The following is a 115,343-nucleotide window of genomic DNA, read 5'->3' on the forward strand; positions in this document are numbered from 1 at the left end:
CTTTAAAGTCTTAGCTCACGCAAAGGCGCAAAGTTTATTCTTTAATACTTATATATAGCATACCTCCTTTGAAAACTACTGCCATAGCCCCGATGGAAGTGGAAATCCTTTTGTCCGCCGCGGCGGACAAAAGATTGGAACGGACAGCGGGATTAAGCTCCTTGTTAAGAACCAATTTTTTAAATACCAAATTCCAAAAGCTTCGACTGCGCTCAGCTGGAAAGAATAATTCCTATATACCTAATATGTATAAAAAACAAACCCGACAGGTTTTGAAAACCTGTCGGGGTGTAGAACCGAAATCTTACCTTATATATAAGAGTCTATTTATCCTGCACGGTTTTAAAATTGAGAATTTCAAAAACTAAAACAAATTAAAAAACTAAAACTATTACGAAGATTGCCTCCATGTCAAAATCAAGAATTCGATTCAGGAACCATATAATCATCAAGAAAACAACTGACAAATAACAACTTTTATCAAACTGCCTCAAATGACATGAAAAATTAATTAATCCAATTCAGAATGATTCAACAAGACATTAATAAAAATGAATAATCATAAAGAAATATTGAATTGTTTTTAGAAACAGAATCGCAAATACCTTGGCAAAATCTTTTAATTTAAAAACATTTATATCTCAATTCATAAGATATAAAGAATACAGTTTCTTTATCATCGTGACTAAGTTTCGCACCTCAATTTTAAATTTCGTATTGATTTAATCTTGCAACTCCACTGACTTTAAGATTAGCCCGGAACAATTTATTTTAAACAAAAAAAGCCCTCTAAAAGAGGGATTTTTCTTGTATTTAGGAAATTGTAATTAACTACAATTTAGCAACATGTTTCGTTAATTTCGACTTCAAGTTAGAAGCTTTATTATCATGAATGATATTCTTTTTAGCTAATTTATCAATCATAGAAATTACAGTTGATAATTTTGAAGAAGCATCAGATTTTTCAGTAGCTAATCTTAATGCTTTGATAGCATTACGAGTAGTCTTATGTTGATATCTGTTAAGAACTCTTCTTTTTTCGTTACTTCTAATTCTTTTTAAAGCTGACTTATGATTTGCCATTTTATTATTTTTTTACCTTTTTATAATTCTTTTTCGTAGTCCGTAAGAGAACTGAACCCCTAAACAAACGGACCAATCACCCTTCTTTTTTCAATTTTTATCATTGAAATTTGTAGCCCGTAGCGGAATCGAACCGCTCTTACATGGATGAAAACCATGCGTCCTAACCGATAGACGAACGGGCCATTATGACATCAAGTTTAATAACTTAATTCGCAGTAAAAGTAGTAGCCCGTAGCGGAATCGAACCGCTCTTACATGGATGAAAACCATGCGTCCTAACCGATAGACGAACGGGCCTGCTTCTCTAATGCGGATGCAAAGATACATCTATTTTTAAGATGCACAATAGCTGAAGCAAAAAAAAATTATTTTTTTTAATATGCCTTCGCAAAAAGCACTCTTTTAGACGAGGCATTCCCAGTAAATACACAGGTTCCCGGCTCTTCCAATGCATCCAAAGGAATACAACGAATCGTTGCTTTTGTCAGGTCTTTTATTTTCTCTTCAGTAGCTGCTGTTCCGTCCCAATGAGCCGATACAAAACCACCTTTCCCATCTAAAATTTCTTTAAACTCCTCAAAACTATTTACTTCCGTAATATGAGTATTACGATAGTCCAATGCTTTATTAAATAAATCGCTTTGAATCTGCTCTAACAGCTCATTTATATAATTTACGATTCCATCACCGGAAACGGTCTCTTTTGTCAAAGTATCGCGTCTTGCAACCTCAAAAGTTCCATTCTCCAGATCTTTTGGTCCTACAGCAATTCTAACCGGAACTCCTTTCAATTCCCATTCAGCAAACTTGAATCCAGGCTTTTGAGTCGTTCTGTCATCATATTTAACCGAAATCTTTAGTTTTTTAAGCTTCGCCACTAATTCATTAACTGCAGTAGTAATTTGCTCTAATTGCTCATCCGTTTTATGAATAGGAACAATAACAACTTGTATTGGTGCCAAATTTGGAGGTAAAACCAACCCCTGATCATCAGAGTGCGTCATCACCAGGGCTCCCATCAAACGAGTAGAAACTCCCCATGAAGTACCCCATACATGTTCCTGTTTACCTTCTGCATTAGCAAACTTTACATCAAAAGCTTTTGCAAAATTCTGCCCAAGAAAGTGTGATGTACCAGCCTGCAATGCTTTTCCATCCTGCATCAATGCTTCAATACAATACGTTTCATCAGCACCGGCAAAACGTTCTGTTTCCGTTTTTATACCCTTTACCACAGGAATTGCCATAAAGTTCTCAGCAAAATCAGCATAAACATTCATCATTTTTTCAGATTCTTCAATAGCTTCCGCTTTTGTAGCGTGGGCAGTATGACCTTCCTGCCATAAAAACTCAGCCGTTCTCAAAAACAAACGTGTACGCATTTCCCAACGAACAACGTTTGCCCACTGATTAATTAATAAAGGTAAATCTCTGTAAGATTGCACCCATCCTTTATAAGTAGACCAGATTATTGCCTCACTCGTTGGACGAACAATAAGTTCTTCCTCTAACTTCGCATTCGGATCAACCATTAGTTTTCCAGGTTTATCCGGATCATTCTTTAATCTGTAATGTGTCACAATAGCACATTCTTTTGCAAATCCCTCTGCATTTTTTTCTTCCGCCTCAAACATACTTTTGGGCACGAATAAAGGGAAATATGCATTTTGATGTCCTGTTTCTTTAAACATCCTGTCTAACTCAGCCTGCATTTTTTCCCAAATAGCATATCCGTAGGGTTTAATAACCATACATCCTCTGACTCCTGAATTTTCGGCTAGATCTGCTTTAACAACCAGCTCGTTATACCACTTTGAATAATCTTCTGATCTTGTAGTGAGGTTCTTACTCATATTGAATAGTTTGGCACAAATTTTGTTTTAATAATTTTAACTAAATAGTTTGACAAAACTAACTATTTTTGTAATGTGCAACAATAAAAAACACCACAGATATGAAAACTTCTATTTCTCTTCGCCAAAACTCAAGTCATTTTTACTTAATTGGATTATTGAGTTTTCTACTTGCATCGTGTGGTTCTTACCAAAATACATCTTATTATGACAATGACGGTGTTTATGGTAACACACGAAACACTTACGCACAAACAACCACCTCCAACACTAACAATCAATATAAGGATTACTTCAAATCGTTACAGGACGATAATCAGCCTACTGAAATCTTTACAGATGTAGACAGTTATGGTAATTATGCTGCTAACGACAGTACTGAAACTGTAGCTACTACCGCTTACCCTGCATGGGGAAGCAGTAATACCGAAGTAGCCATTAATTATTATCCTGATACTTCCTGGTCATGGGGAATCTCTATGGGATGGGGCGGTTATTATGGATTTGGTTACCCTGGTTACGGATACGGATGGGGAGGATATCCTTATTACGGATGGGGCTACCCTGGTTACGGATGGGGAGGTTACCCAGGATATGCATGGGGCGGTTATCCCGGATACTGGGGAAGACCTGCATACGGATATCACAATTATGCGTATAACTATGGCCGAAGAGGTTCTGCTTCTTATTACGGCGGAAGAAATTATAGTTCAGACAGAAATTATACCAACAGAAGCTACAGCAACAGAAATTACACCAATAGAAACTTTACCAACAGAAGTTATACCACTAACAGAAATAGCTATACGACAAACAGACGCGAGTATACAGATTTCAGAAGAAGTTCTGCTGTGAATGACAGAACAACGACAAATCCTACCTATACAAACAGAAGAAGTTATTCCCAGGGTCAAAATAACAGCTATGATTACTCTAACAGAGGATCAAACAGTACAACCCGAAACTATAACAACACAACAAACAGCAGTCCATCAAGAAGCTATTCTCCTAGTCCATCACGCTCTATGAACAGTGGCGGAGGAAGCATGAGATCATCTGGCGGTGGCGGTGGCGGCGGTGGAAGATCGTACGGTGGCGGTGGTGGTGGAAGAAGATAAACACTCACCCGTTTCATTACACCTAATACAATCATCTAAAATTCAATCAAATGAAAAAAATACTATTCCTATTTGTAACAGGACTATGTTTTAGCGTCTCCTATTCACAGGAAGTTTCAGATGCTGTTCGTTATGCACAAGACAATCTTACCGGAACTGCCCGATTCAGAGCCATGGGAGGAGCTTTCGGAGCGGTAGGCGGAGACCTTTCTTCCTTAAGTGTAAACCCTGCAGGATCGGCCATATTTGCCAACAATCAGACCGGAGTAACTTTAAGTAATCAAAGTATTAAAAACAACTCTAACTATTTTGGCACACATACCAGTGATAACAAAAATTCTTTTCTCCTAAATCAGGCTGGCGGTGTTTTTGTTTTTCACGACAGAAACCCAAACAGCAATTGGAAAAAAATCGCTATTGGAGCTTCTTATGAAAATACTAACAATTTTGACAATAATACTGTTTCGGTAGGAACCAATCCAACAAATTCGATTGATAAGTATTTCTTAGCTTATGCCAATGGAGACCCTCTAAAAAACAATGGAGTTAGATTGGGGGATATAAAAAACATGCCTTATACAGATCAAACATACAAACAGCAACAAGCATATTTTGGTGGTGAAGGCTATGTAATAAATCCCGTTACAAACGATGATAATAACACGCAATACACAACTAATGTTCCAGCCGGAGGTAATTACTACCAAGAAAACGAAGTTTACGAAACAGGCTACAATAGCAAAGTAAGTTTCAATATCGCAACATCCTACAAAGACCGTTTGTATTTAGGAGCCAATTTAAATGTACATGTTACAGACTACAGAAGAACCAGCAGTTTTTATGAAAGAAATGGAAATCCCTTAGTTGCAGGTGAGACCATATCCAATTTACGTTTCAACAATGACCAATATACGTATGGTAACGGCTTCTCTTTTCAACTAGGGGCTATTGCTAAGGTTACCGAATCCTTTCGCCTTGGGTTAGCTTATGAATCTAACACCTGGTACGAACTGTATGATGAAATTTCCCAAAGTTTAAACACAACAACGGAAACCAGCGGAGGACAATCTTTTAACAACACTGTTAATCCAAAAATTGTAAATGTTTATGAACCTTACACTTTACAAACTCCGGGAAAAACAACTTTTAGCGCCGCTTATGTATTTGGAAAATCCGGTTTGATCAGTGTGGATTATGCTATCAAAGATTATGGAAATACAAAATACAAACCAACAAGTGACGCAGGCTTCAGAGGCCTAAACAACCAGATAAGCGACGATTTAACTTCAACAGGAGAACTGCGGGTTGGTGCAGAATATAAAATTAAACAATTAAGCTTACGTGGTGGATACCGTTTTGAGGGGAGCCCTTATAAAGACGGAACAACAATTGGCGATTTAACCAGTTATTCAGGCGGTTTAGGCTATAACTTTGGCACTACCAAAGTAGATTTAGCTTATTCTTACTTAGAAAGAAAATCAAATCAGGGTTTCTTTGCACAAGGATTTACTGATGGTGTCAACATCTCATCGAAACTGAACAATGTTTCGTTGACTTTATTATTTGAGTTGTAATTAAAGTAAATAGAATGAATGAAAATCCGTTAAGCATTTTGCTTAACGGATTTTTTTTAAGTATTAGCTTATAATTTAGTCGAAAATCGGTTTTTATTTGTAGGTTTTATTTTATAAATTAGTTTATTCAATAATTTATAAATCAAAAACTATGAAACTAAAAAACTATCTTATCGCTTTTCTTTTACTCAATTTCAGTTTATATGCAAGAAATGAGCACTCAAACACTACCGCCGATCCTAAAGTAAATATTGAAATAGTAAACATTGTAACTAATGGTTTACTTCTTCCCAACAATACTCTTAGCTTCGCAAGTGCTGAAGATTTAGACATCGAATTTGATGTTAAAATCTCCTACACTGGAAATAATACCAAGATTACTGAAAAAGGTGTTTTAAACTGTTATTATTACGAACCGAATTCATTCGACAATGAAATAGCCCAGTACTATAACAATGGAGTTTATCCGCGATATCTTTTTCAAAATGAAGATATTACATTAGAACCTACTAAATCAGGGTACAGCTATACTTTCCGACAAAAATTACGTTTTAAAAAAAACATCATATTTACTAACGGTTGTTCGTTCGTTTTCAGATATCGAACTGCAACTTTACCTACTGATATATCAAATAAATTAACCTATAAAATTATTGGCGGTACTAGAACGGGAAAAGAACCTTACAAACCGTAAACTGCAAATATAAACCTGACCAAAATTTGTTACAGTGACGGATCCCCATTAATTAATAATAAAATAATTATTCCAGACTATGAGGGCAATGAAATCGGATCAAGAAGCATTAACTTGTCTTTTAATTATGAATGTATTTATGGATCAGAACTTCCTAAAGGCTATTATGCAGGTTGCATAATTCAAATAGCCCGTGATAAATTAGGCTCAACAAGCCTAACTAAATGGATCACACCAATTATTAGTAATGGCACATTGACGTTTAATAATCTAAAAATAAAATCTTCTGATATATCATCAAATACAAAACTAAGGATTTGGTTTAACTTTCAAGAAGTATCAATAGATTTAAATTGCGCCATTGTCAAAACCAGCAGACCTATTTTATACAATACAATATCTGATAATCAATCTATACCCATAGGTGGCACATCAAAACCTATAATAGGAGCTGTTGCAAAAATGAGTCTAGACCCAACAGGCACTTGGAATACAGTAGAAATTACAAAATACCAATGGCAACAGAAAACCACAAACAACAATTGGGCAAACATCATTGGAGCAACATTTCAAAATTATACTCCAACAAATACATTCAATGAAACTACATCATTCCGAAGAATAGCAATAAGCAATGAAGGGCTTCTAGATTACAGTGAATATATTACTATCTCAACTACTGCCTCACCAGAAAATAATATCTGTTGTAATCAGAATCTACCTTATAGTACTAGTCAACCTTCGACATTTACAGGAAACATTATAGATAATTCTAATTCATACCAATGGCAAATTTCTCAAAAACCATGGGGATGGATTAATATACCGTATGCTAATAGCCAAAACTTTAATTACATTTTTACATACGAAGCAGGAAGAGGAAACGAAAGTGCGTCATTCAGAAGACTAATAATTCAAAATGAAGCCATAATAAGTGCCAGCAATAGTATAACTGTAATACGATCAACCTCGCCAGAAAAGATAATATCTTCTGGAAATCCAATCAGAGTACCCAATAAAGGCAGACGTACCAGCATTTTTTCTAAACCATCTATAACGAAATCAGATCAGAATAATATTGACGACATAATTATTTACCCAAATCCCTTCACAAACAATTTTTCCATTGAAGGTTCAGTAAACATAAACTCCATCAAACTTTATGATTCTTTTGGACAAACAGTAAACATTGAGAAATATCAAAAATCCAATAACCTGATAGAAGTAAACACTTCAAAGTTGCAATCTGGAATATTTCTTTTAAAAGTAGATAACACTACTTTTTCGAAGACTCTCATGAAAAACTAAATTAAATTGATTACAAGAGAATCTGTCAGGAATTTTCACCTGACGGATTCTTTTAAGTCCTGCAGAAGTGACAACCCTTTTCTAACTTATTTTCCGTCAGAAAAAAATAGGTAGTAAAACAGCTCTGAAAGCTAGAATAAGCTTCATAAAAAACAGCTAAAAGAAAGGGAAACAAGCGGTGTTTGAATAAAAAAGTGTAATTTTGCACTCCAATTTATAAAAGTATGAGAACCAAGTCTTTAAAAAAGAACAAAATTAACGTAATCACTCTTGGGTGTTCGAAGAATGTATATGACAGTGAAGTCCTGATGGGGCAGCTTCGTGCAAGCGGAAAAGATGTTGAACATGAAGCGCCTGCAGAACGAGAAGGAAACATCATTGTAATCAACACCTGTGGTTTTATTGATAATGCCAAAGCAGAATCGGTAAACATGATTTTGGAATATGCTGATAAAAAAGACAAAGGACTTGTTGATAAAGTATTTGTAACCGGATGTTTATCGGAGCGTTACAGACCAGATTTAGAAAAAGAAATTCCGAATGTTGATCAATATTTCGGTACCACCGAACTACCTCAGTTATTGAAAGCATTAGGAGCCGATTATAAACATGAATTATTAGGAGAGCGTCTAACTACGACTCCTAAGAACTACGCTTACTTAAAAATTGCCGAAGGCTGCGACAGACCCTGCAGTTTCTGTGCAATTCCTCTTATGCGTGGTAAACACGTTTCGCAAACTATTGAAAAATTAGTTAAAGAAGCAGAAGGCCTGGCTAAAAACGGGGTTAAAGAACTTATTCTGATTGCTCAGGATTTAACTTATTATGGTCTTGACCTTTATAAAAAGAGAAATCTTGGCGAACTTCTGGAAGCTTTAGTAAAAGTTGAAGGTATTGAGTGGATCCGTCTGCATTACGCTTTCCCTACCGGTTTCCCAATGGACGTTTTAGAAATCATGAAACGCGAACCTAAAATTTGTAATTATATTGATATTCCATTGCAGCACATTTCGGATTCTATCTTAAAATCGATGCGTCGTGGAACTACGCAAGCTAAAACAACTCAATTATTAAAAGATTTCCGTGCTGCTGTTCCGGGAATGGCCATCAGAACGACTTTAATTGTTGGATATCCGGGCGAAACTCAGGAAGATTTTGAAATTCTAAAGGATTTTGTTCAGGAAATGAAATTTGACCGAATGGGATGTTTTGCTTATTCACACGAAGAAAACACACATGCTTACTTACTGGAAGATGATGTTCCGGACGATGTAAAACAAGCCAGAGCTAATGAAATCATGGAGTTACAATCTCAAATTTCATGGGATTTAAACCAGGAAAAAGTTGGAAAGGTCTTTAAATGTATCATTGACCGAAAAGAAGGAGCGCATTTTGTAGGCCGAACGGAGTTTGATAGTCCTGATGTGGATAACGAAGTCTTGATTGACGCTGCCAAACATTACGTAAAAACAGGAGATTTTGTTAATATCAAGATAATTGAAGCAACAGAATTTGATTTATACGGAGAACCTGCTTAAATTTACAATAGATATTTGCTAACTTTTGATAAAACAATTATATGAAACCTATTCAATCTTTATTTCTTTTAGTTTTCACGTTATTGTGCATTACTTCTGTTTCTGCTCAATACGGAAACGGATATAATAACGGCTACGGTGGCGGCGGTTATGGCGGAGGTGGTTACGGAAGAGGCGGTGGAATGGGAATGGACAGAAGTATGATGCAGGCTGGACCGCAAGGCCAGAGCAAACCTAAAGAAATTCCTGCTGAAGAAACTGCAGCTAAATTTGTAGAGCAAATGAAACCAGTTGTAAATCTTGATGAACTTCAGGCTATAGCAATCACAAATGTTTTTGCTGACAGTATGAGAGAACAAGGTATTCTATTAAAAAATGAAAGCAGCAGCCAGGATGTGAAAATGGAGCAATTGAAAGCTTTACAGGAAAGTACTACAAAGAAAATAACTGCTTTTCTTAATCCTGATCAGATCGAAAAATACACCAGTTTTATGGCTAATTTCAAAGAAATCAAAAAGTCCAAGTCAAAAAAGAAAAAAGACTCTAAAGATAATAAGGAAAATAAAGAAATAAAAGAAGACACAGAAACAGGAAAAGTTCAAGAATAATTATCTTAACTTAATTCCAAAATGTAATTAATTATGATAAGAAAACATTTATGCTATCTGCTTTTAGCAATTATTATTACTTCGTGCTCGACAAATCCTTACAAAAACACTGAAAAAGTTTACGATAAGCAACTTAAGACTTTAGAAAATCAAATTACAAGTAAAGAAACTCAAAACATACCTGCGGTTAGCCCGGTAGTTATTGATACTACATATGCTCAACAATTAGGGATTGTTAAAGATACCTTATCAAAAACAGGATCCACTATTTTATTGAATGGTATTAATACCGAGTGGATCGGTACTGTAAATTTCAATTTAAGAAAACCAAGCTTTATTATTATTCACCATACAGCACAGGATTCTGTTCAGCAAACCATAAATACTTTTACAAAAACAAAAACACAAGTGAGTGCTCATTATGTGATTTCTGAAAATGGAAAAGTAGTTCAGATGCTGAATGATTATCTAAGAGCATGGCATGCCGGAGCCTCTACGTGGGGAAAAAACACGGATATTAACTCCAGTTCTATAGGTATTGAATTAGACAATAATGGTTTTAAGCCTTTTACAGAAGCACAGATTAGCAGCTTAGTGGCTCTTTTAACTAAGTTGAAAAAAGATTACAACATTCCGACTCAAAATATATTGGGTCATGCAGATATCGCTCCGGGAAGAAAACAAGATCCAAGTGCTTTGTTTCCCTGGAAGACATTGGCAGAAAAAGGATTCGGAATCTGGCCGGATGAAGTTTTGGAAGAAGCTCCTTTTGATTTTAAAATAGAGCAGGCTTTGCGTATTATTGGTTACAATACTAAAAATTTATCAGCTGCAATAATGGCTTTTAAGTTACATTATATTCAAACTGATACTACCTCAACTTTAGACCGAAAAACAATAGATACGATCTACTCTATTTACAAAAAACAACTACAGTAGTATTTTTTTACTTATATAAGACACCGCATTTCTATATTTAGGGATGCGGTTTTTTTTTGCTTTTGGCTGGATATCGGATTTTAGATACAAGATGCAAGATTTTAGATGCAAGATTTTAGACGCAAGATGTTAGATGTTAGATATTAGATGTTAGATATTAGATGTTAGATATTAGATGTTGGATGTTAGATGTTGGATGCAAGATGTTAGATGTAAGATGTTAATGTTGGTGTGGGCTGTTATATTAGATTTTGGGGGTTGTTAATGATTGTTGATTAGGTAGTAGCTTTTTGACAAATCTTAAGGGAGCTTTATTCGCTTAAAGTAATAAGCCAATACGTAACAGAATTATCACTAAAAATAATTTAAAATTAAAAAAGCTGCCAAAACATTAGTATGTTTCGACAGCTCCAAAAAAAAAAAAAAATATCAATCTTTACCTCTTAGAAAGAGTATGTTGTTGCAATTAGTCCAAAAAACGATCCGCCTGTTGGTAATGCATCTTTGTCTAAAAATATATCTTCGGATGCTGCATCGTATCTTAGCTCAGGAATTATGGTCAATTTTCCAACTTTATAGTTTAGTGAAAGTGTGTTCGCAAATACACTAGAACCATTAAGCGCTCCCAAATTCAAAGCATCTTTAGCATCAAAATATTCTACTCTGTACGCCAGGCTTAAAGACTCTTTAAAGGCGTAATTCGCGTATCCTACCAATGAGAACCATTCTCCATCCAGGTCACTATTAAAATCATTTGTTACTTTCGCATAAGTAGCATTAAAGCCAAGTCCGAAACTATCACTAATTGTTTTTGAGGCTACAAAATCAATCTGTGTTTTATTTTCGTCCGTCGGTGGAATTATAGTACCCGGAGTCGGATTTGTACTTCCTGATGTAAAATTCAAATAGGCACTCCCTGTTTCGGCAACGTATCCTAACTGGCCCACATAGGTTTTCTGAGTAGATCCCGCATCCATCGCCGATTTAAAATCAGTAGGGTTCGTAATCCCGAACATGGCCGTAAACTTTCCAGCCGTATATTGTGCTTTCACCCCTGTATTAAAAAAGGGTCCATATGAAAACGCATACGACATACTGTAGTTTTTATTGCTTACAGCATCCAGCAATTCATATCCGATATGAGTTCCAAAACTACCTGCTACTACTTTAAATTTATCTGTAACATCATAAGTGAAAAATAATTGTTTTATGATGAACTTAGTATTTTCTTCATTATATGAAAACTCTTCTGCTCTGGTTCCGAAACCTAAATCTACAAAAACAGAAGCTTTTCCGAATTTATGGCCTGCCTGAATCGAAGCCATTCCAAGCTCGAATGAATCCTGTGAGTTGGTAAAGCTCGTTAATCCATTCATTTGTTTAGAAAAATCATATTTATAGTAAGCGTCTGCTGATCCTCCCCAAGTGGTTGCCGGTGAAACTGAAGCTTCAGTATCATCTTGTGCAAAAGCAAAAGAACTGGTTAACATCGCGGCTAAAATGTGAAATACTTTTTTCATGTTTTAATTGGTTTTTAGTTATTAATTGATTCTGGTTAGTTAATCTTTTATATATCTATTAATAGTATAAGTCATTTCTAAAACCTCAAACTCACCCCCTCAAACCTCTTCATTTACATTAGCGAATTTATTAACTTTTGTGAGAGTAGAAGAACTGCCAACTCTTTTTTTGATGTTTTCGGGAAAGAATTACGGATTACAAAAATTAGCTCAACAATAATCGTGATATGACATTAATACTGAATTAATTTTGAAAATTTAATAACCGTTTTCAGCCTATTTAAACTAAAAATATAGGGTTTAACTAAAAATAACGAACTAAAAATAACCTAAAACAGACAAAAAAGAACTAAAAATAAAATTTACCCCTAAAAAAATGGGGGTAAGATCAAAAATAGAAATAAAAAAATATTGAATAAAACATTTATATAACAAATACACCTCCTAAAGTTATATAATCCAAATTCCTACAAAAACCAGCTTACAAAAACTCTTTTACAATGCTGGATTGACCGACTCCTTACCAAATAATAATTTGTCAAAATTATATTAAGGACCAAAAAAAAGACGCACTATTGTGCGTCTCTATGAATAAGCATTAAGCTCAATTTACATTAAAAACAGGATTTACTTCGGATTGTATTTTCTTAGGTATTCACGTGCCTTGATTCCGGATTCTTTTAAATCTTCTGTTTTCCACTTTCCTTCTGATTTTGCGGATTTTTTCAAAACGGAACAGGTTTCGTCTTTATCTGATACTGACCATGTAACCCAACTTAACTTTTTTGCTTCCATCCAATCTATATATTCCTGCCAGGCTTTTAAATTTAAAGGACCATCACCGGTAGCCTCCATACCTGCTGATTCTGATATAAAAACAGGCAAACCTTTACTGATTGCTGCATCTGTTTTATCTCTTAAATCCTTACCGTGTGTTGCTGCATAAAAATGCATGGTATACATTATATTATTAAATCCTACAATAGGATCAGCAGCTGCAAGATCAACATCCTGATCCCAATGTGGCGAACCGACCAGAATAATATTGTTCGGATCATTTTCTCTTATCACCTTAATTACTTCTTCAGAATATGCTTTAACCTCAGCCCAGCTTTCATAATCCGGTTCATTAAAGATCTCATATATAATATTGGGATATTTCGAATACTTTTTAGATATCTCCGCAAAAAAGGCTTTAGCTTCTTCTAAGTTGATATTGTGGCTGTGCCAGTCCACAATTACATATATATCCGCTTTTATGGCTCCTTTAATAACAGCTTCAATTTTATCTTTTGAGAACTGAGGCTCCTTCATATACGACATCTCCCCCAATTCAATCCCCATAGCCGCGCGGACAACATTACAATTAAAGTCTTTTTGCAGCCATTTAACCGCCTTTTCATTATAAAATCTGGGCCACATACTATGCCAGCCAAAACTCATTCCTCTTAAAACAACAGGCTGATTAGATTTGTCTACTAATTGAGTTCCCGCAACGCTAAGCTGCCCATGAGTTTTAACCTGAGCATTTGAAAAAGAAAACAGTAATAATAAAGCAATGCTGAATAATTTATTCTTGACATTCATAACTATTGGAGTTTACGGGATTAATCTTAATGTAACTGAATCATGAGGAGCAAGATCTGCAACAAAATTCTTTTTTGTGGAACCAATTTCTTTGTTCTTCCACAAGTCTTTCAGTTTAAAAACAGTTTTGCTGAAATCGGCTTCATAACCAAAATCAGTGTCTTTAATGGTGTGTTTTTTCCAATCGAAATTGACTTTTTTAGCGACATCACTTCTGTTTAAAAACGTAACAGCCCAATTTCCATCTGATAAAGGTTTTACCCAGACTTCTAATCCGTCTTCTGCTGCATATTTAAAACCCTGGATTCCTAATTTATCCTGATTGACTGTGATTAGTTCCTTATTGGTAAGGATTGCCAATGTTTCTTTAGACATTTTTCTAAAATCATTTCCTGCAACAAGCGGTGAGGCCATCATGCACCACATCGCAAAATGAGATTTATCTTCTGTATCATTCATTTCATTTCCCACTTCCATCATATCAAAATCGTTCCAATGATCAGGACCGGAATATTTACGAATGTCTTTACGCATTTCAACAATTTTCATGAATCCCCAAGAGGACCAATTTTCCGGATGTTTGAACTCACAATCAAAACAAGGGTAAATGTCTCCGGAAATTCTCCAAAGATTACCAACTGGTTTCCCCCACTCCCACGGCTTATTATCACCCCATTCACAAAGGCTGAAAACCATTGGTCTTCCGGCGGTTTTTATGGCATTACTCATTGTGGTATAGGCTTCTTTGGCAGTAATTCCCTGCGTATTACACCAATCGTACTTTAGGAAATCAATTCCTAATTTAGCATAAAATCGGGCATCCTGGTATTCATAACCGCGAGTCCCGGGATAACCGGCACAAGTTTGTGTTCCGGCGCAATTGTACAGTCCAAATTTTAACCCTTTGCTGTGCACATAATCAATTACTGCTTTCATTCCGCCTGGGAATTTAGCCGGATCAGGAATTAAATCCCCATTAGCATCCCGTTCTCTGGTCATCCAGCCATCGTCGAGTACAATATAATTGTATCCTGCCGCTGCCATTCCTGATGAAACCATAATATCTGCCGTTTCTTTCACCAGTTTTTCATCGATACTGGTTCCGAAAGTATTCCAGGAATTCCAGCCCATTGGAGGCGTCATAGCCAAACCTTCAAATTTACCACCAGCTTGTGTATGCGTATTTCCCTGGCTAAAACCTAAACAGGAAAAACTAAAGGCCAGAATTAAAACTATCTTTTTCATCCTTAAAAAATTCAATTAATTAGTATAAAAAAGTATTCCCTAACGAGTGATTAGGGAATACTTCAAACAAACTCAAAATAAAACAAATGCCTTCTTACAAATATCCAATATCATCAAGATATATGATTCCAGGTAATCCTGAATATTCTTTGACGAACAACGAATTAACATTAGTTCCTAGTTTTTCAGGGTGAAGATCTGATATTGGTATAGATATATTATTCCATTCTCCCGCTTTAATATCAATTGCTTTTCCGTCATCGTCACTTGTTCCTCCGATTGAGAATAAGATTCTGGTACTTACTGTTGCGTATATCGATAACTTTAAATATCCATAGTCTGCAATTTTCACAGGATTATGCTGTATGTACATTGCACTCCACTTATCGGTAGTACGCTTAATGGAATAGGTTCCTCTGTTTACGTTTTCGGTATTTTGAAAATCCTGAGTTCCTCCCCAGCCTCCAACGGATAAAGGAGCCGGCGCACCGGAAAAATTATCCCCATACACTAAAAATTTAACCCCAATTGTTGCGATATTAGAAATCCCATATTCTGTTTGCACTTTTACAAGGGCATACGAACCAAAATCTGCCGGAACTGTTACTTCTATTGCTGTTTTTGATATCGATTTGAATACTGCCTCTGTCTCGCCAAATTTGACACTTTTTACTTTTACAAAATGCGACCCTGTAATAGTAACCACATCTCCAGGTGATGCAAAAGACTGAGAAAGTACAGATATAACAGGTGTTGGAGGAGACAACGATATAACATTATCTAAAATATTAACAAAACCGTTTGTTGCATAATAATCCAAACCCGTTGCAGGTTTATCAGAACCATTCACTTTCAAAATTCCATCCGTGACATTTACACCTAACAAATACAAATCCGGATTGGCGGTATTGGCCAATGTTGTCAATTCGCCTGTTTCGAGATAATCAGCAGTCACGCCGGCCAGTTTACCGACTCTTTTTTTAGCTCCTTTTACCACATGGCTCAATACGATTTGTTTTAAATCAGCAACCGGTACTAAAGTGATATCCGGATAACCCAGTGCATTTACATATCCGTTTTTTACAAGGTAAACCTCCAGAATAGCATCAGCCGGAACAAAATAAGTAAAATCTTCATTTGTATTTAAAGTAGCTTCCAAACCTGCTAGTTGTATTGCTTTATTAAAAAGCAACAAATTAGTATTCGCTTTTATCAGGCCATAAGCTGTATTGTAATTTTGCTCTGCACCTCCTACGCCCGGAAGATCATTATCACAAGAAGCAGCCAGGGCAACTAAAAATGCACATACTGCTATCTGTTTTAGTTTATATATTATTTTCATAAGTTTTCTTTTTTATGTTTTTTTCAATGGAAAGAATTAAAAGAATCCATTAATCCTTTTAAAGGACTCTTTTAAAAATTCTTACTATTTTAATATCAGACCTAAATCATCAATATAAATTGTATTCCCTCCTTCTTTACCTCCAAATTCCTGAAATGTGATTTGTGTTAATTCAGTTGGGCTGTCCAACGCATTGAAAAGGATTTCAATATTTGCCCACTCAGATGTAAAATTAATAACCGGTTTTATTTTATCATTTCCGTTAATAAATACACCTACTGAACCTGGATTCTGTCCTTTAAGACTTATTCTGATTCCTTTATATTTAGAGATATCAAATTTTGAGTTATCAATTCCGATATACAATCCGTTCCATTGACCGGCTTTCCATGAAATACTTTTAGAACCTTGCCTTGGATCTTTATCATAGGCAACATTATAAGGATTTGTTGCATCCCATAAACCATCATAAGCTTTTAATGAAGTATAAGCATCATCATAAATAGCGCTTCCAAAAGTTTGTGCTGCCACTGTAGTTCCGGAAACATTGGTAACAGATAATTTTTTATATAATATATCTTCGGGTACTTTTACTGTGATTTCAGTTAAGGTCGATGAAATTGGTTCAACTGCTGTGGTTCCAAAATTAACTATTGGTCGCAGGAAATACTCTCCTTTGATCGTAATAATATCTCCCGGCTTTGGGTTAATAGGAAAACCTGAAATATTTGGAGAAGGAGGTCTTACTTTTACCGTATATTTCAATGTTCCAACTTTAGTAACAATCTTCAATTCATCCATTTCATTGAAGTACGGAGTGTCCTGATCTACAGAAATCACAATAACATTATCGGTTACCAATGTCGGATTAAAAGAAGATTCTAAACCATTAAAGGATATGGATTGTAAAGTTGAAAACCCTGAACCTCTGATAATATAGGTGTTTCCTGCATTAATCACATCTGTAGGAACATCTACTTGTCTGTCTCCCTCTACTAAAGGATCATCGATAACTGATTTCGTAATTCCTGTTACGGCTAATTTCCCTGATGAAGAACTTCCTTCATCGTTTGAACACGAACTAAGCAATAAGATTGAAGCTAAAAAACAAAACTTCAATACCATTATTTTTTTTATATTTTTCATAATTGTTTCTCTTTAAAGTTTATTTAAAAACATAAGGAACCGGAGCTTCTTTTAACTTTGGATTTTTTCTAACATCATTTGCCGGTTTAGGGAAAATAAAATCCGTTTCTACCGGTGTATAGTGTTTTACTCCTTCATAATCGGAACCTCTGTCCTGTTTCGAAATGAGATCAATAGCTTCTGCTCTCGGCAATCTTCCTAAGTCATACCAGAATTCTCCCTCAAAAGCAAATTCAACTCGTCTTTCCTGAAACAAGGCTTTTTTGGTTAATGGCGTATTCGTATTTAATTCACTTAAACCCGCTCTTCTTCTGATTTTATTGAATGACTCTTTTGCATTCGGATCACTTGTTTCATTGGCGCCTGCCAAAATTGCTTCAGCATGAATTAACAGCACATCGGCATAACGCATGATGTAATTACAGTTACTCATAGAGCCCCATTTGTCTGCGGGACCTGTTTCTCCTGTTGCCTGGCCCACTACGTATTTTTTAACGGCAGCACCAGTCGCATCTAAAATATTAGGGAATTTCTTTTTGCTTACCACAAAACCTAATGAGTCTGCAGCTTTAATATTTGGTAGCGTGTCACCATAAATAATGTAAGACTCTTTTCGTCTAACATCACCAACTTCAAAAGCCTGCTGAATATCATTAGTAGGCGTATATACCGCTCCATAAGATGCATTATCATTTAAAATATCCAGACCATATTGAACATTCGAAGGATTTCCTGCCTGATATTCATTTACAGCCCCCGACCATTGCCAGGAATAAATAGATTCTTCATTATTATTTTTACTGGTCAGAAACAAATCTCCATAGTTAGGCAAAAGTCCAAATTCTCCTGAATTAATTACTTTTTCTGCCATAGCTCTGGCATTTGTATAATCTTTTTTATACAGGTATATTTTTGCCAAAAATGCTTCTGCAGTACCTTGTGACACAAATACATTTACAGTACTTGAACCTCTTAACCTCACTTTTGATTTCAGATTTGCAGCTGCATATTTCAAATCATTTTCGATAAACTTATATACATCTTCGATTCTATTGTTGTTTACCATTGGATTTTTTGCCAATGCTAAGTTATCTTCGATAATAGGCACAGGACCAAATAAACGTACCAGATAGAAATAAGAAACTGCTCTGAAAAAGTGCGCCTCAGCAATTGTATTTTTAATCACATCCGGACTCACTCCTGCTTTTGCATTGGTATTCAGATTATTGATCAAATCATTTGATTGTGCTACGATACCAAAACAAGATCTCCAAGGATCAGATAAAATGAAACTATCCGAAGTTAATTTGAACTGGATTACCTCATTTCCATCCACATTTGACCAGCAGTTCCCAGAAGACATTTCTGAAAGTGCGAAAAAACATTTTGTAAAAAATGGCGCCCACATTCTTCCATACATTCCATAAGTAGTACGTTGTACCTGCTCATCTGATGTATAAAAATTATCACTTACATATCCGTCCTGAGTCGGTCGGTCTAAATAATCCTCACTACATGAAGCAGATAAAGCCAGCAAAGCAATTAGTGCTAAGCTTTTAAAATTTATTTTATATATTTTCATAATAGTTTTTATTAAAATTCAACATTCATTCCAAACGTAATGGTACGATTGGTAGGATAACGCCCTGAGTCAATTCCGCTTAATAAAGCATTCTGATTATAGTCTCCAATTTCAGGATCATAACCGGTGTATTTGGTGAAAGTGTACAAATTCTGAACACTTGCATAAAATCTTAGTTTGCTTAATTTCGTTTTAGAAAGAATATCAGATGGCAGGTTATAAGCAAAAGTCAGTTGTGAAATTCTTAAAAAAGAACCATCTTCTACATAACGATCTGATATGGCAATATTAGGATGTCCGTCTCCGCCGTCAGGTCTTGGATATTTAGCATTCGGATTGTCGGGTGTCCAGAAATCAGCTGCTTCTGCCAGCTGATTTTCGTAAAGGCGTTGATTTTTTGTCGCCGCTCTTCTGGTTAAGTTCATCACTTTACCTCCCTGAGAACCCTGAAGAAAAATAGTAAGGTCCAGATTTTTATATTTGAATGTATTGTTCAGACCGTACGTAAAGTCAGGCATTGGGTTTCCGATGTAAGTCAAATCTTTTTCATCAATTAAACCATCTTTATTCTGATCTACATATTCAACATCTCCTAAAACACTTTTTGTGGCTTTGTTACCTGTAAATGGTATTGGAGCATTTGCCAGTTGTTCGTTTGTACGGATGATTCCAACAGTCTGATATCCGTAGAACTGACCTATTGGCTGACCCACTTCACTTTTGGTAACTGTTTTGGTAGTATACCCGTTCACCTGAACTTCTTTTATTAAATCAAAATTTTCAGCTAAACTTAATAGTTTGTTGTTATTTTTAGAGAAAATAGCCGTTACATCCCAGGAAAAATTAGAACTGAATTTATTAGAATATTTTAATGTAGCTTCTATACCCTGATTTCTCATACTACCTAAGTTTACCGTAGGAGCGGCTAAACCACCCTGATATTGTTCTAAACCTGTAACATAAGTTGGCAACGGCAATACAAATAAAAATCCTGAAGATTGTTTTCTGTAAACGTCTACACTGGCATTCAGTTTTGATTTAAACAAACTAAAATCAAGTCCTAAGTTGGTATCTTCTGCAGTTTGCCAGGTCAGACCCGGATTTGCAATATTACCAGCGGTAAAGAAATTACCCAAAGCCGATTTTATCGTTTGTATATTAGAAAGGTACAATCCTCCGCCAACAACCTGATTTCCTGTTTCTCCGTAACCTACTCTGAATTTAATATTGTCTATATAATCTTTTGTGCTTTCCATGAATTTCTCATTAGAAAGATTCCATGCTCCGGAGATTGCAGGAAAGTAACCCCATCTTTTATCTTTGGCAAAATTAGAACTGCCATCAGCTCTTATCGTACCCTGAATACTATATCTGTTATCAAAACTATAATTAAAAGTCCCGAAAAAAGAATACAGCGCATTACTTCCTTTATATTCGCTTGCTACTAATGTATCCGGATCTCCCAGATTGATCGAATGAACGTCATTACTCAATAATCCGCCTACAGACTGGCTATTTCCAAACCAGGTTGCATCTGTAGCTTCCTGAGCACCAATGAAATTAAAACTGTGTTTCCCTAAAGAAAATCGGTACGTCAGCATATTTTTCATATTCAACTGATACCAGGTATTTGCTCTTTCCTGAAGCTGATTTACTTTATTTACAGCAGCTCCCCAAACGTAAGTGGGCTGAAATGCTTCAAAATTCTGAATAGAAGTATTGGCTCCCACTTCGAAACGATATTCTAATCCTTTAGCCAATTTAAAAGTGGAATAAAAATTCCCCTGAAAATTCTTTTGAACTAAATAATTGGTATTCATCAAAGTACTTGCAACCGGATTAATCCACGCACCCTGTGAACCATCCTGAGGAGGTCCGGCATAACTGCCATCTAAATTTCTCACGGCAACATCCGGAGTCGATAATATGGTTGTACCTATAATACCATCACTATACCCCTCAATGGTAATGTTCTGATTCGTGATCCCCGCTGTTAAATTAACTCCCATTGTTAACCAGTCTTTTACTTTTGACTCAAAATTGGTTTTGAAAGTATATCTTTTAAAATCAGATCCGATAACCACACCATCCTGATTCAGATAGGATCCGGAAACATAATAATTTGTATTATCGTTAGCTCCTGAAAAAGATAACTGATGGCTTGTCATTAAGGCTGTTCTGTATATTTCATCCTGCCAATTAGTTCCCTTACCCAAAACAGAAGGCACAGCAAATTCGTCTCTTGGTGCCACTCCATAATATTCTGCTAATGCATTTTGCTGAGTAGCGTACTGACTTAAATTCATTGTTTTAAGCAATCTGGTCACATCCTGTACCGAAAATGCAGTATCATATGTTATTCTTCCTGCACCTTTTTTACCTCTTTTAGTCGTAATAATAACCACTCCATTAGAAGCTCTTGAACCATAAATAGCAGTAGAAGCAGCATCTTTTAAGATATCCATCGTTTCAATATCATTCGGATTCAAAAATGCGAGGGGGCTATTGGTCACACTCCCTGTATTTGTTCCGATATAACCACTCACGATCGTTCCTCCGGTGGCCTGACTGGTAGCATCACCCGATATCGGAATACCATCGATTATATATAAAGGTTCGTTACTGCCTCCTAAAGAAGCATTTCCACGAATTTTTACCGAAACACTTCCTCCGGGTTTCCCTGAATTATTGGTCACGACAACCCCCGCAGCTCTACCTTGCAGCATTTGCTCTACAGTAACTTGTTGGGAATCCTTAAAATCTTTTGATGACACAGAAGAAACTGCACCTGTAATATCTTTTCTCTTCTGACTTCTATATCCAACATTTACAAGTACTTCACGTAAATCTTCAGCGTTAAGTCTCAGCACAACATTAATCGGCCCACCGTTTTTTACATTGATGGTTTGAGTAATGTATCCAATAAATGAAACTGAAATGCTCGAATTAGCAGGAGCATCAATTACGTACTTCCCGTCAAAATCTGTTGAAGTCGTTTTTTTAGTACTAACTACTGTAATGTTTGCCCCGGGTATAGAAAGTCCCTTATCATCGGCAACCACTCCTGTTACTTTTACCTGGGCTGTAATTATATTACTCGTCAGTAACAAAAATAAAATCAAAGGAACCGCTATGTGGTTAGCATTCCAATGAATGAAATTAGTCATTAGTTTTTTCATAATAATGTTTGGTTAGTTTAAATTAGTATTGTTATAAGTAAGCAATAAGAGTAGGTTATTGTATTCTTAAATTATTTAACAAATCTATAACAGAAGGAAACATTAAATCGATAGTATTATATCATTTGATGATAATATTTTTACTACATCGGTTTAAAAAAACACATATAAAAATAAATGTCATTAAAAATTGCATTATTCGCAATCACCATTAGGTATTTGATTACAAATTATAAATTAAAATTAATGAATCGCTTAAAATGCAAACGATTTCGTTAAAAATAATATTTGTTTGTGCAAAAAAAGTATCACTATAAAATACGCTTCAATCCAGAAAAATCTTCCCTATACTGACTTGGCGTACAATTTTTAGTAGCTTTAAAACTACGATTGAAGTTCGCAATATTATTAAAGCCCGATTTAAAAGCTACTTCAGAAACGCTCATATCCTTTTCTACCAGCCAACGGGCCGCATATCCGATACGGATATCATTTATATAATTGACAAAAGTTTTACCTGTGCGTTTTTTTATAAACCGATTAAATGAAATTATAGACATACTGGCAACATTAGCTACATCTTCCAGTGTAATCTTTTCTGCAAAATGTTTCTGCACATATTCATAAACCAGCTTCATTTTATCATAGTCATCAAACGTATCATAATCTACGGTATAGGTAGAAAGCAAACGCTGATTTCTGGAGTTCGCCAGATCATACAATAAAGAGGTGATTTCCAAAAAATAATCCATACCGTCTAATTTAGAGAGCCTTACCAATCTTGGTGTCAATTCTTCGGCCACTTTTTTAGAAAACAAAATACCATGAATAGAACGATTAAACATATCACGAATCGGATTCATAATACGTCTTGAAAGAAAAGATTCATGAAAAAGATCATTATGAAACTGAATTGTAATTTCATGAATTTTTTTACTTGTACATTTATTCAACTCCCAACCGTGATATAAATTAGGACCAATTAAAACTAATTCGACATTGTCAATTTCTTCTATGTTATCTCCTACAACACGCTTTACTCCTTTTCCGTTTAAGATAAAATTAATCTCAAATTCCGGATGATAATGCACCGGAAAATCAAAACTATCTTTTACTCTGTCGAAAACTAAAAAACTGTCTCCGGCCGAAAGCGGCGCAATTTCTCTGTAAAAATTCTTAGAACTACTCATCTTAAATCGGTTTTTAGAAGTGATATTTAATTTTTCTATTTGCAATAATATGATATATAATTGATAAAATAATATTAATTATGCGATAAACATCCGTTTATCTTTGAAAAATAGAATTATCAATTTTATAAAAAGAACATTGATAATAAACATTAATCATTTTTAATATAATATCTTTTTAAAGTTTTAATAATTTTAAACGACAAACGATACTGAATTATCGATTGAAAAAACAAACAGTTCAGGACTGGGTATTAATTTAATGATTGGTACGTATTACACTGAAAACAAACTTATTCGTAATGAAAAAAAATATTTTAATCTTTATAACCTCAGTATTCATGGGGACTTCTTGTTCTTCACAGCCTATTAGCAGTAATACTAATTTGTCACTTTCAGATAAAAAAGCAACACCTGAGACTGTTTCACTATATAAAAAACTGAATCAGTTAACGCAAAAAGGCTTTCTGTTTGGACATCAGGATGATCTGGCATACGGTGTGAATTGGAAATATGAAGACGGACGAAGCGATGTAAAAGAGGTTACGGGGGATTATCCTGCGGTATACGGATGGGACATTGCCGGTTTAGAAAAAGACGATACCAATAATATAGACGGAGTTCCTTTTGCCAAAATGAAACAATACATTCAGGAAGCCAATCAAAGAGGCGGAATCTCGACCATAAGCTGGCATTTTGACAATCCTGCCACGGGAAAAAATGCCTGGGACAACACTCCAAATTCATTAAAGACCGTTTTACCCGGCGCAGAAAATCATCAAAAATTTACTTCATGGCTGGATAAAGCGGCCACTTTTTTCTTGTCTTTAAAAGATAAAAATGGGAAAGCCATTCCGATTCTTTTCAGACCGTATCATGAACTTACCGGCGGATGGTTTTGGTGGGGAAAAGGCAATTGCACTCCCGAAGAATTTAAAGCTGCCTGGAAATTTACTTTCGAATACCTGCAAAAAAAAGGCGTTCATAATTTAATTTACAGCTACAATACCGGCAGTTTTGGTTCTAAAGAAGACTTTTTAATGAATTATCCGGGCGATAATTATGTCGATCTGCTGAGTTTTGATGCCTACCAGAACAATGATGACAAAGAGGGCAAAAAATTTATAGAAGGAGTTCAGGCACAATTTAAAATCTTAAATGAAATCGGCTTAGAGAAACACAAACCTATTGCGCTGGCAGAGGCCGGATATGAAGCCGTTCCCGATGCCAACTGGTGGACAGGAACTTTATTAAAAGCCATTGGAGATTATAAAATTTCTTATGTTTTATTATGGAGAAACCATGGCTGGCAGGAAAAAGAACAAAAAATGCATTATTATGTTCCTTATTCCGGGCAGCTAAGTGAAAAAGATTTTGTCAATTTTTACAAGCTGGACAAAACTTTATTCGAAAAAGATCTTCCGAAAAAATTAAAATAATTCCTCCAAATTAAATCACAACCTTTAAAAAAAACCTAATGCACGACAAAATTAGTTTAAAAGAAAAAGTAGGTTACGGTCTTGGAGATGCTGCATCTTCCATGTTCTGGAAAATTTTCAGCATGTACCTTTTATTTTTCTACACCGATGTTTTCGGATTGGCACCGGCTGTGGTCGGAACCATGTTTCTGATTACCCGCATCTGGGATTCCTGTTTCGATCCGATTGTTGGAATCATCGCCGACCGTACCAAAAGCAAATGGGGAAAATTCAGACCTTATTTATTATGGGTCGCTGTGCCTTTTGCCATCATCGGAGTACTGACTTTTTACACCCCTGATTTTGACGAAAAAGGAAAAATCATCTATGCCTATGTAACCTACTCGGCAATGATGATGATTTATTCTTTAATCAATGTTCCGTATGCATCCCTTTTGGGTGTCATGTCGTCCGACCGAAAAGAAAGAACAACACTTTCCTCTTACCGAATGGTTTTTGCCTTTGGCGGGAGTCTTTTGGCGCTTTGGCTAATTGAACCTTTGGTAAATTACTTCGGTGGAAGCCTGAACTCTAAATCGGGATGGCTGGCTACAATTTCGATATTTGGTGTGATCACAACAGCTTTCTTCTGGGGTTGCTTTTTCTTCACAAAAGAAAGGGTAAAACCAATTACCGACGAAAAAAACGATTTAAAAGAAGACTTAAGAGATTTACTTAAAAATAAGCCCTGGTGGATTTTATTGGGAGCCGGAATTGGTGCCTTGGTATTCAATTCAATCCGTGACGGAGCCGCAGTCTATTACTTTAAATATTATGTAAGCGGCAGTGTAAACTTTGACTTTTCATTGTTTGGAACTGATTTTCACATGACGCCAACCTCCATTTATTTAGTGCTGGGGCAGGCTGCCAATATCATCGGAGTAATCATTGCAACTCCTATTGCCAACAAAATAGGCAAAAAGAAAACTTTTTTTGGCGCCATGGCTTTAGCAGCACTTCTGAGTTTAATTTTCTATTTCTTCGGAAAAGAAGATGTACTCCTGATTATGAGTTTTCAGGTTCTGATCAGTATTTGTGCAGGCTGTATTTTCCCGCTAATCTGGTCTATGTACGCTGACAGTGCCGATTATTCGGAATGGAAACAAGGACGCAGGGCAACCGGATTGGTATTCTCCGCTTCCTCGATGTCACAAAAATTCGGCTGGACCATTGGCGGTGCGGGAACCGGATGGCTTTTGGGCTATTATGGCTTTCAGGCTAATGTAGAGCAAACCGCCGTTACCCAAAACGGAATACAATTAATGTTAAGCATACTCCCTGCAATCGCAGCCATTATATCAGTAGCTTTTATTTTGTTTTATCCTTTATCGGAAGAAAAATTACAAACGATAGAACAGGATTTAAACGAAAAAAGAGACCAGACCCATTAAAACCAATACAGATACAGAAATTGATTATTATGACAGCAATAGCCACTTCAACTACATTTCAGGATAGAAAAGTAGCATTAGAAAAAGAACATACAACACTGATTGAGCAAAAAAATGCTCCTCAGGACATTATCGGAAACGGTATATACCAACGCTACAAAAATCCTGTGGTTACAGCAGCCCACGTCCCTTTAAACTGGCGTTTTGACCTTAACGAAGAAACCAATCCTTTCTTGCAGGAAAGAATCGGAATTAACGCCGCCTTTAATGCAGGTGCCCTAAAATGGAATGGAAAATACCTGCTTGCCGTTCGTGTAGAAGGAATTGACAGAAAATCATTCTTCGCAATAGCGGAAAGCCCAAATGGAGTGGATCATTTTAAGTTTTGGGAAAAACCATGTGTGATTCCACAAACCGAAGAACCGGACACCAACGTTTACGATATGCGTTTGATTCACCATGAAGACGGTTGGGTCTACGGCATTTTTTGTACCGAAAGAAAAGATCCGAAAGCACCAAAAGGGGATACCAGTTCGGCTATAGCCAATGCAGGAATCGTTCGTTCCAAAGATTTAGTGAATTGGGAAAGATTACCGGATTTAATTTCAAATACAGGCCAGCAGCGCAATGTCGTTTTACATCCTGAATTTGTAAACGGAAAATATGCCTTGTACACCCGTCCGCAAGATGGTTTTATTGATGTTGGAAATGGCGGCGGAATTGGTTTAGGTTATATCGAAGATATGACCAATCCGGTTGTAAAAGACGAGAAAATCATCTTCGGAAAAAAATACCATACGATCTATGAATTAAAAAACGGGGCCGGCCCTGCTCCCATCAAAACAGAAAAAGGATGGCTGCATTTAGCACACGGCGTTCGAAATACCGCCGCAGGCTTACGCTACACCTTATATATGTTCATGACAGATTTGCATGACATTACCAAAGTCACCCACGTTCCTGCCGGACATTTTATGGGCCCGGAAGGAATTGAAAGAGTCGGCGATGTATCCAATGTCTTATTTACAAATGGCTGGATTGAAGACACTGACGGAACGGTATTTATCTATTACGCTTCATCAGACACGAGAATGCATGTGGCCGTTTCATCTGTAGAAAAATTAATTGATTATGTAATGAATACGCCTGAAGATACCTTTATTTCTGCAGGTTCTGTAAGCACAATCATTAGTCAAATTGATAAAAATAACGCAATATAATTGATAGTGTCAGTACAACTAAAGCAACTCAAAACCGAATTATCAGCAGAGCTTGAAAACATTTTAGACTATTGGTCCAAAAACTCGATTGACATCCAAGATGATGGATTCGTCGGACAAATCGACCATAACGAAAACGTAATTGGAAATGCTGAAAAAGGTGCTGTATTGAATGCCAGAATCCTCTGGTCGTTTTCTTCAGGCTATCAGGTTACTAAAAAGGAAGAACATAAAAAAATAGCACAAAGGGCTTTTGAATACTTGTCGAATCATTTTTACGATACCGAATTTGGTGGTCTATTCTGGAGTATCAATGCTGATAAAACGCCAAAGGATACTAAAAACCAAATTTATGCTTTAGCTTTTGCTATTTACGGATTATCAGAATATTATGTTATTTCTAAAGAAGAAAAAGCGTTAGAAATAGCCATCAATTTATATTTAGAAATTCAGAAGCACAGTTACGATCCGGAAAAAAAAGGATATTTTGAGGCTTTTACAAGAGATTGGCAGCCCATAGAAGATTTGCGTCTGAGCGACAAAGATGCCAACGAAAAGAAAACGATGAACACGCATTTACACATTGTAGAAGCCTATGCCAATTTGTTCAAAGTATGGAAAGACAAAACGCTTCAAAACGATATTATTGAACTTTTACAAACCATAGAAAAACATTTCATCAATACCGAAACCGGGCATTTACGTTTGTTTTTTGATGAAAACTGGATCGAAAAACCAGACGTTATCTCCTACGGTCACGATATCGAAGCAGCCTGGCTTTTATTGCAGTGTGCAGAGATTTCAGAAGATCAGTCGTTGATTGCCGCTTATAAAAAACATGCCGTTCAGATGGCAGAAGTGACCAAAGAAGGGCTGGATTCCGATGGCGGTTTATGGTACGAATTTGATGCTGAAAAGAACCAATTAGTTGCCGAAAAACACTGGTGGGTTCAGGCCGAAGCCTTAATTGGATTTTATAACGCGTATCATCTTACCGGTGATGAAAATTATGCAGACATTGTTTTCAAAAACTGGGATTTTATTAAAAACCACATTCTGGATGCTAAAAACGGAGAATGGTTTTGGGGCATTTACCGGGATTATTCTTTAATAGAAAAGGATAAGGCTGGTTTCTGGAAATGTCCCTATCACAATAGCCGAGCCTGTTTAGAACTTATTCACAGAATAAAAACCTAACCTAACCAAACTAAACCATGAAAACCACTTTTCTTAAAACCGCATTTATAAGTTTATCGATGCTGACAGTCATAAGCTGCTCTTCTGACAACGAAAACACCGGCGACGAAGTCATCATAGATCCGCCAACGCAAAGCGATCCCTTAACGACCACAAACGTCAGCACTTATATGGTGGATGCAACTGCTACCAAAGAAACTGTGGCTTTATTTTATAATTTAAAAAAACTCGCAAAAACGAAAACAGCTATTGGTCAGCAAGATGCCTTTAACAGTTTTTACGGAGATGCAGGCGGGGATTCTGATATTAAAAAAAATACCGGTTTTGATCCTGCCGTTTTAGGTTCCGATTTTATGTTTATTACGGACAAAAACAACAACAATCAGCCGGATAACTGGTTTTTCCAACAGGAACAAAAAATCGTAAATGATACAAAAGCGGCTTATGCAAAAGGCATGATCAATACTTTTTGCTGGCACCTGAGAGAACCTAACAAAGAAGATTCTTTTTATGTTTCCGACATGACAACGGAACAAAAAACGACCGCCTTCAAAAGCATTTTGCCCGGCGGAGCAAATCACGAATGGTACAAGAAAAAACTCGATAAAATAGCCAGCGTGGTTTCAAACCTGAAAGCGGCGAACGGCGAATTAATCCCGATAATCTTCAGGCCTTTTCATGAATTTGACGGAAGCTGGTTCTGGTGGGGGGCGAACTTCTGCACTCCGGAAGAATACAAAACTGCCTATAAGTTTACGGTGGATTATTTAAAAAACACAAAAGGGGTTCACAATATTCTCTACGCTTTTTCTCCGGACAACTCCTATACCACTGAAAGCAATTATCTAAGCCGCTATCCGGGCGATAAATATGTAGATATTTTAGGAATGGATAATTATGGCGACTTCGACAATAAAGGACAAAGCGGAGCGAACACAGCCAATTCTAAACTAAAAATGATATCTGATTTAGCTAAAAATAAAGTCAAAATTGCTGCTTTGACCGAGACCGGTTATCGCGTTACGGAATCAATTGTTCCGGTTAAAGATTGGTTTTCTACTTACTTGTACAGCGCACTGACATCCAATAGTGTTGAAGTGAGTTATGTGCTTTTTTGGAATAACAACAAAGACGGCTATTACGTTCCGAATGGTTCCGTTTCGAATGCGGGTGATTTCAATACTTTCACCAAAAAAACAAGAGCTGCATTGGTCAATTCTTTGCCTAAAATGTACGAGTTACCGAAATAAATAACTTTTACAGAAATGACAAAAACGAGTAGAAAAGCTCCTTAAAAAAATAAATTATGAAAAATAATTTCCTCAAAATACTGAGTTTCGTTTTAATTCTTTCGACACTAGCCTGCCAGGCGCAGGAAAGAATTACCTTTAAAGGAACTCAATTTTACATAGGCAATAAACCCTATTCCTACATTGGAACCAATTATTGGTACGGCAGTCTTTTGGCTTCTAAAAAAAACGGAGACCGAAAAAGACTGTTACGTGAACTTGATTTACTGAAGAAAGAAGGGATTGACAATCTGCGAATTTTAGTGGGTGCAGACGGCGGAAAATACGATTTCACCGTTCGTCCCGCTTTACAATACGAGCAGGGAAAGTATGATGAAGATCTGCTTGATGGTCTGGATTTTCTGATTCATGAAATGAGCAAACGCAAGATGTATGCGGTTTTGTATTTGACTAATAACTGGGAATGGTCGGGCGGAATGTCGCAGTATTTAGAATGGAATGGAAAAGGCCCGATTCCCGTTCCCAATATCGCTCCGAATACATGGCCACAATTTATGTCGTACACGGAACAATTTCACAGTTGTGCGCCTTGCATGGAAAGCCTGAACAATCATGTAAAGTTTATCATTGGAAGAACAAATACATATTCTAAAAAGAAATATACCGAAGACAGCACGATTATGGCGTGGCAGGTTGGAAACGAACCGCGTACTTTTACACCCGAAAACGAAGCCAAATTTACAGTCTGGCTCAATAATATTGTTGATTTAATTGATAGTTTAGATCAAAACCATTTGATTTCTACCGGTTCTGAGGGCTTAAACAGTTCGAATGACAGTATGGAAACTTTTGAAAGAACCCATCAAAATCCGCATATTGACTATCTGACCATGCACATCTGGCCAAAGAACTGGGGCTGGTTTAAAGCGGATAATGCCGAAAAAACGTTGCCAACAACGCTTGAAAATGCCGGAATTTATATCGATAAACATGTAAAAGTGGCCAACGACCTGAAACGTCCCATTATTATTGAGGAATTTGGCCTGCCGAGGGAAAACGAAAATCTGTTAAGCAGTTCTTCTGTTGCCAACAGAGATGTTTTTTACAATTATATCTTTAGCCGTGTGGCCGAAAGTGTGGCAAATAACGGTCCGTTGCAGGCAGCCAACTTCTGGGGATTCGGCGGCGAAGGAAAAGCCGTTACCGCAGATGGAAAATGGAATCCCGGAAATCCTCTGACTACAGATCCTCCACAGGAACCACAAGGACTGAATTCCGTTTTTTCGACCGATCAATCAACTTTGGAGATTGTGAAAAAATATAATTTAGATTTTAAAAAAATCAAACCCCGTAAGTAAGATAAGACATTATAGATGAAACTTTTTAAATGAACTTATAGCACTTATATGGTAAAAAAATCCAGCATGAAAAAATTATCTATTATACTTCTTGTCCTGATTGTAAATCTTTCTTTTTCACAGAAAAAGCAGGAATTTACATTGAAATCTCCCAACGGAAAAATTGAAGTCAGAATTCTGGTGAACGACAAAATTACCTGGACGATTTTACATGAAAAAGATATTATCCTGTCTCCTTCGGCAATGTCAATGACTTTGGGTGAAAATCAGGTTTTAGGAAAAGAGGCGGTAGTTTTAAATTCAAAGACAGCAACGGTTAATACTTCATTTGAATCTCAGTTTTACAAAAAGAAATCGGTAAAAAACAATTACAATCAACTGATTTTAAACTTCAAAAATGATTTCAGTATTGAATATCGCGCTTTTGATGATGGCGTTGCCTATCGTTTTAATACAAAAAAGAAAAAAGATATCACTGTAAAATCGGAAGAAGTGGTTTTGAATTTCGATCAGGATTACAATACCTTAATGCCGTATGTCCGCGATTTAAGAAACCCAAAAGATCCTTATATTTCCTCTTTTGAAGCCCATTACGAAAACAAAAAAATCAGCGGATTTGCAAAAGATACGCTGGCATTTTTACCCTTTTTAGTCGACTATAAAAATCATAAAAAAGCAGTATTTCTGGAAGCCAATCTGGAAGATTATCCAGGGTTGTTTGTAACCAATAACCCGTCGAAATCCGGCTTTGAAAGTCGTTTTTCCAACTATCCTTTACAGGAAAAAAATGGCGGATTCAACAACATTAACCGATTGATTACCGAAAGAGCCGATTATTTGGTTCAGACAAAAGGAACCCGGAATTTCCCTTGGAGAATTGTTGTGATTTCAGAAAATGACAGCGCTTTAGCCAATAATGATATGGTTCAGAAATTATCGGAACCGACCCAAATAAAAGACCTCAGCTGGATAAAACCCGGAAAAGTAGCCTGGGATTGGTGGAACGACTGGAACATTTATAATATTGATTTTAAAGCCGGAATTAATACGGAAACGTATAAATACTATATTGACTTTGCCTCCAAAAACAAAGTGGAATATGTGGTTCTGGATGAAGGCTGGAGCCTCGAAGAAAACATTATGCAACACAACCCAAATGTTGATCTGGAAGCCTTAATCGCTTACGGGAAAGAACGAAATGTGGGAATTATTTTGTGGAGTTCGTGGATGGCTTTAACCAAAAACACAGACGGAATCCTTAAGAATTATGCCGATTTAGGAATTAAAGGATTTAAGGTTGATTTCCTGGATCGTGACGATGCCAAAATGGTGCATTCTGTTTACGATATTGCTCAGAAAGCAGCCGATCATCAATTGCTTTTGGATTTTCACGGGATGTATAAACCAACCGGAATTCAGCGTACTTTTCCCAATATCCTCAATTTTGAAGGTGTGAAAGGTTTAGAAAACAACAAATGGACACCCAATGATGATGTGCCAACTTATGATTGTACGATTCCGTTTATCCGAATGATGGCCGGCCCGATGGATTATACGCCCGGTGCCATGCGAAATGCTACCAAAAGCGAATTCAAATCCAGTCATTCCAACCCAATGAGTCAGGGAACCAGATGTCATCAATTGGCGTTGTACACTATTTTTGAAGCGCCTTTGCAAATGATGGCCGATAGCCCCACGGCCTACATGAAGGAACAGGAAAGCACCAATTTCATAGCCAAAACACCCACCACTTTTGACGAAACCGCAGCTTTAGACGGAGAAGTTGGAAAGTTTGTAGCCATAACGAGAAGAAAAAATACAACCTGGTATTTAGGTGCCATTACCAACTGGGATTCCAGAGACATTACCATTGACTTTTCTTTCCTTGAAAAAGGCAAAAAATTCGAAGCTGAAATTTTCTCCGATGGCTTAAATGCTGATAAAGCAGCAACAGATTACAAAAGAGAAATCATAACGGTAGATGCTGACACAAAACTAAAATTTCATTTAGCAAACGGTGGCGGACTGGCTGCTGTTATTCAGTTAAAAAATTAAAAAACAAACGTACCGCGCAGAAATACATTGTTCTAGGCGGTACATTTGTACCTATTTACATTAAAAACTACACTTTTAAATTGTAATTACCAGTCTTTTCCCGTCAGGAACAGTCATATCCCAGGCTTTTTCTATGTCTTCTATGGCAATAGAAACCGTTTCAATAACTAACTTTTCAGATAGTACTAATTCGAACATTTCAGGTAAGATCTCTGTTATTAACTGCATCATTTCCTTTTTTGTCCAGCTTCCAAAACCCGAACCCGACAATTGAAGATCGACACTTCTTAAAATTTCCGACGATAACTGAATTGTATCTCCGGACAGAGAACCGACTGAAACAAATCTGGTTTTAGGAGTAAATGAACCATCCCCTTTTAAAGATTTCAGAATCAATTCCGCTGAAGGTCCCCATAAATAATCGATTATGATATCGATTGGTGTATTACTGTGAATCTTTTTTATCTGCGCGATAAATTCTTCTTCCGGCTGCGTCAGTACAACATATTCATCTGCACCTAAATTTAACAATGTTTTTAATGTTTCTTCCTTTCTTCCGGTTACAATTATTTTTTCTGCACCGTAATGTCTGGCCAGCTGAATGGCTATTTTTCCTGTCACTCCTGTGGCTCCGTTGATTAAAACCGTTTCTCCTTTTTGAATATCTGCTCTGAATCGCAACGCCATGGCAGAACCTGCAACTGCATTCGGTAATGCCGCTGCTGTGCAATCGTCAAGACCTTCCGGAACTTTTACCATTTTATTTTTATCTATAATGGCTTTTTCAGCAATCATTCCGGTCACACCTAAGGCATAAACTCTGGTCCCGTCTTCAAGCAGACCGACACCATCTCCTCCTGCCACTTTTGCTGTCTCTTTTTCGTCTGCTGAGTAATGTTTCCCGCTTGCTATATTTTTGTCTAAATTTTTAACTGCGGCGGCTTTAACAGCGATTAAAACCTGGTTTTCATTTTCGACAATTGGATCCGGAAAATCAGTGTATTGTGGCAATTCTCCTTTTTTATAAACTACTGCTGCTTTCATGTTTTTAAACTTTTAAGTGTTATTTAAATTTTATGAAGCAAAATTAGCCCGCAGTAAAAGGTTCGACGATAACATTTGTTATCAAATGCAGATTGGGGTTATTTCAGCATTTTATTTTTTATCCTGCTTAGATGAACGGAAGTTATTCCGAGATAAGAAGCGATATAATGCTGGGGAATACGTTGAATTAGCTGTGGCTTTTCTTTTAAAATATTTTGGTAGCGCTGTTCCGGCGAATCCTTTATAAAAGAAACGAAGTGTTTCATATAATCGAAGGTACGCTCAAAAAGAATGTCTATAAATTTCTCTCGTATTTCCGGAATCTCAATTAATTCGGTAAGAATGCTGTCCATATCTTTTTTATCCACATACCATAAAACACTGGGTTCGATAGTTTCGATGGTCACAGGACTTGGGATTTTCTTTCTAAAACTTTCAATGGAAGCCACCATTCCGCCTTCTAAAAAAAATTGCAGGGTGAGGTCTTTTCCGTCTCTGTTAAACCAACATCTCACACAGCCTTTTTCAATAAAAAATATTCGTTCTGAAATTTCGCCTTCGTTTAAAAGAACGGTTTTGGAAGGAACCTCCAATTTGTTGAAACAATTGATGTAACGCTCCCATTTCTGGTCTTCTATCGGAAACTTATTTTTAAGATGTTCAAACATGGGAGCGTTGGTAAAATTATTGCAGAATGCTTTCGATTGCATTTATTTCGTCTGCAGAAAAGTCAGGATTTTGCAGGCAATCAATATTATTATTCAATTGTCGAACAGAGCTCGCACCAATCAAAACAGAAGTAATTCGCTTGTCTTTCTGCAACCAGGCCAGCGCCATTTGGGCCAATGACTGATTTCTGTTCTGCGCAATTTCATTTAACTGCACTAATTTCTGAATGCGTTCGGGTGTAACCTCATCTTCTTTTAAATGTCCGTTTGGATTATGCGCTCTGGAATTTTCCGGAATTCCGTTTAAATATTTATCCGTTAAAAGACCCTGTGCCAAAGGGGAAAACGCGATACAGCCTACTCCTTTTTCTTCTAAAACATCCAGCAGACCATTTTCTACCCAACGCTCTAACATTGAATATTTGGCCTGGTGAATCAAACAAGGCGTTCCCAGTTGTTTTAAAACATCAACGGCAACTCTGGTTTCTTCTGCTGAATAATTACTGATTCCAACATACAATGCTTTTCCGGATCTTACAGTGTGATCCAAAGCCATCATTGTTTCTTCAATTGGCGTTTCGGGATCAGGACGATGTGAATAAAAAATATCTACATAGTCCACATTCATGCGTTTTAAACTCTGGTCTAAGCTTGACAATAAATATTTGCGGGAACCCCAGTCTCCATAAGGTCCGTCCCACATGGTGTAGCCGGCTTTAGTTGAAATTACGATTTCATCGCGCAGGTTTCCCTGAAAATTATGCCATAAAATTTTACCGAAATTCTCCTCGGCAGAACCCGGAACCGGTCCGTAATTATTCGCTAAATCAAAATGCGTTATTCCCTTATCAAAGGCTTCTTTAGCGATACTTTCAGCATTTTCGAAATTATCTACTGATCCGAAGTTATGCCATAATCCTAAAGAAATTTCAGGTAATAATAACCCGCTTTTTCCACATCTGTTGTATTTCATTTTTTTGGTTTAATGGTTTGAAATTTTTAGGTTTTAAAAATACAAAAAACTCTCGCAGATTTTACAGATCATGGAGATCAAAAAAAATCTGCCGAATCTGCAAAATCTGCGAGAAGAATATTTTCTTCTTTTAAAAAAACAAACCAGACAGGTTTTTAAAACCTGTAGGGTTTACGTTCTCGGTTCAATCAGATATTTTTTTTCATTATTGTAAAAAACGAGCTTCAAAACTCTCGCAGATTTTGCAGATCACGGAGATCAAAAAAAATCTGCCGAATCTGCAAAATCTGCGAGAAGAATATTTTCTTCTTTAACGTAAAATAATAAACCCTACAGGTTTTAAAAACCTGTAGGGTTTAAATATCGCAAAATTGTTTTTTACTTCAACTCAAAACCACTTTCCAAACCTTTGTCGGAACATCCTCCCACCATGATTTTAAAAGTTCCCGGTTCAACCAGGTAGTTTCCTTCATTATCATAAAAACCAAGTGTTGCATCGGTTAACGTAAATGATACTTTTTTTGTTTCTCCTTTTTTCAAGTCCACTAATTCAAAACCTTTTAGTTCTTTTACTGGTCGGATGATACTGGCAAATTCATCGTGAATATACAATTGCACCACTTCTTTTCCGTCATAATTTCCGGAGTTCGTAAGTTCAACCGAAACCTCAACGGTTTCTCCTTTTGCAAAAGATGCTTTGTTTACTTTCAGGTTTTTATAATCGAATTTTGTATAACTCAAACCGAAACCGAACGGAAACTGAGGTGTTTTTTCTACATCTGAATAATGTGACCAAAATACATTTTTATCGCTGTCTGTTGGTCTTCCGGTGCTGTATTTATTGTAGTAGATCGGTACCTGCCCTACATTTCTCGGGAAAGACATTGGCAATTTTCCACTTGGATTGTAATCCCCGTATAAAACCTGCGCTACGGCATTTCCGGTTTGAGTTCCTAAATGCCAGGCTTCTACAATTGTCGGAATATGTTCAGCTGCCCACGGAATGGTCAACGGACGCCCGTTATTTAAAACCAAAACAATATTCGGATTCACTTTGTAAATTTCCTCCAGTAATTCCTGTTGCAGACCCGGCAGATCAAGATTGGTTCTGCTGCGCCCTTCCCCACTCTGAAAACCGTGTTCTCCTAAAACCATTACGACAACATCTGCTTCTTTTGCGGCTTTTTTAGCGGCTTCAAAACCGCTTCTGTCAGTTGTATTAAAAACCACTTCATTTAAGAAAGACGTTTTTCCAACCACCAGATCAGTTCCTTTTTCAAAAGTCAGCTTATTGTCTTTATATTGCTGCATTCCTTCCAAAACCGAAACGGCCGTATTGTCCTCAGAAGCAATTCTCCAGCTTCCCAATGGACTGTTTTTATCATTTGCCAGTGCTCCGATTAAGGCAATTTTTTGTCCGGATTTCTTTAGCGGAAGCAGGTTTTTATCATTTTTTAAAAGTACAATCGACTTTTTCGCCATATCCAGAACGCCTTCAGTATTGGCTTTATTTCCGACGACTGCTTTTTCTCGTTTTTCATCACAATATCGATACGGATCATCAAAAAGACCCAATTCAAATTTCACACGCAATATTCTGCGAACGGCATCATCCAGCAAAGATTCTTTTACTTTTCCCTCTTTTACTAAATCAGCCAATTTTGTCACATACAAATACGATTCCATGTCCATATCTGATCCCGCCACAACTGCTTTCAAAGTAGCGTCGGCTTCGTCTTTGGCATAACCGTGTGCGATCATTTCACGGATAGAAGCATAATCCGAAATCACAAAACCGTCAAACTTCCATTTTCCTTTCAGGATATCCCTTTGCAAAAATACATTTCCTGTTGCCGGAACTCCGTTTAAGGTATTGAATGAATTCATAAACGTTCGGACTCCCGCGTCTACAGTTGCTTTAAACGGAGGCAAAACCGAATTGTACAATTTAGAATTGCTGATGTCCACGATATTATATTCTAATCCCGCTTCAACATAACCGTATGCTGCGAAGTGTTTCGCACAGGCCGCAATGGTATTCACTTTAGCTAAATCGGCAATTGTTTCTCCCTGAAAACCTTTTACTCTTGCATAGCCAATTTTACTGCCCAAATACGGATCTTCCCCTGCTCCTTCCATCACACGTCCCCAGCGCGCATCGTTCGAAACATCTACGTTGGGGCCAAAAGTCCAGTTAATTCCGGACGCCGAAGCTTCGTCTGCTGCAATCGCTGCCGATTTCTTAATCGCTTCCAGATCCCAGCTTGCAGCTTCTGCCAGTGGAATCGGGCTTAGCGTTTTATATCCGTGAATGACATCAAAGCCAATAATCAGCGGAATTCCTAAACGGGTTTCTTCCACAGCAATTTTCTGTACGGCACGAACTTCTTTTACACCACGAACGGTAAGCATCGAACCGACCAGTCCTTTTCGTAAATGTTCATATTTCAACTCAGCCGTTCCGCCTTTTGGAGCCGGTCCCGTAACATCCCAAAAACCATTATACTGATTCATTTGTCCCACTTTCTCCTCCAGCGTCATCAAGGGCAGAAGCAAATCAATACGTTGTTCAATTGTTTTGTTTTTATCGAGATAGGCTTTTTTCTGTGCATTCATATTTCCAACGGTAAGCAGGGTAAAGACCCCGATTGTTATTATTTTTTTATTATTCATGATCGTATAATGGTCAAATAGTTTCATAATTTGGGCGTGTCCCTCCGGGTCGGGCTATCCGCTGCAAGTCCTCGCACTGCCTTCGTCAGGCTGTGGGCTTTCCACTGCTATCCCTCACGCAAATGGGTAATGAGATAATTTTGTTTTTTTAAAGAGCTATCCCAATTTCCTCAATCTTGTCATCCTGAGAAACGAAGGATCACACTAGAAACTCCTCACAAATAATCGTCAATCCTTGTCGAATTATGACTGTGATTTCTCCTCCGTCGAAATGACAAAAAATGCGATAAAACAACAAAAAAACCAGCGCCAATCTGTTTAAACCTGTAAAACCCGTGGGCAAAAATCTAAAATCTTCTTACTCCGTAATAAAACAGGATGCCGGCAAATTGACTTTATTGAACAAATCTGATTGTATTGTATTTCCCCATGCAAAGCGAACTTTAAGCGGGACCAAAACTTTTTTGCTTGTCAAAATCACCTGATCGTTCTTAATTAACGCTTCTGCGGTATAAAAAACACCATCGGCACCCGCCAATTCAAATTGATTGGATGTTTTACCGGCAAAATGTAATCCTTCCGCATAATCAAAGGAGAGGATCGCTTTATTTTTATCCGTTTTAAAAGCTTTAAAAAGCGGACTCTCAACCAAATTAGAATTGGTTTTATAGGTGTTTTTCAATGCTAAATTCGCCAGACGAATTCCAACCGCCTTTTTATTTTTAGGATGAATATCGATCGTATCCGAAACATCACTTATGACCACCATTCCGGTATTCGAAACTTCTTTCAATAGTTTTCTTTGGGAATCTCTTACCATAACATTCGAGAAATTATTGCTTCCTGTTTTATAAGCCGCAATCTGCACATAATAAAACGGAAAATCATCCTGCCACACTTTTCTCCACGAAGTGATCAAAGCCGAAAGTGTTTTGTCGTAAACGGCAGACCCCACATTCGATTCTCCCTGATACCAGAGTGTTCCTGCGATTTTAAATCCGACAAAAGGATAAATCATGGCATTGTAAGCACGTCCGGGCTGTCTGGGTCCGTATTCCTGCTCGTTCAGTTTTTTGGCATTTTCCAACAAAAGAGGATCGTTATTGATTACTTCTTCCGGTATCCATATTTCTGCGGGAGTTCCGCCCCAATTCGAGGAAATTAATCCGATTGGGACATTTTTTAAATCTTCTCTTAAGCGTTTCGCGAAAAAGTATCCGACAGCGCTGAAATTTTTCATGGTTTCCGGAGTCGATTCGGTCCAGTTTCCCAATAGATTATTCTGTGGAGTTGTTGCTGTTAATTTCGGAACGGTAAAAAATCTAATATTCGGATTCGTGGCATTTTTTGCTTCTTCATCGCCATTATCAATTCCCCAGCTAACCGACATTTCCATATTCGATTGTCCGGAACAAACCCAGACTTCACCAATCAGGATATTCTTTAAAATCACTTCGTTGTATCCTTTTATCGAAATGATGAAAGGTCCGCCGGCTTCTGGCGTTTTTATTTTCAGTTCCCATTGTGCCTGATTGTTAGTCACAACTTTATATTCCTGATTGTTCCAGCCTGAAATTAATTTGATTTCTTCTTTTGGATTTGCCCAGCCCCAAATTTTAACTTCGGAATTGCGCTGTAAAACCATATTATCACCAAAAATATTCGGAAGGGAAACGTTTGCCATCATAGTACTGGAAATCAACAGAAAGAAAGCAAACTTAAATATATTATTTTTCATTTAGCAATTTTTTTAAAAACGGAGCATAGGCATCAGCCATCACTTTTTGATCGGCAACATCCGGATGTCCGGAACATCCTTTTGGTGTCATGGGTTTAAATTTGAAAATCACAATCGGTTTATGCGTTTTATCTTCTTTAAAAGCATCCTTGATTTTGTTCAGGCAATCTTCAAAAACAACTCCTTTTTCGCCACCAACCATCGGGCTGTTGGTAATCACAATTTGTGCTTTTGGATTGTGTGTATACAACATTTTTATAAAATCAATGTAGTTCGAAATATACTTTTGGGCATTAAACGGCAGGCGCTCTTTCTTACCGTCTCCGCCTGAAAAATCATTAGTTCCCAGCGCAATACTGATAACATCCGGCTGAAAAGCAAAATCATATTTAGGTTTGGAAGGATCTTTTGTCAAGTACAAATTCCCATATAAATCGGGCATAATACCTTCTTCTTTATTTTCGTCATTCCAGTTTCTGTACATTCCGATTCCCGAAACAGAACTCATTAGATAAGCAGCACCAATTGCTCTGGAAAGAACCGGCCCGTAAGCATAATAACCATTATGATGATCGAAATATTCTCCTTTATCACAAGGCACATCTGAAGCGTCACTCGCTGCACCACAGGTAATTGAATCCCCAATAAACTCAATTTTCTTTTTCTTTTTTGAAGTAATACCCGTTAGTTTCGCTGTTGTTCCGGCAAATAAAATGTTTCCGCTTTGTGCTTCGGTATTTTTATAAATGGTAAGATTATGAACTTTCTTAGCTGAAGTAATTTTTATCGGAAAGGATTGTGCAGGACCTTTTTCAATTCTCAATTTCCCAATATATTTTCCATCCAAAACCAAGGCAACGTAGTTATGGTGCTCATAAGCATCAACACTTTGCAAAGAAACCGAACATGCAGTACCTGTAAAATTGAATGAAACCGAAGAAGCGGTTCCAATCAGAATGACATTATTATCCTGAAGTTTATCAACCCGTCCTTCGTAAAGAAATGTGTTGCTTTTGTTTTGTGAAGTCGAAACAGTCCAAATCATCAAAAACAAAATTAAAAGCGATATTTTTTTAAGAAACATAATTTATCTGTTAAAATATAAATGAGATTCACAAAGATACCCGAAGTAAAGGGTTTAGAAAGATACTAAAATGTCAAAAAGCAATAAAAAAACACCATATTCTTTTTCTTATTTTCTGTTTCTAATCATACTTAGCATCATGACTTTGATTTTAGAGAACAACATCCTATCTTTATCGATTAAACCCCTCTTCTTATGAAATTCCCCATTTATATAGTATTTGCCTTTTCAATTTTATTTCTTTCGTTTTGTGAAAAAGAAAATAAAACCGTTCTTCAACAAAATCAAAAAAGTCAAATCGCTAACCGGGATTCCATCATTGATTATGCCAAAAAATATCTGGGAACGCCTTATTTATATGCCAGTAGTGACCCCAAAAAAGGATTCGACTGTTCCGGGTTTGTCAGTTATGTTTTTAAGAATTTTAATATCAGCTTACCCAGAAGTTCCAATAGTTATAAAAACCTGGGAGTTGCGCTGGCTCCTGAAGATTTTAAGGTTGGCGATATTTTAGTTTTTTACGGCTATAAAGACAGAACAGTTGTGGGGCATCTCGGCATTATTTGCGAAGCCGATGGCATGCACTCCAAATTTATACATGCTTCTTCCGGAAAAGCAAATAGTGTAACGATTACGGCATTAGACACGGAACATTATACCAAACGTTTTTATAAATGTATTACTGTTTTATCGAAGTAGAGTGCTTTTTTTTGCCACTGATTACACGAATTAACACGAATTAATTCTGAATGTTTTGTCTGTAAGCCCTTAATCATGACACAGCATTTTTTGCCTTTGCAATTATTTCTCCTTTATTCTATTCTTCAGTCAATAATTTCAGTAGACTTTCATCTCTGTGGTAGACATCGTTGTAGAAATTCAATTGTCCGTCTCGGTCTACCCAGGCGGTAAAATAACCAATATAAACGGGCACTTTCTTTTTTAGCGTATACCAGCTTTCTTTGCCGGCATGCATTGCTTTATCAATTCGTGCGGGTGTCCATTTGGGATCGTTTTTCAAAAGCTCAATTGCTAATTCTCTTGGTTTAGCAACACGTACGCAGCCATGACTAAAAGCTCTGTTTTCTCTTTCAAACAAACTTTTTGCAGGTGTATCGTGCAAATAGATATTATTTGAATTTGGAAATAAAAACTTTACCAGACCAAGGGAATTATTTACACCCGGCGCCTGCCGAACGGCTCCGTTGTTCCATTCTAAATGTTTTTCTGCCAGATAATTTTTGTTTTTAGCCATTCCGGGTTTTATCTCCTTATTAATTATACTCTGAGGTACATTCCAATACGGACTGAAAACAATATTATTCATCATACCGCTGAAAATAACTGTTTTGGTCATTGCTTTTCCCACCACAACGGCTGAAACAAAACTAATTTCATGATTGCGGATCAGATATAATCTAAACTCAGGAATGTTGACTTCGATATATTCCTTTCCCTTTTCCAATTCGGGATCAATCCATCTGCAACGTTCCATGTTTACGATAATCGTCTTGATTCTGTCGGCAACGGGAACATTCAATTCGTCGATATGTTCCTTTAAAATGATATTTTTAGGCGTTTTTCCGTGATGTATTTCGTAGTTTTTCATCGCCGCAATTAAGGTCGAATCGCAAACGGCGCTTTTATTATTTTCTTTTAGTTCTCCTGTTATCGAAAGCCTTTCTCTGATCTGGGCTATGGTCGCTGCTGAATCCCCAACTTTTAAATTTTTGAAATCTTCCCCGGCTTCAATGGTTTTCCAGCCTCCTTTTTTCTCAATCTCCCTGTATTTTTTAAGTACATCACGCAGTTTGTAATACTGACTGAACATTTTACTTTTATTATCATCATTAATCGTAGCATTTTCGAAAATAGAATCCGAAAACACCTGATAATTTACTTTTTTTCTTGGTAAAAGCCATTGTAAAGAAGTTGACGTTTTCTCGTCCACACCGTTAAATACTTTTTCAGCATAATAGAAATATAAATTTGTAATCATCAGATCGGTATCGACCTGAGATAATTTATTGTCTGAAATGCGTTCAAAAATGGGATTGATTTTTTCATTATACGGAAAATTGGCTTTTAAACCTTCTGCTTCCAGGCCTTTATATTTATTGAATAAAGTACTTCCAAACTCCACGATTCCTTTATTATCCTGCCATAACTGAGTAGAATTCTTTTTCTTGTACAACGCTGAAATGTCTCCCTGAAATTTAATTAATTTCGGATAGGTCTGGTAAAATTTAGAAATATCAACACTGTCAATAGGGATTTTAAGTTCCGGAACTACTTGCTTTGCAGTACTTTTTTCTTCTTTATCGCCCGATTTAGAATTACAGGAAACAAAAGTTAAAAGCATCATCAACGTAACAAGCGGGTACAAAATTTTCATAATCATATTTTTAATAAAAATAAACAAGTTTTTACAAAAATGCCTTATTTGGAGAAAAAATAATCCGGACTTAACAACAGCATTATGAACAAAAAAACTCCGGATACATTACATATCCGGAGTTTCCCCCTTTATAATCTCAACCTTTTATTTTAGATCACCGTTCCTTTTAATGTAAGGACTTTTGGTGCTGTCTCTGCGCTTGTTGTTACCGTAACTGTTTTTGTAAATCCGCCTTTATTAGCCGCATTGTAAGTTGCAGTCACCTTAGCCGATTTACCCGGTAAAATTGGTTCTTTGGTATAATCTGTTGCTGTGCAGCCACAAGATCCCTGAACACTAGTAATGACAACTGCTGTTTTTCCGGTATTTTTAAATTCATAAACAATTGCTTTTGGAGTTCCCTGTGGAATTTCACCAACATCAATTGTTTCTGCTTTCCATACAATTGTAGTTGCTGTAGTTTTTGTAGTTTCTGTTTTTACATTAGAAACTAATGTTTTTACCGGAGCAATAGCCGAAAAGGACATTAATCCTAATGCTAAAGCCAACATTGAAATTTTAATAATTTTCATAGTATTTTATTTAAATGGTTAATGGTTACATTTTATATTTCAAAGGTAGTTTGTAAGAATCCAATGGCATGTTAAGCGGTTTCAAATCTTTGTTAACGACTTGTTAATGGGTGTTTTTCATTTAAATTTTGACTAATATTACACTTGTAAAACCTATTTCTTTTGAAAATAAACAAACTCAATAGCATTATCCTTCTTGGACTTGTTGCCATTATCAGCATATTGGTCGCACAATTACTTTGGACCAAAGAGGCCTTTAATCTGGAACAAAAAAAACTGAGCCAGAAAGCGCACATTGCTTTACTGGAAGTGGCCAGAAAATTATATGAAGGCACTAATCACGAATTGCCGGCTGTAAATCCGGTTCAGAAAATTGCCAATGATTATTATATCGTAAATGTCGAAAATGATTTTGAACCTGATATTTTAGAATTTTATTTAAAATCAGAATTCAAAAAAATGAATATCACGACTGATTTTGAATACGCGATGTACAACTGCCAGAGCGATGAAATGGTGTATGGTAATTATATTTCGCTGTCCCAGAAAGGAAAATCAAAACAAACAGTTTACTTTCCAAAGCATAAAAACCTGGTGTATTATTTTGCCGTTCGTTTTCCCAATGAAACGACTTATTTATTCAGTTCGATGCGTTTTTGGTTTGTACTTTCCACCGTGCTGATTCTTATTTTACTGATTTACGTGTATTCGATTTTTACGCTTTTACAACAAAAAAAATACTCCGAACTGCAGCGTGATTTCATCAATAATATGACGCATGAATTCAAAACACCTTTATCTTCTATTTTAATTGCTTCCCAATATCTAATTGAACAGAATGCCATAAAAGCAGATAAAAAACTCCACACTTATACCGATATCATTATCAATCAGAGTCATAAACTGAACAACCACATTGAAAAAATCCTGAATGTGGCCAAATCGGATCATACGTCTCTGGAATTAAAAACAGAATCGGTTTTAATTGTTCCGGTTATCGAAGAAACGATTACGAACATTCAGTTAAAATATCCGGAAGCCGTTATAAAAACAGAAACAAATGCTCCTGATTACAGCATAGAAACAGATGTTTTTCATTTTACCAATTTAGTTTATAATTTACTGGACAATGCGGTAAAATATTGCAATGAAAAACCGGAAATCCTGATTCGCATTTCAAAAGAAAATCAATTTTTAAAATTAGAATTCATCGATAACGGAATTGGAATCTCGCCTAAAAATATCGCTTCTATTTTTGACAAATTCTATCGCATTCAGAATGAGAAGAGTAATGAAGTAAATGGTTTTGGCCTTGGGTTGTATTATGTAAAAGAAATTTGTAACTTACAGTATTGGAAAATAAACGCCATCAATAATTCAGAAAAAGGTATTACCATAACGCTGACAATTCCATATAAGAAATGAAACATTTTAAAATTTTATACGCCGAAGATGATGAAACATTAGCGTTTCTGACGAAAGATAATTTAGAACAAAACAACTATGATGTCACACATTGTTCTAATGGAAAATTAAGTTTAGAAGCTTTTAAAGAGGAAGTTTTTGATATTTGTATTCTGGATATCATGATGCCAAAAATGGATGGTTTTGAACTGGCAACTGAGATTAGGAAAATTGATGTTGATGTTCCTATTATTTTCCTATCTGCCAAAACTTTAAAAGAAGACCGCATAAAAGGATTGCGTTTAGGTGCCGATGATTATCTCGTTAAGCCGTTTAGTATTGAAGAATTGCTGCTGAAAATAGAAATCTTCCTGAAGCGTTCACAAAAAAATAACGGAATCAAAAAATCGGTTTACGAAATTGGCAAATATCAGTTTGATACCGAAAATTTTATCCTTTTTAATGAAACAGAAAAAATTAGCCTGACACAACGGGAGTCCGAACTTTTGAAGCTCTTTGTCGACAATAAAAACCTGGTTTTAAAAAGACAGCAAATCCTAACTTCACTATGGGGTGACGATGATTACTTTATGGGAAGGAGCCTGGATGTCTTTATTTCCCGCCTTCGCAAGATTCTGGTTAACGAAAAAGGAATTTCAATTGAAAATCTTCATGGAATCGGTTTTCGATTTACAATGTAATTTATACACTTAAAAGTATAAAATTTTGTATTTTTAACATAGACAAACTTACAGAATATGAGACTGCATCATTTGCGTAACGCTACTTTAGTTATTGAAACAGAAAAGCACGTGATTTTAATTGATCCCATGCTGGGGAAAAGAAAAACTATTGCGCCATTTACGCTATTTCGTTATAAGCCTAAAAGAAACCCGCTTACCGCACTGCCAAAAAACAGCAGGGACATACTAAGCAAGGTAACACATTGCCTTATAACACATTTGCATCCGGATCATATTGATAAGGCCGGCGAAGTTTTCCTGAAAAGAAATTCGATTCCGGTAATCTGCAGTATCAAAGATGAAAAAGCACTGACACAAAGAGGCTTAACCGTTATTCAGACTTTGGATTACTGGCAGACCCAGTATTTTCTGGATGGTAAAATCACCGGTATACCGGCCGTTCACGGTTATGGGTTTATTGCCAAACTGATGGGAAATGTAATGGGTTTTCATATCGAGCTTCAAAATGAAAAGTCGGTTTACATAAGTTCCGATACGATTTTCACCGAACATGTACAAAGAGTGCTAACCGAGCTTAAACCTGATATTGCAACAGTTGCCTGCGGTACGGCAAGATTAGATTTGGGTCAGCCGTTATTGATGCGAATGGATGATATTTTGAAATTTGCCGTTCTTGCGCCGGGGAAAGTTTTCGCCAATCATTTAGAAGCCTTAAACCATTGTCCGACTACCCGAGAAGAGCTAAAACAGGCTTTGATACAAAATAATCTGATGTCAAAAACTGTGGTTCCGAATGATGGGGAATGTGTGGAGTATTGATTATTTTTATTTTAGAAAATAAATTTATTATTTAATTACAATTTCCATTTTAATATTATATTTGATTTTATAATCAAAGCCAAATTCATGGATAATTTCTTAAGAAAAATAAACTTAATCAAAGATATTACGATACAATTACCAATTACAAAAACAGAATTTATACAAAAATTTAGAAATTATGTAGACGAATCTGATTTGGGTTATGTGCCTTTTGAAGTTTTTCAATCGAGTACAAATGAGTATAAAGGCAACATTCAAAACAATACTTTTGAATTAAAAAAGAGAAAAAAAATCTTCGACACAAATTATTCTTTTGCAAAAGTAATTGGAGAATTAACCCAAGAGAATGATCAATTAACCATAAATGTTGAAATTTTTGGTTTCAGAAAAAGAATGCTAATCTTTGTAGTTATCATACTTTTATTCTATCTCGTTTTTTTTCTGGGGAGTGTTTCTAATGGCGATGTTTTTCCTTTCTTTATATTTCCTTTTTTATTAATCCATATGTCATTAATGCTGGTAATTCCTTATTTTGTAATAAGAAGGAGTGTCAACAGAATGGCTTATGATTTAGAAAGAGATTTTCATTATTGGGTAACTAAAAGATAGCATAATTTATTTTAAAAATCTACAAAACCAACAACCCAAATTCGCGTAAAGTGTTGACAGGTTTTGAATACCAGAACAATTCAAAATCTTCAAACTGGGTTTCAAAATCTGCTTTTACTTCCTGAAAAATATAATGTTTGTTATTAGAAACCGTGATTTTTTTCAGGATTTCAACAAGCCATTCTCCCTCATTCTTATTGGTCTGAATGTTGAAACTTTCCTTTTTATCGTGAAAAGTCAACATCATCATTTCCCAGGTTTGTCCTTTTTTAGATTTTGTAAAATGTTCCAGAGAAGGCTTCCCTCCTAACCAAACCACTTTTGCATTGGGTTTTGTAGTGAAATCATTTCCTTCCTGAAGCGCATTAAAAATAAAATCGGGATCTATTTTGGTTTTCGGAATTTTAAAATCGAACCAATCCTGCAATTCGTAGTCAAAGCAGATTCCGTGCATGAAATTAAAGAGTGATTTCTTTAATCCGAAACTGAATTTATCGTGATTGATACCGGTAGCATCGGTATAGTCAATATCGTTATTCGCAAAAGTTCCAATCGTTTCCGTTGCTTTTGTTACACCAAATTTCTCCGGATACAAGCCAACCGGACTATGAGCCGTCATTGCAAACTGATGCCAGAATCCGGATTGTAAAATTCCCGCTTCAAACAACTGACGTACCATTTCCAGGCTGTCAACCGTTTCCTGAATCGTTTGTGTCGGATATCCGTACATTAGGTAAGCATGTACCATAATTCCGGCTTCGGTAAAATTACGGGTTACTTTTGCGACCTGTTCTACGGTTACGCCTTTGTCAATTAATTTCAATAATCGGTCGGAAGCCACTTCCAGACCGCCGGAAACAGCAATACAGCCTGAAGCTTTCAACAACAAACATAAATCTGCAGAAAAGCTTTTTTCGAAACGGATATTCGTCCACCAGGTAACGGCTAATTTTCGGCGTAAGATTTCGAGAGCCAAAGCACGCATTAGCGCCGGCGGAGCAGCTTCATCTACAAAATGAAAACCATTCTGACCCGTTTGCTGCATCAGGTCTTCCATTCGATCACACAACAAATTAGCGGCAACAGGCTCGTATACTTTTATATAATCTAAAGAAATATCACAAAAAGTACATTTTCCCCAATAACAGCCGTGTGCCATGGTGAGTTTATTCCAGCGTCCGTCACTCCACATTCGGTGCATCGGATTTACAATTTCGATTACCGAAATATATTTATCCAAAGGCAAATCGGAATAATCAGGCGTTCCTACGTAGGCTTGTTTATAATCGTGTTTTAGGGAATTATTTTTATAAACTACTTCTCCGTTTTCCAGCAAAAAAGTTCTTTTGTAGCGCTTCCCGACTTCGCCCGAAGTGACAGCATTTGGGTTTTCCAGATTGAATATTAATTCTTCAATAGGCACTTCGCCATCATCCAGCGTAATAAAATCGAAAAACTCAAAAACACGTGCATCCGAAAGAGAACGTAATTCGGTATTTGGGAAACCTCCACCCATCGAAATTTTAATTTCCGGATGGTTTTGTTTTACCCATTGCGCACATCGAAAAGCACTGTATAAATTCCCGGGAAAGGGGACGGAGATCAAAAACAAAGTAGGCTGAACGGCTTCGATTTTAGCTTTCAACAAGGAAATTAAAATCGCATCAATATACGTCGGTTTTTGCTGCAGGGCTTCGTACAATTCATCAAACGAATTAGCACTTCGTCCTAAACGTTCGGCATATCGGCTGAAGCCAAAATTTTCATCGACACATTCCACAATAAAATCCGAAATATCTTCGAGGTATAAAGTGGCTAAATGTTTCGCTTTGTCCTGAGTTCCCATGGTTCCGAAAGCCCAGTCGAGTTCTTCCAATTGTGCAAATCGCGAAGCTTCCGGGAGAAAATCTTCCTGACAAATCTGCAATGCCAAAGTTGGATTTTTCCCCTGCAAAAACGGAATGACAGCATCGATCGTTTTGATGTATTCGTCCTGTAAAGCAAAAATACGCTTCGAATTATCCGAGATTTCATTTCCGACAACTTCAAACTTGGAACATGAAACCTGAAACAAATCTATTAGTCCTTTCTTCGAAAACAATTCCAAAATCACATCAATACCCAAATCTGCCTGTACTGCTGCTACATTTTTGGTATTCAGAAACCCTTTGATATAGGCAGTTGCCGGATACGGAGTATTCAGTTGAGTAAAGGGAGGCGTGATTACAAAAAGCTTGGTTTTCAAAGGGAATCATTTTCTGCAAAAATACGGGATATTTATAATCTTTTCAGGAAAAGATTCAGAAGGGTTTGTTTGTGTTTTGAAACCGAAACTTTTAGACTTATTTAGTAGATATTTAATTACATTTGCGACGCTATAAATCTTACTTATGAAGCGAATTTTACTTTTTTTATTGCTGCTGATTTTTATGCCTGTCCTGGCACAAAACAAAAATCAATCTGTAGGTTTTAAAGAAAACAAAGGTCAGATTACAGACCAGAAAGGCAAGCCCAACAATGCCGTGAAATATTTATTGAATACAGGAGGACTGAATGTTCAGTTAAGGAAAAATGGTTTTTCTTATGACATTTATGAAGTAAAAAAGATACCAATTGTACGCTCCAATACCTCAAAAACAAGTCCTTCCGGAGTACCGGACAAAGATAGAACAGAACAGCCTGATTATACTTTAGAATACCTGTTTCACCGAATAGATATTGACTTTGTCAATTCAAATTCCAAAGTGGAATTGCTTACAGATCACAAATCAACGGATTTTGACAATTATTATAATATCCCAAACAAACCTGAGGGAATTATCGGCGTACATCAGTACAAACAGATCACGTACAAGAATATCTATCCGAATATAGATGTAGTTTTTACGATTCCGAATGATCCTGAAAAAGTCGTTGAATACAATTTTGTTATTCATCCAAAAGGAAAGATCTCTGATATTCAATTAAAATTTAAGGGTGCTGAAACTGATTTAGCAGATAACAAAATCCGTATGAATGTTCGTTTTGGAAAAATGGAAGAAACGCTTCCGGCGAGCTGGATTGAAGATGGAAATGGTAAAAAGGAGATTTCCATTGCATACAGAAAGATTAAAAAAGACGTTTACGGGTTTACCGGTTCGGAGTCGCTTTCTGATAAAACGGTAATTATTGATCCAGTACCGACAAGGCTTTGGGGGACTTTTTATGGGGATCAGACCGATATACATTTTACTCTCAAACCATCGAGTATAAGTACAGATGCTCTTGGAAATGCATATGTAGCGGGAAGCACAAGTTCTTTAAATTCATCATACGCATCAACAGGAGCTCACCAAACATCTCCTTCTTCTGCATTTTTAAATGGAATAATCGAAAAGTTTGGTCCTGATGGAAATCGTTTATGGGGAACTTACTATGGCGGGCAAAATTATAGTGACATCGCAGATATAAAAGTAGATTTTCAGAATAACATTATTGTAACAGGAAGTACCCAATCTTTATCTAGTATAAGTACTCCAGAATCATATAAACCTAATCTATCAGGATCTTCAGATGCTTTTTTGGTGAAATTTAATAGTTTAGGTGTTAGGTTGTGGGGAACCTATTTTGGTGGCGAATATGAGGATTTGGGCTTTGCTGTAGATGTTGATAACAACAATAACATTTATATAATTGGTCTTACTACTAGTAGAACTGGAATTGCTGTAAATAGTAAATTTCAAACACATATAAATGAAGATCCAGCTTTCTCTAATACAATCGATGGATTTCTAACCAAATTTGGATCTTCAGGTAATTTAATCTGGAGTTCTTATGTAGGAGGCGAAAATCGCGAGGATCTTAGTGATATAGTAGTAAAAAATGACTATTTAATTATAGGAGGTTCAACATACAGTTTTAAAGATATTTCTACAGTAGGCGTTTTTCAGGAATTACATAATCCGATTACTCACCCGGATGGCGTTCTTTATAAATTCTCACTCAACGGAGAAAGAATATGGGCCAGCTATTATGGTGGAGAACAAATTGATTATATATATGCTGTTGAAGTTGACGATGAAGATAACATTTATATAGGAGGGCAAACGGCAAGTAATAACAACATCACAACCGCTGACCGTTTTGATAGTACTAATCCCTTTTCTTACAAAGGTTTTTTTGCAAAATTAAATAGTATGGGACAAAGACTTTGGGGGACCTATTTAGGGCAAGCTCACGTCTATTCAATTGTCTTTAGAAACAATTCAATATATCTTGGCGCAACAAATTTTGGATTCTCGTATCCAAAATTAACAACTTTATGTTCGTACAGGTTCAATAAACATTTTGAAAGATATGTCGCCAAATTTTCCAAAGAATCAGATTTTATATGGGGCACAGATATTGGTGGCGATTCCTCATACAACCCAACCAAAATAGCATTAGACAATAATAATGGAATATTTGCCAGTGGTATTTCATCTGAGAATAATGGCATTGCAGATGCTGATTCTTACCAATCTAACGTTTTGGGAAATGAAAATTATTTCCTGATGAAGTTTTCAGAAGATGTTAATCAAATCTCTCCGGAAATTCTAAGCAACTCTCCCGTTTGTATAGGCAAAACACTCGAACTAAAAGCTTCCGGAGGAAATAATTACTTCTGGACAGGCCCAAACGGTTTTACCTCAACAGAACAAAATCCTACCATAACAAATGTGACAATTATGAATAGCGGAAAATACAGCTGTTTAATCACCGGAACGGCTGGTTGCGATGGTACTGGAAATGTTACTGTTGTAATTGGCGATACTGAAGCACCTGTCCCGGATTTAGCAATTCTTCCAACCATAACCGGAGATTGTACTACCACAATAACCACATTTCCAACAGCAACCGATGCCTGCGCAGGAACAATTACAGGAACAACGACAGATCCTTTATCCTATAATTTTCCCGGAACCTATACTATTGTATGGAATTACGACGATGGAAACGGAAATAAATCCCATCAAAATCAAACAGTTACCATTAACAGTCAGCCTTTACCGACTGCAGCTTCACCACAAACTTTCTGTATTCAGGAAAATGCAACTTTAAATACTATCAGTATTACAAATGGCCAAAACATCAAATGGTACGATGCAATAACAGCCGGAATACTTTTACCGAATACAACTGTACTTCAAAATGATAAAACGTATTATGCCTCTCAAACCATAAACGGATGTGAAAGCGAAAGAATAGCTGTAACCATCAAAATTCAGGACACTCCCGTACCCACTGGAGATACAAATCAGCCTTTTTGTACCGGTCAGTATCCGACTTTAAATAGTATTACTGTTAACGGAGAAGACAAAAGATGGTATGATACGCTTACCAATGGAAACAGCTTGCCGGATAATACCAGTCTGCAAAACGGAAGAACCTATTACGTTTCCCAAACGCTAAATTTATGCGAAAGCAAAAGATTAGCCGTTACAATTTCCCTACAAAATACACCTTCTGTACCTTCAGGAGATTTAAATCCGAAGTTTTGTAAAAGCGAAAATGCTACTTTAAACAATATTGGTCTTAACGGGCAAAATATAAAATGGTACGATTCTACTATTGCGGCAGGCAACTTACCAAACACCACTTTATTGGAAAACAATAAAACCTATTATGCTTCACAAACTATTGGATGTGAAAGTGAAAGAGTCCCGGTATTGGTAAAAATCTATGACACACCATTCCCAACCGGAAATAAGGATCAGCAATTTTGTATTGATGAAAAAGCAACTATCGCTAATCTGAACTTTACAGGAACAGCTAATAAATGGTACGATGCCGCAACAAATGGAAATATTTTGCCTGAAACAACCCTGTTACAAGACGGTATCTATTATGTAACACAAACACTGAACAATTGCGAAAGTGAAAGGTTTGCCGTTTCCGTTAAAATACAAGACACTCAAAGTCCGATGAGTGACTCCCCACAAGTATTCTGCATCCAGCAAAACAGCTCCATAGAAAAAATTAAGATTAAGGGCGAAAATATAAAATGGTACGATCAGGCTACAGCGGGAATGATTTTAGCTGAATCAACACCGCTCGAAAATGGAATTACCTATTTTGCTTCTCAAACAGTTAATGAATGCGAAAGCGAAAGAACTCCGGTAACGATAAAAATCTTTGCCGCCACAACTGCCGAGTGTATCAATTATGTCGATGAACTTCCCTTTCCTAAATTCTTTACGCCGAATAATGATGGTCACAATGACACCTGGACGATTGATTTTGCCTATTTGGCTCCGCGTACAGGAATCAGGATATTTGATCGTTACGGTAAATTCATCAAAGAGCTAACCACCAACAGCTCATGGGACGGAACTTACACAGGCCAAAACGAACCTGCCTCCGATTATTGGTTTGTAGTAACCCGTTTAAATGGCACTGAATTTAGAGGGCATTTTAGCCTGAAACGTTAAAAACAGAAAAGGTTGTCCAAATCAAATTCGGACAACCTTTTTAATTATTTATTTCAGATTTATTTAAAACTTATGTTCCTTTTTACTGATTACCAGTAAAGAAAACAAGGAAATACAGGCCGCTATAGTCAGATAGAAACCAACATAGGTCAAACTATAAGTACTGGCCAGCCAAATCGCAATCATTGGAGCAAAGGCTGCGCCAAGGATTCCTGCCAGATTAAACGTTAATGAAGCTCCGGAATAACGAACATTGGTAGGGAATAATTCGGATAAGAAAGTTCCTAAAGGTCCGTAAGTGAATCCCATCAACGACATTCCTAAACAGACAAAGAAAGTTACCATAAATATACTTCCTGAATTTAAAAAATGAGAGAAGAAAAAACCAAAAACAGCAATAGCAATTGTAGTTATAATTAATATTTTGCGACGTCCAATTTTATCTGCAACAACTGCTGAAACGGGAATAAAAGCAGCAAAAAACAACACTGAAAACATCTGAATCAATAGGAAATCCCTTTTGGCGTAACCCAGATCCGAAGTGGCCCAACTCAGGGTAAACACCGTCATCAGGTAAAACACCAGGAAGGTGGTAATCGCTGCAAGTGTTCCAAAAATCAATTGGTTTTTATACTCCTTGATCAAGGTAAAGAATGGAACTTTTACCTCTTCGTGTTCGTTTTTTGAATTTTCAAAAGACGGTGTTTCCGTAATTTTAGTCCTAATATAAAATCCAACTACCACCAAAAGAGAGCTGGCAATAAACGGAATTCTCCATCCATAATTCATGAAATCTTCATTACTCATCGAATCCGTTAACAGCAGGAAAGTACCTCCGGAAAGCAATAAGCCGATTGGTGCCCCCAATTGCGGAAACATACCATACCACGCCCGTTTATGTGGTGGTGCATTTTCGATCGCGAGCAGAACAGCTCCTCCCCACTCACCTCCTAAACCAACACCCTGCCCAAATCGGCACAACATTAATAATAAAGGAGCCAGGACACCAATACTGGCATAGCTTGGTAAAAATCCAATAGTTACGGTTGAGATACCCATCGTTAACAAAGCTGCAACTAAGGTAAACTTACGTCCGATTTTATCGCCATAATGACCGAAAAATGCGGAACCTAAAGGGCGCGATAAAAAGGCTATCGAAAAAGTAGCCAGTGATTCTAAAGTGGCCATAGTTTTATCAGAACCGGGGAAAAACAATTGCGGAAAAACCAATACCGCAGCATTAGCATAAATATAAAAGTCAAAAAATTCGATTGTGGTACCAATCAAGCTGCCAAAAAGAACATGTCGCAGCGAGTTCTTCTGATTAGGGTTATTTTTCATTCGGTTTTGATATAGATTTTTTTTAAGAAAATAGAGTATAAAAATGAATCTATTTTTCGAAAGTAACAAACATTTATCTGTTAAAATAAAAGATCGTTGTGAAAAATTCAAAACCAAAACACTACGCATTCCAATTCATTTATAAAATAAAAAAGGATGCCGCAATGACATCCCTTCTGGTATTACTTATTCTTTTTACCGTCTGATTTTTCTTTTTTAGATTCCTTTTTCGATTTTTTATTTACTTTTTTATGCAATCTTTTTTCGGTTTCTTCGATAAGATAATCAAATTCATTGCTTAACGTTTCAAGTCTTGCTTCTTTTAGCGCTTTCAATGCCTTTTTGAAATCTTTCCGGCTTTCTAAAAGCATTACTTTTTTAAGAAGAATTTCAACTCTATTAATACCTTTAATTGTCAAAGCAAAATCAATAAGCCTTGTCGCTTCCGCATAATCTTCATTCAAGATTAAAGTATTGATGTAATGCGCATAAACTTCGATGGCATTGATATTAATTGAAATTGCCTGCTGAAAATATTCCTTGGCTTCTTCATACTTCAATAACTGATCGGCCTGAACGCGGCCATAAAGGCATAATGCCATTGTATTTTTATCGTCATAAGACAAAGCATAATCCAGTGATTCTATGGTTTCCACCAACGAATACGGATAATTGTCTAAGGCTTCAAAAATGTATTTATCTACTGTTTTCATAAATCGTTTTGATTTGGAAATTCAAAAATCAAAGGGATTATTCCCTGTCGAAATAATCTTCTCTTTTTAATTTTTGTCTTTCCTGTTTGTTTGTTTTTTCCTGTTTCTGTTTTTTAAAATCAGAACCCTGAAAGATCCTTACAGGATTACCTCTCTGAATTTGCAGCTGATTCATCCATTGTGCCTGAAATTCGGCTTTAAACTGTTTTACGGCTTCTTCTTTAAATTTCTGCAATAATCTTTCGGTTGCCAGTTTTTTGTTCTGATGCTGTGATCGCGAATCCATTGCAACAACACTAATTCCGGTTGGAACATGTGTCGCCCGAACCGCCGAGCTGACCTTATTGACATGCTGCCCTCCGGCTCCGGAACTTCGCATGGCCTGATAGTGAATATCCTTTTCAGAAATTTCAGTGGCTGTCGAAGTTTCTATTTCGAAAATACCGATAAACCAATTTTTCCTTTTATGAAATTTCCTGAACTGACTTTGCCCAATCCACTGAATTGTACCAATCCATGAATTGATAAACGTATCCAGCGTATCGCTTTCGAGTAAAATCGTTGCGGTTTCTACCGTTCCGTTTTCAATTCCGGTTTCCCTGTGAAGCATTGTGGTTTTGATATTATTTTCCTTGGCTTCTTCTATAAAGGTTTTTAAAACCTGAGCCACAACCCAGCTGCATTCCGCCGGGCCGCGACCTGATGTTATTTGAATTATTTTTTCCATTTCTTACTCATTTAGCGGTCCATTCTAACGATTTTTGGAGTGAATGTACCAAGCACATCAACCAGTTCGTTTTGGTTTGCCATTACTTTATTAATGTCTTTGTAGGCCATTGGAGCTTCATCTATATTTCCTCCAATTAAACTGACATCGTTTGCTTTCAGAACTTTATTAATTTCGCTTTGGGTGAAGGATTCTTTGCACTTTCTTCGGGAGAAAAGTCGTCCGGCACCGTGTGAGGCAGAGTTTAAACTCTCCGTATTTCCTTTTCCCTTCACAATAAATCCCGGAGCCGTCATGGAACCCGGAATAATGCCCAGTTCACCAACATTTGCAGGGGTCGCCCCTTTACGATGTACAATAGCTTCCTTGCCGTTTACAATTTCCTTCCAGGCAAAATTGTGATGATTTTCGATTGTGACTACCACTCGTTTTCCAATCGCTTTTGCAATTCTTCTGTGAATATTATCGTGACAGGCCTTGGCATAATCTCCGGCTAAATTCATCGCCAGCCAGTATTCCTGACCATCATGCGTATTCAGATCCAGCCAGGCCAAATGCTGTACATTTTTTGGTAACGGACATTGTTTAGTCGCCAGATACGTATAATGTTTCGCAATATTGGCTCCCAATCCTCTTGAGCCGCTGTGTGACAGCACGGCAAAATACTCCCCGACACCAATTTTCCATTCATTAAGCGCATCGGTAATTTTTGCAATTCCAAATTCTACAAAATGATTGCCTCCGCCTGAAGTCCCAAGCTGTTTGTATGCTTTAGGCAAAAGATTTTCCAAAAGTGGAATATCCTGAAATTCACTCCGGCTGAACAATTCATGATCTGCTTTTATGGCGTGGGTCTCATACATTCCAAATTTGGTATTGTCTTTTAAAATGGCCTGTAGCTGATGTTCTTTTCCTTTGAAAAATGAAGCCGGAATGTCAAAAATGGACAAACTCATGCGGCATCCGATGTCAACACCAACTCCGTACGGAATTACGGCATTATCTGTTGCCAGCACACCGCCAATCGGCAATCCGTAACCGGAGTGCGCGTCAGGCATTAAAGCTCCGGCAACTGAAATTGGCAATTTTAAAGCATCATACAACTGGTATTTTGCCTGCTCATCAATTTCATTTTCCCCGAAAATCGAAAACGGCGCCCGGGTATTATTAAGCTGATGCATTCTTACCTGTACCGGATTTACCAATCCTTCCGCAACTTTCCCCCAGGTTCCGTGTCCCGTAAATTTTTCCGGAAACAACAAAACTTCTTTGGCTTCGGTTAATATGCTCTCTTTTTTTTCTCTTTTTCTGTATCTGTTGATCTGCCCTAAAGCAATATTGATACTGTTATTTTTTGGAAAGCCTATTTTTATAAGGTCCTTTCCGGATAATTTATTTCCCATTAGGTATATTTTTCTTCCAGATACGCTTCGTATATCGTATTCAGATTTTTAGTATTGATTTGATTGTTATTTTTTAGTTTCTCCAAACTGTAATAATAACTGGCGTCTCTGTTACCGCTTTTATAAATCTTATATCCCAGATCCCGATTTTGTATGTAATTTTCTATAAGCCTTAATTCACTTTCAAGCACTGCGTCTACAGCTTTTTGATGTGTAATGATATTCGGCTCAATTTTAAATACAAAACGCCAGGATTCCGTAAATTGATAATAAGTCTTAAAACAACGGCATCGATCCGACCATTTTTCGATTCGTGTAAAGCAGGATTTTTCCTTGTCAGTTAGTTCGAATTTATTCGTATTCCATTCGCTGACATTGATTTTCGCTAGAAATTGCTCCTTTGGATTCTCTGTTTTTTTTCCAAAGCGCTTTTTCCGACTGGTGAATGTTTTTTGATTCGAAAATTGAAAAGTGTTTATTTTTTCCAATACATTCAAATAAAACATTGCTTCGTCTGAGCGTAAAACATCTTTTCGAACTACAAAAAAACGAACCCATCCTTTTTGATAAGGTTCTTTCAATGCTATCAAAGGCAATTCTTTAATTGCCAGATAGATTGCATGTTTTCTTTTTGATAATTGAACAAGATGTTTTTCAAAATCCTCTTTAACCAATCTTTTTTTGCGTCTTTTTTTCTTTAAACGACTACATTGAATGTAATCGTCGAAAAGAGAATTGTCCATTAAAAAAAAATTAAATTAATTTCTGACTCAAACATTTAAAAATGCAGGGCAAAACATTTTATCTGAAACAGATAAATTAAGTTCTTTGATCGGGAATTTTTTGAAGTGTCCAGAATAAAAAAAGCCCGAAAGTTATTTCCTTCGGGCTTCTTCTTATATCTAAAATTGATTTACTAGGATTGAGAAAAGCCACGAAGACACATGCCAACAGAATCTGATCCTGATGCGATGTTTTGAGAGGTAAAGTTTAATACAAACATTGTCTTCGTTATTAATAATTAATGATTTATTTTTCTGAGGCAAATTTTGTGAAATATTTTCCTAATAAACAAATTATTATCGAAATATTTTTCAGAAATACGACAAAACAACTGATTTACAGTTGTTTAAATTTAAAAATGAAATTCAAATCATAAGCAATCGTTAAAACCAATTTTAACTACATATTTTGCTTAAATTTACAGCTATCAAAAAATAAACCCAAAATTATGCCAACCGACTGTATCAGCTACCAAAACTCAGGATATTTCTCGACTTTGATACAAGATTATTTAGAACAAAAACCGGATTTAAAACCGCTATATAATAATTTTCCAGTACTGGAAAACTTTGAAAAACAAATCATTGAAAAACAGCAGAATTTCAATAATCAAAACCGAATTCCGTTAGTTTCTGTTTTAAAAGAGCAATACGCTGCCCTTGAAATTTCAGATTTAACACAACAAAATATTGAGCTTTTAGCGCACGAAAGTACGTTTACAGTGACGACCGGGCATCAGTTAAATCTTTTTAGCGGGCCGCTATATTTTCTTTATAAAATCATATCGACCATCAATCTGACCAAGGAATTGAAATCGAAATATCCTAATTTCAATTTTGTACCTGTTTATTGGATGGCGACCGAGGATCACGATTTCGAAGAGATTAATTATTTCAATTTTAAAGGAAAAAAATTCCGTTGGAACACCGAAAGTACTGGTCCTGTAGGAAGACTTTCAACAGAAGGCCTGACCGAATTTTTCGAAATTTATGCCTTAGAATTAGGATCCAGTACGAATGCCAATATCCTGAAAAAACTATTTGAAGACGCTTACCTAAAACATAATACACTTGCGGATGCTACCCGTTTTTTAGCGAATGGATTATTTTCTTCCCAGGGTTTAGTCATTATAGATGCTGATAGTGCCGATTTAAAACGCGCCTTTGTTCCTTACATCAAAGAAGAATTGTTAGAGCAGACTTCTTTTAAAACCGTTCAGGAAACTATTGAAAAATTAAAAAATTATACGGTTCAGGTAAATCCTCGTGAAATCAATTTGTTTTATATTGAAGATAATCTGCGTGAACGCATTGTTTTTGAAAATGATAAATTCATGGTCAATAACACCAAAACTTCATTTTCAAAAGAAGAAATTTTAAACTTACTGGAAAGTAATCCTGAAAAATTCAGTCCAAATGTGATTATGCGACCGTTGTATCAGGAAATTATTTTGCCTAATTTATGTTACATCGGCGGAGGCGGGGAAATTGCGTACTGGCTGGAATTAAAATCTTTCTTTGATGCTGTAAATATTACCTTCCCAATGATTCTGGTTCGAAATTCCGTATTGCTGACAACGGAGAAACAGGCTAAAAAAGCGGATCAGTTAGGTTTAAGCTGGAAAGATTTATTTACCAAACCAGCCGATTTGGTCAATGCTGTAACGCATAAAATTTCAGAATTCCCAATTGACCTGACTCCTCAAAAAGAAATTCTGGAGAAACAATTTGAATATCTGTCTGAGTTAGCTCAAAAAACGGACAAATCGTTTACCGGAGCAGTAAAAGCCCAGGAAGTAAAGCAGAAAAAAGGATTGGAAAATCTGGAGAAACGTTTGCTTAAGGCACAAAAAAGAAAATTAAACGACCAGTTAGAGCGTGTTGTGGATTTACAATGTCAATTGTTTCCAAATAACAGCTTACAGGAACGCCAGAGTAATTTTTCCGAGTTTTATTTAGAAAAAGGTGAACAACTGATTCCATTATTAACGCAGAAATTAAAACCTCTAGCCACCAATTTCTCCATTATAACCATATAATTTATACTTTAACACAATAATTTCAGGATAAAATAACCACCTGATCCTGAAAGTATTGTTTTTAAACCAAATAGCGACTTTTAAAATTATTAACTAACCAATTTACCCAAAACCAATGGTAAAAGAACGCTTAATTTCGCTAGATGTCTTTCGCGGACTCACAATTTTATTAATGACGATTGTCAACAATCCCGGAGATTGGGGCCATGTCTTCCCTCCACTTTTACATGCCGAATGGAATGGCTGTACGCTAACCGACTTAGTATTTCCTTTTTTTGTATTTATTATGGGAGTGGCCGTTCCTCTTGCCATGCCGGATAAAAAATACGACAGCACGACCTTTAATAAAATCCTGGTACGTTCCTTAAGAATGTTATGCCTGGGGATTTTCTTCAATTATTTCGGAAAAATACAGCTTTTTGGCCTCGAAGGAATTCCATTACTTATGGGGCGACTAATTATTACAATCGGTGTTGGATATGCCCTGATGGGGAATTTTAATTCTAAATTAAAAAATATATTTGCTTTTTCGATCTTACTGATCTACCTCTTTTTGGCATACAGCGGAATCGAAGCCTATCACGATGTGCGTCTTCCCGGAGTTTTACAGCGAATTGCAGTGGTATATTTTGTTGTGTCCCTCTTATATCTAAAAACATCACAAAAGACACAAATCATAACAGGAGTTGTTTTATTATTGGGTTATTGGACCGCTATGACCTTGATACCGGTTCCCGGAATCGGCGAAGCGAATCTTGACAAAGGAACCAATTTAGCAGCATGGCTGGACAGTGTTCTCCTAAAAGGTCATATGTACCGTGGCACTGTAACCTGGGATCCGGAGGGAATTCTGAGTACCATTCCATCTATCGTAAATGGAATTATTGGTCTTTTGATTGGTCAGTTATTACAACTTAAAATTGCAAAAACTGAGATTGCAAAAAAAATGATAATAGCCGGAATAGTCTTAATTATTGCCGGGCTGCTTTGGAATATCGTTTTCCCAATCAACAAATCGATCTGGACCAGCAGCTATGTCTTATACACCACCGGACTCGCTACAACTGTCTTGTCTATTCTCTACTACATTATTGATATTGCAGCATATAAAAAAGGTTTCAAATTATTTTTGATCTGGGGTGTAAATCCAATGATTGTGTTTTTTGCCTCTCAGATTATACCGCAGGCTTTGGTTATGATTCAGTTTGAAAATCCACATAAGGCCGGAGAACAAATTAATCTTCTGAGTTATTTATACGGTTACGGAATTGCTCCATTTTTCGGTAATCCAATGATGGCGTCTTTCGCGGGTGCATTGGTTTATGTCGCCATCTGGACTTTTATTCTATGGATATTCTACAAAAACAAACTCATTTTTAAAGTTTAGTTTTTTCTTTTACCACATAAGTTATGTAAGATAATATAAGGAGAGGCGCACAAAGAGTGCGTCTTTTTCTTTTTCTGCCGCTAAACATATCGGCTTTTACTTAGATGAACTTACATAACTTATATGGTAAAAAAACGCACTCTTCTTTAGCAAAACAACATTTCATGATGTTTTAATTATCAATTAATTAAAATTAATTCATAAAAAAGTCTATTTTTGCACAAAATTTAAAAAACGCAAGAAAATGGCAACAAATAGAACTTTTACAATGATTAAGCCGGATGCAGTAGCAAACGGACACATCGGGAACATATTAGCAATGATTACTAACGGAGGTTTCAAAATCGTTTCGTTAAAATTAACTCAATTAACCGTAGCTGATGCTGAGGCATTTTATGCTGTTCACGCTGCAAGACCTTTCTACGGAGAATTAGTTGAATTCATGTCACGCGGACCAATTGTTGCTGCAATTTTAGAAAAAGAAAACGCAGTAGAAGATTTCAGAACTTTAATTGGAGCTACAAATCCAGCTGAAGCTGCTGAAGGAACTATTCGTAAAGCATACGCAACTTCTATCGGAGAAAATGCAGTTCACGGTTCAGACAGCGACGAAAATGCTGCTATCGAAGGTGCATTCCACTTTGCTGGAAGAGAGCAATTTTAGATTTTAGTCCCGATAGCTATCGGGATAGATTTTAGAGTTTAGCACAAAAAAAAAATCCATTCGCGATGCGAATGGATTTTTTTTATTCTGATTGTAAAATGATTAAAGTTTACCGTCTGTCTTTTTAACGATTTTAGCTATTTTTTCATCTAAATCTTTCAAAAGTTCGTCTAAAGCACTTTCACACATTGGTAATATTTTTTCAGCAGTTAAAACTGGAATTCCTCCTATGATAGCTCCAGTCTTTTTAGAGTTTGCTCCTTCACTAAACGCAAATACTTTTTTTCCTGTTTTATCATATAATGCAATTCTGGCATACGCTTTCATTTTAACCGTTCCGGTTCCACCAACAGCGAATCCTTTTTGTAAAGCAAAATGTATTTCAGTAAATAAAACACCATCTGCAACATCTTTAAAAATGGTAGCAGTTCCTACTTCATTTTCAGAACCATTCATACCTTCATAAATATATTTGTATCCAGGGTAATTGATGATTGTTTTCCCTGCATCTCCTTCTCTGGCAAATTTAGGAATGAAATCAATATATTCCTGTTTTTGGATTACTTCATTTTCAGGAAGTAAATCAAAAGGGAATTGTTTAGAAAAAACATTAAAAAAAGAATTATGATACTTCTCTAAAATAGGGGTAAGATTAAAATCAGGATTATTACCTAAATCAGCTATCGCAGCCAAACTACCTAGTCCCAAATCAGCTAGACTGATAGTTTTGTCTGTGTAAAAACCGACAACTGCGACTTTTTTCTTTTGCGAATAACTGTTTAAAGCTAATAATACGGTTAAAATAAGGAATACTTTTTTCATTGTTTTTGGATTATTTTTGGATTTAATTATTAAAAAAATATGTATTAAAAAAAATACTTATCGGTCAAATATATCATAAAAAAAACACTTCCAGAGTAGAAGTGTTAATTTTATTTTTAATATTAAAACCTAAAGATCTAAATCGTTTAAAAGCCAAATAAAATTTAACGTAAAACGACATCCTTTACCACTTCACGCCCTAATTCTTCATTAATCATCTTTACAATTTTAGATTTTCCGTAGCTCAGTTCCTCTCTTAAAACGGCGGATCCAAGTTCTACATAAAGCGTGCTTCCTTTCAGCACAACGTTTTTGGTATACGTATTTACTCCATTCCCCATCAACTGCCTCCAGGCTTCTTTTACATCAATCTGATCCATTCCGGGCTGCAGTTTATTCACCTGAATAATCTGTTGCAATACATCTCCAATTGAACTTTGATTATTTAACCTTTTTGCCATCGTCTAATAAATTTATGGGTCCTGCTTTTTTATAATGATATTCCTTATTTTCCTGGTTTTTCACCACCAATTCTTCATCTGAAATCGAAATCAATTCCTCACTCCACTTGGCATAATTTGTTTTATAATCTAGAAAAGTCTTTCCATCAGCAAAACGAACCGAAACATTTTCAAAAGAATCACTTGTCAAAAAAGTTCCGTCAAATTGTGGCATCACTTTCTTTCGGATTCCTTTATTTTTTTTAATTTCAAAAAAATCAAAAGTTTCATTCATTCCATAATCCTTCTCTTCTCCTTTATCAAAAACAACTTTCGTAATTTCCCAGTAGCCGTTCAGTTTTGCAATATCCGTTGGTTTAATTTCCTGTTTGCAGCTCACAAACAAAAAAGATAAAACCAAGATCATAAAAGAGTTTTTCATAATAAGTATAATATTAATAAGGAGCTGATTCCTGCTGTGCGCTATATCTTTTATGGCGAACACCGCCATAAAAGGATGCCGCTCCCATCAGGGCTAAGACTCCCGTTTTCAAAAGAATATTTCGTGAGTTACAAAGTTAACCTTATAAAAATTCAAAAGAAATAAAAATTCATAAAACCCATTAAACTATTTTACATATTTTTGGTCAAACCCCAAACCTAAAAACCAAAAACATGACCAAAACTATTTTTAAGCTGCTGATACTTTTAACTTTTATCAGTTGCAGCAAAGAATCATCCGATGATCAATCCACTCCGGCAGAAAACATGTATTTTCCTCCTTTAACCGGAAGCACCTGGGAAACGAAGTCCATTTCAGACCTCAAATGGAATCAAAATGCAGTACAGCCGCTTTTGGATTATCTAGAATTAAAACATTCCAAATCGTTTATTATTTTAGTAAACGGACGAATTGTTTTAGAAAATTATTTCAACAACCATTCCGCAACCACCAACTGGTATTGGGCAAGCGCAGGAAAAACGTTAACGTCGACCATGACCGGAATTGCGCAACAGGAAGGTTTTTTAAACATCAACAATAAAGTTTCCGATTATATCGGAACAGGCTGGACAAGCGAATCACTGGTTCAGGAAAACCAAATCACCTGCAAACATTTACTCACCATGACATCAGGACTTGATGACAGTACAGATGATGTAGATCCGGCGAGCTTAGTTTACAAAGCCGATGCCGGAAAACGCTGGGCATATCATAATGTATATGTAAAATTGCAGGATGTCGTTGCGAAAGCAAGTAAACAAACCTGGGAAAATTATTTTAATACTAAATTAAGAGACAAAATCGGTATGAACGGAAGTTGGGTGCAACTTGGCGTAAATAGCGTGTACACCAGCACAACAAGAAGCATGGCACGTTTCGGACTCTTAATGCTCAATAAAGGAAAATGGGAGAATAACACCATTCTGAATGAAAGTTATTTTACCGAAGCGACCACTACTTCACAAAACATCAATTTAGGATATGGTTATTTATGGTGGCTAAACGGAAAAGCCAATTACCATTTACCTCAATCACAACTTACTTTTCCAGGAAGCGTGATTCCAACTGCACCAAACGATATGTTTATTGCATTAGGAAAAAATGACCAGAAAATATATGTTATTCCAAGTAAAAATATGGTGGTGATCAGAATGGGAGACGCAGCAGACGATGTCAACCTGGCGTTATCGGACTTTGATAAAACTTTATGGGAGAAAATTAATGCTTTGTACCAATAGTTTTGGATAAATTCCAATAGAGAAATCTCAAATTCCAATAGAGAAGCTTCATACTCCGATAGAAAAATCCCAAATTCCAACGATTAAAATTGGAATTTGGGATTTAAAAAAATTAACTTTTTTTTATTTAATTTATCGCTTTGTACGAACTCTTTTTAGCATTCCCATAAAAAAGAAAGCCAAACCTAAAACCAATAGAATGTAATAAAAAGACAAACTTTTATCTTTTAAAACATTTGCTAAAACAAAACTTATAACGCTTGCGAAATAAAAAGTAACAGGCGTTATATTTTTTAAAGAAGAAAAACTCATTCTGCTATTATTTAAAGAAACTATCTACGAATTCATATTTATTAAAGACCTGTAAATCTTCAATTCCTTCACCAACTCCAATATATTTTACAGGAATCTGAAATTGATCTGAGATACCAATCACCACACCACCTTTAGCAGTTCCGTCCAATTTAGTTACAGCCAGCGAAGTTACCTCTGTAGCTGCCGTAAACTGTTTTGCCTGCTCAAAAGCATTCTGACCGGTTGAACCATCTAAAACCAAAAGAACGTCATGAGGCGCATCAGCGACAACTTTCTGCATCACGCGTTTTACTTTGGTAAGTTCGTTCATCAGATTGATTTTATTATGAAGACGTCCGGCAGTATCAATAATAACAATATCGGCATCTTGGGCTACCGCAGATTGCAGAGTATCAAAAGCAACAGAAGCAGGATCACTTCCCATATTCTGTCTTACGATTGGCACATCTACTCTGTCTGCCCAAACCTGTAACTGATCAATAGCAGCGGCACGAAAAGTATCTGCAGCTCCTAAAACTACTTTATAACCCGCTTTTTTAAACTGATAAGCCAATTTACCGATTGTAGTTGTTTTACCAACTCCGTTAACTCCAACCACCATTAAAACGTATGGTTTTTTATCTTTCGGAATTTCAAATTCAGTAGCTTCCCCTGTATTTGTTTCAGATAACAAAGAACCAATCTCTTCGCGAAGAATCTGGTTTAATTCTTCTGTTCCTAAATATTTATCGTCAGCAACACGTTTTTCGATTCTTGAAATTATTTTCAATGTTGTATTTACCCCAACATCGGAAGCCACCAGAATTTCTTCCAGATCATCTAAAACATCGTCATCAACCTTAGATTTTCCGGCTACAGCTTTGCTTAACTTTGAGAAAAAAGTATTTTTTGATTTTTCAAGACTTTTGTCTAAAGTCTCTTTTTTGTCGGTAGAGAATAATTTTTTAAAAAAACTCATTTTTTATTTGTTGTTAGTTCTAGACTATATGCTTTTTGAACGCTATAGTCTTAATGTTTACAGAATAAATTAACCTTCCTGCTTTTTCTGCTTACCTCAGCAATTGATTTCACTTGTTATAAGAAAAATCGGAAACGTTTTATGAAGAACGATATTATTTTGTTTCTGTAAATTTTAGACAAATATAAAAAATAAAAAAGCTACTTCCGAATGAAAGTAGCTTTTCTATATGCGATGTATGTTATTATTTCTTTTTCAAGAAATTATCAACTTCTTCAGGAGTCATAATAGATTCTACGAATGTATATGCACCAGTTTTTGGAGATTTCACCATTTTGATGGCTTTTGATAATCTCTTAGAAGCTGTTTGTAACGATGCTACGGTTTTCTTTGCCATGACTTAATTATTTAATTTCTTTATGAACAGTTACACGTTTCAGGATTGGATTAAATTTCTTAATCTCAAGTCTGTCCGGAGTATTTTTCTTGTTCTTAGTTGTTATATATCTAGAAGTACCTGCAACACCAGAAGTCTTGTGTTCTGTACATTCTAAAATTACCTGGATTCTATTACCTTTCTTTGCCATCTTGCTATATATTTATTTAGGAAAAGATTATTTGATAAATCCTTCTGACTGCGCTTTTTTCAAAACAGCAGAAATTCCATTTTTATTAATTGTTTTTATCGTAGATGCTGCTACTCTAAGAGTAATCCATCTATCTTCTTCTGGAAGATAAAAACGCTTTTTAACTAAGTTTACAGAAAATTTTCTCTTAGTTTTGTTCATAGCGTGAGAAACGTTATTTCCTACCATCGCTCTTTTACCTGTAAGGTCACAAACTCTTGACATTATACTTATCTTTTATCGTTATTCAAAATCAGGGTGCAAAGAAAAGAAAAATAAACCATTGTAGCAAAAAATTATTGCACAATTTTTAAAATTTCTTTCTGTAATATTTCTAAACTCTTAATCGTCGCTCTATCTATCACTTTTTCACGTGGTTGGCCAAAGTTAAATTCTTCTGTAATTATACCGTCCGGTGTTGCCAAAGCGATAAAAACAGTGCCAATTTCAGCATCTGAATCTCCTTTTGCCGGTCCGGCGTTCCCGGTAGTGGCAATTGCGTAGTCTGTTTTAAGTATCTCTTTCACATTCAAAGCCATAGCCGATGCAACCTCGGCACTTACCACCGAATATTGATCTATTATGTCCTGCGAGACCCCAAGAACATTAACCTTAGCCTCTGTTGCATACGAAACCACACTGCCTTTGAAATAGTTGGAAGCTCCCGGAACAGCCGATAAAATCGATGCGATTTTTCCACCTGTAAAACTTTCAGCCGTAGCAATGGTTTTATTTTGTTTTGTCAATAGTTTACCGACTACAGCTTCTATTGTTTCGTTTTCTTCGTAACCTACTATAATATCATGAATTATAGCATCTAATGCTTTTATATTCGCTTCAAGTGCCTCTTCCAGCACTTCTTTATCGATACCTCTGGCCGAAAGACGCAAACGCACTCTGCCGGGATTTGGCAGATAGGCTAATTTGATAAAATCAGGCAGATTATTCTCCCACTCTTCTATACGTTCAGCGACTAGGCTCTCGCCTTGCCCATACGTTAAAATCGTTTTATGGATAATATACGGCCGCTTGTATTCGTTAATAATTCTTGGAATTATCTCGTTTTCGACTAAATATTTCATTTCATACGGAACTCCCGGAAGCGAAATAAATACCGTATTTTCTTTCTTCATCCACATTCCCGGTGCTGTACCCACTTTATTATGCAGTACGGTACAGGTTGAGGGAACCAAAGCCTGATCTTTATTTAATTGTGAAATCGGTCGCTTGTAAAACCCTTCTATCAATTCCGTTACATGTGCCAGAACTTCGGGATTTACAACCATCTCATCATTAAAATATTCGCAGAATGTTTTTTTGGTGATATCATCTTTTGTTGGCCCTAATCCGCCTGTAATGACTACGACATCAACTTTGTTTTGAAGTTGCGCAAAGGTGTCTAAAATGTGTTTTTTATCATCGCTTATCGAAATCATTTCATGAACTTCAACACCGATCCGGTCCAGCGATTTTGCGATAAAACCGGAGTTTGTATCTACAATCTGACCGATTAAAATTTCGTCTCCAATAGTAATGATAGTTGCTTTCATAGCTGTGGATATTTTTACTCACTTATTGTAAGTCATTATTTAAAAGAAGGTTACTGATATTCCGGTTTGCGTGCGGGGTAGAAACGGTATCCTTTGTGACAAAAGAAACGTGTTTTAGGCAAAATATTTCCGGAACAGAAGATACGGGACCCCGCTAGCTATCGGGACGACCCAGTTTTTGACCGATTTTAAATAAGTCAAAAACCGGGTCGCTCTTATATATTACAAATCAAAGTCTTTTTTGATCTCCTTGATCGCATCTTTCACTTGTATTTTAATACTTTTAAAAGTTTCGATAATTTCTTTTTTCTTGCCTTCGGCTTTTGTCCAGGCCTCAACTTGCAGAATTTCCTCGAACGCTACATTTAGCCCCATTAAATCCAATGTTGGTTTTATCTTGTGCGCATAAGAATAAGCATACTTATGATCTTTCTTTTTAATTCCCTCTTTGATTTGTTTCAAATCCTCGGGAACTTCGGTAACAAATAGTTTTAGAATTTCGTTTACAAATTCAGGATCATTATCTGAAAGTGCATATACTTTCGAAAGGTTGTACTTTAAAGCCATTATTTTACTTGTATTCTGAATAATTTTTTATCTTCTAAAAAGCCTTCCAAAACGTCGTTTGGTTTAACAGAGGCAACGCCTTCCGGTGTTCCTGTAAAAATAATGTCGCCAATTTTTAATGTAAAATACTGCGACACAAACGATACCAGTTCATCAATTTTCCAAAGCATAAAGCCGGTGTTTCCTTTTTGAACCGTTTTAGAGTTATTTGTCAATTCAAAAGTAAGATTTTCCATAGAAACAAAATCGGTTTTGGGTAAAAAATCACCGATAACAGCTGAACCGTCAAAGGCTTTGGCTTTTTCCCAAGGCAATCCTTTTGCTTTTAACTGATCCTGTAAATCTCTGGCAGTAAAGTCGATACCTACACTAATTTCGTCATAATACTTATGCGCAAACTTAGGTTCAATATACTTCCCTACTTTATTTATTTTAACAATTATCTCAATTTCGTGATGAATTTCCTCAGAAAATTCGGGGATTACAAAAGGATGCTGCTTTAATAAAACCGCAGAATCCGGTTTCATAAAAACAACAGGTTCTGTTGGTCTCTCGTTTTTTAATTCTTCAATATGATTGGCATAATTTCTACCGATACAGATTATCTTCATTTCTTTTAGAGTTGCTAAGAAACTAAGTCGCTAAGGCTCTGAGAGAATGTGCAAAAAAACTCAGCACCTCACAACCTTAGCGACTTAGAGCCTTACTTAGTATTTAACTTTCTTAACTTAATAGCTGTTAAAACTTTTTTGGTATACAATGGAAAATCAGCATTTTGAATCCAGCTGAAATAGCCCGGTTCTGTTTCTAATATTTTTCCGACTTTGGCACCTTTGTGTTTTCCGAAAGTAAAAACTTCTTCATTGTCTTTATCAAAAGCAATCATTCCGGCGAAATCAGCTATTTTTTTACGTGTTGTGAATTCAGATAATGACTTCATATCATTTTCTAATTCCGGATAACGATCTAATTGCGCTTTCAGAATTTCGTAAGTCGCCATGGTATCTGCTTCTGCCGAATGGGCATTTTCAAGACTTTTCCCGCAGTAAAACTTCAAAGCGGCACTCAGGGTACGTTCTTCCATTTTATGAAAAATAGTCTGTACATCTACAGACACTTTATTTTTCATATCAAAATCAACTCCGGCGCGAAGTAATTCTTCTGCCAATAACGGAATATCAAAACGATCTGAATTAAACCCTGCCAAATCACTGTCTTTAATCATATTATAGACCTGTGACGCCAACTCATTAAAAGTAGGTTCGTTCGCTACTTTTTCATCTGTTATACCATGAACGGCAGTAGTCTGAGGCGGAATAGGAATTGTCGGATTCACCAACCAAGTTTTACTTTCTTTATTTCCGTTTGGAAAAACTTTAAATATTGAAATTTCTACTATTCTGTCTTTTCCGATATCTATACCTGTAGTTTCAAGGTCGAAAAAGCAAATTGGTTTGTTGAGTTTGAGTTCCATTTTTGAATTTTATAAGTCTACAAATATAAATTTTAAAGCTGAATTTCACTCGTTTTTTTCATAAAGTTCCCGATTTCTGTTCTGACTTTAATAATCTAAAAAGAAAAACCCTTTCCACGTTTAAAACACGGAAAGGGTTAATTATTTATAAAACAGCTCTTTTTAGAAATCTCTGTCTACATCAAAAGCTTCTAAATATTCGGCAACTCTCTTTACAAAACTTCCTCCAAGTGCACCATCTACCACTCTGTGATCGTAAGAGTGAGACAAGAACATTTTCTGACGGATTCCGATAAAATCACCTTCCGGAGTTTCGATAACTGCAGGCACTTTACGAATTGCTCCAAGTGCTAAGATTCCAACTTGCGGCTGATTGATAATCGGTGTTCCGAAAACACTTCCAAAAGTCCCAACGTTTGTAACGGTATACGTTCCTCCTTGTGTATCGTCCGGCTTCAGTTTTCCTGCTTTTGCACGATTCCCCAAATCATTAACCGCTTTTGCCATTCCGACAAGGTTTAACTGATCTGCATTTTTAATAACCGGAACGATTAAGTTTCCGTTTGGTAAAGCCGCAGCCATTCCTAAATTTATATTTTTCTTTTTAATGATATAATCACCATCAACCGAAATATTCATTCCCGGGAAATCTTTCAGTGCTTTTGCAACGGCTTCCATCATAATTGGCGTAAAAGTAAGTTTCTCGCCTTCTCTTTTCTCGAAAGCAGCTTTTACTTTATCTCTCCATTTCACAATATTGGTTACATCAACTTCAATAAACGATTGTACGTGAGCCGAAGTCTGCACCGAAGCTACCATATATCCTGAAATCAATTTACGCATTCTGTCCATTTCGATGATTTCATCACCTCCATTTACAGAAACGGGAACTGCCTGCTGACTTTTCTGAACCACTACCGGCTGTGCCGTTTTTACCGGGGCAACTACTTCCCTAACTGTTTCAACAACAGCTTTTGGAGCAGCAACCGCACCAGATTTGCGATCATCAACATATTTTAAAATATCTTCTTTTGTAACACGTCCGTCTTTTCCTGAACCCTGAACATTCTCTAATTCAGCAACAGAAACACCTTCTTCTTTTGCAATATTTTTCACTAGCGGAGAAAAGAATTTATCCGATGTTGAAAAATCCTGAGGCGTAACGGTTTCTTTAGCGGCATCGATTGTTTTTTCTATTTCAGCTGCTGCGGCCGGAGCAGCTTCATCATCCACCACTTTATCTACTAAAAATGACGATGCTGTTTCAACGCCGCCTTCTGTTTCGATAATTGCAATAGTCTGTCCTACCTGAACTAAATCATCTTTGCCAAATAATTTTTCGACTAAAATTCCCGACACTTCGCTTGGCACTTCACTGTCAACTTTGTCAGTTGCTATTTCGAGTACCGCTTCGTCAGCTTCAATTTTGTCTCCAACCTCTTTCAACCAGTTTGTGATAGTTGCTTCAGCTACACTTTCTCCCATTTTGGGAAGTTTTAATTCAAATCTTGCCATATTGTTAACCTCAAGGGTGATTTTGATTTTCAGATTGCGAAATTACTGAATATTTTAAATATAAATTACATTTAATATAATTTTTTACTCGATTTTTACCACTTGCCCCCTGTCATTTCTTGAATTACTTCCAATAATAAAACTGGTACTTTTGGGGAAAATTTTAAAAGTAATACTCTTATCCCTAAGAGTTTCTATGATTTTGATACAATTTCGGAATGAAACATGCTGATTATCTAAAATAATCTCTACTCTTTTACCCTTCAAAATCAGGTACGAATTTACCATTTTTTCTTTTTTGAAATCGAAAACCACTACTTTATTTTCAAAAACAGAAGCCAATTTTTCAGATAATTTCGCATCAGAAGAATACAAAACATAACTTTCGGGTATCTGTTTGTCTTTTGATTTTCCCTGAAACATTTTAACAAACGAAAAAAACACAATCCCGATTTTGATAAAAATAGAGAAAAACAGTGATTTCCTGAAATGTTTCTGATAAAAAAAAGTCATCGCTTCCTGAAAACGCTTCATATATTTCTCATCTTTCACGGTACTTTCACCCTTGTAATGCAAAACGGTTGTTTCAGGAAAGTAATAATTATGCTTCCCCTTCAGTAATGCGCGGTACGAAAGATCGATATCGTCTGCGTACATAAAACAATCTTCATCGAAACCGTCTAATTCAAGATATAAATTTCTTTCCATCAACATAAAAGCACCTACCAAAATAGCGACTTTACCGGTCTCATTTTCCGAAATATGCTGTGCATAATACTGATTGAAGAGCTTCCACTTTGGAAAAACTTTATACAAGCCAAAAATCTTGGTAAAAGCAACCCAGGGCGTTGGAATGCCGCGTTTGCTTTCAGGCAGAAATTCTCCCGTTCCATCTATTAATTTACAGCCAATAATCCCTAAGTTGGTTTGTTTTTCTGCGAAAGCTAAAATCTTACTGAAAGTATCTTCCGCCACCACCGTATCGGGATTGAGAATGCAGATGTATTTTCCCTGTGCCTCTTTGACTCCAATATTATTGCCTTTTGGAAAACCGAAATTCTTTTTGTTCTGAATCAGTTTGACGTCCGGAAACCGCTCTTGCATCATCAGGCAACTATCATCCGACGAATTATTATCAATGACAATGATTTCGGCATCGATCGTTGAAATTGCTTCCTGAACACTTAAAACGCATTGCTCCAGAAAGTAACGCACATTGTAATTAAGAATAATAACTGATAGCTGCATGAAAAAATGGGTCTCTTGATTTTTTCGGAAAGTTAGAAATTTTCAGATAAACCCAGCCGGAAAGAGCCATCGTTTTTACTAATGTCCTAACATATGCCTAAATCAGTCGTTTTCAATTTGCTTTATCAGATTCGAATACGTTCCGATATCCAGCTTCATTTAGCGAATTTGATTCGCGGTATTTTTATAAAAGCTATATTTGAAATTAAAACCAACTTCTTTAAACCGGCTTCTAAGTATGATTCGTTTCCCTTTTTTAATTTTAGTCTTATTTATATCCTGTGGTTTTCTTAGCAAGAACCCGAATCATAAGGACATAAATCTTGTAGAATCCAATACCTGGTTTATTGCGGGCCCGGCAAAGGAAACTCAGGAAACTATTAATTTAATTCGACAAAAAGAAGGTATTATCCGCGTGACAGCCCAAAATGCACCTGTTGGAGAAATTGAGCTGAATGTTATGATTACAGCTTCTAACTCGAATGATGGACCTGCTACGAATTTATCTGACACATCTAAATTCGTAAGTATCACTTATAAATCCTCACAACTTATCAAAATACAAGCCCGCGAAGGAAATAAAGAAGGAACAGGCTGCGTGCACGGCGGATCGCACCCGAGAGTTGATCTGCAGGCTTCTCCGGAAAAATTCACAACAATCAAAATTCCATGGTCTGATTTCAAACAGGATGGATTACCTGATGGTAAATTATTGGATATTCATAATTTATGTAAATTGAACTTCGTGAATTACAATCCTGTTTCGGGTGCACTTTTGGAAATAAAATCAGTTATCGTTCAAAATTGAAGTCGCAGTTTTTAGTCGCAGTGAGAAACTGTGACTGAAAACTGTGACTGAGACTGAAAACTTTTACAAATGCAACTGAATCTTATACCTATTGCAGATTTTCATCACCAGTAACATAATCGTTGAAAAAACCAAACTCCAGATAATCCCGGGAACTCCTTCACGGAAATAATCGGGAATGATATGAAGATTAAAAGCGAGAGTAAAATAATAAATAACGCCCGGCAGAATATAAATCAAAAGCGGATTTGCCGCTGCAGGCATAAAGAAACCGCTCCACTTGGTTTTTTTTTTAATTTCCATGAGCCAGTACAAAAAGTAAAACAGTACGGTACAAATTGCAGCCGAAAACATCGTCCAGGATGGAGTCCCTTTTATTTTTGAGATTCCAAAATAAGTTCGTAACAAATATCCGGTCACCAAAAACAATACCGCAAAACCTATCACAGGCCAATTGATTTTCGGAGCAATTTTTCGATCGAAAAATAATAGCGAAATAATCACACCGGCAGTTACAACAGCAGCATGCGTTAAATGTCCGGCAATAAAACTAAGTACAGAATTTTGATGAATCAGTGATCCTTCGATTAGATTAAGTGAATTGACAAGGACACAAATTACCAAAAACAAAATCATGGCTCCTAATTTTCCTGAAACAAGCCAATAATACACTACTGTAAAAAGATACGCCCAGCCAATTAATCCTAAAATCCCCCACCATTTTGGCGTCATACCCGTTTCTCCGGTATCCTGAACGTATAAAAAATACAGCGCGGCTAATACTAACATTCCGCCATATTGAAGTGTGTTTTTTAACCAGATCGGAAAATCTTTGGCATACTTATTCCAAATCGGAATGGGCATCGCATAAGCCAGAAGTCCCCATAGTGCAGGAGTGATAATCATTTTTGAGGCGTCATAGCCATATTCGGCATTGACCATAAATACGCCAATAACGATTAAGGCCAAGGCTCTTTTTAAGGTATGTGTCCAAATCGTTTTGGCGCTATCACCTTTTAATAATCGGGCATTAAAAGCAAACGGAACCGACATTCCGACAATAAATAAAAATGCCGGAAAAACGACATCTACAAAAGTCATGGCATCTGCTTCTGCGGGCATGTGTTTCATCCATTGTGGTACGTTTTTCACGCTTGCCAGTTCATTGACAAAAATCATTACAAAAATGGTAATACCGCGCAGGGCATCTATCGAAATGATCCTCTGATTGTATAAGTTTTCCTTTATTTTCATAAATTATTGCATTTTTAGTGTCTTCAAATATAATATAATTACAAAATGGTAAGTTACAATGTTACCTTAATTTTGGGTGGTAAATTTCCATTTAACAAATTCTTCAAAAACACATCCTTTTTTTTACTTTTGCCGCATGTTATCATTCTTAAAATCAAAACCGTTCCTGAAAGACCTTCTTTCCGATAATTATGTCGATATTCATTCGCATCTATTACCGGGACTCGATGACGGAGCAAAAACTATAGCTCAATCTATAAAACTGGCAACTGCATTTCAGGAAATTGGAATTTCTCAGTTTGTGACAACGCCACATATCAAACATCATTTTTGGGACAATTCCGCTCAGTCGATTCTTGCCAACCAGAAAGAAACTGCAGTTGTATTGGAAGAGAATGGTATTAAAATTCCATTTCATGCAGCTGCCGAATATTTTATGGACGACTGGTTTGAAAATCATTTTAAAACTGAAAAGCTACTAACCCTAAAAGACAATTATATACTGGTAGAGATATCGTACATCAGTCCGCCGGCACAATTACACAAAACACTTTTTGATTTGCAGGTGGCGGGATACATTCCGATTTTGGCACATCCGGAAAGGTATTTGTATTATCATCAAAACTTTAGGGAATACGAAAAACTAAAAAAATCCGGTTGCTTATTTCAATTGAATTTACTTGCGGTAGTTGGATATTATGGCAGCGGAGTTACTAAAATTAGCGAAGAGTTACTCAAAAAAGGAATGTATGATTTTGTGGGTTCTGATGTGCATCATCATACCCATATTAAAGAATTTGATAAAAAAATAAATATAAAAAGTATTCCTGTTTTAAAGGAAATTATGGCGAACAATCAATTTTTTAAATTTTAGTTAATAGGCGTTCTCTTCCCCTTTGAAAATATTAATAATCGTTCTGACAATAATTTTAATATCCAGAAGCAAACTCCAGTTTTCGATATACCAGATGTCGTAATCGACTCTGTTTTCCATGTCGATAAGCTCTTTCGTTTCGCCGCGATACCCATTCACCTGCGCCCAGCCCGTTATTCCCGGCTTGGCATATTGTCGTACCAAATAATTATTAATCAGTTCACTATATTCTTTTGCAAGATTTACCATGTGCGGTCTTGGCCCAACGACTGACATATCTCCCCAGAAAACATTGAAAAACTGTGGCAATTCGTCAATACTGGTTTTACGAATAAAAGCACCAAATTTGGTAATTCTGCTATCTCCTTTTCCGGCTTGCTTATCGTGCGCCAGATCATTGACATACATGCTCCTGAATTTAAAACACATAAAAGAGCGGTTGTCCCTTCCCGAACGTTCCTGTTTGAAAAAAACCGGCCCACGGGATTCTACTTTAATAATAAGGGCTACTATGGGCAAAAGCCACGGAAAAATCAATAAAATAACCCCGAGTGAAAAACAAATATCAAATACCTTTTTGATAAGCCTGTTGGAAGCAAATTCTAAAGGTTCAGGACGAAGCATCAATACCGGAGTATTTCCATAAAAGGTAACCTCAACTTTACTTGATTTGGTGTACAATTGAAAATCAGGAATAAATTTGATCCGAATCATGTTCTGTTCACATATTTTCGTGAGCTTATTGATTACTTCAATTTTATCAATATGAAGTGCCACATACATCTCGTCAATTTTTTCCTCAATGATAAAACTCTCAATACGATCAAATCCACCTAAAAGCGGGCCTGAAAAGCCGGGAGTAATCCCTTCTTTATCATCAAAAAAACCTAAAAACCGATAACCGTATGTTAAATCTTTTGCCAGAATTTTTTGCATTCTTTCTCCCGTATCATTAGCCCCGACAATAATTATTTTTTTAAAATTAAAGCCGTTCGCCCTGATTTCTTTTAAAAGTTTCATCAATGCATAACGCGAAATCATGATCAGCAAAAAGAAAAACAGATAAAAATACAGCAATCGAAGTCTTGAAATATCGGCATATTTTAAAAAAACAACAAAAATCGCCACCAGTGCCGCATGGATCACAATTTTATTGATGGTTCTTTTTAATATCGACTCGATACGTTCAATGCGGATCATTCGATAGGAATTTCTATGCAACAACAAACCAATCCAGATTAAATTCATTAATAAGGCAATCGTTTTTTCCTCCTTTAGCAGGAGTTCTTTCAAACCTCCGAATCTGGCAAGTGCAGACAGATTTATTGCCAGATTTAACAATAGAATATCGAGGCAGACAAACAAAATTTTGAAGTAGCGGGAAAAACGGTAATGTGATATTTTTTCAGAAATTTTCATATTTGGGGAACTATGTGAACTACTTTTTTTAGAATAAAATTCTGACCGAAGCAATGACGGTGCAAAATAACATTTAAATTATATTTTTTAACGTTATTTTAAAATCAATTTATTTTAAAATTTTACTTTTAACCTGTTTGAATCTAAAACACCTTTAATGCTAAAATTCTTTTTATTCTTTATAACAACAATATCAGTTTCTTATGGTCAGATTTCGGGCTGTACAGACCCGCTTTCTAAAAATTACAATCCGGCTGCCACTATCAACGACGGGAGTTGCCAGTATAAATCTGTAAAGATAAAACCGAAATATTCCATCCGATTAAGTGATTCCATAAAAGAAACTTCCGGATTAATTGCTTTTGACGGTTTGTTATGGTCACACAATGATGATCACGACACCACGCTTTACGGATTAGATTCTTTGGGAAAAATTAGAAAAAAAGTAATACTCAAGACAGGAAACCACAACTGGGAGGAAATTTCGCAGGATGACACCCATTTATATATCGGTGATTTTGGAAATAATTTGAGGGGAAACCGAACCGATTTGCATCTTTTAAAAATTGAAAAAAAATCTTTTTTAAAAGGAAATCCTGTTATCGACACCATTTCATTCTCCTACTCAGACCAAACCGATTTTACTGCCCAAAAAGGAAATACAACCAATTTTGATTGTGAAGTTTTTATTGTAACACGGGATAGTATTTATTTATTTTCGAAACAATGGACATCTTCTAAAACCAGCATTTATGTTTTACCCAATCAGCCCGGGAAACAGCTTGCCCAATACAAGGAAACGCTTGACATAGCAGGTTTAGTAACAGGCGCCACTTATGTAGCATCAAAAAAACGGATTGTACTTTGTGGGTATTCCAAAACAGGAAAAACTTTTTTATATCTTTTGTATGATTTTAAAAATCATAATTTCTTAACCGGAAACAAAAGGAAAATCGACCTGAAACTCCCTTTTCATCAGATTGAAGGCATTGCAACCCGGGACGGCCTGCATTATTATATCACGAATGAAAGTCTGGTGCGGAAACCAATTTTAAATGTTCCCCAGCAAATTCATTATTTTGATTTGAGTGCCTTATTGAATTCCGATCTCGACAAATAATTCACAAATCGCGATACTATAAGTTTAGTATTACAAAAAAGATATTTACATGATATTTTTTTATCTTTGAAATTCATACTTTTTCATCCAAATGGCTTTATCTTTGAGCCTTCGTAAAATTGATATTCATTATGGAACAAAAAATACATCAGGGAAGAAACGTAAAACGTTTTAGAGAAATGCTTGGAATCAAACAGGAAGCATTGGCTTTTGATTTGGGAAATGACTGGAATCAGAAGAAAATTTCTTTGCTGGAGCAAAAAGATGTAATCGAAGAGGATATTCTTAATCAAATCTCAGATAAGTTAAAAATTCCTGTTGAAGCCTTTCAGAACTTTGATGAGGACCAGGCGGTGAATATTATTTCGAATACGTTTAATATTGAAAAAGATGCTTATATAGGGAACGCTAAGCCTATTTTCAATATCAATCCATTGGAAGAATTAAAAAAGCTTCATGAAGAAAAGATTGCATTATTTGAGCGTATGCTGAAAGAGAAAGATGAAATGATGCAACGACTTGAAAAATTAATCAATAAATAATTGCCAAATAATCATTTATAAGACATAGTAATACACAAGAGACTTTCGAGTCTCTTTTTTGGTTTTGGAAATTAACCTTTCTTGTGTCTTATTGGAACAGGCACGAAAAGAATTTCTGCGCTATCGTTGCGCATATCCGAGGCATTGGGTTTCTATCTCCATAAATAATTCGCAAATCGCAATATAATAACTTACTTTTGCAAAAAAGTTGTGATTTGTAAAACCTTCATAACTTATAATTTATAACTCATAATTTACAAAGTGAATTACTTATCTGTAGAAAACATATCGAAGTCTTTTGGGGAAAGAACCTTATTTGACAACATCTCATTCGGAATCAATAAAGACCAAAAGATTGCTTTTATTGCCAAAAATGGTTCTGGAAAAACAACCATTATGAGCATTATTAACGGTTTGGATGAACCGGATACCGGTCAGGTCGTTTTACGAAAAGGGATTCGAATGGCTTTTCTTTCACAGGACAACAAACTGCAGGAAGAACTGACTATCGAAGAAAGTATTTTCGCTTCAGATAATGAGACACTTAAAGTAATTGAGGCCTACGAAAAAGCATTAGAAAATCCGGATGACGAAGAAGCGTATCAAAAAGCTTTTGACGGAATGGATCAGCATAATGCATGGGATTTTGAAACCCAATACAAACAGATTTTATTCAAATTAAAACTCGAAGATTTTAAATTAAAAGTAAAAAATCTTTCGGGTGGACAAAAGAAGCGTCTTTCTTTGGCTATCATATTGATCAATCGTCCTGATTTATTGATTCTGGATGAGCCAACCAACCACTTAGATCTGGAGATGATCGAATGGCTTGAAAGTTATTTTGCCAAAGAAAATATCACGTTGTTTATGGTGACGCATGACCGTTTCTTTTTAGAGCGCGTTTGCAACGAAATCATTGAATTGGATAACGGAAAATTATACCAGTACAAAGGAAATTACTCGTATTATTTAGAGAAGAAAGAAGAACGAATTACGTCTGAAAACGCAAGTGTTGACAAAGCAAAAAACTTATTCGTAAAAGAATTGGAATGGATGCGCCGTCAGCCAAAAGCGAGAACGACAAAATCGAAATCACGTCAGGATGATTTTTATCTAATCAAGGAAAAAGCACAAAGCCGACGTCAGGAGAACAAAGTCGAGCTTGAAATCAATATGGAACGAATGGGAAGCAAGATTATCGAGCTTCACAAAATCTCCAAAAAATTTAAGGATCACGTAATTCTGGATCAGTTTAGTTTTGATTTCCAGCGTGGTGCACGTATCGGAATCATTGGTAAAAACGGAACCGGAAAATCAACCTTCCTGAACCTTCTTACCGGAACACTTCCGTTGGATAGCGGACGTGTAGTCAAAGGGGACACCATAAAAATTGGTTATTATACCCAAAGCGGAATCAATCCGAAACCTAATCAGCGTGTGATTGACATTATAAAGGAATACGGGGAATTTATTCCGCTTGCAAAAGGCAGAATGATTTCAGCTTCACAATTGCTGGAGCGTTTTCTTTTTGATGCTAAAAAACAATATGATTTCGTAGAAAAGTTAAGTGGTGGAGAATTAAAACGTTTGTATTTATGTACCGTTTTGATTCAGAATCCAAACTTCCTGATTCTGGATGAGCCAACAAACGATCTGGACATTGTAACGCTGAATGTCCTGGAGAGCTTCCTTTTGGATTACCCGGGCTGTTTGCTTGTGGTATCGCACGACCGTTATTTCATGGATAAAATTGTCGATCATTTATTTGTTTTCAGAGGAAACGGTGAAATCGAGAATTTCCCGGGAAACTATTCTGATTTCAGAGCCTATGAAGATAGTGCCGATGTTATGCAAAAAGAAGAAAACAAAGCAGAAAAGAAAGACTGGAAACAAAATAATCCGACAGGAAATTTAACTTTCAACGAGCAAAAAGAATATCAAAAACTGGAAAGAGAAATTAAAGATTTAGAAATTGATAAAATCAAAATCGAACAATTATTCTCTGACGGAAAAGTAGCAGATGCCGATATCGAGAAAAAAGCAAACGAATTACAAAATATCATCAACAAAATAGACCAGAAAGAAGAGCGTTGGTTTGAGCTTTCGGCTAAGATTGAAGGGTAATTTTAGTTTTCAGTGGCAGTTTTCAGTTTTCAGTGAATTGTCGAAATTCTTTGGGTTAAAAATTAAAAAATCCATAACAGAAACTATTTTGTTATGGATTTTTTATATTGAAAACCTACTGAAGACTGAGACTGATCCCGATAGCTATCGGGAGAGACTGCGACTAAAACCTACCACGGAATCGGATTATAATCCTTCAAAAACTTCCCACACCAGTGTTTTCCTGTATTTATTCCGTCAAACAAAGGATCCATCACTCTTGCCGCACCATCTACAATATCCAATGGCGGTTGAAAATCTTCTAATTCCTGTTTCTTTTTGGCCAATTCCGCAGGATCTTCATCAGTTACCCAGCCGGTATCGACAGCATTCATAAAAATGCCATGTTTCGCCAGCGTTCCCGAAGAAGTATGGGTCAGCATGTTCAAAGCGGCTTTCGCCATATTGGTATGCGGATGACGGTCTTCTTTAAAAAAGCGGTGGAATTTCCCCTCCATTGCCGAAACATTTATAATGTGTTTTTTTCCGGTATTGTCTTTCTTCATTACTTCTGAAAGACGGTTGCATAATACAAAAGGAGCAACTGAATTTACCAGTTGCACTTCAATCATTTCAGTCGTTTCTATTTGCCCCAATCTCAAACGCCAGCTGTTGGTCTTCCTCAAATCTACCTGCTGTAAATCGGCATCCAGTTCTCCTTCCGGAAAAACTTCATTGGCAACTAAAGCATTATCAAAAGAATACGGAATCTGAGATAATTTAGCCGAGGCCCGCAACCCAATTCCGGGTTCAGGTCCGTGCCAGGTTACCGGCATATTTTGGTTTGAAGAAGCTCCGGTGGTCAGGATTTTCAATTCATCGAGACAATTGACATGGTCGAGTAACAATTCCTGAGCCTGTTTTGGCAGAGAAGCAACTGGACGCTCCTCATTTTCTATTAAATGCGTATAAAAACCCGAAGGACGTCTCACGGTCTGGGCCGCGTTATTGATCAGAATATCCAATCGCTCGTATTTTTGTTCGATAAAATTGCAAAAAATCTCCACACTGGGAATATGTCGTAAATCCAGTCCATGAATTTTCAACCGGTGTCCCCACTCCATAAAATCGTCTTCTTTAGAAAAACGCAAGGCAGAGTCCACCGGAAAACGCGTGGTTGCAATCACAGTTGCTCCGCCGCGTAATAACATGAGCGTAATATGATAGCCGATTTTTAACCGGGAGCCGGTAATAACAGCAATTTGTCCCTTTACATCAGCGGTCTGAAAACGTTTGGCATAATTAAAATCACCACAATCGGTACACATGGTATCATAAAAGTGATGCATTTTGGTAAAGCCTGTTTTACACACATAACAGTTTCTCGGTGTTTCTAATTCTAATTGTTCTTTATGAGCCAGATCATTAAAAGCCAATAATTTGGGTGCCACAAATACACTTGCTTCACGCGCATGACGGATTCCGGTTTCTTTACGCGCCGTTTTGTCTTTCTTTTCCATTTTGCGTTTGGCCGCCTGTTTACCGTCCTTAATTCTTCTGGAAAACTCACCACGATCCGGTCTGGAGAACATGCCCGCCTCTTTGATCAAAGCGATTCGTTGTTCTTTCGGAATATCAAATATCTGATCCGTATCCGTATTCAATTGTGCCAGAATGGCAATGCATCGCTCAATTTCTTCCGGAGTTATAACATTCCTCTCTTCTAATTCTTCCTTCAACATCATAAAATGGGTATTATTTCAAGGTCGCAAATATAGTCTTTTAGCGGCGTAATAAAACTTCCTAAAACCTATTGTCTTTTGGGTATTGTCTTTCGTATTTGTATCTTCGTCGCTACTTTGTAACTGTTGCTATGCTATTTCAAATAAAATCATACCTAAAATTTCTTTGGAACTCCAAAAACGAACACGCCGTTCACTCTCCGTTTGTATTCAATTTACTAACGAAATGTTTTTACGACAAAAAAACAAAGCCGGAATACGCAATTCTAAAAAAATACAGGAAATCACTTTTGGAAAATAAAAACTTTATTGAAGTAACCGATTTTGGCGCAGGCTCGAAAGTTTTTAAATCGAATACCAGACAAATTGCCAAAATTGCGCAAACAGCCGGAATTTCTCCAAAACGTGCAGAATTACTATTCCGTGTCGTTCGCTATTTTCAGCCGAATACCATTTTAGAAATAGGAACTTCGCTGGGTTTGGCTACTTCTGCCCTTGCTTTAGGATCTCAAAGCCTCGGGACAAAAGCAAAAGTAATTACGTTAGAGGGCTGTCCTCAAACCGCAAACCACTCTCAATTACAATTGCAAAAATTCAATTTCAATAATGTCAATTCAGTTATAACAGAATTCGAAAAGTATCTGCAAGAGATCAAACTGAGACTAAAAACTGAGACCGAAAACTTTGAACTAATCTATTTCGACGGCAATCATTCTAAAAAAGCAACTCTGGCGTATTTTGAACTTTTATTACCAACGATTACCAATGATTCCATTTGGATTTTCGATGACATTCACTGGTCTGCCGAAATGGAGGAAGCCTGGAAAATGATTAAAAATCATCCAAAAGTAAAAGTAACGATTGATACTTTTCAATGGGGATTTGTCTTTTTCAGACGTGAACAGGAAAAAGAACATTTTATCATCAGGGCATAAAAAAAATGGCAACCATTTCTGATTGCCATTTCCCTAATTATTACAATTTTTTATTTTTTAGCAGCTGCTGTCTCATCAGATTTAGCTCCCATTCTGTTAAGCGTATACATTGGTGCAAATTTCAATTTTAAACCTGCAATTTTTCTGTTATCTTCAGAGGTAAGACCTTCTTTTTCAACTGTATTTTTACGGCTGTCAAGTGCTTCATACATCAATTTAATTTCATCCCAGTCTTCACGTGAATAACTGTCTTTGTTATTTTCTACTGTATGAACAAATTGTTGGTACACACTATGAATATTTTGAGCATTTACCCAGGCAAAACTCATATCATCACCGATTTTTCCTTCACCAAATAACGCATTACGCAATTGTTGTTTAGCGCTTGGTGCCGGTGGTGCCAAAACTTTGGTCATTTCATTTTTAAACTCTTCGTATTTAACTTTACTAGTGTTTATTTTTTCTGTTTCTGCTGCGTTATCTTTAATATCAGCAAGAGCCAACTGTGCATTTTCTGCTCTTCTGTTGTATTCAGCATCTACATCTTTCCAATCCGCTTTCAGATCATCTGCAGCAACATTCTTTACTGAATCGACATAGGTCACATAAGCGTCGATTGTCTTTTTCGCATTTTCCTGTTTTTCATCCTTACATGATGTGAAGCTTAAAGCTATTAATGCAATACCTGATACAATTTGTATATTTCTCATAATTTTGATTATTTAAATGTTATACAGCAAATATAGTTAAATATTTGAATAATTATAAATTATTTGCGAAAATTTAATATTAATTTTAAATATAATTTAATAAAAATTCCAAAATATGATAATTATGTAAAAACAAATTAGAATCATATAACAAACATTTTTTTTAAATGTTTTATACTTTTTAAAAAAGAAAAAACACTACTAATAAATACTGCATTCTGTAACAAAAATCAATTAAAGGCTACTCATCGATTATTGAAAAGTGTTTTGTACTTTTAAAACCAAAATTGTAAAACGAAATGGCAAATCCATTAATTAAAATAACGAACATAAAACGAGACTTTGTCCTGGGCAACGAAATTGTTTATGTATTAAAAGGTATAGATTTAGAAATCAACAAAGGTGAATATGTAGCTTTAATGGGACCTTCAGGATCCGGAAAATCGACTTTGATGAATTTGCTTGGCTGTCTGGATACACCAACTTCCGGACATTATGTTTTAAACGGAAAAGATGTAAGCAAGATGCGTGATGATGAATTGGCCGAAATCAGAAACAAGGAAATTGGTTTCGTTTTTCAGACTTTCAATCTTTTGCCAAGAACTACCGCTTTAGACAATGTCGCTTTACCTATGATATATGCCGGACATTCTAAGTCGGAACGTGTTTTAAGGGCCACAGAAGTTCTGAAACAAGTAAATCTTGCCGACAGAATGGATCATCAGCCCAATCAGCTTTCGGGAGGACAACGACAACGTGTCGCAATTGCCCGTGCTTTGGTCAATAAACCTTCGATAATTCTGGCCGATGAACCAACAGGAAACTTAGACAGTAAGACTTCTGTAGAAATCATGAAGCTTTTTGGCGATATCCATGAACAGGGAAATACTGTAATCTTAGTAACACACGAAGAGGATATTGCAGCATACGCACACCGTATCATTCGTTTGCGCGATGGCCTGATCGAAAGCGACACCACAAAATAATTTCTAAATAGTTGAAACCTTTATTTGTTGAACCGTTTAATAGGGAAAGAGAAAAACTTTACTCCTCAGAAACTTAGAAGCCAAGCATCTTATAAAAAAAGCTTAGTTCCTCAGAAAATTAGAAACTTAGCACCTCAAAAAAAATGAAAGTATATACCAAAACCGGAGATAAAGGAACAACTGCTCTCTTTGGAGGCGACCGCGTTCCTAAAGACCACATCAGAATTGACAGTTATGGAACTGTTGATGAACTCAACTCTTATATAGGACTCATTCGTGATCAGGAAATCGATTCCCATTATAAAACCATTTTAATCGAAATTCAGGATCGCTTATTTACTGTGGGCGCCATTTTGGCAACTCCGGCAGAAAAAGAAGTCCTCAAAAATGGAGAACTCCGATTGAAAAATCTGGGAATTATCGATACGGATATTGAATTATTGGAAAATGAGATTGATACTATGGAAGAAAGCCTTCCGCAAATGACGCATTTTGTTTTACCGGGAGGGCATCCTACCGTGTCACATTGTCATATTGCGAGATGTATTTGTCGCCGCGCAGAGCGTTTGGCAGTGCATTTAAGCCATAATGAACAGGTTCCCGAAATTGCAATACAGTACTTAAACCGACTTTCTGACTACCTTTTTGTCTTGGCACGGAAGTTGTCCTCTGACTTAAAAGCGGATGAGGTGAAATGGATTCCGAGAAAGTAATTTTCTGCAAATTCCAATTTTCCAAATCCTAAATTCCAAAGAAATAATTTAAAAATTCTGCGAATTTAAATAATAACAGAAAGTTCAAATATTGGAAATTTCAGGTTCCTTTTGTGGGATTTGGAATTTATTTTTTGGAATTTCAGGGAGACGTTCTTAAATTTTCTTAAAATAAATCAAAATTTACTTGTCTTTTTCAGTAAAAAATTTATTTTTGCACAAACTAAACAGATAACAGATGTATTGGACATTAGAATTAGCATCTTATTTAAGTGATGCGCCATGGCCTGCTAACAAAGATGAACTTATAGACTACGCCATTAGAGCTGGTGCTCCATTAGAAGTAGTAGAAAACCTTCAGTCTATCGAAGATGAAGGAGAGATATATGAATCAATGGAAGAAATTTGGCCTGATTATCCAACAGACGAAGATTATCTTTGGAATGAGGATGAATATTAAAAAATAAACCAAAGGAAAAAGTCTCATCACAGAGGCTTTTTTTTTGGTTCTAAATACAACATTTACATAAAATAGAAATACAATTAATCATGAGTTTCATAAACAGTATTATTAAAGTCTTTGTAGGTGATAAATCACAGAAAGATGTCAAAGCTTTACAGCCGTATTTAAATAAAATTAAAACATTCGAAACCAGCTTAATGAGTTTGTCTCACGACGAATTGAGAGCCAGAACCGCATATTTTAAAGAAAAAATAAAAGAAGCCAGAGCTGACAAAGATGCTAAAATTGTTTCGCTTAAAGCGGAAGTTGAAAACATCGAAGACATTGACAAAAGAGAAGATCTTTATGATGCTATTGATGCTCTTGAAAAAGAAGCCTATGAAATCTCGGAGAAAACTTTATTAGAAATTCTTCCTGAAGCATTTTCTGTTGTTAAAGAAACTGCACGTCGTTTTAAAGACAATTCTTTTATCGAAGTAACTGCAACTCCAAAAGACAGAGAATTTTCCGCAAACAAAACTTATATCACTATTGACGGCGATAAAGCAGTCTGGGCTAATAAATGGAATGCTGCCGGTAAGGAAATTACCTGGGATATGATTCATTATGATGTTCAGTTAATCGGCGGAATGGTTTTGCATGAAGGTAAAGTCGCCGAAATGCAAACGGGTGAAGGTAAAACGTTGGTGGCTACACTTCCCCTTTACTTAAACGCTTTAACCGGAAACGGAGTGCACCTGGTAACAGTAAATGATTATTTGGCAAAACGTGATAGTACCTGGAAAGCACCATTATTCGAATTTCACGGCTTAAGTGTGGATTGTATTGACAATCACCAGCCAAGTACAGAGCAAAGAAAAAAAGCATACGACGCTGATATCACTTACGGGACCAACAACGAATTTGGTTTTGACTACTTAAGAGATAATATGGCGCATTCGCCAAGCGATTTAGTACAGAGAAAACACAATTATGCGATTGTCGATGAGGTCGATTCGGTATTGATTGATGATGCAAGAACACCGCTTATTATTTCAGGACCGGTTCCTCAGGGAGACCGTCATGAATTTAATGAATTGAAACCAAAAATCGAAAACCTGGTGGCGCAACAACGTCAGCTGGCAAACGGATTTTTGTCTGAAGCAAAAAGATTAATCAAAGAAGGAAACACTAAAGAAGGTGGTTTCTTATTGTTAAGAGCTTACAGAAGTTTACCAAGAAATAAAGCATTAATTAAATTTTTGAGTGAAGAAGGCGTTAAACAATTACTTCAAAAAACCGAAAATCAATACATGCAGGATAACAATCGCGAAATGCATAAAGTCGATGAGGCTTTGTATTTTGTAATTGAAGAAAAAAACAATCAGGTTGAACTTACTGATAACGGTATCCAATACCTTTCAGGAGATACAGACGCTGACTTTTTTGTACTTCCGGATATTGGAACTGAAATTGCTGCTATCGAAAGACAAAAATTAGACAAAGATTCTGAAGCGGAAGCAAGAGAAAGATTATTCCAGGATTTCGGCGTAAAAAGCGAGCGTATTCATACTTTAACACAACTTTTAAAAGCCTATGCTTTATTTGAAAAAGATGTGGAGTATGTGATCATGGACAACAAAATTATGATTGTCGATGAGCAAACCGGTCGTATCATGGATGGCCGTCGTTATTCTGACGGTTTACACCAGGCGATTGAAGCGAAAGAAAATGTAAAAATCGAAGCTGCTACACAAACATTTGCAACTGTTACTTTACAGAATTATTTCAGAATGTACAGCAAATTGGGTGGTATGACGGGTACAGCGGTTACAGAAGCCGGAGAGTTATGGCAGATTTATAAACTGGATGTTGTTGAAATTCCAACTAACCGTCCAATGTCAAGACAAGACAAAGAAGATTATATCTACAAAACGACACGTGAGAAATTCAACGCTGTAATTGAAGATGTAACGGAATTATCGAATGCAGGAAGACCGGTATTAATTGGAACAACTTCTGTAGAGATTTCAGAATTATTAAGCCGAATGTTGAAAATGAGAGGCGTTACACATAACGTCTTGAATGCGAAAATGCACAAACAAGAGGCACAGATTGTTGAAGAAGCAGGTAAAGCCGGAGTGGTAACCATTGCAACAAACATGGCTGGTCGTGGTACCGATATTAAATTATCCCCGGAAGTAAAAGCTGCCGGAGGTTTAGCAATCATAGGTACAGAGCGTCATGATTCCCGTCGTGTAGACAGGCAGTTACGTGGTCGTGCAGGACGTCAGGGAGATCCGGGAAGTTCACAGTTTTATGTTTCTCTTGAAGACAACCTAATGCGTTTATTTGGTTCTGAAAGAGTAGCTAAAGTAATGGACAGAATGGGATTACAGGAAGGTGAAGTTATTCAGCATTCTATGATGACCAAATCTATCGAACGTGCTCAGAAAAAAGTAGAAGAAAACAACTTTGGTGTTCGTAAACGTTTATTAGAATATGATGATGTTATGAACTCCCAACGTGAAGTAGTATACAAACGTCGCCGTCACGCCTTGTTTGGGGAGCGTCTGAAACTGGATATTGCCAACATGCTTTATGATACTTGCGAATTAATTGTAAGCCAAAACAAAGCTGCAAATGATTTTAAAACATTTGATTTTGATTTAATTCGTTATTTCGGAATTACTTCTCCAATTTCTGAAGCTGATTTTACGAAATTAACTGATATTGAAATTACAGGGAAAGTATACAAAGAAGCTTTGGCATTCTATACAGAGAAAACAGAAAGAAGCGCAAGAGAAGCTTTCCCAATCATCAAAGGAGTTTACGAAGAACCAAACAACCATTTTGAGCGTATTGTAGTTCCGTTTACAGATGGAATCAAAACACTGAACGTTGTTACTGACCTGAAAAAAGCTTACGATAGCGAAGGAGCGCAATTAATTGCTGATTTCGAGAAAAACATCACTCTTTCTATTATTGATGAGGCCTGGAAAAAACACTTACGTAAAATGGACGAATTGAAACAATCCGTTCAGTTAGCCGTTCACGAACAAAAAGATCCATTGCTCATCTACAAATTAGAAGCTTTTAATTTGTTCAGAGGAATGTTAGACAACGTAAACAAAGAGGTTATTTCATTCCTATTCAAAGGTGATCTACCAGCTCAGAACGTTCCTGAAATTCACGAAGCAAAAGAAGTTCGTCAAAAAGAAAACTTCAAATTAAGCAAAGACGAAATTGTAAACAGTGAAGACATCAACCGCGAAGCCGGAGAAACGCAACAACGTCAGGTTACGGAAACCATTGTGAGAGATATGCCAAAAATCAACCGTAATGATACTGTAACAGTTCAGGAAGTTGCCACTGGTAAAACAGAAACAATGAAATTCAAAAAAGCAGAAACATTATTAGCTTCAGGAACCTGGGTTCTTGTTAAAGAATAAGTCACCGTATTCAGGTGTCAGTCTCAGTATTCAGTTTTACACTCAGACTGAATAATGAGACTGCGACTAAAAAACTTAAATCCGACAGGTTTCTAAACCTGTCGGGTTTATCATTTCTAAAATACCCATTACAAATGTAGGTGGGGATTTTTTTTTAGAAAAAGTTCAAAAATTATTCATTGTAAAACGAATAAGATGTATTTTTGCGGTCGTAACAACGAAATCAGCCCTTGAAGAAGTTTTTTATCATACTACTTTCCTTTATGCTTTTAGTGCCATCATTTGGCAGTTTCTTTGTTTATACCTCATTCAAATTAAATCAGGACGAAATTTCAAAAACCATTTGCGTACAGCGTAAAATGATCTTTAATTCCTGTAACGGCCGATGTGAACTTCAAAAAAGTTTAAAAAAATACGCCGACAACGAAAAGAAAATGCAAAACAATCTAAAAGAAAAAGTAGAGATTGTTTACATTCAAAATACACCTACAGCTAATTTCAAATTAGTAACACCAATCGAATCAGCATTAGCACTTTTTGCCTCTTTCACAGAGAAACCTATTTCGGTTTCAAACAGTACTTTTCACCCTCCATCCTATTTTATATAAATTTTTAGCTACTCTTTTCAATTTATAACTGAAAAGATTTTTTCTTGTCTTAACATCAGGAAAATCACATGTTACTTTTAAAATTTATATAATTTAAAATGAAAAAAATATACTTTACCCTACTCATCCTAGGGCAATGTGTTCTTGCACAAAATAAAACGGAACAAGACACAACAAAATCTCAGGAACTGGAAAACGTCTTTATAACTGCCAACCGAACTGCAACTTTACGTAAGGAAACACCAGTCGCCATTAGTAAAATAACCGCGAAAACGATCAATGAAACCAAAGCAACGGCAGTTTACGAGATCATCAACAAAACGCCGGGGGTTTTAATGGTTAATTTAGGAAACGAGCAGCACATGATGTCGATTCGCCAGCCGATGACCACCAATGCTTATTATTTATATCTGGAGGACGGCTTACCCATTCGTCCAATGGGAATCTTCAATCATAATGCTTTATTAGAAATCAATCAGTTTAATTTGCAAAGCATTGAAGTGGTAAAAGGCCCCGTTTCTTCATTGTACGGACCGGAAGCGGTAGGCGGAACCATCAATTTAATTTCGTTAAAGCCACCTGTGGATCCGGAATTTAAATTCGGGGTTCAGGCTGACAATTATGGCTACAGAAGATTTCAGGCTGCCGGAGGTGCCACAATTGGAAAAGTTGGTTTTCATATTGCCGGAATTTCAAGCCTTCAGGAAAATGGCTGGATGACGTATTCGGATTATAACAAAGACAACCTGAATGCCCGAATCGATTATAACATATCTCCTTCTACCCGACTGATCAGCAACACGATGTACGGTAAATACTATTCCGACATGAGCGGGAGTGTTAATGAAGATGCCTTCAACAACAGAACCTACAAAAGCAGTTCCGATTTTACCTATCGAAAATCTGACGCTTTAAGAACGCGATTGACACTCGAACACGACTGGAATGACAAATCAAGCAGTTACATTACCGCTTATTTGCGAGATAACAAATTAGGCCAGAATCCTTCTTACGGAATCCGATGGAGTCCAACCGTAAATCCGACAACAGCCAAAGGAGAAGTAAATTCGAACAACTTTAAAAGTTACGGCGCTATTGGGCAGCATACTCAAAAGTTCGATTTCCTGAATACTAAAATTGTTGCAGGTGCTTTATACGATTATTCTCCCGTAACCTATTGGTCGTACGTCATTGACTTAAAAGCCAACCTAAACCCGGGAGAAGCAGGGAAACAAACGGTAGCTTCTTATGAGATTATTGCAGAACATCCGGATTCGAAACTGGCGGATTATACTGCAGATATTTTTAATACAGCGGGATATGCTCAAATAAGCATCAATCCATTCGAAAAATTTATCCTTACTCTTGGCGGCCGGTACGATAATATGAAAGTGAACTACGACAATGCACTGGATCTTTCTTCCGGAAGCAAAGTGTATGACAAAGCGACTTTTAAGGTTGGTGCCAATTATAATCCGTTTGAATATGCCGGTTTTTATGGTAACTATTCACAAGGTTTTGCACCTCCCGGAATTACTTCAATCTTCAGGACTAAACCCGGAACCGGAGGAACAACGGGTGTTCCTGCTGATTTCTACTATAATCTGGAACCCGCAACATTCAATAATTACGAAATTGGAGGCTGGTTTTCTTTCTTAGAAAACAAATTAAACTTCGATTATGCTTTGTATTATATGGAAGGCAAAAATGAATTATTAAACATCAAACTGGCAGACAACTCAACCGATTATCGTTCCGCCGGAGAAACGCGTCATAAAGGAATCGAGTTTGGTGCTTCTTACCGTCCATCAAAACAATTCAATATTCGTTTTGGCGGGACTTATGCACAACACACTTATATCGATTTTAAGCTCTCTGATAAACCAAGCGACCCGGTTCAGGATTTAAACGGAAAAGAAATGCCCGCAGCCCCAAAATGGTCCGGAAATTCTGAGGTGAGTTATTACCCGGACTGGCTTCCTGATTTAAGGGCTTCGGTCGAATGGCAGCTCGTGGGCAGTTATTATCAGGATCAGATCAATACCATAAAATATGGCGGATACAATTTGTTCAACGCCAGAATTGGTTATCAGTGGAAAAAAATTGAGATCTACGGAAACGTACTGAATCTTACCGATAAATTATACGCCTACAATGTTTCAAGAGCCAATACCACAAACGCTCAGCCTACTTACACAGCCGCTGCGCCAAGAACTTTTGTCTTTGGAATTCAATATAATTTTTCACTAAAAAAGTAATCTAACATTTTTGCCACAGATTGAAATGATTAACATTGATTAGAATGCTAATCAAAATAAAAAATCCTTTAAATCTGTGGCTAAAAAAAATATCAGAAGCTAATTATGAGTAAAGAAATAAATAAAAAATCTTCGAAAAAGAAAGATTCCAAATTCATCAGGAAAGTCAAACAGCACATGTACAAATGGCATCGTGTTATCGGATTAATTACCATTGTTCCGGTACTATTCTGGACATTATCGGGTTTGATGCATCCCTTTATGGCGCATTTTTTTAAGCCCGAAATTGCACATGACAAACTCGAACAGCAAGTAATCGATAAAAATCAGCTGCATTTTTCGATTCAGGAGGTGTTAAGGAGAAACAGCATTAATGATTTCAAAAATTTCCGTATTGTTTCTTTTAATAATACGACTTTCTATCAGGTAAAAATGATTCCGGGAGATTTGTTGTATTTTGATACCTCAAATGCTAAAAAGCTCGAAAACGGAGACCAGAAATATGCTGAATGGCTTTCGCGTTATTTTCTCGACGATCAGAAAAGTCCCGTACAAAAAAGTGAAGTCGTTACCGAATTCACTTCACAATACAAATATGTAAACCGTTATTTACCGGTTTACAAAATAACTTTCGATCGCTCTGATGCTATGGAAGTATATGTGGAAACCTCTTCAGGCAAACTGGCCACTTATAACCCAAGTTCAAGACAGGCTTTTATCTGGTTTTTTGATACTTTTCATAACTGGTCGTTTATCGATGCGATTACAAACAATAGTATTCGAATCATTACCATGATTTTTCTATTGTCCATCATTGGATTTTCTGCCTTAAGCGGAATAGTAATCTATGGTCTGTTGTGGAAACAATTCAAAAAAACAGACAGCTTGCAACCCAAAAAAGGGCTTAGAAAATACCATCGCCAAATCGGAATCTGGGTTTCGCTTTTCACTTTGACATTTGCCTTTAGCGGAGCGTATCATGCCACCACAAAATGGGCACCCTATACATTATCGCAAATGGTTTATGAACCGACATTTTCAACCAAAGAAATTCCGTTTCCTAATAACAACTTAGATTTAGACTGGAATCGTTTTCAAAATATTGGAATCATTAGCTTAAACGACAGCACTTATTATCGTTGTCAGCTGGCAGAAAAAGAAACCAAAAAGTTCAAAAAACCAAAAGGAGATGCCAATTCTAAATGGGGCAAAAAAGAAGATCCAAAATCAGAAGTAATTTATATCAATGCCGTGACCAACCAAATAGCGCCTAATCTGGATTTTGACTATGCGGAATTTTTGGCGTATTATTTTACAGGTGGCGCCCCAAGAGAGGCTTGTTGCGAAATGATCGAAAGTACTGATGACGAACCTCAGCCTTCTTTGGAAAACACAAAATTATTGGAATCAAAAATTGTAACTGACTTTGAAAGCAGGGAATATGGTTTTGTCAACAAAAGGTTACCGGTCATAAAACTGACTTATGACACCCCGGAAAAAACAACTTATTATATCGAGACGGCCACTTCAAGACTGGCGGCTGTTATTAAAAATTCAGATAAAGTAGAAGGTTATTCGTTTGCCATCCTGCATAAATTTTTATTTATGGACTGGGCAGGAAAAAATATTCGCGATCTAACCATGGTTGTGGCAGCACTGACTATTTTAATTGTTAGTGTGTTGGGATTTATTCTGTTTTTGAAAAAATAGGTACTGAGATTCTAAGTCTCTAAGTTTCTGAGTTTTTTTTCTTAGTGGCTTAGAGACTTAGTAGCTTAGAACCTTATCGCGGATTTTCCTCAAAATAACGCGCTTCGATTCTCTTGATATCTTTAATGGAACTTTTTGCCCAGGCCAGACGTTTTTCAAGGATTTCATCTTCAGACAACTGCCAGGCAATATCCGAATTACGCAATCTGTTGGTAAGGTTTTGAATGATGATGGCAGCTGAAACAGAAATATTCAGACTTTCTGTAAAACCGACCATTGGTATTTTCAGGAAACCATCCGCCTTGTCCAGAATTTCCTGTGAAAGTCCGTCGCGTTCGGTACCGAAAAATAGGGCACTTGGTTTTGTAATGTCAAAATCTTCCAGTAAACAATCATTTTCATGAGGTGTTGTGGCAATGATCTGATAACCCTGATTTTTTAAAGTCGAAAGGCAATTCGTAATCGAATCAAATTGATTGATATCTACCCATTTTTGGGCGCCCATTGCAATTTCCTTATCAATCCTTTTACCGTAACGCTGTTCGATAATATTCAATTCCTGAATTCCGAAAACTTCGCAGCTGCGCATCACGGCACTTGTATTGTGCATCTGAAAAACATCTTCCACAGCAATCGTAAAATGTTTGGTACGGCTGGCGAGGACTTTTAGAAATTTTTCTTTTCGGTTATCTGTCAGTATATTTTCAAGAAAGGCGAGGTAATCTAAATCAATCATTTGGGTTGTATTTGCCGCAAAAATACTAAAAAAAGAATCGTTAATAAAGGAGTGTTCAATTTCTGTCGGCCAACTGTCCTGATAATTTCTGTTCTAATTTTTCATATAAATGATTCACCCTGCTGAGATCCATTGCTAAATTTTCATTCATAAAAGAATCACCGCTAAAGACGTTCGTTTCATTTTTAGAATGTTTCTTCAAACGCTCGTACATCTGGTCGATTTCTTCGATATAATAATCGTCATTTATCAGATCAATAACCTTTTCGAGAATATCCCGCATTCCGTCTTTATAATTGTAAACCAGTACATTCTGATCTTTTTGTTGAAAATCAAAATAAGCCTGAAAATACTTTTCCAGAACCACTGCACTATATTGGTGAAAACCAATTTCTTCGATTTCCTTATTCGTAATTCCAAAAATTTTGGAAGGAAGTAAATTGGGAATCATATGCATTCCTTTGAGTTTGGAATGGGATTTTAATACTTCGGCGGGATTCCTGTACAAAAGGACAAAAGGCAATTCAGGAAAAATGGATCTTAATTCGCCTGCTTCAAAGATGTGCCAGGAATCTAATTTTACGATTAAATTCTTTTCATCGGGAAATCTTTTTTGTCCCAGTAAAGCGATTACGGCTTTTATTAAAACTCTTTTTTTATCCAGATCAAAAAGTTCACTTCTTACGATCGCATCAATAATTGGCGCTTCTGCAATCACTATATTTTGTGGGGAAACGGCCAAAGACTGCGCCAGCATAGTAGACCCACAACGCGAGACATGAAATACAAATGCTTTTAATTCCGCAGAAACCAATTGGGCAGCCCAGTCAATAAGATTATCGGCGCTGCTTACCACTTTAAATCTTTTTAAATTGTCAGGATGGTCTGCGCATTTTACCAGCGTTTCCTCGAAAAAAGGGTCCAGATACCTTTTGTCACCCAAATAAATCCATTCAAAATAGACCTCTCCCTCTTTTTCAATTAACTTATTCGGAATCCAATGTAAAAGGGGGTGATCGCTATTTTCCATGTTTAAATTTATTTTTTTAAAATACTTACTGAGCCATATTGGTTATGTTATCCAGTATAAAAGAATACAGTTTGCCGGTTGAAACAGACTCTGCTTCTGAATCTGTTTTTAAGGTTAAATCAGCTTTTAAAGGAACTTCGTAAACATCGCTAATTCCGGTAAAATTGTTGATTTTATTGCTATCGTTATCCGGCAACAGTGCTTTTTTGTACAATCCTTTTGGATCTCTTTTAATCAGATTGTCTATCGAGCAGTCCAGATAGACCGTTCGTACAAAATTATGCCGGCTGATTTCATTTCTTAAATCTTCATAGGGATTTATGACAGACATCAGAACAATAACTTTGGACGCAATAAAATCCTGTCCTACACTAAAAAGACGTCTTACATTCTCGTACCGGTCATCTTTTGAAAAGCCCAGATCTTTACAGAGTGTTTTTCGGTATAGATCACCATCTACTATTTTTACTTTATGCCCTTCATTTACCAGCAAATGCTCTACATTTTTAGCCAATGTAGTCTTTCCGGAACCTGACAAACCTGTAAATTGTATTAGTATCATTAACTTTTTTTATTAAAAAGCAAAGCAATAAAAATCAACGCCTTGCAAATTATTCATAGTAAAAATACTAAAAAAACTACTTCAATACATTCATTTTTTATAAAATCAATGACTGTGTTCATTTGGAATTGATTATTTTTATTTTTCAGAATCAAATCAAAATGAAAAAGAAATTAGTCGTTTTAACCGGTGCCGGAATTAGTGCTGAGAGCGGCATCAAAACCTTTCGCGACAGTGACGGTTTATGGGAAGGTCATGATGTAATGGAAGTCGCAACTCCAGAAGGCTGGCACAAAAACCAGGAATTGGTATTGGATTTCTACAACAAAAGACGCCAACAGCTCAAAGAAGTACAGCCTAATTTAGGTCATCAGATTTTAGCCGAATTAGAGCAGGATTTTGACGTATATATTATCACTCAGAATGTTGACGATTTGCACGAGCGCGCCGGAAGTACAAATGTATTGCACCTGCATGGCGAACTGCTAAAAGTGAGAAGTACGCAAAACAGAGATCTGATTTTGGATTGGAAAGACGATTTGTTTACCGGAGATTTTGATGTGAACGGACATCAGCTACGCCCGCATATCGTTTGGTTTGGCGAAGAAGTACCTGCTCTCGAGGAAGCTATTAAAATGGTCGAAGAAGCAGATTATTTTGCTGTAATCGGAACATCGCTACAGGTTTATCCCGCTGCCGGACTGATATCTTATACGTATAGCACTACTCCTGTTTTTTATATTGATCCCAAGCCAATTGCAATTCCGAATCTTCAGAATAAAGTAGAAATCATTCCTAAAATTGCTTCTGAAGGAGTGGCGATTTTAAGAGACCGGTTAAAATCAATTTAAAAGTACAATTGCCCGTTTTGATGACTTCTAATCCCCAAATTCTGTTTATATTTGCACCTTTCGAACAAACAACATAACAATGACTACTTTAAACGAATTGAATGCTATTTCTCCAATTGACGGAAGATATAGAAATAAAACCCTTTCATTAGCGCCTTTTTTCTCTGAAGAAGCCTTAATCAAATACCGTGTATTGGTTGAAATTGAATACTTTATTGCCTTGTGCGAAGTACCATTACCACAACTAAAAGACGTAAACTCCAATTTATTTGACAGTTTACGTAACATCTATAAAAACTTTTCTACCGAAGATGCGCTTTGGATCAAAGAAACGGAGAAAGTGACCAATCACGATGTAAAAGCAGTAGAGTATTTTATTAAAGATGCTTTTGAAAAACTGGGTTTATCTCAATACAAAGAGTTCATTCACTTCGGATTAACCTCTCAGGATATTAACAATACTGCAATTCCGCTTTCTACAAAAGAAGCTTTTGAGCAGGTTTATATGCCGTCCCTGATTTCTTTAATTTCAAAATTAAAAGAATTAAGCGTAGAATGGGCAGCCATTCCGATGTTGGCACGTACACACGGACAACCGGCTTCTCCTACCCGTTTAGGAAAAGAAATTCTGGTTTTCGTGGAGCGTTTAGAAGAGCAACTGCGGTTGTTGTTCAATGTTCCGTTTGCTGCTAAATTTGGAGGAGCAACAGGAAATTACAATGCACATCATGTAGCCTATCCGCAAATCGACTGGAAACAGTTTGGAAGCAAATTTGTTGAAACGGGTCTTGGTTTACACCATTCTTTTCCGACAACACAAATTGAGCACTACGATCATTTTGCAGCATTTTTCGATGCTTTAAAAAGAATCAACACTATTATTATCGACTTAGACCGCGATATCTGGACCTATGTTTCGATGGATTATTTCAAACAAAAAATCAAGGAAGGCGAAATTGGATCATCTGCCATGCCACATAAAGTAAATCCGATTGATTTTGAAAACTCTGAAGGAAACCTGGGAATGGCAAATGCTATTTTTGAACATTTATCGGCTAAATTACCCATCTCAAGATTACAGCGTGATTTGACCGACAGTACTGTTTTACGTAATATTGGCGTTCCGATCGGTCACACTATTATTGCTTTTGAAGCTTCCCTGAAAGGTCTGAACAAATTACTTCTGAACGAAGCTAAATTTGCTGAAGATTTAGAAAAAAACTGGGCCGTTGTGGCTGAGGCAATTCAGACCATTTTACGTCGTGAAGCATATCCGAATCCATATGAAGCTTTGAAAGGTCTGACCCGAACAAACGAAGCAATTGACAAAAAAGCAATTCATAATTTTATTGCGACTTTAGAAGTTTCTGATGCTGTAAGAGCCGAATTAATGGCAATAACACCTGCAAATTATGTCGGAATCTAAATAAAACACAAAATATTCTCTCAAAAAAAGCTATCTTTAACGATAGCTTTTTTTATTAAATCCAATTGGAAGTTAGTCCAGACTAAAATAAAAAGCCTTTTATAAAAAAAACTATATTTTTTTGGCTGTTACAGAGCGACCATTGGAAGCTTCTCTAACGGAATTGAAAAATAAGGTATTTTAAGTAAAAGCTTGGAATGGAACTGGATTAAGCTTCTGGAAAAATCCTTTCTTATATGATTACCTTAAACGCCGCAGCCGCAACTACCCACCATTTACAACCCTTAATTAGCGACCTCGGATTAATTCTGATTACCGCCGGAATTGCTGTACTATTATTTAAAAAAATGAAACAGCCTCTTGTTTTAGGCTATCTAATTGCAGGATTTCTGGCTGGAAACCATTTTGATTTTTTTCCTTCGATTACAGAAATGAAGAGCGTTGAAGTCTGGGCCGAGATTGGAGTAATTATTCTCCTCTTTAGCCTTGGACTCGAATTTAGTTTTAAAAAATTAATGAAAGTCGGCGGAACAGCCTCTATAACTGCCATCACACAGATTATCACGATGGTTATTCTCGGCTATCTCGCCGGACAATGGATGGGCTGGTCGCAGATGGACTGTATTTTTCTGGGTGTTATTTTATCTATTTCTTCCACTACAATCATTTTAAAAACCTTTGATGAACTTGGCGTAAAAGCGCAGAAATTTGCCGGAATTGTTATCGGATCCTTAATAGTGCAGGACATTGTCGCTATTTTAATGATGGTTTTACTTTCTACAATTGCTGTAAGTCAGCAATTTTCGGGCAGTGAATTAATGATGTCGGTTCTAAAGTTGATTTTCTTTTTAACGGCCTGGTTTGTGGGCGGTATCTTTTTTATTCCGACGCTTCTTAAAAAAGCCAAACATTTACTGACAGATGAAATGCTGCTTATTATTTCGCTTGCCCTATGTTTAATGATGGTAAGTTTCGCATCTAATGTTGGTTTTTCTCCCGCTTTGGGTGCTTTTATAATGGGATCCATTATCGCCGCAACTACTCAGGCTGAACATATAGAACACTTAATAAAACCTGTTAAGGATTTATTTGGGGCTATTTTTTTTGTATCGGTCGGAATGTTAATAGACCCAAAAATGCTTTATGAACATGCCCTTCCGGTAGCTATTTTAACGCTGATAACAATTGTGGGGCAATCTGTAAGTTCTACCATTGGAGCTTTATTGGCCGGACAACCTTTAAAACAGTCGGTACAAACCGGAATGAGTTTGTCTCAGATTGGTGAGTTCTCATTTATTATCGCCACACTCGGAATGACCTTAAATGTTACCAGTTCGTTTTTATATCCGGTAGTGGTCGCGGTTTCTGCCGTTACTACTTTTACCACTCCGTTTATGGTAAAATATGCAGTTCCTTTTTCAGAAATTCTGGAGCGAAAACTTCCGAAAAAATGGGTTAAAAATATCAACCGCTACAGTGTAAATGCTCAGGCTATAAAATCAGTCAGCACCTGGCAAAAAGTCCTGAATGCTTATATTCTTCAGATTGTTTTACATACTATTATTATCGTGGCAGTTATTTTATTGTCTTCAAAATTCATAGCGCCACTGGTTATTGATACCCGATTCGGAAACACTTTGGCCGCACTTATTACTCTGGTAGTGATTGCGCCGTTTTTATGGGCGCTCTCGCTGCGACGTATAGCAGAAGAAGAAGTTGACGAATTGTGGGCAGAACGAAAATACAGAGGCGCACTCTTGATGCTGATTCTAATCAGAATGAGTCTTGGTCTGTTCTTTGTTGGATTTTTACTGAATATTTTCTTCTCCCCTTTAATTGCATTGATCGCTTTGGTTATTGCCATAGGAGTTTATCAGATATTCCCTAAAAAACTGAACGAACAATATCATAAAATAGAAAATCACTTTTTGAAAAACCTGAACGATCGTGAAAACAAAAAAATTGACAGAAGATATGCTAACTTAATGCCCTGGGACGGACACATGTCATTTTTTGATATTGGGAAAGAATCAAATCTGGCAGGTAAAACCCTGGAAGAATTAAGAATCAGGGAGCAATTAGGCATCAACATTGCCTATATAAAACGTGGAGAAGTTACGATACCTATTCCCACTAAAAACGAACGTCTGTTCCCCGGCGATAAAATTTGTGTTATTGGCACTGATGCCCAGGTGACTGAATTTACAAAGTTTCTAAATCAACATGAAATGGAGGCTCCCGAAAAAGCAGAAGAAAGTAATATCGTATTGCGTCAGCTGGAAGTTTCGCAGGAAGAATTCATCCAAAAATCTATTGGACAGTTCAGATCTAAAACAAACGGAATGGTTGTTGGAATCGAGCGAAACGGAAACAGGATATTAAATCCGGAATCCAGTTTGGTCTTAGAGAAAAACGACATCCTTTGGGTTGTTGGAGATAAAAAAAGAATGTCTGATTTATTAAGGTTCTAAGGTGCTGAGGAACTAAGAAACTAAGGCTTTTTAAATAATTACTAATAAAAAATAAGGTTCTAAGTTTTTAAGTAGAAAAACTTAGAACCTTAGTAACTCAGCACCTCAGCACCTTATTTATTAGGTTGCGGAGTCATACGCAGATAAGGTTTTATTGCTGTATGTCCTTTTGGGAATTTTGCGGGAATATCACTATCGGGAACTGCAGGTGTAATAACCACATCTTCTCCGTCTTTCCAGTTTGCAGGAGTTGCTACGCTGTAATTGGCTGTTAATTGCAAACTATCAATAACACGAAGCAATTCATCAAAATTTCTTCCTGTTGAAGCCGGATAAGTCAGCGTCAGTTTAATTTTTTTATCAGCTCCGATAACAAAAACAGAACGCACTGTAAATTTCTCGCTTGCGTTTGGATGTAACATATCGTATAAAGTCGCAATTTTTTTATCCTCGTCAGCAATTATCGGAAAATTAACCGTTGTATTTTGAGTTTCATTAATGTCTTTGATCCACTCTTTATGAGACTCCAAACCATCAACGCTCAACGCGATTACCTTTGTATTTCTTTTTGTAAATTCGGGAACATAATTGGCAACTGTCCCTAATTCAGTTGTACAAACAGGAGTAAAATCTGCAGGATGTGAAAATAAAACGCCCCACGAATCGCCTAACCATTCATGAAAATGGATTGTTCCTTCTGTTGTTTCGGCCTGAAAATCCGGAGCTATATCGCCTAATCTTAATGTTGACATAATTTAAAGTTTTTAGTTCCTCTAAAATTACTTAAAAAAAATAATTAAAAAAACTAAACTCTACTTTTTCTATCAATATTAAGATAATTAACTTTTTTTCTTCTGTTGAATATTAGGTAAAAAATAGGCAAGGACACCTATTAAAGGTAAGTACGAACTAATGGTATACACATATTCGATACTGGTTTTATCAGCGATATAGCCTAAAATAGCAGAACCCAAACCGCCCATTCCGAAGGCAAAGCCAAAAAACAAACCTGAAATCATTCCGACTTTTCCGGGTTTTAATTCCTGTGCATACACCAAAATAGCCGAGAATGCAGAAGCAATCACAATTCCGATAATAATGGCCAGAACGCCTGTCCAGAATAAATTGGCGTAAGGCAGAAGCAGCGTAAAGGGTGCAGCTCCTAATATAGAAAACCAAATGATATATTTTCTTCCAAAATGATCTCCCAACGGACCTCCGATTAAAGTTCCTGCCGCTACAGAAGCTAAGAAAATAAATAAGTAATATTGTGATTCCTGAATTCCCAAAGAGAATTTACTCATTAAATAAAAAGTAAAATAACTGGACATACTGGCCATATAAAAGAACTTCGAAAAGATCAGCAGCAACAAGACAATAATCGAAATCGTAATTTTTCTATTCGATAAGCCAACCGTTTCTTCTTCTAAAGATGTTTTTTTGGCAGCTCTTAAACTCATATGGTTTTCGTACCAGACAGCGATTCTTGACAAAATGCCAATTCCGATAATGCCTGCAATTACAAAACAGATTACATATGATTGTCCATGTGGCGCCACGACTACGGCTACCAATAAAGGTCCGACTGCACTACCGGCATTTCCGCCTAACTGAAAGATAGACTGTGCCAGACCACGTTTTCCGCCTGACCCCAAAAAGGCAACCCTGGAAGCTTCAGGATGAAAAATAGAAGAACCAATTCCGACTAAAGCCACTGAAACCAATATCATTACAAACGAAGTTGAAATCGATAATAACCCTAATCCTAAAATGGTAAAAAGCATCGCTGCTACCAAGGAATACGGTTTTGGTTTTTTATCAGTATAAAATCCAACAAAAGGCTGCAATAAAGAGGCTGTCAGCTGGAAAACAAACGTTATCAATCCGATTTGGGTAAAACTCAGGTTGAAATTTTCTTTCAGAATCGGATATGTTGATGGAATTACGGATTGCATTAAATCATTTAGCAAATGGGCAAATGCAATTGAAAATAATACCGAATAAACTGTTTTTTGGGCTAAAGCACTGCTGTCAATTGCAGTAGTCTGGGTAGATGAATTCATAATGTGATACGCAAAAAAAATTATATAAAACTAACGATAAAATACCAAACGGCCAGTGTGACAAAGGAAACTGGTATTCCGAAACCAATCATCATGCTGCTTAATTTAGGTTTTAATCCGTAAGTGGATGCCAAAATTGCACCGGTTATCATGGGCGCCATTGCCATTTCCATAATGGTAATTTTAATCCCCTCAGAATGCTGTTTTAATATCACAACATATAAAACAAGGATTACCAGAGGAGCGAAAATTAATTTATAAAAAAGTCCGAGCCGCAAAAATTTCCAATGCCTGCTTTTCCGGTCAAAAGTAAGCTGTAAACCTACAGACAGCAAAGCCAAAGGCGTAACAAAACTTCCAATTTTCAATAAAATAGGTTGCAAGTCCTCCTTAAATTCAAACTGAAAAACATTCATCAGGCAGGCAAAAACAAAAGTGAGAAATGGTGGAAAAAGAGCTACCTTTTTTAGAATACCCAAAGCATCCGGAGTTCCTTTAGAATAAAAAGCAGCCACAAAAATGCCCAACGTCGAGACCACAACAAATGTTCCCGGCTGATCAACCAAAACTGCTGTTTCCAAACCTTTTTTTCCAAATAAAGCTTCAATTATCGGATAACCAAGAAAAGAACTATTACTTAATCCGGCGGTTAAAATCATGCAGCCGATAAGTTTATTCGACCAGCCCATTCGTCTTCCTAAAAAATGGAAAAAGATAAAAGCCAGCAGAAAACAAATCCAGCCTGCCCCTATCGGAAATAACAATTCCGGATTCCATTTTATTTTTGGAATATGGTATAAGGTAATCGCAGGCAGACAAAGATAAATGACAATTTTGTTTAAATGCTTGTAGATATTCACCGGAAATTGCTTTACTCTTTGCAAAAGCAAGCCTAAACTCAAAAAGAAGAATATTAAAATGAAGTTGTTCATAATGCAGGTTCCTGACAAAAATAAGAATTTATAAAACACTGAAGAACATTAATTTTTAGTTAAAACCTTTTTTTAATGGATAAAACGCTTTACATTTGTAACATATTTTATTACAGTATGATTTCAGGTAAATTTGCCATAACGATTCACATTTTAACTTTACTCACTAAATTCCCCAATGATTTTTTGTCATCCGAATTTATTGCAGGAAGCATGAACCTAAATCCTGTTTTGGTTCGTAAAGAGATCGCTAATCTGAAAGCACATCATATTGTAGAAAGTAAAGAAGGCAAGAACGGGGGTACAAAATTATTGAAAGAAGCTTCAGATATTACTTTAAAAGAAATATTCGAACTTACTTTCGATAATATTAATTTAGGATATGCCAAAAATCAACCAAACCCAGACTGTCCGGTTGGCAAAAAAGTCAATCAGAATTTGTCTGAGCTATATGCCGATATCAACGAAAAAGTAGGTTTACAATTGAAGAAAATTACACTGGAAGATTTTTCAAGTCAGTTTTAAAACCGTTTTTTACACTAAACTGTAACATTTTTTATTACTAATTAAATTATATATTATGAAAATTGCAATTATTGGAGCTACAGGATTTGTTGGCTCAGCTATCTTAAGCGAATTAGCATCAAGAAACCAGGACATCACAGCGATTGCCAGAACTCCAAAAGAAGCATCAAATGTAAATTGGGTTGCTGCGGATATTTTTAATGTTGATGCTTTGGCAGAAGTTCTAAAAGGAAACGATGTTATCATTTCTGCTTACAACGCAGGATGGACCAACCCAAATATCTATGATGACTTTATTGCAGGTTCAAAAGCAATTCAGGAAGCGGTAAAAAAATCAGGTGTAAAACGTTTCATCGTTATTGGCGGAGGCGGAAGTTTATTTGTTGCTCCGGGTTTACAGGCTGTTGACACTCCGGATTTCCCAAAAGAATACTATACTGCTGCAAGTGCTGCCAGAGATTATCTGAACATCATTAAAGAAGAAAAAGAGTTAGACTGGGCGTTTTTTAGTCCGGCTTTTGAAATGCATCAGGGAATTACAACCGGCAGAACAGGAAAATACCGTTTAGGTTTAGAAAACCCGGTTTTTAATGATGAACAAAGAAGTATTCTTTCTGTGGAAGATTTAGCAGTGGTTATTGCCGATGAAGCAGAAAATGCAAAACACCACCAGGTTCGTTTTACAGCGGGATATTAAGAGAAAGGTTCTGAGGTCCTGAGGCCCTGAGGTTCTAAGTAATCTGCCACGAATTTCACTGATTTTCACGAATTTTTTATTCCATTTTGTCATCCTGACGGAGGAAGGATCGCATTAGAAGTTTTACAAAGACTGGCGGCTTTCCAATCGGAGTTAGACGTGTGCTCCTTCCTCCGTCAGGATGACAAACACAACTTATCTTTCCAATAAAAAATTCGTGAAAATCAGTGAAATTCGTGGCAAACTAACTTTTTGAAACTGTTTTTGTTTTCTGTACTTTTACAAAACTAAAAAGTACAGTTTGTCAAGTTTAAAAAAACAATCAGGCAGTTTGCAAGAAAAAGCCGGGATTTCACCTCCTGAAATCACCAATAGTGCTGCTATTAGTCAGATTCAGATAAACAGAAGAAAACAACCTTCTTCTGATGAATTAATAAAGGGAATTCTGGATCAAAACAGAACTGCTTTAAGCCGTGCTATTACTTTAGTAGAAAGCACCCATCCTGAACATGCTGAAAAAGCAAATGACGTCATCAAAGGCTGTCTTCCGCATGCCAATCGATCGATACGGATCGGAATTACCGGTGTTCCAGGTGTTGGAAAAAGTACTTTTATAGAAGCTTTTGGAAAATTCCTGACCGCTTTGGGGAAAAAAGTTGCCGTATTGGCAGTTGACCCCAGCAGTTCGCTGTCGCATGGAAGTATTTTAGGGGACAAAACCAGAATGGAAGAATTGGTAAAGGACGAAAATGCTTTTATAAGACCCAGCGCTTCCGGAGATACGTTAGGCGGAGTAGCGAGAAAAACCCGTGAATCGATTATTTTGTGCGAAGCCGCAGGTTTCGATACTATTATTATAGAAACTGTTGGTGTAGGGCAAAGTGAAACTGCCGTGCACAGTATGGTTGACTTTTTTCTGCTATTGAAAATTTCCGGTGCAGGCGATGAACTTCAGGGGATCAAACGGGGTATTATGGAAATGGCCGATGCTATTGTCATCAATAAAGCGGATGGTGATAACATAAAAAAAGCCAATCAGGCGAAACTGGAATTCAACAGGGCTTTGCATTTATTTCCACCCAAAAAATCAACCTGGCAGCCCAAAGTTACCACTTGCAGTGCGATTACAAACGATGGAATTCCTGAAATCTGGGATACTATTTCCTCTTATTTCGAAATGACCAATGAAACCGGATATTTTCAGGAAAAACGAAAAGACCAGAATCAGTTTTGGATGATCGAAACCATAAACGAACAACTGAAACTAAACTTCTACAATAAACCCGAAATAATCACACAACTGGAACAAAACAAAAAAGCAGTGCAAAACGATGAATTATCACCTTTTGCAGCTGCTCAGCGTTTGTTGAAGTTGTATTTTGAGGAAAGGACAAAGTAACAAAGGTTCAAAGGCACAAAGATTTTTACTCTGTCCCTTTGAACCTTTGTTACTTTGAGCCTTTAAACCTATTTCTTTCTAAGCTTATATTTATTCTCCTTATATAAATTCCCTGCTGTAATAACGTGAGCCAAAGCATCTTTTGCTAATTCTTCGTTTAGTTTTACAGGGATTAGGGTCGTGTCGTTTTTGATTTCAAATTGGAGTGGTTTCAAATTGGGTTGCATAATCACAACCTGGTTCTCTACCCTGAAGGCATTGATATCGTTAAATTGCATGATAGATCTTCCCTGAACTTTAACGTCTAATTTATTCAGGTTTCTTCCCACCATAGGAGTTTCAAACGGAATCCCTAAATAACCCAATAAAGTTGGCGGAATATCAATCTGACTCGCCAGTTTACTGTATACTCCTCCTTTTTGAACTCCGGGTCCGATTATTAATGCCGGAATATGAAATTTATTGATCGGTACTAAATTCTTTCCGTAGGTTCTTGTATTGTGATCGGCGATGACAATAAAAATCGTATTTTTAAAATAAGCTTCTTTTTTAGCCATTTCGAAGAATTTCCCAATAGAAAAATCCGCATATTTCATGGCATTATTTACCGTAGCAGGTTTCTGATCGAATGGTTTTATTCTTCCCGCCGGATACTCAAAAGGTTCGTGATTTGAAGTCGAAAACATTAAGGAAAAGAAAGGTTTCCTGCCTTTTGCCTTAAAATAATTGTTTGCTTTGGTCACTAAATCTTCATCAGAATAGCCCCAGGTGCCTTTGAAAGCATATTCATTTCCATCAGATTCAAAATCTTCCTGATCAACAATATCCTGAAAACCATTTCCGTTGAAAAAAGAAGCCATATTATCAAAATTGGCCATTCCGCCATAAATAAAACTGGTTTCGTATCCTTTTTGTTTTAAAGCATCGGCCAGGGTAAAAAATCCTTGTTGGGAGTTTCCTAATTTCACAACGCTTTCAGATGGTGAAGGCAGAAATCCTGTCACAACAGCTTCGATTCCACGTACGCTTCGGGTTCCCGTGCAATACAAATTGGTAAACAATAACCCTTCTTTCGATAATTTATCAAATTCAGGTGTTAACGGTTTTCCGCCTAAAATCCCAACATATTCCGCACCTAAGCTTTCCTGTAAAAAGATGACCAGGTTATACGGCTGCTGTACCGTTGTATCGGGCTGCTGCACATGAAGAAACGGAATTTCAGCATAGGTAAAATCAGTTGGTCCGGCGATCATGTATTTTTTTACACGAGCAATCGCTTCAGCTTCGTCCATTTTACCGTACATCTTGGTGTTTCCTTCATTTTTAATAGAATACGCTGCAAATGCAACGGTATAAAAAGAATTCAATCCCAACGTATTGGTTAACTGATCTGTAGAAAAAACAGCATTACTGGCATTGATTGGACGTTTGGAAGTCAGACTCGAACGTGCTCCAAAAAACAATAAAAAAGCCACTAATGGAAAAACCATCAATTTGAATTTATAAGCTGTACTGGTGGTATGAAAAAATTTTTTTCCTTTTTTGAAGGCAAAATACAAGACAAGTCCCAAAATAAGGAAGGTAACAATTATAGAAGTCAGGTAACTTTTCAAAAGCATTCCGACCACTTCTTTTGGATAAATCAGATAATCTAAGAAAATTTTATTCGGACGGGTGTCGTATTGTTTTACAAAATCAGGCGAGGCCAATTCTACAAAAAGAATCAGGAACAGGAATAAAAAGCTGTAAATCACCAGGAAGTTATTGGTAAACTTCAGCCATTTATTCGGAAGAAATGTAATCAATACGGCCGGAAGAAAAGACAGGTAACATAACAGTATCAAATCCATTCGCAGTCCGATTGGAAAAATATACCAGAAGTTTGGCGTTTCAACGACTCTGTCTTTAAAAATAAAAAATAAAAATATTCGACTTAAAGTAGTAATTAGCAATCCGATTGCTATAAAATTAAAAACAGGTTTTAAAAAACTTAATTTTTTCATCAGAAAGATTTAGAGCTTAAAAAATAGATTCAAAACAAAATTACTCTTCGTAACGGTTTATTTCTCTGTCGTAAAATTCATTTGCCAGAACAATCAGGCCTTCCATTTCGGCATTCAGTTCGGCTTCATCAAGATCTTCAGCTTCTTCCATAAATTCAACCTCATCATCTTTAAGGTTGATAATAAATCTTGGATAATCAAGGTGAACGATAAAAATATCATCCGGAAAATCAGTGTTATCTCCGAGTAAAAATTTAGGTAATTCCATTTTTATTTATTTTTTTAAGTTTCAAATTTAGTTATTTGCAACTGAATTATTGATTAATTTTTTGGTTAAGTAATGAAAACGAAGGTACAGGAATATTGCGGCAGAAGTTAATCCGGCCAAAAGGCCAATCCAGACTCCCTGTGCTTTCCAGGGCGTGTATGCTGCCAAATAGTACGAAATCGGAAAACCGATCACCCAATACGCCACAAACGTAATGTACATCGGTATCTTCACGTCCTGCAAACCTCGCAAAGCGCCTAAGACCACGACCTGAATTCCATCTGAAATCTGAAAAACTGCGGCTATTAAAAGTAATTTGGAAGCAATTTCGATTACTTCCGTATTGTCTGTAAGCTGTAATGTATTTTCCATATTCAGAAAAAGATAAGGCAAAATACTATGAAAAGCGATAAACACCGCTGCAAAAACCACTTCAAGAATAATGGAAAGTAAAAAAACAGATCGTGCTACGACTACCAAATTTTTATAATCCATAAGACCTCTCTGATTACTGACACGAATCATAGAAACAACACTGAGTCCCATGGCAAACATAAAAGTCAGGGAAGAAAGGCTTAGTGCCACCTGATTGGCCGCCTGACTTGTTTTTCCGATATTGCCGCAAAGCCAGATGGAAGCGGTAAAAAGTACTACTTCAAAAAGCATCTGCATAGCCGATGGCAGACCTAAGTTTATAATTTTCCTAAGGGTTTCTTTTTTGATTTCCTCAAAACTAAAATTCTCAAAATAAGTTTTAAGCTGTTCTCTTCTCGACAAGATAATGTGCATAAACAGCACCATCATAATCCTTGAAATTACGGTTCCTAAAGCAGCACCGACAATTCCCATTTTAGGAAAAATCCAGACGCCGTAAATTAGCATATAGTTAATGCCAACGTGAATTACATTCGCCATAATAATCGCGTACATCGAGTATTTGGTCATTGATAATCCGTCAGCAAATTGTTTGTAACCCTGATATATGATAAGCGGTACCAATGAAAAGGCAACCCAGGCCAGATACGGTTTTGCCAAAACAATAACATCTGTCGGCTGGTGCAGTAATTCCATTAAAGGCATTGCCAGCACGATTAATCCAAAAAGCAAGACGCCTAAAATGGTACATAAAAACAATCCGTGGTGAAAAGTAGAACGAATTTTTGATGGATTCTTTTCCGCATCTGCCTCTGCTACAATTGGGGTGATAGCGGTAGAAAATCCTATTCCTAACGATAGGGCTATAAATATCATACTATTTCCCAGCGAAACGGCGGCAAGCTCCGTACTTCCCAATTTCCCTACCATTATATTATCGACAATACCTATTAAAGTGTGTCCGACCATTCCCAGAATAATAGGATACGCCAATCTTAGATTATAAGAGAACTCTTTTGTGTAATTTTTTAAATTCAATTTTACTGCTTTTAAGTCGGCAAAGATACTGAGAAGCTTTGAATTCTTTTCTATTATCAAAAACATAAGCGAATATTAAGAATATGCTTCATAATAACGAGATTATATAACAATTGCAAAAAATTGTATAACAAACTCCCAACTCATGAATTTTACTTTTACACCATTAAATAATTAAAAAAAATTGTCATGAAGAAATCAGGAAATCTAAAAATGTTATGCCTTGCACTTATTACTTTATTATACGCCAACACAACTTTCGCTCAGGACAGTGAAATTAAAAATTACGATCAGGGATTCAGATTAGGATTTGGAATAAATGGCGGAATACCAACTGACAAGGATTATGATTGGGCACTTGGCGGAGATGTACGTCTGCAATATGACCTAACCAAAAGAACGTCATTAACACTGACTACAGGTTTTACGAATTTATTTAAAGGAGACGACGCTAAGGATCTTGGATTTATTCCGGCAAAAGTAGGTTTTAAAGCTTTTGTATGGGAAGACCAATTTTATGTTTTAGGTGAAGTCGGTGCAGGTTTTGCTGTTACGAACGGTTACAACGACACAACATTTTTATGGGCTCCGGGAATCGGGTACGCCAATAAGTACATCGATCTTAGTGTTCGTTATGAAGACTATCACGATTTCAGAACCAATCAGGTAGCATTGCGCGTAGCGTATGGTTTTGATTTGTAAAAATACATTTATTTTTATTCTTTTGTTTTTGGTAAAACCCGACAGTTGCTCATAGGCTGTCGGGTTTTTTATTTTATTTCGCCAGTTGCTTTTTATACAATTCAAAATTGGCTTTTATTTCATCATCCAGTTCCGGTTCTTTAATGTCCGTATATTTTTGCATTTCTTCCCAGATAATTTTGGCTACAATATATCGGGCCATTTCCTTATCATCGGCAGGAACAATATACCATGGCGCATGTTCTTTTGATGTTTTATTGATCGCCTGTTGATAATATTTCTGGTATTCCTCCCAGTGTTCACGCTCTTTTAAGTCCCCCGGAGAAAATTTCCAATTGTGCTTTCCTTCTTCCAGACGGCGCAATAATCTCTGGCGTTGTTCTTCCTTGCTCAGATGCAGGAAAAATTTCATTACAATAGTTCCGTTTGCGGCAATATGTTTTTCGAAATTATTGATTTGCTCAATCCTGTTTTTCCAAAATTTTGGTTTGATATCTTCTACCGAATTAATTCCCGGCAGATTTTCACTTAAAAGAAATTCCGGATGCACGCGTGTTACCAGCACATTCTCGTAATGGGTTCTGTTGAAAATCGCAAACTTTCCTTTTTCGGGAAGTGCAATATAATGTCTCCATAAATAATCGTGCTCCAATTCCGATGAATTCGGTGTTTTAAAACTGTGCACCACCACACCACGCGGATTAAATTCCTTAAAAACTTCCCGAATCAGACTGTCTTTTCCCGAAGTATCCATTCCCTGCAGGCAAATCAAAACGCTGTATTTATTGTGCGAATACATAACGTCCTGCAAGTCGCTCAGCTTCGCCTGAACCTTATCCAGTTTTTCTTCTTTTTCTTCATCATCCGCCTTTATATCCAGCAAAGTCGGAATACTCTTTAAACTTATTTTCTTAACAACTTTAAAATCATTCGGGTCTATCGATTTCATATTTGTAAATTTTATGTATTAGTGGTATTTCATCTGTTATTACCGCATATTAAGGGTAATTTCATAACATTCCGTTTTATCGTAATAGTAAATATAGTACTTTTACGAAGCATATTCCTGCTATTCATTGCAATACTTTTTCAATAAATTGTTTTTTTCCAAGCCATAACAAGAGCTTCCGTTGGTCGCTTTGTTCTGCCGGAAAAAATACAATTTCTCCTCAAAGTATTTTCATTGCTATCAGGGCTGGGCACTCTTTTACAAAACAAAATTCATGGAAAAATTCACTTTAGAAATATTATTTCAAATCATCGGAATCGGTTCGGCATCAGGCTTGTTTTTCAATAACAATTCCCTTTATATCATTGGTGACAACAGTGGATTCTTATACGAATACAACCTGCAGGACCAGCAATTAAGCCACCATCCTTTAATGGATAATCCATCGCAAAACATTCCTAAAAACCTGAAACCGGATTTCGAATCCATTACCCACCACAACGACACCTTATATGTTTTTGGCTCGGGTTCTACCGAAAACAGAAATAAAATGATTGCGTTCGACCTGAAAACAAAAACGATTTTACAAAAAAATAATCTGGTCGATTTATACGGTTTGATGCAAAGTTTTGGAGAAATAAAACCGGAAGATTTCAATCTTGAAGGTGCTATTTTCGATGGAGAAAACTGGTATTTATTCAATCGCGGAAATGGAATCTCCAATAAAAACACC

The 115,343-nt window shown here is 36.5% G+C and carries 96 protein-coding genes and 2 tRNA genes (1 of these 98 running past the window's edge); 45 read left to right on the plus strand and 53 right to left on the minus strand.

What is annotated here, in order from left to right:
- Nucleotides 1–831 precede the first annotated feature (831 nt).
- From rpsT to proS, 4 genes are all read right to left on the minus strand, one after another.
- The gene (gene rpsT, locus EV142_RS21660; protein ID WP_132037938.1) at nucleotides 832–1,083 is read right to left on the minus strand and encodes a 30S ribosomal protein S20; all 252 of its coding nucleotides are present in this window, start codon (nucleotides 1,081–1,083) and stop codon (nucleotides 832–834) included.
- A 113-nt stretch (nucleotides 1,084–1,196) separates the two neighbouring features.
- Nucleotides 1,197–1,268 (minus strand) — tRNA-Glu (locus EV142_RS21665).
- A gap of 43 nt (nucleotides 1,269–1,311) precedes the next feature.
- Nucleotides 1,312–1,383: transfer RNA gene (locus EV142_RS21670), tRNA-Glu, on the minus strand.
- A gap of 77 nt (nucleotides 1,384–1,460) precedes the next feature.
- Nucleotides 1,461–2,939 carry a proline--tRNA ligase gene (gene proS / locus EV142_RS21675; protein WP_132037939.1) on the minus strand — a complete coding sequence of 493 codons (1,479 nt, stop codon included), beginning with the start codon at nucleotides 2,937–2,939 and terminating at the stop codon, nucleotides 1,461–1,463.
- Nucleotides 2,940–3,040: 101 nt separating this feature from the next.
- Here proS and EV142_RS21680 point away from each other — a divergent pair, with 101 nt between their 5' ends.
- From EV142_RS21680 to EV142_RS21710, 7 genes are all read left to right on the plus strand, one after another.
- Entirely contained in the window at nucleotides 3,041–4,057 is a 1,017-nt protein-coding gene (locus EV142_RS21680; RefSeq protein ID WP_132037940.1) for a hypothetical protein, read from the plus strand.
- 50 nt (nucleotides 4,058–4,107) lie between these two features.
- Nucleotides 4,108–5,631 carry an OmpP1/FadL family transporter gene (locus EV142_RS21685; RefSeq protein WP_132037941.1) on the plus strand — a complete coding sequence of 508 codons (1,524 nt, stop codon included), beginning with the start codon at nucleotides 4,108–4,110 and terminating at the stop codon, nucleotides 5,629–5,631.
- Nucleotides 5,632–5,782: 151 nt separating this feature from the next.
- Nucleotides 5,783–6,325, plus strand: coding sequence for a hypothetical protein (locus EV142_RS21690; protein ID WP_132037942.1), 543 nt, complete (start codon nucleotides 5,783–5,785; stop codon nucleotides 6,323–6,325).
- Nucleotides 6,326–6,439: 114 nt separating this feature from the next.
- A complete protein-coding gene (locus EV142_RS21695; RefSeq protein WP_132037943.1) occupies nucleotides 6,440–7,633 on the plus strand; it encodes a T9SS type A sorting domain-containing protein in 1,194 nt (397 codons plus the stop codon).
- 224 nt (nucleotides 7,634–7,857) lie between these two features.
- Nucleotides 7,858–9,171 (plus strand): 30S ribosomal protein S12 methylthiotransferase RimO, encoded by a 1,314-nt coding sequence (gene rimO / locus EV142_RS21700; RefSeq protein ID WP_132037944.1) that lies wholly within the window; start codon nucleotides 7,858–7,860, stop codon nucleotides 9,169–9,171.
- Between the two features lie 41 nt (nucleotides 9,172–9,212).
- A complete protein-coding gene (locus tag EV142_RS21705) occupies nucleotides 9,213–9,779 on the plus strand; it encodes a hypothetical protein (RefSeq protein ID WP_132037945.1) in 567 nt (188 codons plus the stop codon).
- 33 nt (nucleotides 9,780–9,812) lie between these two features.
- Entirely contained in the window at nucleotides 9,813–10,718 is a 906-nt protein-coding gene (locus EV142_RS21710; RefSeq protein WP_132037946.1) for an N-acetylmuramoyl-L-alanine amidase, read from the plus strand.
- A 443-nt stretch (nucleotides 10,719–11,161) separates the two neighbouring features.
- Here the strand turns inward: EV142_RS21710 and EV142_RS21715 are convergent, their stop codons facing one another.
- The 8 genes from EV142_RS21715 to EV142_RS21750 form a co-directional block, all read right to left on the minus strand.
- Nucleotides 11,162–12,238, minus strand: coding sequence for an outer membrane beta-barrel protein (locus EV142_RS21715; RefSeq protein ID WP_132037947.1), 1,077 nt, complete (start codon nucleotides 12,236–12,238; stop codon nucleotides 11,162–11,164).
- A gap of 627 nt (nucleotides 12,239–12,865) precedes the next feature.
- Nucleotides 12,866–13,825, minus strand: coding sequence for a glycoside hydrolase family 5 protein (locus EV142_RS21720; protein ID WP_132037948.1), 960 nt, complete (start codon nucleotides 13,823–13,825; stop codon nucleotides 12,866–12,868).
- Nucleotides 13,826–13,837: 12 nt separating this feature from the next.
- Nucleotides 13,838–15,070: a glycoside hydrolase family 27 protein gene (locus tag EV142_RS21725; RefSeq protein WP_132037949.1), complete on the minus strand. Its 1,233-nt coding sequence runs from the start codon at nucleotides 15,068–15,070 to the stop codon at nucleotides 13,838–13,840.
- A 94-nt stretch (nucleotides 15,071–15,164) separates the two neighbouring features.
- Nucleotides 15,165–16,412, minus strand: a complete 1,248-nt coding sequence (locus EV142_RS21730; RefSeq protein ID WP_132037950.1) for a fasciclin domain-containing protein — start codon at nucleotides 16,410–16,412, stop codon at nucleotides 15,165–15,167.
- A gap of 84 nt (nucleotides 16,413–16,496) precedes the next feature.
- Nucleotides 16,497–17,558 (minus strand): IPT/TIG domain-containing protein, encoded by a 1,062-nt coding sequence (locus tag EV142_RS21735; protein WP_132037951.1) that lies wholly within the window; start codon nucleotides 17,556–17,558, stop codon nucleotides 16,497–16,499.
- Between the two features lie 19 nt (nucleotides 17,559–17,577).
- Nucleotides 17,578–19,140 carry a RagB/SusD family nutrient uptake outer membrane protein gene (locus tag EV142_RS21740; protein ID WP_132037952.1) on the minus strand — a complete coding sequence of 521 codons (1,563 nt, stop codon included), beginning with the start codon at nucleotides 19,138–19,140 and terminating at the stop codon, nucleotides 17,578–17,580.
- 11 nt (nucleotides 19,141–19,151) lie between these two features.
- Nucleotides 19,152–22,319: a SusC/RagA family TonB-linked outer membrane protein gene (locus tag EV142_RS21745; protein ID WP_132037953.1), complete on the minus strand. Its 3,168-nt coding sequence runs from the start codon at nucleotides 22,317–22,319 to the stop codon at nucleotides 19,152–19,154.
- Between the two features lie 311 nt (nucleotides 22,320–22,630).
- Nucleotides 22,631–23,509 (minus strand): AraC family transcriptional regulator, encoded by an 879-nt coding sequence (locus EV142_RS21750; RefSeq protein ID WP_089478690.1) that lies wholly within the window; start codon nucleotides 23,507–23,509, stop codon nucleotides 22,631–22,633.
- A gap of 302 nt (nucleotides 23,510–23,811) precedes the next feature.
- Between EV142_RS21750 and EV142_RS21755 the strand changes: the two genes are divergently transcribed.
- The 7 genes from EV142_RS21755 (at nucleotide 23,812) to EV142_RS21785 (ending at nucleotide 33,458) form a co-directional block, all read left to right on the plus strand.
- The gene (locus EV142_RS21755; protein WP_132037954.1) at nucleotides 23,812–24,948 is read left to right on the plus strand and encodes a glycoside hydrolase family 26 protein; all 1,137 of its coding nucleotides are present in this window, start codon (nucleotides 23,812–23,814) and stop codon (nucleotides 24,946–24,948) included.
- A gap of 38 nt (nucleotides 24,949–24,986) precedes the next feature.
- Complete coding sequence (locus tag EV142_RS21760) at nucleotides 24,987–26,378, plus strand: MFS transporter (RefSeq protein WP_132037955.1); 1,392 nt, start codon at nucleotides 24,987–24,989, stop codon at nucleotides 26,376–26,378.
- Between the two features lie 29 nt (nucleotides 26,379–26,407).
- Nucleotides 26,408–27,598, plus strand: coding sequence for a glycoside hydrolase family 130 protein (locus EV142_RS21765; RefSeq protein WP_132037956.1), 1,191 nt, complete (start codon nucleotides 26,408–26,410; stop codon nucleotides 27,596–27,598).
- 6 nt (nucleotides 27,599–27,604) lie between these two features.
- Nucleotides 27,605–28,795: an AGE family epimerase/isomerase gene (locus tag EV142_RS21770; protein ID WP_132037957.1), complete on the plus strand. Its 1,191-nt coding sequence runs from the start codon at nucleotides 27,605–27,607 to the stop codon at nucleotides 28,793–28,795.
- A gap of 17 nt (nucleotides 28,796–28,812) precedes the next feature.
- On the plus strand, nucleotides 28,813–30,045 hold the full coding sequence (locus EV142_RS21775; protein WP_132037958.1) for a glycoside hydrolase family 26 protein: 1,233 nt from the start codon (nucleotides 28,813–28,815) through the stop codon (nucleotides 30,043–30,045).
- Between the two features lie 56 nt (nucleotides 30,046–30,101).
- The gene (locus EV142_RS21780) at nucleotides 30,102–31,403 is read left to right on the plus strand and encodes a glycoside hydrolase 5 family protein (protein WP_132037959.1); all 1,302 of its coding nucleotides are present in this window, start codon (nucleotides 30,102–30,104) and stop codon (nucleotides 31,401–31,403) included.
- 66 nt (nucleotides 31,404–31,469) lie between these two features.
- Nucleotides 31,470–33,458: a glycoside hydrolase family 97 protein gene (locus tag EV142_RS21785; RefSeq protein ID WP_132037960.1), complete on the plus strand. Its 1,989-nt coding sequence runs from the start codon at nucleotides 31,470–31,472 to the stop codon at nucleotides 33,456–33,458.
- 75 nt (nucleotides 33,459–33,533) lie between these two features.
- Here EV142_RS21785 and EV142_RS21790 read toward each other — a convergent pair whose 3' ends face one another.
- The 6 genes from EV142_RS21790 to EV142_RS21815 form a co-directional block, all read right to left on the minus strand.
- Nucleotides 33,534–34,502: a quinone oxidoreductase family protein gene (locus EV142_RS21790; RefSeq protein WP_132037961.1), complete on the minus strand. Its 969-nt coding sequence runs from the start codon at nucleotides 34,500–34,502 to the stop codon at nucleotides 33,534–33,536.
- A gap of 98 nt (nucleotides 34,503–34,600) precedes the next feature.
- A complete protein-coding gene (locus tag EV142_RS21795; RefSeq protein ID WP_244606818.1) occupies nucleotides 34,601–35,212 on the minus strand; it encodes a Crp/Fnr family transcriptional regulator in 612 nt (203 codons plus the stop codon).
- Nucleotides 35,187–36,143: an L-glyceraldehyde 3-phosphate reductase gene (mgrA, locus tag EV142_RS21800; protein ID WP_132037962.1), complete on the minus strand. Its 957-nt coding sequence runs from the start codon at nucleotides 36,141–36,143 to the stop codon at nucleotides 35,187–35,189. The genes EV142_RS21795 and mgrA overlap by 26 nt, the downstream gene beginning before the upstream one ends.
- Nucleotides 36,144–36,521: 378 nt before the next feature.
- On the minus strand, nucleotides 36,522–38,816 hold the full coding sequence (bglX, locus tag EV142_RS21805) for a beta-glucosidase BglX (protein WP_132038124.1): 2,295 nt from the start codon (nucleotides 38,814–38,816) through the stop codon (nucleotides 36,522–36,524).
- Between the two features lie 358 nt (nucleotides 38,817–39,174).
- Nucleotides 39,175–40,554, minus strand: coding sequence for a sialate O-acetylesterase (locus EV142_RS21810; RefSeq protein ID WP_132037963.1), 1,380 nt, complete (start codon nucleotides 40,552–40,554; stop codon nucleotides 39,175–39,177).
- Complete coding sequence (locus EV142_RS21815) at nucleotides 40,544–41,638, minus strand: SGNH/GDSL hydrolase family protein (RefSeq protein ID WP_132037964.1); 1,095 nt, start codon at nucleotides 41,636–41,638, stop codon at nucleotides 40,544–40,546. Before EV142_RS21815 ends, EV142_RS21810 begins: the two co-directional genes overlap by 11 nt.
- Before the next feature lie 195 nt (nucleotides 41,639–41,833).
- Here EV142_RS21815 and EV142_RS21820 point away from each other — a divergent pair, with 195 nt between their 5' ends.
- Complete coding sequence (locus EV142_RS21820) at nucleotides 41,834–42,337, plus strand: C40 family peptidase (RefSeq protein WP_132037965.1); 504 nt, start codon at nucleotides 41,834–41,836, stop codon at nucleotides 42,335–42,337.
- Nucleotides 42,338–42,455: 118 nt separating this feature from the next.
- Here EV142_RS21820 and EV142_RS21825 read toward each other — a convergent pair whose 3' ends face one another.
- A complete protein-coding gene (locus EV142_RS21825; protein ID WP_132037966.1) occupies nucleotides 42,456–44,033 on the minus strand; it encodes a L,D-transpeptidase family protein in 1,578 nt (525 codons plus the stop codon).
- A 152-nt stretch (nucleotides 44,034–44,185) separates the two neighbouring features.
- Entirely contained in the window at nucleotides 44,186–44,608 is a 423-nt protein-coding gene (locus tag EV142_RS21830; protein ID WP_132037967.1) for a DUF1573 domain-containing protein, read from the minus strand.
- A 162-nt stretch (nucleotides 44,609–44,770) separates the two neighbouring features.
- Between EV142_RS21830 and EV142_RS21835 the strand changes: the two genes are divergently transcribed.
- From EV142_RS21835 to EV142_RS21850, 4 genes are all read left to right on the plus strand, one after another.
- Complete coding sequence (locus tag EV142_RS21835) at nucleotides 44,771–46,033, plus strand: sensor histidine kinase (RefSeq protein ID WP_132037968.1); 1,263 nt, start codon at nucleotides 44,771–44,773, stop codon at nucleotides 46,031–46,033.
- Nucleotides 46,030–46,713, plus strand: a complete 684-nt coding sequence (locus tag EV142_RS21840; protein ID WP_132037970.1) for a response regulator transcription factor — start codon at nucleotides 46,030–46,032, stop codon at nucleotides 46,711–46,713. Before EV142_RS21835 ends, EV142_RS21840 begins: the two co-directional genes overlap by 4 nt.
- Before the next feature lie 57 nt (nucleotides 46,714–46,770).
- Nucleotides 46,771–47,535 carry an MBL fold metallo-hydrolase gene (locus tag EV142_RS21845; protein WP_132037972.1) on the plus strand — a complete coding sequence of 255 codons (765 nt, stop codon included), beginning with the start codon at nucleotides 46,771–46,773 and terminating at the stop codon, nucleotides 47,533–47,535.
- 87 nt (nucleotides 47,536–47,622) lie between these two features.
- On the plus strand, nucleotides 47,623–48,147 hold the full coding sequence (locus EV142_RS21850) for a hypothetical protein (protein ID WP_132037974.1): 525 nt from the start codon (nucleotides 47,623–47,625) through the stop codon (nucleotides 48,145–48,147).
- Between the two features lie 19 nt (nucleotides 48,148–48,166).
- On the opposite strand, the gene EV142_RS21855 is transcribed toward EV142_RS21850, so the two are convergent.
- On the minus strand, nucleotides 48,167–50,392 hold the full coding sequence (locus tag EV142_RS21855) for a B12-binding domain-containing radical SAM protein (protein WP_132037976.1): 2,226 nt from the start codon (nucleotides 50,390–50,392) through the stop codon (nucleotides 48,167–48,169).
- A gap of 145 nt (nucleotides 50,393–50,537) precedes the next feature.
- Between EV142_RS21855 and EV142_RS21860 the strand changes: the two genes are divergently transcribed.
- On the plus strand, nucleotides 50,538–54,596 hold the full coding sequence (locus tag EV142_RS21860) for a DUF7948 domain-containing protein (RefSeq protein WP_132037977.1): 4,059 nt from the start codon (nucleotides 50,538–50,540) through the stop codon (nucleotides 54,594–54,596).
- Between the two features lie 63 nt (nucleotides 54,597–54,659).
- Here EV142_RS21860 and EV142_RS21865 read toward each other — a convergent pair whose 3' ends face one another.
- The 5 genes from EV142_RS21865 to EV142_RS21885 all read right to left on the minus strand — a co-directional run bounded on the left by EV142_RS21865 (nucleotide 54,660) and on the right by EV142_RS21885 (nucleotide 59,523).
- Nucleotides 54,660–55,937, minus strand: a complete 1,278-nt coding sequence (locus EV142_RS21865) for an MFS transporter (RefSeq protein ID WP_132037979.1) — start codon at nucleotides 55,935–55,937, stop codon at nucleotides 54,660–54,662.
- A 182-nt stretch (nucleotides 55,938–56,119) separates the two neighbouring features.
- On the minus strand, nucleotides 56,120–56,650 hold the full coding sequence (locus EV142_RS21870; protein ID WP_132037981.1) for a hypothetical protein: 531 nt from the start codon (nucleotides 56,648–56,650) through the stop codon (nucleotides 56,120–56,122).
- Between the two features lie 37 nt (nucleotides 56,651–56,687).
- Nucleotides 56,688–57,377, minus strand: a complete 690-nt coding sequence (gene prfH / locus EV142_RS21875; RefSeq protein ID WP_132037983.1) for a peptide chain release factor H — start codon at nucleotides 57,375–57,377, stop codon at nucleotides 56,688–56,690.
- Between the two features lie 11 nt (nucleotides 57,378–57,388).
- Nucleotides 57,389–58,780: an RtcB family protein gene (locus tag EV142_RS21880; RefSeq protein ID WP_132037985.1), complete on the minus strand. Its 1,392-nt coding sequence runs from the start codon at nucleotides 58,778–58,780 to the stop codon at nucleotides 57,389–57,391.
- A complete protein-coding gene (locus EV142_RS21885) occupies nucleotides 58,780–59,523 on the minus strand; it encodes a hypothetical protein (protein WP_132037987.1) in 744 nt (247 codons plus the stop codon). Before EV142_RS21885 ends, EV142_RS21880 begins: the two co-directional genes overlap by 1 nt.
- 488 nt (nucleotides 59,524–60,011) lie before the next feature.
- Here EV142_RS21885 and bshC point away from each other — a divergent pair, with 488 nt between their 5' ends.
- The 3 genes from bshC to EV142_RS21900 all read left to right on the plus strand — a co-directional run bounded on the left by bshC (nucleotide 60,012) and on the right by EV142_RS21900 (nucleotide 63,652).
- The gene (gene bshC / locus EV142_RS21890) at nucleotides 60,012–61,601 is read left to right on the plus strand and encodes a bacillithiol biosynthesis cysteine-adding enzyme BshC (RefSeq protein WP_132037989.1); all 1,590 of its coding nucleotides are present in this window, start codon (nucleotides 60,012–60,014) and stop codon (nucleotides 61,599–61,601) included.
- Nucleotides 61,602–61,716: 115 nt separating this feature from the next.
- Entirely contained in the window at nucleotides 61,717–62,988 is a 1,272-nt protein-coding gene (locus EV142_RS21895) for an acyltransferase family protein (RefSeq protein ID WP_132037991.1), read from the plus strand.
- A gap of 244 nt (nucleotides 62,989–63,232) precedes the next feature.
- Nucleotides 63,233–63,652, plus strand: a complete 420-nt coding sequence (locus EV142_RS21900; protein ID WP_132037993.1) for a nucleoside-diphosphate kinase — start codon at nucleotides 63,233–63,235, stop codon at nucleotides 63,650–63,652.
- Nucleotides 63,653–63,754: 102 nt separating this feature from the next.
- Here the strand turns inward: EV142_RS21900 and EV142_RS21905 are convergent, their stop codons facing one another.
- The 3 genes from EV142_RS21905 to EV142_RS21915 all read right to left on the minus strand — a co-directional run bounded on the left by EV142_RS21905 (nucleotide 63,755) and on the right by EV142_RS21915 (nucleotide 65,356).
- Nucleotides 63,755–64,474, minus strand: a complete 720-nt coding sequence (locus tag EV142_RS21905) for a hypothetical protein (protein ID WP_132037995.1) — start codon at nucleotides 64,472–64,474, stop codon at nucleotides 63,755–63,757.
- Between the two features lie 164 nt (nucleotides 64,475–64,638).
- Nucleotides 64,639–64,935 carry a DUF721 domain-containing protein gene (locus EV142_RS21910; RefSeq protein WP_132037997.1) on the minus strand — a complete coding sequence of 99 codons (297 nt, stop codon included), beginning with the start codon at nucleotides 64,933–64,935 and terminating at the stop codon, nucleotides 64,639–64,641.
- Entirely contained in the window at nucleotides 64,916–65,356 is a 441-nt protein-coding gene (locus tag EV142_RS21915; RefSeq protein WP_132037999.1) for a hypothetical protein, read from the minus strand. The genes EV142_RS21910 and EV142_RS21915 overlap by 20 nt, the downstream gene beginning before the upstream one ends.
- 233 nt (nucleotides 65,357–65,589) lie before the next feature.
- On the opposite strand from EV142_RS21915, the gene EV142_RS21920 reads away from it, so the two are divergent.
- Nucleotides 65,590–66,654: a serine hydrolase domain-containing protein gene (locus tag EV142_RS21920; RefSeq protein ID WP_132038001.1), complete on the plus strand. Its 1,065-nt coding sequence runs from the start codon at nucleotides 65,590–65,592 to the stop codon at nucleotides 66,652–66,654.
- A gap of 319 nt (nucleotides 66,655–66,973) precedes the next feature.
- Here EV142_RS21920 and ftsY read toward each other — a convergent pair whose 3' ends face one another.
- The 10 genes from ftsY to EV142_RS21975 all read right to left on the minus strand — a co-directional run bounded on the left by ftsY (nucleotide 66,974) and on the right by EV142_RS21975 (nucleotide 74,907).
- Nucleotides 66,974–67,927 carry a signal recognition particle-docking protein FtsY gene (ftsY, locus tag EV142_RS21930; RefSeq protein ID WP_132038005.1) on the minus strand — a complete coding sequence of 318 codons (954 nt, stop codon included), beginning with the start codon at nucleotides 67,925–67,927 and terminating at the stop codon, nucleotides 66,974–66,976.
- 244 nt (nucleotides 67,928–68,171) lie between these two features.
- On the minus strand, nucleotides 68,172–68,324 hold the full coding sequence (locus tag EV142_RS21935; protein ID WP_127339701.1) for a DUF4295 domain-containing protein: 153 nt from the start codon (nucleotides 68,322–68,324) through the stop codon (nucleotides 68,172–68,174).
- A gap of 7 nt (nucleotides 68,325–68,331) precedes the next feature.
- Nucleotides 68,332–68,514, minus strand: a complete 183-nt coding sequence (gene rpmG, locus EV142_RS21940; protein WP_017495179.1) for a 50S ribosomal protein L33 — start codon at nucleotides 68,512–68,514, stop codon at nucleotides 68,332–68,334.
- A 27-nt stretch (nucleotides 68,515–68,541) separates the two neighbouring features.
- Nucleotides 68,542–68,778, minus strand: a complete 237-nt coding sequence (gene rpmB / locus EV142_RS21945) for a 50S ribosomal protein L28 (RefSeq protein ID WP_007805815.1) — start codon at nucleotides 68,776–68,778, stop codon at nucleotides 68,542–68,544.
- A 71-nt stretch (nucleotides 68,779–68,849) separates the two neighbouring features.
- Nucleotides 68,850–70,103: a CinA family nicotinamide mononucleotide deamidase-related protein gene (locus tag EV142_RS21950; RefSeq protein WP_132038006.1), complete on the minus strand. Its 1,254-nt coding sequence runs from the start codon at nucleotides 70,101–70,103 to the stop codon at nucleotides 68,850–68,852.
- Between the two features lie 222 nt (nucleotides 70,104–70,325).
- Nucleotides 70,326–70,670 carry an Hpt domain-containing protein gene (locus EV142_RS21955; protein WP_127339700.1) on the minus strand — a complete coding sequence of 115 codons (345 nt, stop codon included), beginning with the start codon at nucleotides 70,668–70,670 and terminating at the stop codon, nucleotides 70,326–70,328.
- Nucleotides 70,670–71,281, minus strand: a complete 612-nt coding sequence (locus EV142_RS21960; protein ID WP_132038008.1) for a fumarylacetoacetate hydrolase family protein — start codon at nucleotides 71,279–71,281, stop codon at nucleotides 70,670–70,672. Before EV142_RS21960 ends, EV142_RS21955 begins: the two co-directional genes overlap by 1 nt.
- Nucleotides 71,282–71,373: 92 nt before the next feature.
- Nucleotides 71,374–72,144, minus strand: a complete 771-nt coding sequence (locus EV142_RS21965) for a 3'-5' exonuclease (RefSeq protein WP_132038010.1) — start codon at nucleotides 72,142–72,144, stop codon at nucleotides 71,374–71,376.
- Between the two features lie 162 nt (nucleotides 72,145–72,306).
- Nucleotides 72,307–73,659 carry a dihydrolipoamide acetyltransferase family protein gene (locus EV142_RS21970; protein WP_132038012.1) on the minus strand — a complete coding sequence of 451 codons (1,353 nt, stop codon included), beginning with the start codon at nucleotides 73,657–73,659 and terminating at the stop codon, nucleotides 72,307–72,309.
- A gap of 84 nt (nucleotides 73,660–73,743) precedes the next feature.
- Entirely contained in the window at nucleotides 73,744–74,907 is a 1,164-nt protein-coding gene (locus EV142_RS21975; protein ID WP_132038014.1) for a glycosyltransferase family 2 protein, read from the minus strand.
- Between the two features lie 238 nt (nucleotides 74,908–75,145).
- Here EV142_RS21975 and EV142_RS21980 point away from each other — a divergent pair, with 238 nt between their 5' ends.
- A complete protein-coding gene (locus tag EV142_RS21980) occupies nucleotides 75,146–75,715 on the plus strand; it encodes a hypothetical protein (protein WP_132038016.1) in 570 nt (189 codons plus the stop codon).
- Nucleotides 75,716–75,778: 63 nt separating this feature from the next.
- Here the strand turns inward: EV142_RS21980 and EV142_RS21985 are convergent, their stop codons facing one another.
- Nucleotides 75,779–76,969: a DUF5009 domain-containing protein gene (locus EV142_RS21985; RefSeq protein WP_132038018.1), complete on the minus strand. Its 1,191-nt coding sequence runs from the start codon at nucleotides 76,967–76,969 to the stop codon at nucleotides 75,779–75,781.
- Between the two features lie 136 nt (nucleotides 76,970–77,105).
- Here EV142_RS21985 and EV142_RS21990 point away from each other — a divergent pair, with 136 nt between their 5' ends.
- Nucleotides 77,106–77,843: a tyrosine-protein phosphatase gene (locus EV142_RS21990; protein ID WP_132038019.1), complete on the plus strand. Its 738-nt coding sequence runs from the start codon at nucleotides 77,106–77,108 to the stop codon at nucleotides 77,841–77,843.
- Here the strand turns inward: EV142_RS21990 and EV142_RS21995 are convergent, their stop codons facing one another.
- Nucleotides 77,844–79,262, minus strand: coding sequence for an undecaprenyl-phosphate glucose phosphotransferase (locus EV142_RS21995; RefSeq protein ID WP_132038021.1), 1,419 nt, complete (start codon nucleotides 79,260–79,262; stop codon nucleotides 77,844–77,846). It lies immediately after the preceding gene.
- 157 nt (nucleotides 79,263–79,419) lie between these two features.
- Here EV142_RS21995 and EV142_RS22000 point away from each other — a divergent pair, with 157 nt between their 5' ends.
- The 3 genes from EV142_RS22000 to EV142_RS22010 all read left to right on the plus strand — a co-directional run bounded on the left by EV142_RS22000 (nucleotide 79,420) and on the right by EV142_RS22010 (nucleotide 83,048).
- Nucleotides 79,420–80,382 carry a T9SS C-terminal target domain-containing protein gene (locus tag EV142_RS22000; protein ID WP_132038023.1) on the plus strand — a complete coding sequence of 321 codons (963 nt, stop codon included), beginning with the start codon at nucleotides 79,420–79,422 and terminating at the stop codon, nucleotides 80,380–80,382.
- A 131-nt stretch (nucleotides 80,383–80,513) separates the two neighbouring features.
- Complete coding sequence (locus tag EV142_RS22005; RefSeq protein WP_132038025.1) at nucleotides 80,514–80,924, plus strand: helix-turn-helix domain-containing protein; 411 nt, start codon at nucleotides 80,514–80,516, stop codon at nucleotides 80,922–80,924.
- Between the two features lie 261 nt (nucleotides 80,925–81,185).
- Nucleotides 81,186–83,048: an ABC-F family ATP-binding cassette domain-containing protein gene (locus EV142_RS22010; protein ID WP_132038027.1), complete on the plus strand. Its 1,863-nt coding sequence runs from the start codon at nucleotides 81,186–81,188 to the stop codon at nucleotides 83,046–83,048.
- A gap of 170 nt (nucleotides 83,049–83,218) precedes the next feature.
- On the opposite strand, the gene EV142_RS22015 is transcribed toward EV142_RS22010, so the two are convergent.
- Entirely contained in the window at nucleotides 83,219–84,772 is a 1,554-nt protein-coding gene (locus tag EV142_RS22015) for an SDR family oxidoreductase (protein WP_371311649.1), read from the minus strand.
- Nucleotides 84,773–84,900: 128 nt separating this feature from the next.
- Between EV142_RS22015 and EV142_RS22020 the strand changes: the two genes are divergently transcribed.
- Entirely contained in the window at nucleotides 84,901–85,704 is an 804-nt protein-coding gene (locus EV142_RS22020) for an O-methyltransferase (protein WP_132038028.1), read from the plus strand.
- 50 nt (nucleotides 85,705–85,754) lie between these two features.
- Here EV142_RS22020 and EV142_RS22025 read toward each other — a convergent pair whose 3' ends face one another.
- A complete protein-coding gene (locus EV142_RS22025; protein ID WP_132038030.1) occupies nucleotides 85,755–86,414 on the minus strand; it encodes a DUF6565 domain-containing protein in 660 nt (219 codons plus the stop codon).
- A 299-nt stretch (nucleotides 86,415–86,713) separates the two neighbouring features.
- Between EV142_RS22025 and EV142_RS22030 the strand changes: the two genes are divergently transcribed.
- The 7 genes from EV142_RS22030 (at nucleotide 86,714) to EV142_RS22060 (ending at nucleotide 96,583) form a co-directional block, all read left to right on the plus strand.
- On the plus strand, nucleotides 86,714–87,400 hold the full coding sequence (locus EV142_RS22030; protein WP_132038032.1) for an ABC transporter ATP-binding protein: 687 nt from the start codon (nucleotides 86,714–86,716) through the stop codon (nucleotides 87,398–87,400).
- Nucleotides 87,401–87,543: 143 nt separating this feature from the next.
- Complete coding sequence (locus EV142_RS22035) at nucleotides 87,544–88,113, plus strand: cob(I)yrinic acid a,c-diamide adenosyltransferase (protein ID WP_132038034.1); 570 nt, start codon at nucleotides 87,544–87,546, stop codon at nucleotides 88,111–88,113.
- A gap of 238 nt (nucleotides 88,114–88,351) precedes the next feature.
- On the plus strand, nucleotides 88,352–88,573 hold the full coding sequence (locus EV142_RS22040) for a DUF2795 domain-containing protein (protein WP_007138072.1): 222 nt from the start codon (nucleotides 88,352–88,354) through the stop codon (nucleotides 88,571–88,573).
- Between the two features lie 89 nt (nucleotides 88,574–88,662).
- On the plus strand, nucleotides 88,663–92,007 hold the full coding sequence (gene secA, locus EV142_RS22045) for a preprotein translocase subunit SecA (RefSeq protein WP_132038036.1): 3,345 nt from the start codon (nucleotides 88,663–88,665) through the stop codon (nucleotides 92,005–92,007).
- Between the two features lie 230 nt (nucleotides 92,008–92,237).
- Nucleotides 92,238–92,615, plus strand: coding sequence for a hypothetical protein (locus EV142_RS22050; protein ID WP_244606819.1), 378 nt, complete (start codon nucleotides 92,238–92,240; stop codon nucleotides 92,613–92,615).
- A gap of 98 nt (nucleotides 92,616–92,713) precedes the next feature.
- Nucleotides 92,714–94,873, plus strand: a complete 2,160-nt coding sequence (locus tag EV142_RS22055) for a TonB-dependent receptor (RefSeq protein WP_132038040.1) — start codon at nucleotides 92,714–92,716, stop codon at nucleotides 94,871–94,873.
- Between the two features lie 105 nt (nucleotides 94,874–94,978).
- Nucleotides 94,979–96,583, plus strand: coding sequence for a PepSY-associated TM helix domain-containing protein (locus tag EV142_RS22060; RefSeq protein WP_132038042.1), 1,605 nt, complete (start codon nucleotides 94,979–94,981; stop codon nucleotides 96,581–96,583).
- Nucleotides 96,584–96,656: 73 nt separating this feature from the next.
- Here the strand turns inward: EV142_RS22060 and EV142_RS22065 are convergent, their stop codons facing one another.
- Genes EV142_RS22065 through cysC form a run of 3 tightly spaced genes read right to left on the minus strand, consistent with a single transcriptional unit; the run spans nucleotide 96,657 to nucleotide 98,911 of the window.
- Entirely contained in the window at nucleotides 96,657–97,319 is a 663-nt protein-coding gene (locus tag EV142_RS22065) for a TrmH family RNA methyltransferase (protein WP_132038044.1), read from the minus strand.
- A 55-nt stretch (nucleotides 97,320–97,374) separates the two neighbouring features.
- The gene (locus tag EV142_RS22070; RefSeq protein WP_132038046.1) at nucleotides 97,375–98,349 is read right to left on the minus strand and encodes a sulfotransferase family protein; all 975 of its coding nucleotides are present in this window, start codon (nucleotides 98,347–98,349) and stop codon (nucleotides 97,375–97,377) included.
- Nucleotides 98,350–98,374: 25 nt separating this feature from the next.
- Nucleotides 98,375–98,911, minus strand: coding sequence for an adenylyl-sulfate kinase (gene cysC, locus EV142_RS22075; protein WP_132038048.1), 537 nt, complete (start codon nucleotides 98,909–98,911; stop codon nucleotides 98,375–98,377).
- A gap of 161 nt (nucleotides 98,912–99,072) precedes the next feature.
- Between cysC and EV142_RS22080 the strand changes: the two genes are divergently transcribed.
- The 3 genes from EV142_RS22080 (at nucleotide 99,073) to EV142_RS22090 (ending at nucleotide 103,659) form a co-directional block, all read left to right on the plus strand.
- Entirely contained in the window at nucleotides 99,073–99,762 is a 690-nt protein-coding gene (locus tag EV142_RS22080; protein ID WP_132038050.1) for an SIR2 family NAD-dependent protein deacylase, read from the plus strand.
- A 79-nt stretch (nucleotides 99,763–99,841) separates the two neighbouring features.
- The gene (gene purB / locus EV142_RS22085; RefSeq protein WP_132038052.1) at nucleotides 99,842–101,188 is read left to right on the plus strand and encodes an adenylosuccinate lyase; all 1,347 of its coding nucleotides are present in this window, start codon (nucleotides 99,842–99,844) and stop codon (nucleotides 101,186–101,188) included.
- 236 nt (nucleotides 101,189–101,424) lie between these two features.
- Nucleotides 101,425–103,659, plus strand: coding sequence for a cation:proton antiporter domain-containing protein (locus EV142_RS22090; protein WP_132038054.1), 2,235 nt, complete (start codon nucleotides 101,425–101,427; stop codon nucleotides 103,657–103,659).
- Nucleotides 103,660–103,772: 113 nt separating this feature from the next.
- Here EV142_RS22090 and EV142_RS22095 read toward each other — a convergent pair whose 3' ends face one another.
- The 3 genes from EV142_RS22095 to EV142_RS22105 form a co-directional block, all read right to left on the minus strand.
- Complete coding sequence (locus EV142_RS22095) at nucleotides 103,773–104,411, minus strand: peroxiredoxin (RefSeq protein WP_132038056.1); 639 nt, start codon at nucleotides 104,409–104,411, stop codon at nucleotides 103,773–103,775.
- Nucleotides 104,412–104,498: 87 nt separating this feature from the next.
- Nucleotides 104,499–105,722 (minus strand): MFS transporter, encoded by a 1,224-nt coding sequence (locus tag EV142_RS22100; RefSeq protein WP_132038057.1) that lies wholly within the window; start codon nucleotides 105,720–105,722, stop codon nucleotides 104,499–104,501.
- 20 nt (nucleotides 105,723–105,742) lie between these two features.
- The gene (locus EV142_RS22105; RefSeq protein WP_132038059.1) at nucleotides 105,743–106,654 is read right to left on the minus strand and encodes an AEC family transporter; all 912 of its coding nucleotides are present in this window, start codon (nucleotides 106,652–106,654) and stop codon (nucleotides 105,743–105,745) included.
- A gap of 75 nt (nucleotides 106,655–106,729) precedes the next feature.
- Between EV142_RS22105 and EV142_RS22110 the strand changes: the two genes are divergently transcribed.
- The 3 genes from EV142_RS22110 to meaB all read left to right on the plus strand — a co-directional run bounded on the left by EV142_RS22110 (nucleotide 106,730) and on the right by meaB (nucleotide 109,275).
- Nucleotides 106,730–107,179: an Rrf2 family transcriptional regulator gene (locus EV142_RS22110; protein WP_238698783.1), complete on the plus strand. Its 450-nt coding sequence runs from the start codon at nucleotides 106,730–106,732 to the stop codon at nucleotides 107,177–107,179.
- Nucleotides 107,180–107,234: 55 nt separating this feature from the next.
- Nucleotides 107,235–107,876 carry an NAD(P)-dependent oxidoreductase gene (locus EV142_RS22115; RefSeq protein WP_132038061.1) on the plus strand — a complete coding sequence of 214 codons (642 nt, stop codon included), beginning with the start codon at nucleotides 107,235–107,237 and terminating at the stop codon, nucleotides 107,874–107,876.
- Between the two features lie 301 nt (nucleotides 107,877–108,177).
- Nucleotides 108,178–109,275 carry a methylmalonyl Co-A mutase-associated GTPase MeaB gene (gene meaB / locus EV142_RS22120; RefSeq protein ID WP_132038063.1) on the plus strand — a complete coding sequence of 366 codons (1,098 nt, stop codon included), beginning with the start codon at nucleotides 108,178–108,180 and terminating at the stop codon, nucleotides 109,273–109,275.
- A 68-nt stretch (nucleotides 109,276–109,343) separates the two neighbouring features.
- Here meaB and EV142_RS22125 read toward each other — a convergent pair whose 3' ends face one another.
- Genes EV142_RS22125 through EV142_RS22135 form a run of 3 tightly spaced genes read right to left on the minus strand, consistent with a single transcriptional unit; the run spans nucleotide 109,344 to nucleotide 112,959 of the window.
- Complete coding sequence (locus EV142_RS22125; protein ID WP_132038065.1) at nucleotides 109,344–111,278, minus strand: LTA synthase family protein; 1,935 nt, start codon at nucleotides 111,276–111,278, stop codon at nucleotides 109,344–109,346.
- Between the two features lie 40 nt (nucleotides 111,279–111,318).
- The gene (locus EV142_RS22130) at nucleotides 111,319–111,546 is read right to left on the minus strand and encodes a hypothetical protein (RefSeq protein WP_127339667.1); all 228 of its coding nucleotides are present in this window, start codon (nucleotides 111,544–111,546) and stop codon (nucleotides 111,319–111,321) included.
- Nucleotides 111,547–111,573: 27 nt separating this feature from the next.
- Nucleotides 111,574–112,959 carry an MATE family efflux transporter gene (locus EV142_RS22135; RefSeq protein ID WP_132038066.1) on the minus strand — a complete coding sequence of 462 codons (1,386 nt, stop codon included), beginning with the start codon at nucleotides 112,957–112,959 and terminating at the stop codon, nucleotides 111,574–111,576.
- Nucleotides 112,960–113,148: 189 nt separating this feature from the next.
- Here EV142_RS22135 and EV142_RS22140 point away from each other — a divergent pair, with 189 nt between their 5' ends.
- Nucleotides 113,149–113,661: a hypothetical protein gene (locus EV142_RS22140; protein WP_132038068.1), complete on the plus strand. Its 513-nt coding sequence runs from the start codon at nucleotides 113,149–113,151 to the stop codon at nucleotides 113,659–113,661.
- A gap of 73 nt (nucleotides 113,662–113,734) precedes the next feature.
- On the opposite strand, the gene EV142_RS22145 is transcribed toward EV142_RS22140, so the two are convergent.
- Nucleotides 113,735–114,610 carry a PPK2 family polyphosphate kinase gene (locus EV142_RS22145; RefSeq protein ID WP_132038070.1) on the minus strand — a complete coding sequence of 292 codons (876 nt, stop codon included), beginning with the start codon at nucleotides 114,608–114,610 and terminating at the stop codon, nucleotides 113,735–113,737.
- 274 nt (nucleotides 114,611–114,884) lie between these two features.
- On the opposite strand from EV142_RS22145, the gene EV142_RS22150 reads away from it, so the two are divergent.
- On the plus strand, nucleotides 114,885–115,343 hold the 5' portion of the coding sequence (locus tag EV142_RS22150; protein WP_132038072.1) for a DUF6929 family protein. It continues 378 nt past the right edge of the window; 459 of the gene's 837 nt are visible here — the first part of the coding sequence; the start codon lies at nucleotides 114,885–114,887; its stop codon lies beyond the right edge, outside the window.

Origin of the sequence: Flavobacterium circumlabens, assembly GCF_004345565.1 — a bacterium.
In the GTDB taxonomy this organism is placed as follows: domain Bacteria; phylum Bacteroidota; class Bacteroidia; order Flavobacteriales; family Flavobacteriaceae; genus Flavobacterium; species Flavobacterium circumlabens.

Coding starts and splice junctions, on each gene's coding strand:
- EV142_RS22055 (WP_132038040.1), top strand. CDS start 92,714: ATGAAAAAAATATACTTTACCCTACTCATCCTAGGGCAATGTGTTCTT.
- EV142_RS21680 (WP_132037940.1), top strand. CDS start 3,041: ATGAAAACTTCTATTTCTCTTCGCCAAAACTCAAGTCATTTTTACTTA.
- bshC (WP_132037989.1), top strand. CDS start 60,012: ATGCCAACCGACTGTATCAGCTACCAAAACTCAGGATATTTCTCGACT.
- EV142_RS21740 (WP_132037952.1), bottom strand. CDS start 19,140: ATGAAAATATATAAAATAAATTTTAAAAGCTTAGCACTAATTGCTTTG.
- EV142_RS21710 (WP_132037946.1), top strand. CDS start 9,813: ATGATAAGAAAACATTTATGCTATCTGCTTTTAGCAATTATTATTACT.
- EV142_RS21900 (WP_132037993.1), top strand. CDS start 63,233: ATGGCAACAAATAGAACTTTTACAATGATTAAGCCGGATGCAGTAGCA.
- rimO (WP_132037944.1), top strand. CDS start 7,858: ATGAGAACCAAGTCTTTAAAAAAGAACAAAATTAACGTAATCACTCTT.
- prfH (WP_132037983.1), bottom strand. CDS start 57,377: ATGGAAAAAATAATTCAAATAACATCAGGTCGCGGCCCGGCGGAATGC.
- rpsT (WP_132037938.1), bottom strand. CDS start 1,083: ATGGCAAATCATAAGTCAGCTTTAAAAAGAATTAGAAGTAACGAAAAA.
- EV142_RS21735 (WP_132037951.1), bottom strand. CDS start 17,558: ATGAAAAATATAAAAAAAATAATGGTATTGAAGTTTTGTTTTTTAGCT.
- EV142_RS22040 (WP_007138072.1), top strand. CDS start 88,352: ATGTATTGGACATTAGAATTAGCATCTTATTTAAGTGATGCGCCATGG.
- EV142_RS21685 (WP_132037941.1), top strand. CDS start 4,108: ATGAAAAAAATACTATTCCTATTTGTAACAGGACTATGTTTTAGCGTC.
- secA (WP_132038036.1), top strand. CDS start 88,663: ATGAGTTTCATAAACAGTATTATTAAAGTCTTTGTAGGTGATAAATCA.
- EV142_RS21715 (WP_132037947.1), bottom strand. CDS start 12,238: ATGAAAAAAGTATTTCACATTTTAGCCGCGATGTTAACCAGTTCTTTT.
- EV142_RS22015 (WP_371311649.1), bottom strand. CDS start 84,772: ATGATGTTGAAGGAAGAATTAGAAGAGAGGAATGTTATAACTCCGGAA.
- EV142_RS21960 (WP_132038008.1), bottom strand. CDS start 71,281: ATGAAGATAATCTGTATCGGTAGAAATTATGCCAATCATATTGAAGAA.
- EV142_RS22115 (WP_132038061.1), top strand. CDS start 107,235: ATGAAAATTGCAATTATTGGAGCTACAGGATTTGTTGGCTCAGCTATC.
- ftsY (WP_132038005.1), bottom strand. CDS start 67,927: ATGAGTTTTTTTAAAAAATTATTCTCTACCGACAAAAAAGAGACTTTA.
- rpmG (WP_017495179.1), bottom strand. CDS start 68,514: ATGGCAAAGAAAGGTAATAGAATCCAGGTAATTTTAGAATGTACAGAA.
- EV142_RS21840 (WP_132037970.1), top strand. CDS start 46,030: ATGAAACATTTTAAAATTTTATACGCCGAAGATGATGAAACATTAGCG.
- EV142_RS21845 (WP_132037972.1), top strand. CDS start 46,771: ATGAGACTGCATCATTTGCGTAACGCTACTTTAGTTATTGAAACAGAA.
- EV142_RS22020 (WP_132038028.1), top strand. CDS start 84,901: ATGCTATTTCAAATAAAATCATACCTAAAATTTCTTTGGAACTCCAAA.
- EV142_RS21955 (WP_127339700.1), bottom strand. CDS start 70,670: ATGGCTTTAAAGTACAACCTTTCGAAAGTATATGCACTTTCAGATAAT.
- EV142_RS21865 (WP_132037979.1), bottom strand. CDS start 55,937: ATGAAAAATAACCCTAATCAGAAGAACTCGCTGCGACATGTTCTTTTT.
- EV142_RS22070 (WP_132038046.1), bottom strand. CDS start 98,349: ATGGAAAATAGCGATCACCCCCTTTTACATTGGATTCCGAATAAGTTA.
- EV142_RS21705 (WP_132037945.1), top strand. CDS start 9,213: ATGAAACCTATTCAATCTTTATTTCTTTTAGTTTTCACGTTATTGTGC.
- EV142_RS21810 (WP_132037963.1), bottom strand. CDS start 40,554: ATGAAAAATAATATATTTAAGTTTGCTTTCTTTCTGTTGATTTCCAGT.
- EV142_RS21820 (WP_132037965.1), top strand. CDS start 41,834: ATGAAATTCCCCATTTATATAGTATTTGCCTTTTCAATTTTATTTCTT.
- EV142_RS21785 (WP_132037960.1), top strand. CDS start 31,470: ATGAAAAAATTATCTATTATACTTCTTGTCCTGATTGTAAATCTTTCT.
- EV142_RS22095 (WP_132038056.1), bottom strand. CDS start 104,411: ATGTCAACATTAAGATTAGGCGATATAGCTCCGGATTTTCAGGCCGAA.
- mgrA (WP_132037962.1), bottom strand. CDS start 36,143: ATGAAATACAACAGATGTGGAAAAAGCGGGTTATTATTACCTGAAATT.
- EV142_RS21880 (WP_132037985.1), bottom strand. CDS start 58,780: ATGGGAAATAAATTATCCGGAAAGGACCTTATAAAAATAGGCTTTCCA.
- EV142_RS22105 (WP_132038059.1), bottom strand. CDS start 106,654: ATGAACAACTTCATTTTAATATTCTTCTTTTTGAGTTTAGGCTTGCTT.
- bglX (WP_132038124.1), bottom strand. CDS start 38,816: ATGAATAATAAAAAAATAATAACAATCGGGGTCTTTACCCTGCTTACC.
- EV142_RS21950 (WP_132038006.1), bottom strand. CDS start 70,103: ATGAAAGCAACTATCATTACTATTGGAGACGAAATTTTAATCGGTCAG.
- EV142_RS21965 (WP_132038010.1), bottom strand. CDS start 72,144: ATGGAACTCAAACTCAACAAACCAATTTGCTTTTTCGACCTTGAAACT.
- EV142_RS21990 (WP_132038019.1), top strand. CDS start 77,106: ATGTTATCATTCTTAAAATCAAAACCGTTCCTGAAAGACCTTCTTTCC.
- EV142_RS21850 (WP_132037974.1), top strand. CDS start 47,623: ATGGATAATTTCTTAAGAAAAATAAACTTAATCAAAGATATTACGATA.
- EV142_RS21885 (WP_132037987.1), bottom strand. CDS start 59,523: ATGGACAATTCTCTTTTCGACGATTACATTCAATGTAGTCGTTTAAAG.
- rpmB (WP_007805815.1), bottom strand. CDS start 68,778: ATGTCAAGAGTTTGTGACCTTACAGGTAAAAGAGCGATGGTAGGAAAT.
- EV142_RS21790 (WP_132037961.1), bottom strand. CDS start 34,502: ATGAAAGCAGCAGTAGTTTATAAAAAAGGAGAATTGCCACAATACACT.
- purB (WP_132038052.1), top strand. CDS start 99,842: ATGACTACTTTAAACGAATTGAATGCTATTTCTCCAATTGACGGAAGA.
- EV142_RS21920 (WP_132038001.1), top strand. CDS start 65,590: ATGACCAAAACTATTTTTAAGCTGCTGATACTTTTAACTTTTATCAGT.
- EV142_RS21750 (WP_089478690.1), bottom strand. CDS start 23,509: ATGAGTAGTTCTAAGAATTTTTACAGAGAAATTGCGCCGCTTTCGGCC.
- EV142_RS21895 (WP_132037991.1), top strand. CDS start 61,717: ATGGTAAAAGAACGCTTAATTTCGCTAGATGTCTTTCGCGGACTCACA.
- EV142_RS22130 (WP_127339667.1), bottom strand. CDS start 111,546: ATGGAATTACCTAAATTTTTACTCGGAGATAACACTGATTTTCCGGAT.
- EV142_RS21780 (WP_132037959.1), top strand. CDS start 30,102: ATGAAAAATAATTTCCTCAAAATACTGAGTTTCGTTTTAATTCTTTCG.
- EV142_RS22100 (WP_132038057.1), bottom strand. CDS start 105,722: ATGAATTCATCTACCCAGACTACTGCAATTGACAGCAGTGCTTTAGCC.
- EV142_RS21825 (WP_132037966.1), bottom strand. CDS start 44,033: ATGAAAATTTTGTACCCGCTTGTTACGTTGATGATGCTTTTAACTTTT.
- EV142_RS21995 (WP_132038021.1), bottom strand. CDS start 79,262: ATGAAAATTTCTGAAAAAATATCACATTACCGTTTTTCCCGCTACTTC.
- EV142_RS22035 (WP_132038034.1), top strand. CDS start 87,544: ATGAAAGTATATACCAAAACCGGAGATAAAGGAACAACTGCTCTCTTT.
- cysC (WP_132038048.1), bottom strand. CDS start 98,911: ATGATACTAATACAATTTACAGGTTTGTCAGGTTCCGGAAAGACTACA.
- EV142_RS21910 (WP_132037997.1), bottom strand. CDS start 64,935: ATGGCAAAAAGGTTAAATAATCAAAGTTCAATTGGAGATGTATTGCAA.
- EV142_RS21690 (WP_132037942.1), top strand. CDS start 5,783: ATGAAACTAAAAAACTATCTTATCGCTTTTCTTTTACTCAATTTCAGT.
- EV142_RS21730 (WP_132037950.1), bottom strand. CDS start 16,412: ATGAAAATAATATATAAACTAAAACAGATAGCAGTATGTGCATTTTTA.
- EV142_RS22125 (WP_132038065.1), bottom strand. CDS start 111,278: ATGAAAAAATTAAGTTTTTTAAAACCTGTTTTTAATTTTATAGCAATC.
- EV142_RS21755 (WP_132037954.1), top strand. CDS start 23,812: ATGAAAAAAAATATTTTAATCTTTATAACCTCAGTATTCATGGGGACT.
- EV142_RS21815 (WP_132037964.1), bottom strand. CDS start 41,638: ATGTTTCTTAAAAAAATATCGCTTTTAATTTTGTTTTTGATGATTTGG.
- EV142_RS22080 (WP_132038050.1), top strand. CDS start 99,073: ATGAAAAAGAAATTAGTCGTTTTAACCGGTGCCGGAATTAGTGCTGAG.
- EV142_RS21985 (WP_132038018.1), bottom strand. CDS start 76,969: ATGAAAATAAAGGAAAACTTATACAATCAGAGGATCATTTCGATAGAT.
- EV142_RS22025 (WP_132038030.1), bottom strand. CDS start 86,414: ATGAGAAATATACAAATTGTATCAGGTATTGCATTAATAGCTTTAAGC.
- EV142_RS21775 (WP_132037958.1), top strand. CDS start 28,813: ATGAAAACCACTTTTCTTAAAACCGCATTTATAAGTTTATCGATGCTG.
- EV142_RS21765 (WP_132037956.1), top strand. CDS start 26,408: ATGACAGCAATAGCCACTTCAACTACATTTCAGGATAGAAAAGTAGCA.
- proS (WP_132037939.1), bottom strand. CDS start 2,939: ATGAGTAAGAACCTCACTACAAGATCAGAAGATTATTCAAAGTGGTAT.
- EV142_RS21975 (WP_132038014.1), bottom strand. CDS start 74,907: ATGCAGCTATCAGTTATTATTCTTAATTACAATGTGCGTTACTTTCTG.
- EV142_RS21970 (WP_132038012.1), bottom strand. CDS start 73,659: ATGGCAAGATTTGAATTAAAACTTCCCAAAATGGGAGAAAGTGTAGCT.
- EV142_RS21725 (WP_132037949.1), bottom strand. CDS start 15,070: ATGAAAAAGATAGTTTTAATTCTGGCCTTTAGTTTTTCCTGTTTAGGT.
- EV142_RS21980 (WP_132038016.1), top strand. CDS start 75,146: ATGATTCGTTTCCCTTTTTTAATTTTAGTCTTATTTATATCCTGTGGT.
- EV142_RS21915 (WP_132037999.1), bottom strand. CDS start 65,356: ATGAAAAACTCTTTTATGATCTTGGTTTTATCTTTTTTGTTTGTGAGC.
- EV142_RS22140 (WP_132038068.1), top strand. CDS start 113,149: ATGAAGAAATCAGGAAATCTAAAAATGTTATGCCTTGCACTTATTACT.
- EV142_RS21935 (WP_127339701.1), bottom strand. CDS start 68,324: ATGGCAAAGAAAACCGTAGCATCGTTACAAACAGCTTCTAAGAGATTA.
- EV142_RS22000 (WP_132038023.1), top strand. CDS start 79,420: ATGCTAAAATTCTTTTTATTCTTTATAACAACAATATCAGTTTCTTAT.
- EV142_RS21905 (WP_132037995.1), bottom strand. CDS start 64,474: ATGAAAAAAGTATTCCTTATTTTAACCGTATTATTAGCTTTAAACAGT.
- EV142_RS21720 (WP_132037948.1), bottom strand. CDS start 13,825: ATGAATGTCAAGAATAAATTATTCAGCATTGCTTTATTATTACTGTTT.
- EV142_RS22005 (WP_132038025.1), top strand. CDS start 80,514: ATGGAACAAAAAATACATCAGGGAAGAAACGTAAAACGTTTTAGAGAA.
- EV142_RS21830 (WP_132037967.1), bottom strand. CDS start 44,608: ATGAAAATTATTAAAATTTCAATGTTGGCTTTAGCATTAGGATTAATG.
- EV142_RS22090 (WP_132038054.1), top strand. CDS start 101,425: ATGATTACCTTAAACGCCGCAGCCGCAACTACCCACCATTTACAACCC.
- EV142_RS21860 (WP_132037977.1), top strand. CDS start 50,538: ATGAAGCGAATTTTACTTTTTTTATTGCTGCTGATTTTTATGCCTGTC.
- EV142_RS22065 (WP_132038044.1), bottom strand. CDS start 97,319: ATGATTGATTTAGATTACCTCGCCTTTCTTGAAAATATACTGACAGAT.
- EV142_RS21795 (WP_244606818.1), bottom strand. CDS start 35,212: ATGCAATCGAAAGCATTCTGCAATAATTTTACCAACGCTCCCATGTTT.
- EV142_RS22060 (WP_132038042.1), top strand. CDS start 94,979: ATGAGTAAAGAAATAAATAAAAAATCTTCGAAAAAGAAAGATTCCAAA.
- EV142_RS21745 (WP_132037953.1), bottom strand. CDS start 22,319: ATGAAAAAACTAATGACTAATTTCATTCATTGGAATGCTAACCACATA.
- EV142_RS21760 (WP_132037955.1), top strand. CDS start 24,987: ATGCACGACAAAATTAGTTTAAAAGAAAAAGTAGGTTACGGTCTTGGA.
- EV142_RS22030 (WP_132038032.1), top strand. CDS start 86,714: ATGGCAAATCCATTAATTAAAATAACGAACATAAAACGAGACTTTGTC.
- EV142_RS22110 (WP_238698783.1), top strand. CDS start 106,730: ATGGATAAAACGCTTTACATTTGTAACATATTTTATTACAGTATGATT.
- EV142_RS22145 (WP_132038070.1), bottom strand. CDS start 114,610: ATGAAATCGATAGACCCGAATGATTTTAAAGTTGTTAAGAAAATAAGT.
- EV142_RS21870 (WP_132037981.1), bottom strand. CDS start 56,650: ATGAAAACAGTAGATAAATACATTTTTGAAGCCTTAGACAATTATCCG.